This window comes from Bradyrhizobium sp. SRL28, from assembly GCF_018596315.1.
Classification (GTDB): domain Bacteria; phylum Pseudomonadota; class Alphaproteobacteria; order Rhizobiales; family Xanthobacteraceae; genus Bradyrhizobium.
The window spans coordinates 57,672-173,014 of the sequence record NZ_JAHEAG010000009.1; the positions used below are offsets into that span (position 1 = coordinate 57,672).

Annotated in this window: 94 protein-coding genes and 7 pseudogenes (2 of these 101 cut by a window edge); 55 read left to right on the forward strand and 46 right to left on the reverse strand. The window is 60.2% G+C overall.

Annotation, left to right across the window (positions count from 1 at the left end):
- Positions 1 to 479, forward strand: partial view of a helix-turn-helix domain-containing protein gene (locus KIP88_RS20010; RefSeq protein WP_214489669.1) — the 3' portion only. 439 nt of this gene lie to the left of the window's left edge; 479 of the gene's 918 nt are visible here — the last part of the coding sequence; its start codon lies off the left edge, out of view; its stop codon occupies positions 477 to 479.
- 218 nt (positions 480 to 697) lie between these two features.
- On the opposite strand, the gene KIP88_RS20015 is transcribed toward KIP88_RS20010, so the two are convergent.
- Positions 698 to 2,200, reverse strand: coding sequence for a porin (locus KIP88_RS20015; protein WP_214489670.1), 1,503 nt, complete (start codon positions 2,198 to 2,200; stop codon positions 698 to 700).
- A gap of 345 nt (positions 2,201 to 2,545) precedes the next feature.
- Between KIP88_RS20015 and KIP88_RS20020 the strand changes: the two are divergent.
- A pseudogene (locus KIP88_RS20020) lies at positions 2,546 to 2,814 on the forward strand (transposase); the annotation flags it as partial.
- Positions 2,815 to 2,855: 41 nt separating this feature from the next.
- Here KIP88_RS20020 and KIP88_RS20025 read toward each other — a convergent pair.
- Complete coding sequence (locus tag KIP88_RS20025; RefSeq protein WP_214489671.1) at positions 2,856 to 3,116, reverse strand: hypothetical protein; 261 nt, start codon at positions 3,114 to 3,116, stop codon at positions 2,856 to 2,858.
- A 197-nt stretch (positions 3,117 to 3,313) separates the two neighbouring features.
- Between KIP88_RS20025 and KIP88_RS20030 the strand changes: the two genes are divergently transcribed.
- The 3 genes from KIP88_RS20030 to KIP88_RS48210 all read left to right on the forward strand — a co-directional run bounded on the left by KIP88_RS20030 (position 3,314) and on the right by KIP88_RS48210 (position 5,881).
- The gene (locus KIP88_RS20030; RefSeq protein WP_214489672.1) at positions 3,314 to 4,111 is read left to right on the forward strand and encodes a transcriptional initiation protein Tat; all 798 of its coding nucleotides are present in this window, start codon (positions 3,314 to 3,316) and stop codon (positions 4,109 to 4,111) included.
- Between the two features lie 14 nt (positions 4,112 to 4,125).
- Complete coding sequence (locus KIP88_RS20035; RefSeq protein ID WP_214489673.1) at positions 4,126 to 5,271, forward strand: TQO small subunit DoxD; 1,146 nt, start codon at positions 4,126 to 4,128, stop codon at positions 5,269 to 5,271.
- An 88-nt stretch (positions 5,272 to 5,359) separates the two neighbouring features.
- Positions 5,360 to 5,881 (forward strand): carboxymuconolactone decarboxylase family protein, encoded by a 522-nt coding sequence (locus KIP88_RS48210; RefSeq protein WP_308163599.1) that lies wholly within the window; start codon positions 5,360 to 5,362, stop codon positions 5,879 to 5,881.
- Here KIP88_RS48210 and KIP88_RS20045 read toward each other — a convergent pair.
- The 7 genes from KIP88_RS20045 to KIP88_RS20075 all read right to left on the reverse strand — a co-directional run bounded on the left by KIP88_RS20045 (position 5,814) and on the right by KIP88_RS20075 (position 14,941).
- Positions 5,814 to 7,184: a HAMP domain-containing sensor histidine kinase gene (locus KIP88_RS20045; RefSeq protein WP_214489674.1), complete on the reverse strand. Its 1,371-nt coding sequence runs from the start codon at positions 7,182 to 7,184 to the stop codon at positions 5,814 to 5,816. The genes KIP88_RS48210 and KIP88_RS20045 overlap by 68 nt on opposite strands.
- A gap of 317 nt (positions 7,185 to 7,501) precedes the next feature.
- Entirely contained in the window at positions 7,502 to 7,885 is a 384-nt protein-coding gene (locus tag KIP88_RS20050; protein ID WP_214489816.1) for a response regulator transcription factor, read from the reverse strand.
- A gap of 168 nt (positions 7,886 to 8,053) precedes the next feature.
- Entirely contained in the window at positions 8,054 to 8,386 is a 333-nt protein-coding gene (locus KIP88_RS20055; protein ID WP_214489675.1) for a cytochrome c, read from the reverse strand.
- A 13-nt stretch (positions 8,387 to 8,399) separates the two neighbouring features.
- Positions 8,400 to 9,635 carry a molybdopterin-dependent oxidoreductase gene (locus KIP88_RS20060; protein WP_214489676.1) on the reverse strand — a complete coding sequence of 412 codons (1,236 nt, stop codon included), beginning with the start codon at positions 9,633 to 9,635 and terminating at the stop codon, positions 8,400 to 8,402.
- Between the two features lie 221 nt (positions 9,636 to 9,856).
- A complete protein-coding gene (locus tag KIP88_RS20065) occupies positions 9,857 to 10,516 on the reverse strand; it encodes a response regulator transcription factor (protein ID WP_214489677.1) in 660 nt (219 codons plus the stop codon).
- Positions 10,513 to 13,239, reverse strand: coding sequence for a PAS domain-containing protein (locus tag KIP88_RS20070; RefSeq protein WP_249790890.1), 2,727 nt, complete (start codon positions 13,237 to 13,239; stop codon positions 10,513 to 10,515). Before KIP88_RS20070 ends, KIP88_RS20065 begins: the two co-directional genes overlap by 4 nt.
- Before the next feature lie 1,453 nt (positions 13,240 to 14,692).
- The gene (locus KIP88_RS20075; protein WP_214489679.1) at positions 14,693 to 14,941 is read right to left on the reverse strand and encodes a hypothetical protein; all 249 of its coding nucleotides are present in this window, start codon (positions 14,939 to 14,941) and stop codon (positions 14,693 to 14,695) included.
- Positions 14,942 to 15,373: 432 nt separating this feature from the next.
- Here KIP88_RS20075 and KIP88_RS20080 point away from each other — a divergent pair, with 432 nt between their 5' ends.
- The 4 genes from KIP88_RS20080 (at position 15,374) to hemA (ending at position 19,810) form a co-directional block, all read left to right on the forward strand.
- Positions 15,374 to 16,033: an HD domain-containing protein gene (locus tag KIP88_RS20080; RefSeq protein ID WP_214489680.1), complete on the forward strand. Its 660-nt coding sequence runs from the start codon at positions 15,374 to 15,376 to the stop codon at positions 16,031 to 16,033.
- Between the two features lie 117 nt (positions 16,034 to 16,150).
- On the forward strand, positions 16,151 to 17,629 hold the full coding sequence (locus tag KIP88_RS20085) for a catalase (protein ID WP_214489681.1): 1,479 nt from the start codon (positions 16,151 to 16,153) through the stop codon (positions 17,627 to 17,629).
- A 111-nt stretch (positions 17,630 to 17,740) separates the two neighbouring features.
- The gene (locus KIP88_RS20090; RefSeq protein WP_214489682.1) at positions 17,741 to 18,487 is read left to right on the forward strand and encodes an MIP/aquaporin family protein; all 747 of its coding nucleotides are present in this window, start codon (positions 17,741 to 17,743) and stop codon (positions 18,485 to 18,487) included.
- A 60-nt stretch (positions 18,488 to 18,547) separates the two neighbouring features.
- Entirely contained in the window at positions 18,548 to 19,810 is a 1,263-nt protein-coding gene (gene hemA / locus KIP88_RS20095) for a 5-aminolevulinate synthase (RefSeq protein WP_214489683.1), read from the forward strand.
- A gap of 236 nt (positions 19,811 to 20,046) precedes the next feature.
- Here hemA and KIP88_RS20100 read toward each other — a convergent pair whose 3' ends face one another.
- The gene (locus tag KIP88_RS20100; RefSeq protein WP_214489684.1) at positions 20,047 to 20,283 is read right to left on the reverse strand and encodes a hypothetical protein; all 237 of its coding nucleotides are present in this window, start codon (positions 20,281 to 20,283) and stop codon (positions 20,047 to 20,049) included.
- Positions 20,284 to 20,609: 326 nt separating this feature from the next.
- Between KIP88_RS20100 and KIP88_RS20105 the strand changes: the two genes are divergently transcribed.
- From KIP88_RS20105 to KIP88_RS20155, 10 genes are all read left to right on the forward strand, one after another.
- Positions 20,610 to 20,993: a YidH family protein gene (locus KIP88_RS20105; RefSeq protein WP_214489685.1), complete on the forward strand. Its 384-nt coding sequence runs from the start codon at positions 20,610 to 20,612 to the stop codon at positions 20,991 to 20,993.
- A gap of 38 nt (positions 20,994 to 21,031) precedes the next feature.
- On the forward strand, positions 21,032 to 22,129 hold the full coding sequence (locus KIP88_RS20110) for a sulfite oxidase (protein WP_249790903.1): 1,098 nt from the start codon (positions 21,032 to 21,034) through the stop codon (positions 22,127 to 22,129).
- A 254-nt stretch (positions 22,130 to 22,383) separates the two neighbouring features.
- Positions 22,384 to 22,593, forward strand: a complete 210-nt coding sequence (locus KIP88_RS20115) for a formate dehydrogenase (RefSeq protein WP_214489687.1) — start codon at positions 22,384 to 22,386, stop codon at positions 22,591 to 22,593.
- Between the two features lie 12 nt (positions 22,594 to 22,605).
- Entirely contained in the window at positions 22,606 to 25,560 is a 2,955-nt protein-coding gene (locus tag KIP88_RS20120) for a formate dehydrogenase subunit alpha (protein WP_214489688.1), read from the forward strand.
- Positions 25,561 to 25,572: 12 nt separating this feature from the next.
- Entirely contained in the window at positions 25,573 to 26,169 is a 597-nt protein-coding gene (gene fdh3B / locus KIP88_RS20125; RefSeq protein ID WP_214489689.1) for a formate dehydrogenase FDH3 subunit beta, read from the forward strand.
- Between the two features lie 57 nt (positions 26,170 to 26,226).
- The gene (locus KIP88_RS20130; protein WP_214489690.1) at positions 26,227 to 27,246 is read left to right on the forward strand and encodes a formate dehydrogenase subunit gamma; all 1,020 of its coding nucleotides are present in this window, start codon (positions 26,227 to 26,229) and stop codon (positions 27,244 to 27,246) included.
- A 135-nt stretch (positions 27,247 to 27,381) separates the two neighbouring features.
- Positions 27,382 to 27,903 carry a DUF3305 domain-containing protein gene (locus tag KIP88_RS20135; RefSeq protein WP_308163600.1) on the forward strand — a complete coding sequence of 174 codons (522 nt, stop codon included), beginning with the start codon at positions 27,382 to 27,384 and terminating at the stop codon, positions 27,901 to 27,903.
- Entirely contained in the window at positions 27,900 to 28,976 is a 1,077-nt protein-coding gene (locus tag KIP88_RS48215) for a DUF3306 domain-containing protein (RefSeq protein WP_308163602.1), read from the forward strand. The genes KIP88_RS20135 and KIP88_RS48215 overlap by 4 nt, the downstream gene beginning before the upstream one ends.
- A 1,009-nt stretch (positions 28,977 to 29,985) precedes the next feature.
- Positions 29,986 to 31,368 (forward strand): HAMP domain-containing sensor histidine kinase, encoded by a 1,383-nt coding sequence (locus KIP88_RS20150; protein WP_214489692.1) that lies wholly within the window; start codon positions 29,986 to 29,988, stop codon positions 31,366 to 31,368.
- 203 nt (positions 31,369 to 31,571) lie between these two features.
- Entirely contained in the window at positions 31,572 to 31,910 is a 339-nt protein-coding gene (locus KIP88_RS20155) for a hypothetical protein (RefSeq protein WP_214489693.1), read from the forward strand.
- A gap of 469 nt (positions 31,911 to 32,379) precedes the next feature.
- On the opposite strand, the gene KIP88_RS20160 is transcribed toward KIP88_RS20155, so the two are convergent.
- Positions 32,380 to 33,099, reverse strand: coding sequence for a response regulator transcription factor (locus KIP88_RS20160; protein WP_214489694.1), 720 nt, complete (start codon positions 33,097 to 33,099; stop codon positions 32,380 to 32,382).
- Positions 33,100 to 33,734: 635 nt separating this feature from the next.
- On the opposite strand from KIP88_RS20160, the gene KIP88_RS20165 reads away from it, so the two are divergent.
- On the forward strand, positions 33,735 to 34,406 hold the full coding sequence (locus tag KIP88_RS20165; RefSeq protein WP_214489695.1) for a hypothetical protein: 672 nt from the start codon (positions 33,735 to 33,737) through the stop codon (positions 34,404 to 34,406).
- Between the two features lie 155 nt (positions 34,407 to 34,561).
- Here the strand turns inward: KIP88_RS20165 and KIP88_RS20170 are convergent, their stop codons facing one another.
- Positions 34,562 to 35,839 carry an efflux RND transporter periplasmic adaptor subunit gene (locus tag KIP88_RS20170; protein WP_214489696.1) on the reverse strand — a complete coding sequence of 426 codons (1,278 nt, stop codon included), beginning with the start codon at positions 35,837 to 35,839 and terminating at the stop codon, positions 34,562 to 34,564.
- Positions 35,836 to 39,018, reverse strand: a complete 3,183-nt coding sequence (locus KIP88_RS20175) for an efflux RND transporter permease subunit (protein WP_214489697.1) — start codon at positions 39,016 to 39,018, stop codon at positions 35,836 to 35,838. Before KIP88_RS20175 ends, KIP88_RS20170 begins: the two co-directional genes overlap by 4 nt.
- A 567-nt stretch (positions 39,019 to 39,585) precedes the next feature.
- On the opposite strand from KIP88_RS20175, the gene KIP88_RS20180 reads away from it, so the two are divergent.
- The 9 genes and pseudogenes from KIP88_RS20180 to KIP88_RS20220 all read left to right on the forward strand — a co-directional run bounded on the left by KIP88_RS20180 (position 39,586) and on the right by KIP88_RS20220 (position 48,687).
- A complete protein-coding gene (locus KIP88_RS20180; protein ID WP_214489698.1) occupies positions 39,586 to 40,632 on the forward strand; it encodes a heme o synthase in 1,047 nt (348 codons plus the stop codon).
- A complete protein-coding gene (cyoA, locus tag KIP88_RS20185) occupies positions 40,633 to 41,508 on the forward strand; it encodes a ubiquinol oxidase subunit II (protein WP_214489699.1) in 876 nt (291 codons plus the stop codon).
- Positions 41,505 to 43,490 carry a cytochrome o ubiquinol oxidase subunit I gene (gene cyoB, locus KIP88_RS20190; RefSeq protein WP_214489700.1) on the forward strand — a complete coding sequence of 662 codons (1,986 nt, stop codon included), beginning with the start codon at positions 41,505 to 41,507 and terminating at the stop codon, positions 43,488 to 43,490. The genes cyoA and cyoB overlap by 4 nt, the downstream gene beginning before the upstream one ends.
- Positions 43,487 to 44,119 carry a cytochrome o ubiquinol oxidase subunit III gene (cyoC, locus tag KIP88_RS20195; RefSeq protein WP_214489701.1) on the forward strand — a complete coding sequence of 211 codons (633 nt, stop codon included), beginning with the start codon at positions 43,487 to 43,489 and terminating at the stop codon, positions 44,117 to 44,119. Before cyoB ends, cyoC begins: the two co-directional genes overlap by 4 nt.
- Positions 44,116 to 44,511, forward strand: a complete 396-nt coding sequence (cyoD, locus tag KIP88_RS20200; RefSeq protein ID WP_214489702.1) for a cytochrome o ubiquinol oxidase subunit IV — start codon at positions 44,116 to 44,118, stop codon at positions 44,509 to 44,511. The genes cyoC and cyoD overlap by 4 nt, the downstream gene beginning before the upstream one ends.
- 228 nt (positions 44,512 to 44,739) lie before the next feature.
- Positions 44,740 to 45,234 (forward strand): Dps family protein, encoded by a 495-nt coding sequence (locus tag KIP88_RS20205; RefSeq protein WP_214489703.1) that lies wholly within the window; start codon positions 44,740 to 44,742, stop codon positions 45,232 to 45,234.
- A 476-nt stretch (positions 45,235 to 45,710) separates the two neighbouring features.
- Positions 45,711 to 46,646 (forward strand): L-lactate dehydrogenase, encoded by a 936-nt coding sequence (locus KIP88_RS20210; protein WP_214489704.1) that lies wholly within the window; start codon positions 45,711 to 45,713, stop codon positions 46,644 to 46,646.
- A gap of 58 nt (positions 46,647 to 46,704) precedes the next feature.
- Positions 46,705 to 47,079: a hypothetical protein gene (locus KIP88_RS20215; protein ID WP_214489705.1), complete on the forward strand. Its 375-nt coding sequence runs from the start codon at positions 46,705 to 46,707 to the stop codon at positions 47,077 to 47,079.
- Positions 47,080 to 47,295: 216 nt separating this feature from the next.
- A pseudogene (locus tag KIP88_RS20220) lies at positions 47,296 to 48,687 on the forward strand (MFS transporter).
- Positions 48,688 to 48,741: 54 nt separating this feature from the next.
- Here KIP88_RS20220 and KIP88_RS20225 read toward each other — a convergent pair.
- Positions 48,742 to 49,311: an NADPH-dependent FMN reductase gene (locus tag KIP88_RS20225; RefSeq protein ID WP_214489706.1), complete on the reverse strand. Its 570-nt coding sequence runs from the start codon at positions 49,309 to 49,311 to the stop codon at positions 48,742 to 48,744.
- 238 nt (positions 49,312 to 49,549) lie between these two features.
- On the opposite strand from KIP88_RS20225, the pseudogene KIP88_RS46595 reads away from it, so the two are divergent.
- Together KIP88_RS46595 and KIP88_RS20235 are read left to right on the forward strand one after the other, a co-directional pair.
- Positions 49,550 to 49,756 (forward strand): annotated as a pseudogene (locus KIP88_RS46595) (HU family DNA-binding protein); the annotation flags it as partial.
- A gap of 87 nt (positions 49,757 to 49,843) precedes the next feature.
- Complete coding sequence (locus KIP88_RS20235) at positions 49,844 to 51,046, forward strand: hypothetical protein (RefSeq protein WP_214489708.1); 1,203 nt, start codon at positions 49,844 to 49,846, stop codon at positions 51,044 to 51,046.
- Here the strand turns inward: KIP88_RS20235 and KIP88_RS20240 are convergent.
- From KIP88_RS20240 to KIP88_RS20260, 5 genes are all read right to left on the reverse strand, one after another.
- A complete protein-coding gene (locus KIP88_RS20240) occupies positions 51,019 to 51,303 on the reverse strand; it encodes a hypothetical protein (RefSeq protein WP_214489709.1) in 285 nt (94 codons plus the stop codon). The genes KIP88_RS20235 and KIP88_RS20240 overlap by 28 nt on opposite strands.
- Complete coding sequence (locus KIP88_RS20245; protein WP_214489710.1) at positions 51,293 to 51,499, reverse strand: hypothetical protein; 207 nt, start codon at positions 51,497 to 51,499, stop codon at positions 51,293 to 51,295. Before KIP88_RS20245 ends, KIP88_RS20240 begins: the two co-directional genes overlap by 11 nt.
- Positions 51,481 to 52,044, reverse strand: a complete 564-nt coding sequence (locus KIP88_RS20250) for a c-type cytochrome (RefSeq protein ID WP_214489711.1) — start codon at positions 52,042 to 52,044, stop codon at positions 51,481 to 51,483. Before KIP88_RS20250 ends, KIP88_RS20245 begins: the two co-directional genes overlap by 19 nt.
- Positions 52,031 to 53,320 (reverse strand): sulfite dehydrogenase, encoded by a 1,290-nt coding sequence (gene soxC / locus KIP88_RS20255; protein WP_214489712.1) that lies wholly within the window; start codon positions 53,318 to 53,320, stop codon positions 52,031 to 52,033. Before soxC ends, KIP88_RS20250 begins: the two co-directional genes overlap by 14 nt.
- 279 nt (positions 53,321 to 53,599) lie before the next feature.
- Complete coding sequence (locus KIP88_RS20260; protein WP_214489713.1) at positions 53,600 to 53,848, reverse strand: hypothetical protein; 249 nt, start codon at positions 53,846 to 53,848, stop codon at positions 53,600 to 53,602.
- Positions 53,849 to 54,511: 663 nt separating this feature from the next.
- On the opposite strand from KIP88_RS20260, the gene KIP88_RS20265 reads away from it, so the two are divergent.
- The 6 genes from KIP88_RS20265 to KIP88_RS20290 all read left to right on the forward strand — a co-directional run bounded on the left by KIP88_RS20265 (position 54,512) and on the right by KIP88_RS20290 (position 59,154).
- Entirely contained in the window at positions 54,512 to 54,772 is a 261-nt protein-coding gene (locus KIP88_RS20265; protein WP_214489714.1) for a hypothetical protein, read from the forward strand.
- A 356-nt stretch (positions 54,773 to 55,128) separates the two neighbouring features.
- Positions 55,129 to 55,599, forward strand: a complete 471-nt coding sequence (locus KIP88_RS20270; RefSeq protein WP_214489715.1) for a DUF2231 domain-containing protein — start codon at positions 55,129 to 55,131, stop codon at positions 55,597 to 55,599.
- Positions 55,600 to 55,604: 5 nt separating this feature from the next.
- The gene (locus tag KIP88_RS20275; RefSeq protein ID WP_214489820.1) at positions 55,605 to 56,948 is read left to right on the forward strand and encodes a sorbosone dehydrogenase family protein; all 1,344 of its coding nucleotides are present in this window, start codon (positions 55,605 to 55,607) and stop codon (positions 56,946 to 56,948) included.
- Positions 56,949 to 57,007: 59 nt separating this feature from the next.
- Complete coding sequence (locus KIP88_RS20280; protein WP_308163603.1) at positions 57,008 to 58,156, forward strand: catalase family peroxidase; 1,149 nt, start codon at positions 57,008 to 57,010, stop codon at positions 58,154 to 58,156.
- A complete protein-coding gene (locus tag KIP88_RS20285) occupies positions 58,153 to 58,749 on the forward strand; it encodes a cytochrome b (protein ID WP_214489716.1) in 597 nt (198 codons plus the stop codon). The genes KIP88_RS20280 and KIP88_RS20285 overlap by 4 nt, the downstream gene beginning before the upstream one ends.
- A gap of 9 nt (positions 58,750 to 58,758) precedes the next feature.
- The gene (locus KIP88_RS20290) at positions 58,759 to 59,154 is read left to right on the forward strand and encodes a cytochrome c family protein (RefSeq protein ID WP_308163604.1); all 396 of its coding nucleotides are present in this window, start codon (positions 58,759 to 58,761) and stop codon (positions 59,152 to 59,154) included.
- A gap of 573 nt (positions 59,155 to 59,727) precedes the next feature.
- On the opposite strand, the pseudogene KIP88_RS20295 reads toward KIP88_RS20290, so the two are convergent.
- Positions 59,728 to 60,342: pseudogene (locus tag KIP88_RS20295) on the reverse strand (formate dehydrogenase accessory sulfurtransferase FdhD).
- Between the two features lie 159 nt (positions 60,343 to 60,501).
- On the opposite strand from KIP88_RS20295, the gene pqqA reads away from it, so the two are divergent.
- From pqqA to KIP88_RS20315, 4 genes are all read left to right on the forward strand, one after another.
- The gene (gene pqqA / locus KIP88_RS20300) at positions 60,502 to 60,582 is read left to right on the forward strand and encodes a pyrroloquinoline quinone precursor peptide PqqA (RefSeq protein WP_057852732.1); all 81 of its coding nucleotides are present in this window, start codon (positions 60,502 to 60,504) and stop codon (positions 60,580 to 60,582) included.
- Between the two features lie 32 nt (positions 60,583 to 60,614).
- Positions 60,615 to 61,001 (forward strand): hypothetical protein, encoded by a 387-nt coding sequence (locus KIP88_RS20305; RefSeq protein WP_214489717.1) that lies wholly within the window; start codon positions 60,615 to 60,617, stop codon positions 60,999 to 61,001.
- Positions 60,998 to 62,518, forward strand: coding sequence for a multicopper oxidase family protein (locus KIP88_RS20310; protein ID WP_214489718.1), 1,521 nt, complete (start codon positions 60,998 to 61,000; stop codon positions 62,516 to 62,518). The genes KIP88_RS20305 and KIP88_RS20310 overlap by 4 nt, the downstream gene beginning before the upstream one ends.
- A gap of 68 nt (positions 62,519 to 62,586) precedes the next feature.
- On the forward strand, positions 62,587 to 62,970 hold the full coding sequence (locus tag KIP88_RS20315) for a carboxymuconolactone decarboxylase family protein (RefSeq protein WP_214489824.1): 384 nt from the start codon (positions 62,587 to 62,589) through the stop codon (positions 62,968 to 62,970).
- A gap of 1,181 nt (positions 62,971 to 64,151) precedes the next feature.
- Here the strand turns inward: KIP88_RS20315 and KIP88_RS20320 are convergent.
- Positions 64,152 to 64,307 (reverse strand): hypothetical protein, encoded by a 156-nt coding sequence (locus KIP88_RS20320; protein WP_214489719.1) that lies wholly within the window; start codon positions 64,305 to 64,307, stop codon positions 64,152 to 64,154.
- A gap of 470 nt (positions 64,308 to 64,777) precedes the next feature.
- On the opposite strand from KIP88_RS20320, the gene KIP88_RS20325 reads away from it, so the two are divergent.
- On the forward strand, positions 64,778 to 64,960 hold the full coding sequence (locus KIP88_RS20325) for a hypothetical protein (protein ID WP_214489720.1): 183 nt from the start codon (positions 64,778 to 64,780) through the stop codon (positions 64,958 to 64,960).
- A 221-nt stretch (positions 64,961 to 65,181) separates the two neighbouring features.
- On the opposite strand, the gene KIP88_RS20330 is transcribed toward KIP88_RS20325, so the two are convergent.
- The gene (locus tag KIP88_RS20330) at positions 65,182 to 65,604 is read right to left on the reverse strand and encodes a hypothetical protein (protein ID WP_214489721.1); all 423 of its coding nucleotides are present in this window, start codon (positions 65,602 to 65,604) and stop codon (positions 65,182 to 65,184) included.
- Between the two features lie 119 nt (positions 65,605 to 65,723).
- Positions 65,724 to 65,876: pseudogene (locus tag KIP88_RS20335) on the reverse strand (SOS response-associated peptidase); the annotation flags it as partial.
- A 226-nt stretch (positions 65,877 to 66,102) separates the two neighbouring features.
- On the opposite strand from KIP88_RS20335, the gene KIP88_RS20340 reads away from it, so the two are divergent.
- Together KIP88_RS20340 and KIP88_RS20345 are read left to right on the forward strand one after the other, a co-directional pair.
- Positions 66,103 to 66,780 (forward strand): response regulator transcription factor, encoded by a 678-nt coding sequence (locus KIP88_RS20340; protein WP_214489722.1) that lies wholly within the window; start codon positions 66,103 to 66,105, stop codon positions 66,778 to 66,780.
- A gap of 608 nt (positions 66,781 to 67,388) precedes the next feature.
- Complete coding sequence (locus KIP88_RS20345) at positions 67,389 to 68,105, forward strand: DUF1614 domain-containing protein (protein ID WP_214489723.1); 717 nt, start codon at positions 67,389 to 67,391, stop codon at positions 68,103 to 68,105.
- 800 nt (positions 68,106 to 68,905) lie between these two features.
- Here KIP88_RS20345 and KIP88_RS20350 read toward each other — a convergent pair.
- The gene (locus KIP88_RS20350; RefSeq protein WP_249790891.1) at positions 68,906 to 69,241 is read right to left on the reverse strand and encodes a hypothetical protein; all 336 of its coding nucleotides are present in this window, start codon (positions 69,239 to 69,241) and stop codon (positions 68,906 to 68,908) included.
- Positions 69,242 to 69,629: 388 nt separating this feature from the next.
- On the opposite strand from KIP88_RS20350, the gene KIP88_RS20355 reads away from it, so the two are divergent.
- Both KIP88_RS20355 and KIP88_RS20360 read left to right on the forward strand, forming a co-directional pair.
- Positions 69,630 to 69,869 (forward strand): hypothetical protein, encoded by a 240-nt coding sequence (locus KIP88_RS20355; protein ID WP_214489724.1) that lies wholly within the window; start codon positions 69,630 to 69,632, stop codon positions 69,867 to 69,869.
- Between the two features lie 549 nt (positions 69,870 to 70,418).
- Positions 70,419 to 70,826, forward strand: coding sequence for a hypothetical protein (locus KIP88_RS20360; protein WP_214489725.1), 408 nt, complete (start codon positions 70,419 to 70,421; stop codon positions 70,824 to 70,826).
- Between the two features lie 459 nt (positions 70,827 to 71,285).
- Here KIP88_RS20360 and KIP88_RS20370 read toward each other — a convergent pair whose 3' ends face one another.
- Entirely contained in the window at positions 71,286 to 71,456 is a 171-nt protein-coding gene (locus KIP88_RS20370; RefSeq protein WP_214489726.1) for a hypothetical protein, read from the reverse strand.
- Between the two features lie 1,176 nt (positions 71,457 to 72,632).
- On the opposite strand from KIP88_RS20370, the gene KIP88_RS20375 reads away from it, so the two are divergent.
- From KIP88_RS20375 to KIP88_RS20390, 4 genes are all read left to right on the forward strand, one after another.
- On the forward strand, positions 72,633 to 74,258 hold the full coding sequence (locus KIP88_RS20375) for an ABC transporter substrate-binding protein (protein WP_214489727.1): 1,626 nt from the start codon (positions 72,633 to 72,635) through the stop codon (positions 74,256 to 74,258).
- Positions 74,259 to 74,321: 63 nt separating this feature from the next.
- On the forward strand, positions 74,322 to 75,353 hold the full coding sequence (locus tag KIP88_RS20380) for an ABC transporter permease (protein ID WP_214489728.1): 1,032 nt from the start codon (positions 74,322 to 74,324) through the stop codon (positions 75,351 to 75,353).
- The gene (locus KIP88_RS20385) at positions 75,350 to 77,176 is read left to right on the forward strand and encodes an ABC transporter permease subunit (RefSeq protein ID WP_214489729.1); all 1,827 of its coding nucleotides are present in this window, start codon (positions 75,350 to 75,352) and stop codon (positions 77,174 to 77,176) included. Before KIP88_RS20380 ends, KIP88_RS20385 begins: the two co-directional genes overlap by 4 nt.
- Positions 77,173 to 78,159: an ABC transporter ATP-binding protein gene (locus KIP88_RS20390; RefSeq protein ID WP_214489730.1), complete on the forward strand. Its 987-nt coding sequence runs from the start codon at positions 77,173 to 77,175 to the stop codon at positions 78,157 to 78,159. The genes KIP88_RS20385 and KIP88_RS20390 overlap by 4 nt, the downstream gene beginning before the upstream one ends.
- A 685-nt stretch (positions 78,160 to 78,844) precedes the next feature.
- Here the strand turns inward: KIP88_RS20390 and KIP88_RS20395 are convergent.
- The 4 genes from KIP88_RS20395 to KIP88_RS20415 all read right to left on the reverse strand — a co-directional run bounded on the left by KIP88_RS20395 (position 78,845) and on the right by KIP88_RS20415 (position 86,654).
- Positions 78,845 to 80,278 carry a virulence factor family protein gene (locus KIP88_RS20395; protein WP_214489731.1) on the reverse strand — a complete coding sequence of 478 codons (1,434 nt, stop codon included), beginning with the start codon at positions 80,276 to 80,278 and terminating at the stop codon, positions 78,845 to 78,847.
- Positions 80,279 to 80,288: 10 nt separating this feature from the next.
- Positions 80,289 to 83,060: a bifunctional lysylphosphatidylglycerol flippase/synthetase MprF gene (mprF, locus tag KIP88_RS20400; protein ID WP_214489732.1), complete on the reverse strand. Its 2,772-nt coding sequence runs from the start codon at positions 83,058 to 83,060 to the stop codon at positions 80,289 to 80,291.
- A 1,014-nt stretch (positions 83,061 to 84,074) separates the two neighbouring features.
- Positions 84,075 to 85,601 carry a Do family serine endopeptidase gene (locus KIP88_RS20410; RefSeq protein ID WP_214489733.1) on the reverse strand — a complete coding sequence of 509 codons (1,527 nt, stop codon included), beginning with the start codon at positions 85,599 to 85,601 and terminating at the stop codon, positions 84,075 to 84,077.
- A 609-nt stretch (positions 85,602 to 86,210) separates the two neighbouring features.
- Positions 86,211 to 86,654 (reverse strand): hypothetical protein, encoded by a 444-nt coding sequence (locus KIP88_RS20415; protein ID WP_214489734.1) that lies wholly within the window; start codon positions 86,652 to 86,654, stop codon positions 86,211 to 86,213.
- Between the two features lie 767 nt (positions 86,655 to 87,421).
- Here KIP88_RS20415 and KIP88_RS20420 point away from each other — a divergent pair.
- A complete protein-coding gene (locus KIP88_RS20420) occupies positions 87,422 to 92,950 on the forward strand; it encodes a trifunctional serine/threonine-protein kinase/ATP-binding protein/sensor histidine kinase (RefSeq protein ID WP_214489735.1) in 5,529 nt (1,842 codons plus the stop codon).
- Positions 92,951 to 93,065: 115 nt separating this feature from the next.
- On the opposite strand, the gene KIP88_RS20425 is transcribed toward KIP88_RS20420, so the two are convergent.
- The 3 genes and pseudogenes from KIP88_RS20425 to KIP88_RS20435 all read right to left on the reverse strand — a co-directional run bounded on the left by KIP88_RS20425 (position 93,066) and on the right by KIP88_RS20435 (position 95,539).
- The gene (locus KIP88_RS20425; protein WP_214489736.1) at positions 93,066 to 93,512 is read right to left on the reverse strand and encodes a heme-binding protein; all 447 of its coding nucleotides are present in this window, start codon (positions 93,510 to 93,512) and stop codon (positions 93,066 to 93,068) included.
- 110 nt (positions 93,513 to 93,622) lie between these two features.
- Positions 93,623 to 94,831 carry a formaldehyde dehydrogenase, glutathione-independent gene (gene fdhA / locus KIP88_RS20430; protein ID WP_214489737.1) on the reverse strand — a complete coding sequence of 403 codons (1,209 nt, stop codon included), beginning with the start codon at positions 94,829 to 94,831 and terminating at the stop codon, positions 93,623 to 93,625.
- Between the two features lie 24 nt (positions 94,832 to 94,855).
- Positions 94,856 to 95,539: pseudogene (locus KIP88_RS20435) on the reverse strand (HD domain-containing protein).
- A 249-nt stretch (positions 95,540 to 95,788) separates the two neighbouring features.
- On the opposite strand from KIP88_RS20435, the gene KIP88_RS20440 reads away from it, so the two are divergent.
- The 4 genes and pseudogenes from KIP88_RS20440 to KIP88_RS20455 all read left to right on the forward strand — a co-directional run.
- Positions 95,789 to 97,339, forward strand: coding sequence for an MFS transporter (locus KIP88_RS20440; protein WP_214489738.1), 1,551 nt, complete (start codon positions 95,789 to 95,791; stop codon positions 97,337 to 97,339).
- Positions 97,340 to 97,347: 8 nt separating this feature from the next.
- Positions 97,348 to 98,574 carry an HlyD family secretion protein gene (locus KIP88_RS20445; RefSeq protein WP_214489739.1) on the forward strand — a complete coding sequence of 409 codons (1,227 nt, stop codon included), beginning with the start codon at positions 97,348 to 97,350 and terminating at the stop codon, positions 98,572 to 98,574.
- 3 nt (positions 98,575 to 98,577) lie between these two features.
- Positions 98,578 to 100,056: an efflux transporter outer membrane subunit gene (locus KIP88_RS20450; RefSeq protein ID WP_214489740.1), complete on the forward strand. Its 1,479-nt coding sequence runs from the start codon at positions 98,578 to 98,580 to the stop codon at positions 100,054 to 100,056.
- Between the two features lie 1,537 nt (positions 100,057 to 101,593).
- A pseudogene (locus tag KIP88_RS20455) lies at positions 101,594 to 102,025 on the forward strand (LysR substrate-binding domain-containing protein); the annotation flags it as partial.
- Here KIP88_RS20455 and KIP88_RS20460 read toward each other — a convergent pair.
- The 14 genes from KIP88_RS20460 to KIP88_RS48220 form a co-directional block, all read right to left on the reverse strand.
- On the reverse strand, positions 102,017 to 102,325 hold the full coding sequence (locus tag KIP88_RS20460) for a DUF2274 domain-containing protein (protein WP_374226488.1): 309 nt from the start codon (positions 102,323 to 102,325) through the stop codon (positions 102,017 to 102,019). The pseudogene KIP88_RS20455 and the gene KIP88_RS20460 sit on opposite strands and share 9 nt — an antisense overlap.
- A 4-nt stretch (positions 102,326 to 102,329) precedes the next feature.
- On the reverse strand, positions 102,330 to 103,526 hold the full coding sequence (locus tag KIP88_RS20465) for a TrbI/VirB10 family protein (protein WP_214489741.1): 1,197 nt from the start codon (positions 103,524 to 103,526) through the stop codon (positions 102,330 to 102,332).
- The gene (gene trbG / locus KIP88_RS20470) at positions 103,523 to 104,458 is read right to left on the reverse strand and encodes a P-type conjugative transfer protein TrbG (protein ID WP_249790910.1); all 936 of its coding nucleotides are present in this window, start codon (positions 104,456 to 104,458) and stop codon (positions 103,523 to 103,525) included. The genes KIP88_RS20465 and trbG overlap by 4 nt, the downstream gene beginning before the upstream one ends.
- A 44-nt stretch (positions 104,459 to 104,502) precedes the next feature.
- Positions 104,503 to 105,186, reverse strand: a complete 684-nt coding sequence (trbF, locus tag KIP88_RS20475; RefSeq protein WP_214489742.1) for a conjugal transfer protein TrbF — start codon at positions 105,184 to 105,186, stop codon at positions 104,503 to 104,505.
- Positions 105,186 to 106,433 (reverse strand): P-type conjugative transfer protein TrbL, encoded by a 1,248-nt coding sequence (trbL, locus tag KIP88_RS20480; RefSeq protein WP_214489743.1) that lies wholly within the window; start codon positions 106,431 to 106,433, stop codon positions 105,186 to 105,188. Before trbL ends, trbF begins: the two co-directional genes overlap by 1 nt.
- 4 nt (positions 106,434 to 106,437) lie before the next feature.
- On the reverse strand, positions 106,438 to 106,821 hold the full coding sequence (trbK-alt, locus tag KIP88_RS48510; protein ID WP_374226486.1) for a putative entry exclusion protein TrbK-alt: 384 nt from the start codon (positions 106,819 to 106,821) through the stop codon (positions 106,438 to 106,440).
- Positions 106,818 to 107,555: a P-type conjugative transfer protein TrbJ gene (gene trbJ, locus KIP88_RS20490; protein ID WP_214489745.1), complete on the reverse strand. Its 738-nt coding sequence runs from the start codon at positions 107,553 to 107,555 to the stop codon at positions 106,818 to 106,820. The genes trbK-alt and trbJ overlap by 4 nt, the downstream gene beginning before the upstream one ends.
- Positions 107,552 to 109,993 (reverse strand): conjugal transfer protein TrbE, encoded by a 2,442-nt coding sequence (trbE, locus tag KIP88_RS20495; RefSeq protein ID WP_214489746.1) that lies wholly within the window; start codon positions 109,991 to 109,993, stop codon positions 107,552 to 107,554. The genes trbJ and trbE overlap by 4 nt, the downstream gene beginning before the upstream one ends.
- 7 nt (positions 109,994 to 110,000) lie before the next feature.
- A complete protein-coding gene (locus KIP88_RS20500; RefSeq protein WP_214489747.1) occupies positions 110,001 to 110,264 on the reverse strand; it encodes a VirB3 family type IV secretion system protein in 264 nt (87 codons plus the stop codon).
- Entirely contained in the window at positions 110,264 to 110,587 is a 324-nt protein-coding gene (locus KIP88_RS20505) for a TrbC/VirB2 family protein (RefSeq protein ID WP_214489748.1), read from the reverse strand. The genes KIP88_RS20500 and KIP88_RS20505 overlap by 1 nt, the downstream gene beginning before the upstream one ends.
- Positions 110,584 to 111,552 carry a P-type conjugative transfer ATPase TrbB gene (gene trbB / locus KIP88_RS20510; RefSeq protein ID WP_214489749.1) on the reverse strand — a complete coding sequence of 323 codons (969 nt, stop codon included), beginning with the start codon at positions 111,550 to 111,552 and terminating at the stop codon, positions 110,584 to 110,586. Before trbB ends, KIP88_RS20505 begins: the two co-directional genes overlap by 4 nt.
- Before the next feature lie 129 nt (positions 111,553 to 111,681).
- Complete coding sequence (locus KIP88_RS20515) at positions 111,682 to 112,116, reverse strand: CopG family transcriptional regulator (protein WP_214489750.1); 435 nt, start codon at positions 112,114 to 112,116, stop codon at positions 111,682 to 111,684.
- Positions 112,117 to 112,125: 9 nt separating this feature from the next.
- Positions 112,126 to 114,078 carry a conjugal transfer protein TraG gene (locus tag KIP88_RS20520; RefSeq protein WP_308163615.1) on the reverse strand — a complete coding sequence of 651 codons (1,953 nt, stop codon included), beginning with the start codon at positions 114,076 to 114,078 and terminating at the stop codon, positions 112,126 to 112,128.
- Positions 113,996 to 115,343, reverse strand: the 3' portion of a protein-coding gene (locus KIP88_RS48220) for an MFS transporter (protein WP_308163606.1). 62 nt of this gene lie beyond the right edge of the window; only the last 1,348 of its 1,410 coding nucleotides appear in the window; its start codon lies off the right edge, out of view — the gene reads right to left on this strand; its stop codon occupies positions 113,996 to 113,998. Before KIP88_RS48220 ends, KIP88_RS20520 begins: the two co-directional genes overlap by 83 nt.

Sequence of the window (115,343 nt, forward strand, 5' to 3'; positions counted from 1 at the left end):
TCTGGAATACGGCGCTCAAACTGAAGGCCGAGGTCGGGAACTGCGATCCGGGAAGCCGCCAGTATGCAGAGGCCTTGAGTCTGGTATTGATGCACGAACTCATTCGATTGGAACCAACCACGTCCGTTGTGGCGAGGCCGATTCGTGGCGGCTTGCCAGGGTGGCAGCAGAAGCGCGTGGTGGAATTCATCGAGGAGCATCTCGCGGAGGACGTTTCGTTGGTCACTCTCGCGGAACTTGTCGATCTGAGCGTCTTTCACTTTGCGCGCGCCTTCAAACAATCCTTCGGCGTGCCGCCGCATCGCTACCATATGGACCGCCGGATGGATCGCGCCAGGAGCCTGCTGCAGGGGCAGGCGCTCTCTGTGACACAGATCGGCATCCAGCTTGGCTTTCGCGAAACGAGTTCGTTCACGAGAGCATTTCGTAAAATCACCGGGCTTACGCCGACCGAATATCGGGGCCACCGAGAGGATTAGGCTCAACCAAACCACATCTATGCCGGCAAGGAAGGCTGCTGCTTTACCTCCCTCCCCGCTATCGTTCTGGATCGACCGCTGCGGCTCATGGATCAAGATGGGCAACTGCGGCCCGGACCGGCACAAAGCTTCCCTGGTCCCGTCATGCTTGGCTCGCAGGGTAATCTGGGTCAGCGCCGCGGTCCGAAGCACACCCACAGATCGGTCGTAGCCAGCTTTCAGAAGCGGAAGCGCAATCCGACCGTGGGAGCGATGTTGTTGCGCTGGAGAAAGCCGAAGGCCAATCCGCCATTCACTTGCGTGAACATGATCCCGGAATAGAGATCCCACTTTGGTGCAAACCGCCAATCGACAGCGGCAGAGATCCCGTCGAATGTCCCGGCGCATTGCGGGTGCTCGGTGCCGAAGCAGGGGGCGGGCCCCCCGGCGGCGGTGCCGAAGAAGGAATTCTGGATATAATGGTAATAGGCGCCGATCACATCCAGGTTTTCAGTAACAGCGTACTTGGCCCCTGCCCACATGACTTGGAAAGTCTTGTTGCCAAGACCGTTCACGCCGAAGGCGGTATTGTTGATATTCGTGTTGTTGAGCGCATCGCAGCCCAGACAAAGAAAGGTTCCCGCGATATTGGTGAAAGCGGTCTGCGGATTGCTGGGCGCCATGTATCGAATATGCTCGTAACCGGCGTACAACTTCAGCGGTCCGTTCGTGTATTTGGCCACGAGCATCACGGCTTCATTGTCGGAGATCGTCGCTGTGAGCGTCTGTGGCAAGAACGGCGGTATCGGCACCCCATTGGCGTTATTGCTTCCCGGCGCAAGTGCGAGCGACACGGAATCTCTGACATGGCTGTAAATTGCGTCGACCGAGAGCACACCTTTGCCCCACGTTGAGATATCGCCGCCGGCTTGGAACTGGTATGCACCATTGGAGGCATTGTTCTGGGCGTAGCCGCCGAACTGCCACAGCGCCGCCGCCCGGAACTGGCCGACGTTGATCCGATATTTCAGTGACGTCGAGTTTCTACAGTTTTCGGTATTGCCGCCGCCACAAGTTATTCCCTGAAAGCCGATGGGTGAGAAGCCGTAAGAGGCGCCGAACGGATCGTAGTCGAAGACAGCGTCCAGGGTCAGCGAGTTCTGTCGGAAAACGGTCAGGGTGCCATAGGTCGGAGAACTGACGCCGACATAACCTTGGCCGTTGAACCACTGGCCCGCTCGGCTTGAATCCGAGTAGGCGGTTGCAAAGTTTTGGGGGATGCCGGCGTTCGCGGCAATCGATCCCGGTCCATTGGAGAATCGCAAGGAATATGGGTCGAAGCCGGCATCCAGAGCAAAGACAACAGAGACGTTCCCGCCGATCGGCTCAGTTCCTTTGATTCCAATGAATGAATTGGTCAACGCGTTGGGTGCAGGGCCCCAAAGCGCCGAGTTGTTCTGTTTCTGGATTAAGTATGAGGCTCCGACAGCGGATCGTGGGTCCCACGGCGCGCCGTGGCTCTGCCAGCCGAACCCCGCGTCAATCGTGCCGTAGACCGTGATGCCCCGCCAAGTCAGCTGGCAGTCCGTGGCAATAAAGTCCCAACCGTCGGTGCACAGCTTGGGCGCGGCCGTTGCCGCGGAAGCCCCGGTCGGAACGACGTCGGCGGCCCACGCCTCAACTCCGTAGGAGGCGCCAGCGGCTGCGATGATCACTGCAGCAAAAATGCCGAGCTTTGACATGCGAGCCTCCCTGGCTCAACAAGTACGATTGTAGGATGGTAAAGTTGGTCGGCAAGACAAAGTCGGCGCCATATGCAGCGACGCCAGAAAATTCCGATCCGAGTGGCAGCCGCGCCACAGTCATCTTAAAAGGCAACAGGTTCGGCGCCGACGATTGCTGTGGGGCGACCGCCGATGAGAGTCCGCTTGGGTCCATTCGCGACCGATCGAGCCTGTAGCAAGTCCGGCCAGGTCCGCTATGCCGCCGAAAGCGGAAGTAAATTCAGAGCATTAGCGGCAACGCCATAGGCCATTGCGGGTTGACGGCGCTGTCCGAGACGTGAGGCTCCGAAACCGGAGCCTCAAATCATGCGCTACGAACTCAGCGATTATGAATGGAACCGCCATCAAGCCGATGCTGCCGAACAAGTCGCGCGGCGTTCGGCGTGCAAGTGTCCGTCGCGTGCTCAATGGCATCTTTTGGGTCCTGCGTTCAGATGCGCCATGGCGCGATCTGCCAGAGACATATGGTCCCGCACCACTTGTCACAATCGCTTCGTTCGTTGGGCGGGCTGGCGTCTGGGACCAGATCGTGGAAGCACCTGGCCGCCGGCCATAACGCGACGGTGCAGATGAGTAAGCCATTCTCGCCCACATGGCGCACTGAGCCATGTCGTCAATCGTTGTACTTCGGTCCGCCATGATAACGGTACGCCTCGGGCTCGGTCGGCTGCGTCGCGTGGCGTAACACCATAGTCTTCCCGTTCCGCCTGGAACCACCATCGGTGTACGGATTACCCGGTCCCAGATTTTGACAATTGGCGTTGGGGTAGAACTGCGCGCAATAGCCGGGGTCTTCGATAACAGCCTGCGCCAGTACCGGAGTTGCGAAAGCTGCCGCGGCAACAGCGGCGGCGCCGATCAATGCTAATTTCATCTTGGTCTCCCTTGGAGAGTGCGTTGGGGTGTAAGGCTACATCGGAGCGCGATTGCCGTTACGCCAGTAAATTTCATTTGAGAAAGACGCACGTCGGTGCGGACGTTCCCGCGTTGATCTCATTCAAATTATTTAATGGCCCCGAGGTAGCCCGACGTCTATCTGCCTGCAGAGAAACAAGCAGGAGTTAGACGTCCGTGAAGGTCACCACCGGAAGAAGAGGCATACTGAAAACATTCGCTTTGAGCCTGGCTACAGGCGCGGTCGGCATTGCATCGGCTGCGGCCAAGCCTGCAACGGCGGCCATCGAATCCGCATTGACGCCGCCCGGTGCAACACATCTTGACGCGTTAAAGAAGCGTCTCGCGCAGGCACCTCGCCGCCGCGACTTCAAGACGGTGCCGATGATCCTGAACAGCTCAGAACAATGGGATCACGAAGCATTGATGGAAGTGCTGTCCTACGGTCCTGCGCCAAGGCAGGCATGGGATAACACCGACATCGCGGGCCCCTGGCTGAACCTGATGCGCAACGCGCTCAATTCGCAGATATGGTCGTTCAAGCATCCTGACTTCCTCACCGTCTCGGTTACGCATGGTACGGCGAATCTTGCGCTCTATGATCAGGCCACGTGGGACAAGTATCAGCTCGCACAACTGGCTGGCGAGGAATTCCAGACCAATACATCCATCGTCGAACGGAAAGCGGCGGCTGCCAATCCGGCGATCTATGAGGATCCGGCGGGCCCGTTCTCCGGCGACGATAATTCGATCCCGGCCCTGATGCGGCGCGGCGTTGTCTTCTTGTCCTGCCACAATGCAATTTGGGAACAGGCTGCGGCCCTTATCAAAGTCGATATCAATCCCGACAAGCTCTCTCATGCCGCGCTCGCGGCGGAATTGACCAACCATCTGGTGGATGACGTGGTTTTGATCCCCGGTGCCGCCGGCACCCTGCCCGAGTTGCAGCAGGTCGGCTTTCACTACGCAAAATAGCACCGGGTTAGGTCATGACATCTTTTCTTCGCCGTATTGGTTTCGCATCGGCTGCCCTCGCCCAGGTCAAAGACGGTACGGCTGCCGCCTCCCATCCAGCCGCTGCCCTACGCGGCAGGACAGACGCGCTGCGCAGCGCTGCGCTCGCTCTGCTTTCGATCCGCTTCGTTCAAGGATTCATCTATTGGGGCGGCGGCTCGCGCCGCTTCATCTACGCGCCCGCCAAACTCGATCCGAACACCGCGAGCTGGATGGCCAACAAACTCCAATCGGCGATGCCGGGCGCCTTGCTCGGAACGGATCAGCTCATCGCCTATCTGCTACATCATTTCTATTTTCTCTATAGTTCGCTCATTCTGTTCAGCGCAGCCGAGCTCATCACTGGACTGCTCCTGATCACCGGCCTGCTCACCCGGGCAGCGGCTTTGGTCTCAATCGGCCTCTCCGTGATGCTGATGCTGATGTTCGGATGGCAGGGTGCAACCTGCATAGACGAATGGACAATGGCGGCCTGCAATTCGGCGATCGGCGCCACGTTGATGCTTGGCGGCAGCGGCGCCTTCTCGCTCGACAACGCGCTGCTGGCACGCAGGCCTGCGCTCGCCGGCCGGCCGTGGTTTCGGTGGATGTCTGGAGCCTTGCCGCTTCCGATGCGGAGTGAGTCGTTCCAGAGAATCGCGGTCGCGGCGCTTGCTGCGACTGTCATTTTCAGTGTTGCCACCTACGATTACCTTCGCGGCTCGGTGGTCACTCCGTTTCATGGTGGACCGGTTAGTCCGAGCAAGCATCACCTTAGTCTAACGGACGGTGTCCTGCTCCCGAACGGTGCCGTGCGCTTCCACGCCTATCTCGATGGCGGCACGCCGGCAGCGCCTTCCAATGTGATGACTGCAGTCCTGACGTCCATTGATGGCTCTGCGCTCGAGCAATGGGATGGAACCACGTTGAGCCACCTGCCGGCTTCGGCAATCGCCAACGAGTTCGCCTACAATCGCTTTGCATCGGGTCCGTTCGGGCTTCGCGCGCAGATGGGTGCCATGGCGACGATCACGCTACCCGCCGCGAACGTTTCGGACACTGGCAACCTCTCTCGCGCCGCGACGTTGCAGTTGCGCACCGTCAACGGCAACGTATTCAACGTCAGGATCAGAACGGAATAGAGCGAAAGAAAGTGAGGCATGTTGCGTTCACTTTTGGAACAGCCACTCGTCCAAATCGAATCAGGAACAGTCACATGGCCATGCTTGAATGGAACACTCATCGTCAGCAGCTCAATGTCTGGATTGGCGAATTACCAAGCTTAACCCCGACACGGTCAAGGGCTATCAAGCCCTGACCGCCGCTGGTCACAACACAAATCTGCTCGGGCCGAAGACCCGTGAACTGATCTCGCTCGCGGTCGCCGTCACCGTCCGGTGCGACGGCTGTATCGCCGTGCACGCCGAAGCGGCGGCGCGTCACGGCGCTTCGCGGGTAGCGATCGCTGAGGTGCTCGGTGTTGCGACCACCGTCAATGCCGGTGCAGCCCTTGTCTATTCCAGCTGGACGCCCATGAGCAGGTCGCCGCTGCGCCATGATCCTCCGCGGCCATTGGCTCGTCCCCATTCTGGGAGGGTCGTGAAGCTTCGCGCGCATGCTGAAGTTTGCATCGACCGCACAGGCGCCGGAACTTGGGCACGTCTGTCGAACCAGCTCCCGTTGTTCAGGAAAGGGTCGACGCATACGGACATGCAATTTCGACCACGCACCCAGACCCTGGAAGGATCGTGAATCGGAAGCCGTGCAACTTTACAATGGCGGCCACCAGGTTAAGGCCGAGACCCAGGCCTGGCGTGTGTTTTACTCTATCCGACCGGTAGAAACGCCTTAGGACCGCGTCACGCTCCCGTTCGCTGATGCCGAGACCGGTATCCCTCACGCGCATGATATTCTCGCCTTTGCTGCGAAATAATTCGATCTCAACCTGCCCACCGGCGGGCGTAAACTTTATGGCGTTGTCGACGAGATTGGCCACCGCCTCGATAAGCAAGTCCCGGTCACCATGAGCGCTTAATTCATCAGCTGACTGGATCAGAAGGGCGACACCTTTGTCTTCCGCTATCGGCTCGTACATGTCGACCACTTCGCGTGTGATTTCCGCCAACGCGACCGTGCCGAAGCCGGCCGACCGCTGACTTCTCTCGATTTCCGCAAGCCGCAGAATGGCGGTAATGATTGAATGCGACTGATCTAATGACCCTAGCGTTTTGTCTGCGGCCGTCTGCAGTTGCTCCAATGTGGTGGCGTTGGCGCGACCGCGCTCGAGCGTCAATTGTGCACGCGTAAGTGGCGTGCGAAGGTCATGCGCGATGTCATTGCCGAGGCCCGCAAGGGCGTGGATGAGAGTTTCCATCTCGTCGAGCATACCATTTACTATCATGGCAAATTTGGAGAACGGATCGTCGGTGTTCCGATGCGGGAGTCGTTCACGCAAATTGCCGGCGACAATGCGCTGTACCCGCTCGTTGACTTCAACGATTCGCCTGCGGGCGCGAGCGTTCATCGCTACGCCGACCGCAAAGCAGAGAAGTACCGTCGAAAGCAGACCAAGCGCGAGCGCCCCTCCGACGACGTGCGCGATCTCCGCGACATCGTCGACGTTTCGTCCGATCACAAGCGTGTCGCCGTTTGGCAACCTTCGTGCGATCAGGCGGACAGCTTGTCCCTTCTGCCCGCTTTCGTCGGCTCGGTCGATCACAGCTTCCTGTACCGCGTTGTCGGCCATAAGATTTGGCGGCAGGTGTTCCAGATTGCCCGCGATCCTCCGGTCATCTGGCCCAAACAACCCCCCGAGCCTAAGGCGGCCCGGATCCTGCTTGAGATAGTCATCGATCGCGTCGAGCCTGCGCTCCGGCGACAAGCGCGCGAAGAAGTCGATTTGCGAGGCGATCACACGATCGGATCGCATCGTCAGGTCATCCCGTGTTTTCCAGTAGACGAAGCCGAGCAGCGCAACGAGAAAGGCCGCAAACGTCATGGCCACCACTGCCGTCCACCACAGCGTTGTCGAGCGCATGAACTCGGGAAGTTGCATAGAAAGTTTACCCCGTGAGCTCCAGTTTTCTGCCGACCCTGGGACGTGCTTGGAAGGCCTGGAATAAGGGAGCAATGACTTCGTCAACACCGCTTCGCCCTGCCGCTTTCGCCTACCCTGCGGCAGCCTGGTCCAGCTGCAAATGCAAGCCTAGTCCGTTCAAGTGGGGCGGTTCGATCCTACGGTGGTTGTTTGTAAAGTCGTGTAGGTTTGGGTCGCCCTATACCTTTGTTTGCTATCAAGACGACACCCTCCTGATGCCCTGCTGACGTCGACAAGGCCAGCGGAAGCGTCGTACTCAGGCAGGGCTCAGGATCTCATTTTCCCGCGTCGTCTCGACGTTCGCTCAGGGCAATTTCGATGCAGTTGATCAAGACGGATCCTGCGAAGGGCTTGGCCAGGAAGGAAACAGCTCCGGCCTTCAGCGCTTGCGTGCGGACGCTCTCTTCGGGAAAAGCCGTTATAAAGATAAATGGTGCATTGTAACCGTGGGCGCGCATGTGCGCCAGAAGGTCCAAGCCGCTCATGGCCGGCATCTGGACGTCCGCAATGACACAAGCCGAGTCGTTCAGGCAGCTCGACTGCAAGAACTCCTCAGCCGAGGCAAATGTCTGGACCCGATATCCATGCGAACTTAGAAGATTGTCGGTTGCGACGCGGACGGAAGCGTCGTCATCAACGACCGAAATTAACGAAAGCATGGACAAGGCAAGACTTCCTGAGGCGGGAGCAAGGGCGCTCGCATTAGCACCGCCTCTGCCAAAAGTGGGCCGTCAATCAGGTTTGTGAAGTCATACTTAGGTTTACACACCAAGGACTTGATGCGCAAACACGAACCCGTGTGCCTGTTAAACGAGGTGGGGCCTGGTTTATTTCGCGCCCTTGAGCGTAGTCAAATACTCAACGATCGTCCCAACATCCTCCGGAGCTATCGGAGCCTTATAGTTATTGATCATCTTGTTCACTTCCGCGGTCCAGGCCTGCTTGGACAATGACGGTTGATTCAGCACCATGTCAGCCGAGTGGCAGGCGAGACAATTGTTATTTATCGCATCCGAACCGGAACCGTCAGGGAACATCTTGTCGCTGTCCGGCAGGTCGATCTTCACCGATTTCAGCTCGACTGGTGTAACGGCGCGCGCGACGAGAGGTGTTGACGCGATGCTCAAGAGAACGGCCAGCGACAGCAAGTTGCGAAACATCGTGAACACTCCGTCAAACTGCCATGATATCGGTGGATTCGATGACATTGCGCATGAATCCGGCCGGATTCCAACTTGGCGTGTCTGGTTGCGCGACACCGTTGCTATTCGTGCAGCGGATCAGCACGCTGTATTCACCGGGGGTTGGCAGTGTTATGTGCGTCTGCCACTGCCGAAATCCATATTTGCCTTCGTCCTTCCCCAGTTGAGCCTGATGCCAGCTTTGGCCGCGGTCGATCGAGAAATCGACGCTTGCCACGCCGCAATCGCCCCCGAAAGCAATGCCGCGCAAGAAAGAGGGTGCACCAGCGTTTACCTTACTGCCGGACGCAACATTCGTGACGAAGGATCTCGGCACCATTCGGTTGATCGGAATCATCTTCACGCCTGTTTCACCCGGCTTAATACTCGCATGCTGCGTGTCGGGAATCGTGTAGGCAACTTTTGTCCAGTAATTGGTGTCTGGTTGGTCCAGCACCTCGATATCGTTCAGCATCTTGACCCAATAGGTCGCATACCAGCCCGGCACGACCAGCCGCAGGGGAAATCCGTTCACCAGGGGGAGTTGCTCGCCGTTCATGGCGTAGGCGATCATTACCTCGCCGTCGCGCGCGTGGTCGATGTCCAGCGACTTCATGAAATGCGGCGCATCTGCCACAACGGGCTCATCCAGTCCTTTGAATCGCACCTGCACGGCGCCGGGCTTCACGCCGGCCTTATCCAGCACGTCCTTGAGGCGGACCCCGGTCCAGAGCGCATTACCCATGGCGCCATTCGCCCATTCCCCGCCGGACACGCGGGGCTGGAAAAAGCCTCGCGAGTTGCCGGAACATTGGTTCACCGCGGACAACTGAACGCTCGGCAATCCGTGAAGGATATCATTCAACGACAGCGACAACGTCTTGTTCACATGGCCGCGCACGGACAGGCTGAACTTGTCAATGTCAATCTCGGTCGGAATGAGCGCCCAGTGCCAGCGTACGTAAAACTGATCGTTGGGGGTGAAGACGCCTTTGTCGAAAACCTCAAACGGGGTTTCCAGAAGCGGCGGACGGGTCCGCTGCAGGATCATCGGTCCCTTCTGCGGAAAGGTGGTCGTGATCTCGCGCGCTCCGGGACCACCCGGCAGCGGAAGATCAACCATTCTTTGCGCCCATGCCGGCTTTGTGAGAGCCGCCCCTGTTGCCCCTACCACGGCAAGAAGTCGCCGCCGCGTCACCATGCTACGAAAAGCGCCGTTCTCCGCCATTCAAGCCTCCCTGACTGTCCGCTTTGGCCGCTGGCACGGCCCATCGCCGGCTCAGCACCCCATGCGAGGCTAGTTTGGTCAGGGGCGAACGGCTTGACCTACAAAGATTGATTCGAACGTCGTAATGGTTTGGACTACCCTATACTTCTGTTTGACCATAGGGCTCGTTGCAGACGCGCTCGCTTCTCCAAGTTGTCTCGCCCGATGGCTCCAAAAACGGCCTAGGGCTTGATGCGACCAACCCCGAGCGTTTCGGCCTTTCTTAGCAAATCGGCCAGTGACCTCGCTCCCATCTTCTTCATAATGCGTCCCCGATGGATCTTCACGGTAATCTCGGCCAGCCCGAGTTCGGCGGCTATCTGTTTATTCAAGCGTCCGGACGAAACCCAAGCCAGAACCTCCCGCTCGCGGGGAGTCAGAGTCTCAAGATGCGCTTGCAAATCCGCGACGATCTTGTCGGCTTCGCGCCGCTTCCGATCCCGTTCGATCGCCGTCACCACCGCGTCCAGCATGTCCTGGTCCCGAAACGGCTTGGTCAGGAAATCGACCGCTCCACCCTTCATAGCCCGGACGGACATCGGAATGTCGCCATGACCGGTCATAAAGATGATTGGAATGTGGATGTTCGCCTTGGCTAGTTCGGTTTGAAAGTCCAATCCGCTCAATCCGGGCAACCTAATGTCAAGGACCAGGCAGCTGGCGACGTCCGGAAGCTTGCTATCCAGCATTTCGGCCGCCGAAGCGAACACCTCAACCTTCAAGCCTATCGATTCAAAGAGATTGGTCAGCGCCCTGCGCACCGATGCGTCGTCGTCGATAACAAGGACGATCGACTCCTTGGCGCTAGCGGATCCACGCGATGATTTTGGACGCTCGGTCACAGCGCATCCTCCTGATGCAAGGGCAGAACGAATTGAAAGGTTGCACCCGGCCCCTCATTGCAACAGGCTGACAGCCGTCCCCCGTGAGCTTCCACGATCGAACGACAGATCGAGAGCCCCATACCCAGGCCGCTGGACTTGGTCGTGAAGAAGGCGTTGAAGAGCCGGCTTGCATTTTCGGCGGAGATCCCGACGCCGCAATCCGTTACACTTACGAACACTCGGCGTGTCTCGTCCTGGCCCGATCGGATCACAAGCTCGCGCGGCCGATCCCTGACCGGCTCCATTGCCTCAATGCCGTTCATCATCAGGTTGATAATTACCTGCTGCAGCTGGACCCTATCGCCAAGGATCACGGGTAGAGTCGGCGCCAACTCCTTGCGCAATGATACGCTGTGGTTGCTCAGCTCACGCTGCACCAGCGTGATGACCTCCTTGACGACACTGTTGAGGTCGAGCGACACCTTCTCAATGTCAGTCTTTTTCGCGAGCGCCCGAACACGCCGAATCACCTCGCTTGCGCGGTTGCCGTCGTCAATCACCCATTCCGCCGAGCGGCGCGCGCCGGCCAGATTGGGCGTTTCGTGATCCAGCCAGCGCAGGCAGGCCTCGGCGTTAGCGATGACGGCGGCGAGCGGCTGGTTCACTTCGTGGGCAATGGACGTCGTCAGTTCGCCCAGCGTCGTCACGCGGGTTACATGTGCGAGTTCCGCCTGCGCGCTACGGAGCGCCTCCTCGGCGTGATCTGCTCGGATCGTCGCCGTAATATCCGTACCGGTGCCCCGATAGCCCAGGAAATTGCCGCTTGCGTCAAAAAATGGCTTGCCGCTTGACCGGACATAGACGGGCGATCCACTTGCGCTTACGGCGCGATATACGAAATCACGGAATGGTTGATGTGCGTCGTGCATCGCTCGATGCTGGCGCCATTTTTCGGGCTCCGAGTCGACATCGGCCGCAATATCCCAGCGAGCCAAGCCCGTTATGTGTGAAGGCACGATACCAATAGCACTGACGTGCTCCGATATGCGCGTGACCCGGTGGTCAGGCCCGGTTTCCCAGAGCCAGTCGGAGGCCGTTTCGGCATAATCGCGAAAACGCTGTTGGCTCTCGCGGAGCGCAACCTCAGTCTGCTTGAGGTCCTCGATATCGGTAGCTGAGCCATACCATTTGACAATGTTGCCCGCCTCGTCGCGCAGTGGCTCAGCTTCGAACAAAAACCAGCGATACTCGCCATCGAAGCGCCGGAGCCGAGCTTCTAGCCCGCCTCGGGTCCCGGTCTCTCGTATTGCGGTCCACTTTTGCAACATGCCCTTCTTGTCGTCAGGATGAAAAGCGCGAGGCCAGCCAGTTTCGGCCTGGTCCAGTGACAGGCCGGTATAGTAGAGGGCCGGTTCATTAAGAAAGTCCGGGATTCCTTCCGGTCCGGCGCGCCAGACCAGCGTCGGGATTGTATCGATGACCAGTCGAAGACGATCTTCGGATTTCTTTATTTCGTCAAAAGCCCTTTGCAGTTTCTCCTTTGCCTCGCATTGCTCGGTGACATCTACGTGCGTACCGATGAATTCGACCACGTCACCGTCGCTGTTCACGACAGGGTGTCCGACGGAATGTATGCGCTTTGTCGAGCCATCCGAAAGCGCTACACGAAAGTCAACTTCGAAGTCCGTCTTGTCTCGAATGGCCCGCGGCACCAGTTCAATAATCCGCCGCCTGTCCTCGGGAAAAACACGCTCCTCAAAGGGCTGGGTTGATACGGTGTCACCATCCGAATCGAGATCGAACAGGGGGTAAGCCTCGAGCGACCGATACACGAACTCTCGACGGCGCACATCCCACGCCCAACTGCTTGTGTGACTCAAGCGCTGGGTTTCGGCCAGATAGGTCTCGCTTCGTCGCAGCTTCCGCTCCGCTTCCTTTGCATTCGTCACATCCGTTACCGCCCCAACAAACTTGATGCTCCCCGACGCATCTCTCTCAGCACGAGCTACGGCATGGACGTATTTCACCGAGCCATCAGGCATCGCCAACCGATACTCATGGTCGAAATCGATTCCCTTGCTCGACGCCTGCTGGACGATGTCTTGCACCGCAGCGCGATCGTCCGGATGGGTGCGCTGGAAAACAAACTGCAGGGTCGGTTTTGTCGCCCGATCGCATTGAAATATCCGGAATGTCTGCTCTGACCAGACAATTTCCCCGCTGGCGACATTCCATCCAAAGCTTCCGGTACGGCTCAATCTCTGCGCTTCGGTCAGATACATCTCGCTACGTAGCAGCGCGGCCTCAGTGCGCTTTTGACCTTCGACCGCAGCCTGCAGCTCATCGCTGGCACGTCGGAGATTTTCGGTTGCCTTTCTCTGCGCCGAAATTACGAGCGCAACAAAGAGCAATGCAACGCCAAACAGAATTAGACGGGGCAATTGCGGAGCCGCCACAGCAAACACATTTTGCTTCCAGGCAAACGTATTGATCGGCGGCACCAAATAATAGTGAAAAGCCAAAAGCGCGAGTGTGACCGCCAACAGCGCCGGTCCAAGACCGCCAAGCCATGCGACGACAATAATGGCGCAAAGCAGAATCAACAATGCAGTGGGCTCGGCATGCAGGCGGCTCATGAGTTCCGCAATGATGATCGCTGCGAGGACCGACAAGACCGCCATAGCGTAGGAAGCGATCCCATACGCCTTTTTCCACCCTTGACGGAGATCAGGTTTATTCATCTCCTTGCTCATCCCGATTAAGGCGAGGAGACTTCGAACAGGCGCCGGCTAGCGAAAGCCGAAAGTCGTCTTCTGTGAAATTTCGATCGACCGCGCGAAAGCCATCCAAGCAGCTTGATACTAAGCCGCGAGAAGGCAAAATCCAGCTGTGCCAGCGCAATACTGCCAAGGAAGAACGGCGCGGCTGAATTCTGAAAATTCGTCGTCTGGTCACGGGTCATCGCAGAGCGTCCCGGCCCCCGGTGAAGGCGATTAAAGCACTTTGGAGCAAACTCAGCAATTCTAACTTCGACGGCGCCACAAACCGGGCCCCCGAGGACCGGTCCCACGCCATTCACCGCAGCGCCATTTGCTCGCGGGGTTCATTCCGGCTACGTGATCGCGGCTGGATCCGGATCTTAGGCTTCATCAGCATCCCCCTTCGCAGCCAACGTCCGGGAACATTGGGCAGGGCGACCATTGTAAACCTCAGTATAACCGCTCGATCCCTTTTTGATATCGGATGCTACCCACGTACGATTGGGCGATCGGTCTCAACCCTCCTAGTCTCGCTGCTAATCGCAAGAGCCGATTGCAGGTGACAAGATTGTCCACGATCCCGGCCAAAACGATTGAGCGCAGCCGCAATAAACCATGCGGGCGGAATCATGTACGTGCTCCGCCGGCAAACCACACGTGTGACGGCGAAGCGGTCCGCTGCTTCAGCCCGGGAGGCGGCAGATGAGAGTCAGGCTCTGCGAACGTTGTCCCTATACGCCGCGAGATTTGGCAGGCCACTACGATCCCAAGGGCGACCTTTACGCGTGCGCGAAGTGCGACGGCGGACAAACGGTGAGCACCAACCACTACCCACGCAAGACCGAGAGGAGGCAAGAATGCGCAACAGCCCCCAATATCCTTGGAACGTCCCCGCCAAGCGTTGCGCTGTCTGCGACGGAAAGTTTGGTCTCATCCGCCACTACTCCTGGCGAACCGCTCTCTGCTCAAAAAAGTGCGTTGGCCGCTTCAAGGCTCGTCAAGAGGGCGACCACAGATGGTTGCGTAGACTTCAATCCGCAGCCTGGCAAAGGGTACAATGAACGCCATGCGCCATTGTTTCGACGTTCAGAATTTCGGAGCGAGGAGGTCGCACAATGATTCCCTTATGCAAACTCCTCCTCTGGAGCTGCATCTGTTGCCTGCTAGCGGCGGAGGTCCAAGCCCAGGATGGACAAAGCCAGGCCGGAATTCACCGCCATCCGCCGCAGGATCAGCCCCTGCATGAGAAGTTCTATTCGAAATGGCACATGCCCGATAATCCGTCCGTTAGCTGTTGCAATGAGGCGGACTGCTATCCGACTGAAATCAAGTACGTTGACGGCAAGATCTATGCAAGGCGCAGAGAAGACGGAAAGTACATCTCCGTGCCACCTGAAAAGGTCGAGCGGAACAGGGACAATCCCGATGGCAGAAATCACCTCTGCGCCCCGCCCCCCAATATCTCCCATTCATCCGACACCGTGTTCTGCTTCGCATTGGGGGGCGCGACGTGAGATTCGTATTGATGAATGGCAGGACGCCCTGCCAGAAATCCATCTGTGTGCTGTGCGGCGAGCCAATCGAGGCAAGCTACCTCCGAGAAGTCGGAACGCAGCTGATCTACTGCGATCATGATTGCTACGCCGATCACTGCGCAAGCGCTGCCCAGCTGCTCGAAAATCATGCGAGAGCATCGGCCTTGGGCCAGAATCTGCCGCCAAGGCACTGGGCCGCGGCCGCTGAATGACTTCCGCCATCTGCGGATTACCGCAATTCCGGTCTCATCACAGCAATAGAGGCAAAGTCATTGCGAAGCGGGCGCATACGTTCTCATTCCAACCGCAAACGCAACTCCGTCAACAGATGATGTTGCGAATGCAAAACATCACGCCGCTGCGGCGCCGTGGCGGTGCCGGAATTTCGATGACGCGTAGCACAGGAGCGATCCGTGACCCAACTGCTTAACACTCATTAGCGGGCACCCAATGAACGACAAATGCAAACGACCACCGCTTGCCCATGCATCAGGCACTCCTGTCGCGGACAATTTCAACATCCCGACTGCCGGGCCGCGTCTGGCAATCTTCTCTCAAGATAGGTCGGCAGGAGACTTGCAATGAATGCCGATCTTACCATCAATACCGATCTCGCCGGGGCCACAATTCCCGACAGCAAGCTTGCGCGGGAAATAACGGAGTTGGTGCGGGATACCGAGTCGCCGCTGCTCTTTCACCATTCGAGCCGCGTCTACTACTGGGGCGCGCTGGCGGGCACGCGTCGCCGGCTCAAATTTGATCCCGAACTGCTTTATGCAGGCGCGATGTTCCACGACATGGGGTTGACCCATCAGCACAGCAGCCAAATCGAGCGATTCGAAGTCGACAGCGCGAATGCCGCGCGTGATTTCCTCCGAAGCCACCGCATCGCGCAACAGGATATCGATACCGTCTGGACCGCAATCGCCTTGCACACGACGCCCGGCATCCCGCAGCACATGCACCCGGTCATCGCGCTGGTGACGGCGGGCGTCGAAATGGACGTCCTTGGGCTGGCTTATTTAGAATACAGCGATGCGGAGCGCGCGGCGGTGGTGCATGCACATCCGCGTCCGCCGCATTTCAAGGAGGACATCATCCAGGCCTTCTATGACGGCAACAAGCACAAGCCGGAGACGACCTTCGGCAACGTCAACGCCGACGTGCTCGCGGACAAGGATCCGCACTTCACCCGCGTCAATTTCTGCAGCGTGATCCGAGGATCCGGCTGGCGGGGGTAAGCCCGCTAACCTCAAGTCGAGAAGCACGGCACTGAAGCTGCCATCGGCCGAACAGCAGGGCCGATGTCGGTACCCGCGACCTAATCCAATAGAATCCGACACAATGGAGGACTGATCATGTCTGGCGAGCAAGGCAACACGAACAAGTTTACCAACGCGACTGGAGCCCCGGTTGCTGACAACACCAACATCATGACCGCAGGTCGGCGCGGCCCGGCGCTGCTGCAGGATATCTGGTTGATCGAGAAGCTGGCGCATTTCGACCGCGAGGTGATCCCGGAGCGGCGCATGCACGCCAAGGGTTGGGGCGCCCACGGGACCTTCACTGTCACGCACGACATCACTCGCTACACCAAGGCCAAGGTTTTCTCGAAGATCGGCAAGCAGACGCCGATGTTCGCGCGCATATCGACCGTCGCGGGTGAGCGCGGCGCTGCCGACGCAGAACGCGACATCCGCGGCACCGCCCTCAAGTTCTATACCGAGGACGGTAACTGGGACATCGTCGGCAACAACACGCCGGTGTTCTTTTTCCGCGATCCGCTGCGGTTTCCGGACCTCAACCATGCCATCAAGCGCGACCCGCGTACCGGGCTGCGCAGCGCGGATAACAACTGGGATTTCTGGTCGCTGCTGCCGGAGGCGTTGCACCAGGTCACGATCGTCATGTCCGATCGCGGCATCCCGAAGAGTTTACGCCACATGCACCTGTTCGGCAGCCATACCTTCGCGATGATCAATGCCGCCAATGAGCGCGTCTGGGTCAAGTTTCATTTCCGCTCCCAGCAGGGCATCCAGAACCTCACCGACGCTGAGGCCGCAGCTCTTGTCGCCGCGGATCGCGAAAGCCATGGCCGCGACTTGCTCAATGCGATCGAGGCGCGCGACTTCCCGCGCTGGACGCTTTTCATTCAGGTGATGACCGAGGCTCAGGCGAAAAACCACAGGCACAATCCCTTCGACGTGACCAAGGTGTGGCCGAAAGCGGAGTATCCGCTGATCGAGGTCGGCGTGATGGAACTCAATCGTTACCCGGATAACTTTTTCGCTGAAGTGGAGCAGGCCGCGTTCTCGCCCGCCAACATCGTGCCCGGCATCGGTTTTTCGCCCGACAAAATGCTCCAGGGGCGGCTGTTCTCTTACGGGGACACACAACGCTACCGGCTCGGTATCAACTTCAACCACATTCCGGTCAACGCACCCCAATGCCCGTTCCAAAGCTACCATCGCGACGGCAAGATGCGGACCGACGGCAATCTGGGCAAAACGCTCACCTACAACCCCAACAGCGCGGGACTCTGGGACAACCAGCCGGATTTTGCCGAGCCGCCTCTCGCGCTCGAAGGCGACGCGGCGCACTGGGACCACCGCGTCGACGACGATCATTGGGAACAGCCGGGAAACCTGTTCCGGAACATGACGCCGGCGCAGCAGCAGGCGCTCTTCGAGAACACGGCGCGGGCGATGGGCGACGCAAGCTTACACATCAAGGAACGGCATGTTGCCAATTGCGCCAAGGCTGATCCGGCCTACGGCGCGGGCGTCGCCAAGGCGCTGGGCATCAATTTCAGGCCGCAGACGATCGCCGCGGAGTAGACCCGCCGGCCGGCGGCGCTGACCCGCGCCGTCGGCCTTCCTCACCCAACGTAATGTTCCCCGGCGAAACGTGATCGCGTCGAGCCGTCAATCTCATCTCTGGAGAGAACGATGTCCAACCGGATCGCACCAAAACTCCTTGCAGAGTTCATCGGCACCTTCGCATTCGTATTCATTGGCGCCGGCGCCGCGGCCGTGGTCGGCGACGGTGTCGGCCTGCCCGGTATCGCCGCGATTGCCGTCGCCCATGGCCTGACCATCATGGTCTTCGCTTTCGCTTACGGTTCCATTTCGGGCGGGCACATGAATCCCGCAGTTACCGTCGGCGTGTTCGCCGCCGGCGCGATGGGTTTCGGCGAGGCGATCGGCTACATCGCCAGCCAACTCATTGGCGGCATCGCAGGCGCACTCTTCCTGTCGGCCATACTGGGAGGCGCCGCGACCGGCCTTGGCACGCCTGCACTCGCGCACAATCTCGCTCTCGGCGCCACGTCGCTCACGATCACGCCCGCGGCCGGCTTCATGATCGAGGCGGTGCTCGCGTTTTTCCTGGTGACAGTCGTACTCAGCACGGCAGTTGCGGGTCGCGCCGGCAATCTCGCGCCGCTTGCGATCGGGATGACGCTGACCCTCAACATCATCATGGGTGGGGCCCTCACCGGTGCCGCGTTCAATCCGGCGCGAGCGGTTGGCCCGATGGTCGCGACAGGCAATTTCAGCGACGCCTGGTTGTACCTGACAGCCCCGATCGTTGGCGCCATCATCGCTGCCATTCTGCACACGGCCCTCGCCCGGCTCGCCCAGGAGCGAATGGCAGCGCCCGCGCCGGGCAGCGCCGCCGCGACGCCCGCCGAATGAGTCCCATTCGCTCGCCGCACGCAACCTAGCAAACGACCTACCAACAAGGAAATCTCAGGAATGTTCGACTACAACGGGAGTTTTCAATTTGCCATTGCTGCTCTGAAACGTGAGCGCCGTTATCGCGTCTTCGCCGACCTGGAGCGCAAAGTGGGACAGTTCCCCCACGCCCTTTGGAACAGCCCGAGCGGGAAACGGGACGTCGTTGTCTGGTGCTCGAACGATTATCTCGGGATGGGCCAACACCCCGAGGTGATCGAAGCGATGTGTTCCGCCGCGCGCACGATGGGTGCAGGCGCAGGCGGCACGCGCAACATCTCGGGCACCAATCGGGCGCTGGTGGAGCTGGAGGCCGAGCTCGCGGACCTGCATGGCAAGCAGGCGGCGCTCGTCTTCACATCGGGCTACGTGTCCAACCATACGGGTATCGCGACAATTGCCAGGCTCCTTCCCGATTGCCTGATCCTGTCCGATGCACTCAACCATAATTCGATCGTCGAAGGCGTGCGTGCCGCCGGCAGTGCCAAGCAGATCTGGCGCCATAACGATACTCAGCACCTGGAGGAGTTACTGTCGCGCGCAGCGCCCGGCCGCCCGAAGCTGATCGTGTTCGAGAGCGTCTATTCGATGGATGGCGACGTCGCTCCACTCGAAGCGATCTGCGAACTAGCGGAACGCTATAACGCGATGACCTATCTCGACGAGGTGCACGCTGTTGGCATGTACGGGCCACGCGGCGCCGGCATCGCCGAACGGGACGGAGTGATGGAGCGCATCGACGTCATAGAGGGAACGCTTGCCAAGGCCTTCGGCGCGCTGGGCGGCTATATCGCCGGCACGAGCGATGTAGTGGACGCCGTCCGATCCCATGCTCCTGGATTTATCTTCACGACGGCCTTGCCTCCCGCAGTAGCTGCGGCCGCGACAGCTTCGATCGCCCATCTCAAGGCATCGGGTGCAGAGCGTGCGGGCCAGCGCGCCGCGGTGGCAGCAACCAAGGCGGCACTACGGAAAGCCGGCCTGCCGGTGCTAGCGGCGGAGACGCACATCATTCCGGTCATGGTCGGGGATCCCGACCTGTGCAAGCAGGCGAGCGACCTCCTCCTTGACCGGCACGGCATCTACATCCAGCCGATCAATTATCCGACGGTTCCCCGCGGCACCGAGCGATTGCGGATTACCCCCACCCCGGCACATGACGCCCGGCTGATCGCACGGTTGGCTGACGCCCTGATTGCGGTATGGCAGGAGCTCGATCTTCCGCTCGGAAGAGATCAGCAGCCGATCGAGCAGCGTATGCAGACGATCGCGGCTGGCGGCTAGCCAGCCTCGCTGTTTACTTGACCCATTGCATTTTTGGTGAGCAGTGCGCCGCGCTGTGTGATGCCTTGGTCGTCTATTTCCGGATCTAGCCAACTATCCGTGCGATAGCGTGTGTCCTGCTCGGCCGCGAATTACCGGAATGACCGCGGCGAAACTGCCGAAGCAGTTTCGCCTTTGTAAGATGGTCACCTTCCCAGGAAGGCTGCTTGGGTAGTCATGCAATGCGGTGACTTTTCTTAATAGTGCCCGCTGGTGCCGGGCGACGAGCCGCCGAACTGCGAGTCGCCGGTGCCGCTCAACGTCGTCGGACCGTCGGGATTGCCGTTCGGATTGCCGTAGTTCGGATGCAGATGGACCGCGCCGACAGCAACGCGGTCGGTCCTCGGGACCGACTTGTGATGAACTGTGTTCGCAAGGGCGGCCGTACCTGAAAGCGCGAGCGCAGAGGCTAGTGCGATTGCGGGAAGTTTCATGGTTGTGTCCTTCGTGTAGAAGCCCCTCTTCACGTAGATAAGAGACGATCTCATTCGTCCCATTAAATTCTTCTTCAAGCACGCGATAGAAGCCGCCAGGCCGCTCGCATGAGCTCACGCGGAGCCCAGCTAGTGCTGAGGTGACAAATATTCGACGATCGCACCGACGTCTTCGGAGGCTTGGTAGGCCCTGATAATCTTGCTGACTTCCGCGTGCCGGTTTGCTTTGACATAAAACGGGATTTGAAGCGCCGAGAAGAATAAATCCCTTTTTAATGGATTTGGCTGGCGCCGCGCCTCATGATTGTAAAGAGACGAGAGATGCAATGATCGCGAACTACACCGACCACGCGGCGAACGAGCGAACCTTTCTTGCCTGGATACGGACCGGCTTGGCCGTGACCGCATTTGGATTCTTTCTCGTCAAGCTGAACCTCCTCGTTGCGGTGGCGGGCGGCGGGAGCTCACCCCATCTTTCGGTCGAAGGCGGCGAGCCGTTAGTCGCGGCCGCGGCGCGCTATGCCGGACTGGCGTTGGTGGTGACAGGAATCGCCATTATCGCACGAAGCGGCGCCGGGTTTGAGCGCACGCGCCGCGCAATCGATCGCGATGAGGTCATACACATCCCGCGGACCCGGGCGGAATCGCTACTTTCCGCGGCCGTGACCGTCGCCGTGGTTATTTTCTGCATCTATCTCGCGAAGCTTTGACGTTTACGACGCGCAATCCAAAGGAGAACGCCGTGGATATGAGAAACGACAATTGGTCCGGTACAGCCGTGCACCCCGTTGGCCTGATCATTCGGCAAAAAGGCCCGAACAATCTCGAAATGCCGTTCGATCAGCTTGGCGATTTCATCACGCCGACCGAGTTGTTCTACATACGCAGCCATTTCCCCACGCCGGAGCTGGATCCTGTCACCTATCGACTGTCGGTAGGCGGTGCGGTGCGCAGAGAGCTAAGACTGAGCTACGCGGATATCCGCGCCATGCCATCGCGGACATGTATCGCCACGCTGGAATGCGCAGGCAATAGCCGGGTTTTCCTGGTGCCGCCGGTGCCGGGCGCACAATGGGAACTCGGTGCGGTCGGCAATGCAGAATGGACTGGTGTTCCGCTCTCCGTGCTTTTAGAACGCGCCGGATTAGCGGACGATGTTTGCGAACTAGTGCTTGAAGGCGCCGATCGCGGCATACCCAAGGAAGAGCCAAAGCCGCCGGGCCCGATCTCATATGCCCGCAGCATCCCAAGGGCGCGGGCGATGGAGTCCGATGTGCTGATCGCCTACCAGATGAACGGGCGGGATCTGACGCCTGATCATGGCTATCCATTACGCGCCATAGTGCCGGGACATTACGGCATGGCGTCGGTAAAATGGCTGACCAACATTGTGGCGACTACACAGCCGTTCCAGGGCTACTGGCAGACGTCCGATTATGGCTATTGGGACGATTCCGCTGGAGTACCGGTTCGCCGGCCACTCGCGGAGATGAAACTGAAGTCTCAGATCGCACGCCCCCGTGTGTACGAGACGCTCGAACCCAATCGTCCCTACACCGTTTTCGGTGCCGCCTGGGCGGGAGACACCGATGTCACCGAGATTTGGATCAGCGATGATGGCGGCGCGTCATGGGTTCAAGGCGAGTTCCTCGACCCGATAAACCGGCACGCATGGCGCCGCTGGAAGTACGATTGGATCACTCCGGCACAACCGGGCCGCTATACGCTGTTGGCGTGCGCGACGGGAGCAGACCAACGTGCCCAGCCGGACGATCATAATCCGAATTTCGGCAGCTATGTGATTGATCACCCGCTTCCGATCGAGGTCTTTGTAGGTGCGCTTTGAACTGCAGCGTTCGTGCCGGCCTACCGCCGTCCCGTTGGGCTTTCGTGGATCTCTCACGCGTCGCGCGCCTAGAATCGCCATGGCGCGCCTATCCGGCGATGGTCACCATAAATCCTTTTTTAATCGAATTCCCGTGCGGGGGAGAGCATCTTGCTCGGGTAGAGGCGTGTTGCCTTGCTTGACGCATCCCCTCACTAAATGCGTGCCGCTACCAAACGTGTGCCGACATAGCGGCTGATGACCGGAGAGTTTGGATGGCAGAGCGGCTCAAAGCAACAATCGGGCGACGTCAGCTACTGCGCACCGGGATGCTCGGCTTTATCGCCACGGCCACCGGTGCTCTGGAGAGCGGCACCGCAGCCGCTGACACCGAAACCAGGGACGGGAAACGCAGGGCTCGCTTCCAGGCGAACGCGGCCGAAGTTCAAACCTTCTATCGGGTCAACCGCTATCCGAAGCGTTGAGGGGATTTTCCCATGCTGATCAAGCGCTCAGAGCGTCAATCGCGCCGAGGCAAAGTTGCCTCAGAGTTGGCCGACCAATCGGGTGACAACCTTAGTCGTCGCTCGTTCCTGCGCCGCTCAGGTCTCGCCGCTGGAAGCCTGGCTGCGCTGGGCAGCCTACCACTTGCCAGCATACGGCAAGCGGAGGCCGGTCCCCCGCCGCCCCCCGGCGCAACCGTCACAACCCGAAAGAATTTCTGTACCCATTGCTCGGTGGGTTGCTCGGTCATCGCCGAAGTCGCGAACGGCGTCTGGATCGGCCAGGAGCCGGACTATGACAGCCCGATCAATCGCGGCTCACATTGCTGCAAAGGCGCGGCAGTCCGCGACGACGTGCTCAGCGACCGCCGCTTGCGCTACCCGCAAAAGCTGGTGGACGGCCAATGGAAACGGCTCTCCTGGGATCAGGCCATCGATGAGATCGGCGACAAGCTTCTGGAAATCCGGCAGAAATCGGGGCCGGATTCGGTCTATTGGCTTGGTTCGGCCAAGTTCACCAACGAAGCGGCCTACCTCAACCGCAAGCTCGCCGCGTTCTGGGGAACGAACAATTCCGATCACCAGGCGCGCATCTGTCACTCCACAACCGTAACCGGAGTCGCCAATACCTGGGGCTACGGTGCGATGACCAACAGCTACAACGACATTCGCAACTCCAAGACCATTCTGCTGATGGGCGGTAACCCGGCCGAGGCGCATCCGGTTTCGTTGCAGCACATTCTTGAGGGCAAGGAACTCAACCGCGCGAATTTCATCGTCGTCGACCCCCGGATGACTCGAACTGCGGCGCATGCGACCGAATATGTCCGAGTGCGGCCCGGAGTTCACATCCCCACCATCTATGGAATGCTCTGGCACATCTTCGAGAACGGCTGGGAGGACAAGCAATTCATCCAGCAGCGAGTGTACGGGATCGAGGACATACGCAAGGAAGTCGCGAAATGGACGCCTGACGAGGTTGAGCGTGTCACTGGGTTGCCTGAAGCCCAAGTCAAGCATATCGCCAAAGTTTTCTCCCACGAGAAGCCTGCAACACTCATCTGGGCGATGGGACAGACGCAATTCTCCACGGGTACTGCAAATGTCCGGGCGAGTTGCATCCTGCTGCTCGCCACCGGCAATGTGGGCCATGCCGGCGGAGGAGCCAATATTTTCCGCGGCCACACCAATGTGCAAGGTGCCACCGATCTCGGCCTCGATGTGACGACGCTGCCTCTCTATTACGGTCTTTCCGAAGAGGCGTGGCAGCATTGGTGCCGGGTGTGGGAGGTCGACATCGACTGGATGCGCTCGCGCTTCGCTGACAAGACTCTGATGGAAAGCCCCGGCATCCCCAGCACACGCTGGTTTGATGCCACGTTGCTGCCGAGGGATCAGGTCAGCCAGCCGTATACGGTGCAGGCTATGTTCATCATGGGGCATGGCGTCAATACCATCACCCGCATGCCTGAAGCCAAGCGAGGGATCGAGAAACTCGAGTTGCTGGTCGTCTGCGATCCCTATCCCACTGCATGGTCGGTGCTCTCGGATCGCAAGGATGGCATCTATCTTCTGCCGGCCTGCACGAGTTTCGAGATGGATGGCTCGCGCACCGCATCGAACCGCTCTCTGCAGTGGGGCGAGAAAATCGTGGACCCCGTCTTCGAATCCAAGAACGACTACGACACGATGTACATGCTGGCCCGCAAATTCGGTTTCGCCGACAAGATGTTCAAGAACATCAAGGTGGAGAACGGTGCGGTATCGGCCGAGGACATTCTGCGCGAGATCAATCGTGGCGGGTGGTCGACCGGATACTGCGGCCAGTCGCCCGAGCGCCTCAAGGCGCACATGAAGAATCAGGCAAAATTCGATCTGGTCACCTTGCGGGCACCTAAAGACGATCCCGACGTCGGCGGCGACTATTACGGGCTGCCGTGGCCATGCTGGGGAACGCCAGAATTCAGGCACCCCGGATCATCGATACTCTACAACACCAATCTGCCAGTCAAGGAAGGTGGCGGGACCTTCCGCGCCCGTTTCGGCGTTGAGCGCGTCGTCAAGCGCAAGGTCATGGAGAATGGGCAGGAGGTTGAAAAGGAAGAGCACGATAATCTGCTCTCCGAAGGGTCCTACTCGGTCGGCTCGGAAATCAAGGATGGCTATCCTGAATTCACGCTCGGTGTCCTCAAGCGGCTCGGCTGGGACAAGGACCTCACCGCCTCGGAGATGGAAATCATCCGGAAGGTGAACGAGGGCAATCCCGATACTGTTTCATGGTCGCTGGATCTTTCCGGGGGTATCCAGCGCGTGGCCATCGAGCATGGTTGCATCCCCTATGGCAATGGCAAGGCGCGGATGGTTGCCTGGAACCTGCCGGATCCGATCCCGGTGCATCGCGAAGTCATTTACACCTCGCGGCCCGATCTCGTCGGCAAATATCCGACCCTTCCGGATGCCCGACAGTTTCGCGTACCCAATATCGGTTTCACCGTCCAAAAGTCCGCTGTCGACAGGGTCATCGTCAAGCAATTCCCGCTCATTCTCAGTTCCGGCCGGCTGGTCGAATATGAAGGCGGCGGCGAGGAGACGCGCTCTAACAAGTGGCTCGCCGAATTGAAGCAGGACATGTACGTCGAGATCAATCCGGCGGACGCCGCCGAACGCGGCATCAAGGACGGCGGCTGGGTCTGGGTCACCGGGGCCGAGAGCAATTCCAGGACGCGCGTAAAGGCGTTCGTGACCGAGCGTGTCGGCAAGGGTGTCGCCTGGATGCCCTACCACTTCGCCGGCTGGTACGAAGGCGCCGATCTGCGAAGCAAGTATCCGAAAGGGCGTGACCCGATCGTGCTTGGCGAGAGTGTCAACACGCTAACGACCTATGGCTACGATCCCGCGACCGGCATGCAGGAACCCAAGGCAGCGCTTTGTCAGATTCGAGCGGCATGAGGGAGATCGGTCATGGCTCGCGTCAAATTTCTTTGTGATGCCGACCGTTGCATCGAGTGCAACGCCTGCGTGACGGCCTGCAAGAACGAACACGAAGTGCCGTGGGGCATCAACCGCCGCCGCGTCGTCACCATCAATGACGGCAAGCCCGGCGAACGCTCGGTCTCCATGGCCTGCATGCATTGCACCGACGCGCCGTGTGCTGCGGTGTGCCCGGTGTCGTGCTTCTACACCACCGCCGATGGCGTGGTGCTGCACTCCAAGGATCTGTGCATCGGCTGCGGTTACTGCTTCTACGCCTGTCCGTTCGGCGCGCCGCAATATCCGAAGGTCGGCAACTTCGGATCGCGCGGCAAGATGGACAAGTGCACCTATTGTGCAGGCGGCCCGGAAGCCGACTCGACGCCGGCCGAATACGCCAAATACGGCGCCAACCGCCTCGCCCAGGGCAAGCTGCCGATTTGCGCCGAGATGTGCTCGACCAAATCGCTGCTGGCCGGTGACGGCGCGATCATTGCCGAGATCTACAAGGAGCGCGTGATGAAGCGCGGATACGGTTCGGGCGCATGGGGTTGGACCACCGCCTATCACGAAGGCATCGCTGTCTGATTGACTATTGGTAGCGCTGCCGCAGGACCGGCATTGGCGAACCACGGGAGAATGATTATGACGACGTCCCCTTCGCACATTCGCTCTATCATCTTTGCGTTGGCAATTCTGATTGCGATGCCGGCGATGCCGGTACTCGCACAGCAACTTGGCCCGGACGGCGCGCCTAATCCAACTGCGAGCGTCGTGCCCGAGCAGAAACTGCTTCAGCAATCGCCCCGCATTGAGGGGCGGATCGATATTCCAAGCGAAAGGGCTCGAGTCCTCATGCAACCCGCTGGGCGGCAATGGGATCATTTCCATGAAATCACATTGCACTGGGTCGGCGCGATCGTGATCCTTGGCATGATCGCGCTATTGGGCGCCGCCTATCTGATCATAGGGCGTCTACGGATTTCGAAGGGACGTTGTGGGCATAAGGTACTGCGGTTTAGCTCCTTCGAGCGCTTCTCACATTGGCTGACCGCAGCGTCGTTCGTGGTCCTCGGCTTGACCGGGTTGAACATTACGTTCGGCAAGATCGTGCTGCTCCCAATATTCGGGCCTGAAGCGTTTAGCAGCATGTCAGAAGCTGCCAAGTACGTGCACAATTACGTCAGCGCCGCCTTCGTCATCGGTCTCGTGCTTATTGTCGCGCTCTGGATAAAGGACAACCTCCCGCGGAAGGCCGACATTGACTGGATCAAGCAGGGGGGCGGCTTCATCAAATCGAAGCATGCGCCGTCGGGGCGTTTCAATGCCGGCGAAAAGCTGGTGTTTTGGTTTGCGCTTGGCGCTGGCGCTGCGGTCATTATTTCCGGTTGTCTACTGATTTTCCCGTTCTATGTGACTGATATCGCGGGGATGCAGATCGCACAGGTCGTGCATGCCGTGATCGCCGTGCTGTTCATTGCGGTTATCATCGCCCACATCTACATCGGCACGCTCGGTATGGAGGGCGCCTTCGAGGCGATGGCCACCGGCGAGGTCGATCTCAACTGGGCGAAGGAGCATCACGACCTCTGGCTCGAAGAACAACTGGCCAAGGAGCGTCTCGCTGCTCGATCCGGACAATCATCAGCAGTTCCGGCGGAATGAACCCGCCGCTGACGATACTCCTTTGCCGCCAATGACGGATTGTTCCATGGCTTTGACCCGTAAACGAAGATCTCCGCCCAGCCCGCAGAGCGCATGTCGTCCCGAGGTCGACCAGATCAGCGATGGAAATCAAGCGTGAGGTCAACTGCGCTCACGAGAATTGCGATTGGTGTGGTGGTCGAACGCCGCAAAGCGAAGAGCCCGTGGCTCGATTTCCTCTGGCGGCCGATTTATGTGTTGGTTGGAACGCCCTCGGCCACACCCTGGACCCAGATCGGTGAAGAAGGCGGCGCGACGACATTCTATGCGGGTGAGGCTGCGATCGAACTGCATCGGACCGAAACGGCGAACTATCGGGACAATCTCTCGTCCGGGACACCCGCGCTTTGGGTCGTGCTGCGACCGAGGCCTACCAATTCTTCGCGTCCCGCGTTCAACATCCTTATGGTTACGGCTGATCCCTCGGAGGGTGAAGCTTTGACCGATGCAGGGAATGATCTGGTCGCAACCGTTCCGATGCCCGCTTCGATTATCGAGACGATCGAGCGCTTCATCGCCGAGCACCATGTCGAGCGCCCCTTCAATAAGCGGCAGCGGGACCGAGGTGAGCCGCGGGTGCCTGGCCACCGCAGCGAAAACACGGAGAACGGCAAATGACCCGGTCAGAAAGCATCTTGTCGCGCTGGTCGCGAATGAAGCAAGAATCCGTCGAGGTCGGGGCGCCGGACCGTTCATCGGAGCTCAAATCCATTGACGCAGAGCGTGGCGATTTGAACGAAGCAACTGCGACACCGGCAGCAAGCTCTCCAACCTCCCCTCCCTTCGACCCGGCAAGCTTGCCACCGCTGCAATCGATTGCTGCGGATACCGACATCCGATTGTTTCTGGGATCAAATGTCCCGGTCGAACTAACGAAAGCTGCGCTACGCCGGACCTGGGTAACCGATCCGGCCATTCGCGACTTCGTTGGGATTGCGGAGAACCAATGGGATTTCAACGATCCAACCGCGATGCCCGGCTTTGGACCGCTAACAGCCAACGATGTCTCTGCTGTTTCCGGTGCACAACAAGCTCTTGCTGGGCTCAGAGAAGCCGAGCAGGCCCGCGGACCTACGAAAGACGCTGTCGATGCCGAGCCCATCCCAGACGCGCGCCAGATTGATGAGATCGATCGTGCACGGGCGCAGGAATATGCGCTGCTCGCGGCATTGCTTTCACACAGTCCCGACACGCAAATGATCGAACGTTTGTCCCGCCTAACCGGCGAAACGACCCAGTTGGGCGCTGCGCATGCGGGGCTCAGTGCGGCGGCCGCGGGCGCGCCACCAGAACAGATCGAGCGCGAATATTTCGATCTTTTCGTCGGACTTGGGCGTGGTCAACTTTTCCCCTACGCGTCATATTACCTGACGGGTTATCTCCATGGGCGGCCCCTCGCCCGTCTCCGTCAAGCCCTGAAGCAAATTGGTATTGAGAGGACGGAGGAAAACTCTGAACCTGAGGACCACGCCGCGGTACTTTTCGAAGTCATGGCGGGGCTCGCCAGCGGCCAGATCATTGCTCCCCATGAGACCGAACGCGATATCTTCGAGAGCCATATCAAGCCGTGGATCGGACGGTTCTTTTCGGACCTCGAGCACGCCGAATCCAGGCCATTTTATGCGAGCGTCGGAAAACTCGGCCGCATCTTCATGGAAATCGAAGCAGAAGCATTCTCGCGTTCATCATAGGAATGCAAGCTGGATGGCAGACGGGTTACTGCCATAGCCGTCGCGTATGCGGGGGCACCGCTCGATCGATGGCGGCTTCTTCAGGGGTCGGTTTGCGCTTGGCGTCTGGAAGCGAAGAAACATCCGCCGCTGTCGGCTGACGATGGGGTGGACCAGCCACGGTCCCTGTGAGGCGCGAATCTGGCGTCAGCGAGGGTAGGACGGTTGGTTCGCGGGAGTCATCAAGCCATGCGTCCCGGGCCCATGCATCCCGCCTCGCGCACAACTGGCAGAACGTCCGGCCAGAACGAACACAACGGTCACTAGAATAGGTTTTCGCAGCTCCTTGCCAAGGTGGCATTGAACGCTTTCAACACATGTGCGTTCGTGCGATCTGACCGGTAGACGATCACATTCGCTAGCCCTGCAGGTAACTGTCACGGCATTACCGTCCCGGCTCCATACGAGATGCGGCGCGGATGCGTGGACAGCTCGAACCCGTCAGTACGCCGGGCGCGCCACCTGCTAAGTGTTGGCGTATTCTTCAGAATAAACCCCTCTATTCATGCTCGAACACCTTTCGACTGACGTTACGATCTTGAGTGGACCGCCAAGGCAATGGTTCGGCGGCAAGTAGACGTTGCTCGCTGCGGTGCAACTAAATACGAATTTAGCTTCCCGGCATCCAGGCAAGACATTGAGCCCATCCTTGCCGTCGGATACGGGACCGAGAATATGGATTGGCCCTGGCACGATGACTCTGCGGCAGACGCTAAAACCCTATTTAATGGTGAAATTAGTCCCGCAATCCTAGATTACGCTCAGAGCAGCCACCCCGTTATTCTTGATGGGTCATGCGGTTGTCGAGTGGACGGCGCACTCCGCTCACTACGCCCCCGAATGAAGCGGGCGTGCCCGCAGTTCCATTTTGAATGGGATGAAGTCATGGCTTATCTGCAGCAACAGTCGATCACCGCGCCCGATTGGCGTTTCGAGGTGGACGTGCCGAGTAAAGCCTGGATGATACACGATGTTCGCAGGGATTGATTCATTCACCGTTCAGCTTCTCGACGTTATCCGCACCACGACATTCCGCTGGGCCGCCGGTGCATTCGCGGTGTGCATCGTGTTGTTCTCGGCTTTCGTTTATTGGCAGGCTGTCGACTGTGTGTTGGCGAGTACGGATGCCGCCCTTACGGAGGAACTCCTCGCTATTGCGGCGGACTCTCCGGCCCGGCAGTTGAACGCAATCGACGATCGATTGAGCCACGATCCGCGTCGCATCAGACTTGCGGGCCTGTTCCGCCAGGATGGGCATCGAATCGCGGGCAATCTCGCGAGCCTGCCGCCAGGCCTCAAGATCGACGCTTCAGTTCAGAGCGTCGCGGCGATTCGGATCGATCCAATTGGCCCGGAGGAGATGACCGTTCGCGCAATTTCCCGCAGCTTGCCGGACGGCAACGTGCTAGTGGTTGCCCGCAACATCGACGAATTGAAGCAGCTTGCGGAGGTCGTGGCGCGAGCACTGCTATTGGGGTTACCCCTCGCCCTGGGCTTTGGCCTGGCGATCGGCATGGTCCTGAGCGTCAGAGCCCAGAAACGCGTGGCCGAATTCAATACACTTGTCCGCCGCATCGTCGCCGGCGATTTGCGACAGCGCCTGCGCACGCAGGGCCTAGACCATCCGTTCGACAAGCTTGCAGAAACCGCAAACGGCATGCTGGATGAAATTGAAGCTCTCGTGCGGGAGATGGCAGGGGTTGGCAACGAAATTGCTCACGATCTCCGTACACCGCTCACCCGGGTGCGCCTCGGCCTCGAACGCGGACGCGCCAATGCCAAGAGCCTCGAGGAGTTACAGGCGGCCACCGACCGGGCGATTGGTGGCGTTGACCAGTCGTTGACGATCATAACCAAGCTCTTGCGGATCGCTGAGATCGAATATGGCGGACGCTTGAACGAATTCGACAATGTCGCGCTGCCCGACCTTGTCAGGGAAGTTGGCGATCTATACGCGCCCATCGCAGAGGACAAGCATATTACCCTGTGCGTGGTGGCGAGCGGGGATGCAACAGTGCGCGGCGACCGGGACCTGCTTCTTGAGGCAGTGGCCAACCTGGTCGACAATGCCGTGAAATTCACACCCGCAGGTGGCGCTGTGGAGCTCGCCCTGGTCCCCGGCAAGAACGAATCCATCGTTCGTGTTTCGGACTCGGGACCGGGCATCCGGGAGGATGAGCGGGAAGCCGTCATTCGGCGCTTCTACCGTTCGGACAAGAGCCGAACCACCTTCGGGTTTGGCCTGGGTCTGAGCCTGGTGTCAGCGATCATCAAGCTGCACGGCTTTCGGCTCACGATAGCAACCGGTCCAGGTTGCGTGGCTCAGATCGCGTGTGCACTTCCTACCCTTTGAGTCTTACCCTTCTGATTCACGCTTCTGTTTGGCTCGAGCGGGCTGGATATTCAATTCGGATGGTTGAACGAGAATTTAGTGGAGAGCACGCGTGAGCATTCCCATCTCCAGTGTATCGTAGCGCTGGCGGTTGCCTTGCTCGGACATGCCAGCGTCTGACCAGAACCTGTGGCGGAAAGCCCGCCCATTCCAAGGAGAATGTCATGAGAGGACGAGTGATGATGATTTTGGCAAGCGCGGTATTGGCCGGCAGCCTTCTTGCCACCGGTGCCCAGGCACGCGGCGGAGGCGGCGGAGGACACGGTGGTGGCGGCGGCCATATGGGCGGCGGCTTTGGTGGTGGCCACATGGGTGGCTTTGGCGGCGGTCGTATTGGAGGTTTTGGTGGAGGCCATGTTGGTGGCCTTGGCGCGGGCATGGCGCATGTCGGTCACGAGCGCCTGGGCGCGGGACGGCGTCGCTTCGTTGGCGGCGGCTTCTACGGCGACGATTGCCCGTATTATGGGTCTCCCTACACCTGGCCGTACACCTGCACTTACTGAACGGTTGCTGATCCGGAAGCCGCAGACGCGCGGCTTTCTCTGGTGGGTTCACCTGGAAGAATTGGCGAACAACAGAACGCCAGCTCTACAGGTGAGCCCACTCACCTCCGCAGTCGCAGCTCCGCACTTGGACTCGACTTTAATGTCCTACACCTCAATTTAGTAGCTACGCTGCGCTCGGCGCTTATCATTTGGTGATCCGCCCGGGTTCCGAGCGGCGGAAGATATCCAAACTTCCATGATGGAGCGCCTGCTATGGGTATTGAAGGACGATTTGCAGGCCTCGCAGCTCGGGCTCTCCGGCGAAAAATAGATCAACGCGCCGATCATAACGGCGCCGAAGTCGGCGAATGGCAGGACACAAAGACAAAAATCACGGGTACCCCAGTCATCGCGAGTGTCCAGCGAAAAGTACTCGAACGCATGTATTGTGGTTGAACGCATCGGATCTCGCTGTACGGACATCCGGCTAGCCGTCAACGACGACGCATTGCTCCCGGCCATTGGAATCTTCTGGTCCGGTGCGAAGAATAAAGCCGGCGCCGCGGACATTGTGGATCATAGGGACTTCGTCAGGCCCGTCCACCTTATGGCGCAAGCGACCCATATGCACGTCTACGAGATTGGTCGCCGGAACGAACTTGTAATTCCAGACTTCCTCCAGAAGCATGGCTCGCGTCAGAAGCTGATCGCTACGTTGCATCATATATTCGAGCAGGCGAAACTCGCGCGGCAGCAGATCGATGACGCGCTCGCCGCGTTTGGCGGTGCGCTCGATCAGATCGAGCTCGAGCGGCCCTGCCCGCAGTATAGTTTCGCGCGATTCGGCCGGACGGCGAAGCAACGCCTCCACCCGGGCGACAAGTTCGACGATCGCAAAGGGTTTGGTGAGATAGTCGTCGCCACCCATCCGCAATCCGCGCACACGGTCGTCCACTGCACCGAGCGCGCTCAACACCAGCACCGGGGTACGCACCTGGTCCTTTCGCAGCGCCTCGATCACCGTAAGTCCATCCATTCCGGGCAACAGCCGATCGACAACCATGGCGTCCGGCCGCAACGATCGCGCCTTGTCGAGGCCATCGATGCCGTTAGCCGACCATTCGACGTCAAAACCACGATCGGTGAGTTCGGCGGTAATTTCCTCGGCCGTTTCGCTGTCGTCCTCGATCAGAAGCACTTTTGTCATCGGTTCATTCCCAGCCGCTACTATGCCATTCGCACCGAGCCCTGTGCTCGAGCCTGGATTTCCTGGGATCATATGCTTGCTCGAGACCAAAGGCATAATCTCACCGGCCCCAAACGCCATGGAAAAGAGCAGGACGGCACCTCCCGCCTCGGTTCGGGGGGCAAGAGGCGTGGCGGACGCCGTCCTCATGGCGGCCAATCTGAACACCGCCTCGGGGGGCAAGCGCGGTGGGCCGCTCAACAAGACACATAGGCTTCCGGAGGGACCCCCACCACTAAATAGCATTTTAGAAACGGCCCGGCCCGAAGCGCTTATCGCTCTACGGGCGGGCGTCGGAAAGCGGGTTTTCGGCTTGGAGCATGATCCGGAACAGTCGGTACCGGTTTTCCGAAAGGTCATGCGCTAATAAGATACAGCGAGACGACTATTCGAGGAAATTCATCACGCTCTAGCAGCCTGCTGGCGATACGCCCGGTGTTGCCGCTGCGCCTGTGGCGTTAGCCGGCGCCATCGTCCCAGGCGTCGCTAGATTGATCGTCATGCTCTCGGCGCATGCCGACGTATTCGGTGTCGGCATCACACCCGTGGTCGGATCGATGCTGGTGTCGGCAAGCACCGCGACTGGGGGTTGAATCGTGCCAGGCGGGGGACTGCTCGTAACTTCGGGGGTCGAGAGCGGCAAAGCGGCGCCATTGGTCGGCGGACCTCCCGGCGTAGTGCTGCATGCGGTAGTCGACGGGCTGCCGAGCGGAGACACCGGCAATATGGTCCCGGTCGTGCTGCCGACGAATGGCGTGGGAATAGTCCCCAACGCGATCCCTGGCATCATCGTTGTCGATGGCATCATCGTCGCTGTGCTGCCCACCATGGATGTGGAGGCGGTGGTTGGTACCATCGATGGCGTCGGTGTGGACGTTGCGGTAGCGGCAGGCTCCGCCGCCGCTGCTGTCAGCGACGACGCCACCGGTATCGTCGTGCCGAAAATATCGGTCGCGAACGATGTAGCTGGTGTTGCGGACAGCAACAGCGGCGCGGTCGAACTGGCGGTCGCCGCGGCGAGAGACGCAGCCGTCAGTGGCGGTGTCGTCGCTGCCGCGGGCGTGGAGGGTGTCGTTCCGATTGCGCCACCTGTTGCCGACATAGAAATAACTGGCACCGACGGCGTTCCAGGCGCAATTTGTCCTGTTGGTGCAGCACAGGTCACGACCGTCCCCGGAGTCGTCGGGTCAGAAGCCAGCGGCACCGGCGCCAGCGTCGTGCCGGGAGAATTTGGCTGGGTTGTCGCCGAAAACGGGCTCGGACCATAGAGTGGAGATGTGACGATCGTCGCTGGCGTCGTTGGAAGCCCCATAGCCGTGCTACCCATGGTGGAGACCTGCGCCAGGCCAGCGCTGCCTCCCCCCAGCAAGATGACCGTTGTGAAAAGTAAGCGTCGCATCGCCATTCCTCTCTCCGTCCCGATCTAGCTTGTCTGTGGCTTATCTGTGCGAACCGTGACCTTGCTGCCATTCGCCAGGCCGAGCATCGGATTGAGGATGACCTGATCGCTGGGCTTGACGCCATCGTGCACTTCGACCTCCGTGCCGAAGTCACGCGCAATCGTTATTTTCTGCAGATGGACGGTCCCGTTCTCGACGACCGCGACATGGACACCGTTCTGATCGAATACCACCGCGTCGGCGGGGATGATCATCGACGGCGTCTTTCTCGGGATATGCAGTTCGACGGTGCAATAGATCCCGGGGCTGAGCGCCCAGTCCGGATTGGGGACGTCGATTTCGGTCAGCAGCGTGCGGCTGCCGGGCTGCAACGCGTTTGCGATTCGCGTCACCTTGCCGGGAAAGGTTCGATTTGGAATCTCGGGGACACGGACCACTGCGTCGACTCCGGGCCCAACCCCGAAAGCCTGGTCCTGGGGGACGAACACCTGGGTGCGGATCACGTCAGGGTGCATCAGCGTGAACATGAAGGTCGACCCCGATGTCACCAGGCTGCCATTGTCGATGTTGCGCTGTGTGATCACCCCGTCGAACGGCGCCACCACACGCTGGTACGCCTTCTCCTGCCCAAGAATTCGAATCTGGGCCTCCTGGGCTTCAATGTTGGACTGAGCCACACCCACCGCTGCTTCCTGCGCCTGCAGGGTCAGGCGATCGTTGTCGCCCTGCTGAAGTGTGAGCCATCCCTGTTTGACCAGTTTGCTGTCGCGCGCATTGGTGACCTGGGCGAGTTCCTGGCTTGCCTGGGTCTGCCGCAACGTCGCCTGATTCTGGGCCAGCGTCGCCTTGGCTTGCGCAATCTGGTGGTCGAGCTCGGGGGCGGTAATGTCCACCAACAGGGCTCCGGCCTTGACCCGATCGCCGATGTCGACGTAGCGCTTTTCGATGTAGCCGCTGGTGCGCGCAAAGATATTCGCCGCCTCAAAGGCCGTCGTAGTCGCCGGCAAGCTGACCGTAATCTTGCTGTCGCTGGCGCGGACCGCCGCGACGCGAACATTGGGGACAGAAGTCCTGCTCTGTTGCGCAGTGGCCGCGACCTCGACGCCGGCCTGGTAGTGGCGCCAGCCTCCTATTCCAAGGCCGGCCAGCAGCAGCAGCAGCGCGCTTCCGCCGAACAACACTCCTCCGTAGCGACGTCGACCCTTGCGACCGCCATCGGGTAGCGCCACAACGCGATCGGTTTCAGGGTCAACGCGTCCCTCAACATTTTCACTTTTCGGCTGCAAACGAATCTCGGTCATCCCGGAACCTCCTCGAAAACGCCATGGTGCGGCTTTCCGTCGTTGCGTTTGCGCAGCATTGCGAACAGGTAAGGCACGATCAGCAATGTCGTCGGGGTCGCGAACAGCAGGCCGCCGATGACGGCGCGCGCGAGCGCAGCATTTTGTTCCTCGCCGGCACCGCCGATAGCCATCGGGATCATGCCGACGATCATCGCGGCAGCCGTCATCAGCACGGGGCGGATTCGGGTGTGGCCGGCGCTCAACGCGGCCTCAAATGCGGAGCGCCCCTTTAATTGTTGCTCGCGTGCGAAGGTCACCAGCAGAATCGAGTTCGCTGAAGCGACGCCAACCGCCATGATCGCGCCCATCAGCGACGGCACGTTCAACGTGGTGCCGGTGATGAACAGCATCGTGACGATGCCGCAAAGCGTCGCCGGCAGGGCCAGGATCACAACGAAAGGATCGCCGAACGTCTGGTAGTTCACGACCATCAGCAGATAGACGAAGACGGCGGCGAATAGCAGCCCGATGCCGAGATTCCGAAACGAGTCGTTCATACTCTGTATCTGGCCAACGACCTGAATTGAGTTGCCCGGTTTCAGCTTCTGCTGCAGCTCCTTCGTAACCTTGTTGATATCGGCTGCGACGGCGCCGAGATCGCGGCCCTGCACGCTGGCATACACATCAAAGACCGGCTGGATATTGGTCTGGTTCGAGTTTGTGGCGACCGTGTCGCGGTTGAACGTCGCGACATTACTAAGCACGCCGGGGACAGTTTGGCCGCTCGCCGCCAGTGAGGTGGAAACCGGCGTGTTTCCGAGCGCATTGAGCGAGTTGACGAGGCGTTCCGGCGTTTGCACGGCCAGATAATACGGAATCCCCGAACTCAGATCGGTCCAGAAATTGGGCGACACCTGCACCGACGAACTCAGGCTGACATTGATGTTTGTGGCTATGGTGCTGGCATTGAGGCCGAGTTGAGCAGCCCGGGTCCGATCGATTTCGGCGTAGAACGCCGGACCGTCGACTTCCTGCTGCAGATGCGCGTCGACGATCCCCGGGATCGCGGCGAGACGTTGCTGAAGCTCCTTTGCAATCGAAAGGTTGTTGTGGTCGGTGCCCACCGTCCGGACGTCGATCTGCGCCGGCAATCCGAAGTTCAGGATCTGCGTCACGATGTCGGCCGCCTGGAAATAGAACGTGCTTTCGGGAAATGCGGCGGGCAGCACCTGACGCAACTTCTTGACATATTCGGCGGTCGGCCTGTGGCCTTCCTTCAGCTGGACCTGGATGACACCGTCGTTGATTCCGATCGTGGAACCGTCCGCGAATGCCAGATTGTAGGCTCGCGCCGGCAGGCCGATATTGTCGATAATGAGGCCGCGGTCCTGTTCTGGAATGACTTCGCGGATCTTGTCCTCGACCTTCTGGAATATCGCCTCGGTGCTTTCGATACGGGTCCCGGCGGGAGCACGAACGTGAAGCTGGATCTGGCCGCCGTCGATCAGCGGGAAAAAGTCCCGCCCAACGAACAAGAGCATCGTGGCGCCGAGGCCGAGTATCAACACGGCGACAACAGGTACGATGGCCCGCCTGCGCAACAGCAGCGTGAGGACTTTCAGGTATCCCCCACGCAGCCGTTCGAAGCCGCGGTTGAATGCGGCGGTCATCCGCGAGAAGAAGCCTGGCGGGGTCCCAGCGTCCGTACCATGACGCTCATTCTTGAGCAGCAAGCCGATCGTGATCGGAGTCAGGGTCCGCGACAACAAGTAGGAAGCCAGCATCGCAAATACGACAGCAAGACCAAGTGGCGTGAACAGGTACTTGGCCGGTCCGTCGAGAAACACCACCGACGTGAACACGCAACTGATGGCGAGGGTGGAAACTAGCGTCGGAACCGCGATCTCGGCGGCGCCGTGCAATGTCGCCTCGGAAAGCGGCATGTGTTCTTCGGTCCACAAGCGGTGCGTGTTCTCGATGGTCACGGTCGAGTCGTCGACCAGTATGCCAACCGCCAGCGCAAGGCCGCCGAGCGTCATGGTGTTCAGTGTCTCGCCGAGAAAGTACAGCACGATGAGCGACGACAGGATCGAGAGCGGAATCGAAATCATCACCACCAGCGTCGACCGCCAGGAGCCCAGGAAGATCAGGATCATCAGCGCGGTGAGGCCCGCCGCGATGGCGCCCTCGCGCAGCACGCCATTAACGGAATTTGTCACGAATACCGACTGGTCGAACAGTTCGTTGATCTTGAGTCCGGCCGGCGCGGCGGCGCGGATCGACTGCAGGGCCTGCTTCACGCCGTTGACGACCGCCAGCGTGGAGGCATTGCCATTCTTGATGATGCTGAGCAATACCGAGCGGTGGCCGTCGTCGCGCACGATGTTCTGCTGCACCAGCGAGCCGTCGCGTACTTGCGCCACGTCCTTCAACAGGATGGTGGCGCCGTTGGCGAACTTGACGGGCATCTTGTTGAGATCGTCGATCGTCGCCGGCGTCGCGTTGGTTCGCACCGTGTATTGCTTGTCTCCGATCTTCGCTGTTCCCGACGGCAGCGTCAGGTTTTGCGTATTGACCGCGTTCACGATGTCGAGCGGCGTCAATCCTCGGGACAGAAGCTTGTCCGGGTCGATATCCACCATGATCTGACGATACTTGCCGCCGGCCGGCGTCGGCAGAGTGACGCCAGGCACCGGCGCCAGTTGCTGCCGGACCCGATAGATACCGAAGTCATAGAGCTGCTGCTCGTTCAGGCTGTCCGAGTTGAGGCTGAGCTGCAGCACGGGAACGCTCGACGCATTGAACTGCACGACGATCGGCGGCTGGATGCCGGGCGGCATCAACGAGCGAATGGAATTGGTAGCGGAGACGATTTGCGCGATGGCGAGGTCGAGGTTGACGTCAGGCTGGAAGTAAATCTTCTGGATCGACAGACCATTGAGGGTCTGCGCTTCCATGTTCTTGATGCCGTTGACGTTCGCGCTGATGGAATATTGGCTGTAGGTGGTGACGCGCTGTTCCATCTCCGGCGTGGTCAAACCGGTGTATTGCCAGATCACCGTGACCACCGGTATTCGTATTTCCGGAAAAATATCCGTCGGCATCGACCGGATGGCGGCGACGCCCAGAAACAGGATCAGGGCTGCGACCACATAAAACGTGTGCGGAAATCGCAGCGCAAATCGAACGATGCCCATCCTCTGTCCTCACTGCGTTCCGCGCCGACGGCATTGCGAGCCGGCCAACAAATCTACGGGAGCGGCCTCCATACATGGCGGCCGTTCGCAGCACCCTCAATTAAAAACCGATTTAGACTTTCGCATTCGCTCGCGGTCTCCGCCAACCGCGACGATGCAAACGTTCGTATGATCCTTCGAACCATTATCCACATGGACATCCGTACTCACGTACAATTGAGCGAGCCATCGCGGCGCCCCTAATCTCGGTGCTATTCGACCAGCTGCAGTGACTGAACGTCTCGTACTACTGAACGTCTCGTACTCCGGCCAAACGGATTCTCAATGTATCAGCTGCACTAGCTCCCGACGAATGCCAACACATCGCGGCACATACGAACAGCCGGATAATCTGCACCGGTTCTGATCGACGCGGTTGTGACAGGACGAACTCGCGATTCCGCCCTCCGGCACGCTGGAAATGGCCAAAGGCTTCACCCCGGACATGATCAGGCCGCGATCAACGGAGCCGGCGACGAAGTCGTCGACCCGCAAAAAGCAAATCTCTGGCGCTGAAAGACTTTGACCATGAAGATCACAGCCACTTCCCTTCCTCGCCCGCGAGTGCTGCCCCGCTCCGGTTTGACGACACGGGTGCCTGATTTTATCGCACTCATGAAGCCACGCGTGATGTTGCTTGCGGTGTTCACCGCATTCGCTGGGTTGATGATTGCACCGGTTTCTCTCGATCCGCGACTCGGCTCGCTTGCGATGGTCGCTATTACCGTCGGGGCCGGTGCCGCCGGGGTGTTGAATATGTGGTACGATGCCGATATCGACGCCGTCATGACCCGCACAGCCCGGCGTCCGATCCCTCGCGGCAGGATTTCGCGCCGAGAAGCGCTTGCGTTCGGACTATTCCTTTCCTTCGGCGCGGTCCTCGTCCTTGGCATGGCGACCAATGTCGCCGCCGCTGGCCTGCTCGCCTTCACGATCTTCTTCTACGTCGTCGTCTACACCCTCTGGCTGAAACGGATTACGCCGCAGAACATCGTCATCGGCGGCGCTGCCGGCGCGTTTCCTCCCGTGGTCGGCTGGGCATCTGCCACCGGAGACATCGGCGTCGAGCCGATCGTTCTGTTCCTGATCATCTTCCTGTGGACGCCCCCGCACTTCTGGGCGCTGTCGCTCAATCGTGCGGACGAATACCGGCATGCCGGCGTGCCCATGCTCCCGGTCGTTGCCGGAAGGGCCGCAACGACGCTGCAAATCCTCATCTACAGCGTTTTGTTGGTACCGACCTCGTTGCTGCCATGGGCACTCGGGTATGCCGGAGCACTGTACGGCGTGGTTGCTCTCGCCAGCGGAGCGGTCTTCCTTGCGCTGGCGTTGCAGCTGCGCCGGAGCCAGGAGAGCGATCGGCAAGCGGCACAGCGTCTGTTCCTGTTTTCGATTTCTTATCTGTTCCTGCTGTTTGCCGCCCTGTTGACCAACAATATCGGCGATCGATCGTCGTGGACGGTCTCAGCGCGTGAGGACGTCCGGCGGAACACCCGATTCGCCTCGCTCGCAGCCCTGCAGCTTCCGCTTGATATGGCAATCGCCTTCACCGTTGCAAAGTCAGACGAGGTCTAGATGCGCTATGGTTTACTGGCTGTCACCCTACTCAGCGTCGCGCTCGGCGGCTGCTCAGAAGGCGTCCTCGATCCCAAGGGACCCATTGCCGCAGCCGAACGGCTGATTATGTTCAACTCGCTCGGCATCATGCTGGCGATCGTTATCCCTACGATCCTCGCCACGCTCGCGGTCGGCTTCTGGTTTCGCGCGTCGAATTCACGCGCTGCATACTTGCCGGATTTCGCGTATTCCGGGCGTCTCGAGCTGCTCGTTTGGTCGATCCCCGCCATGACGGTGCTTCTCGTTGGCGGCGTCGCGTGGGTTGGCGCCCATGACCTCGACCCGCGTAAGCCGATCAGCTCCAGCGTAACGCCCGTTACCGTCCAGGTCGTCTCGCTCGATTGGAAATGGCTGTTCATCTATCCGGAGCAGGGAATCGCGAGTGTCAACAACCTGGTCGTACCGGTTGGCACGCCGATCAGCTTCGAACTGACCTCATCGAGCGTCATGAACAGCTTCCACGCGCCTCAGCTCGGCAGCCAGATCTACACGATGTCCGGAATGGTGACGCGCCTTCACCTGCAGGCCGACCATCTCGGGACATACCCGGGGCAATCGGCCATGTTTAGCGGTGACGGATTCTCCGACATGCGCTTCACGGTCGATGCAGTGACGGACAACCAATTTGCGCAATGGGTTCGCCAGGCTCGCGAAACGGGTCCGGCACTCGATATGCAGACTTATGCCGCTCTGGCAATGCCCAGCAAAGCGGTCGCGCCATTCACCTACCGCACTGTCGCCGCCGATCTGTTCAGCCGTATCGTGAACGCAGGTATGGGCACGCAAGAATCATTTCTACCAATTTGTTCGACGTCGCAGAGGGCTGAACGATGAATCTCCTGGGCAAGCTTGATTGGAGCGCGATTCCCCTTCATCAGCCGATCATCATGGGCGCAACGGCGTTCATGGGCCTTATCGTGGCGGCGGTCCTCGGATTCATCACGATGAAGGGCGCCTGGCCCTATCTGTGGCGCGAATGGCTGACCTCGGTCGACCACAAGCGCATCGGCGTCATGTATTGCATACTGGCGCTCGTCATGCTTCTGCGCGGCTTCAGCGACGCGATCATGATGCGCTCGCAGCAGGCGGTAGCGGCCGGCGGCGCACAGGGATATCTGCCGCCCGAACATTTTGATCAGATCTTCTCGGCGCATGGCACGATTATGATCTTCTTCATGGCTATGCCGTTCGTGGTAGGTCTCATGAATTTCGCGGTGCCGCTGCAGCTCGGCATTCGCGATGTCGCCTTCCCTACGCTCAACTCAGTCAGTTTCTGGCTGACCGCCGCGGGTGCGCTGTTGATCAACGTTTCGCTCGCGGTCGGCGAGTTTTCGAAAGCCGGCTGGTGGGGTTATCCGCCACTCAGCGAATTGCAGTATTCGCCCGGCGTCGGCGTCGACTACTATCTGTGGTCATTGCAAATCTCCGGTCTCGGCACCTTGCTGGCGGGCATCAACTTCGTCACGACCATACTGAAGATGCGCGCCCCGGGCATGAGCTATATGCGCATGCCGGTTTTCTGCTGGACTTCGCTCGCCACCAACCTGCTGATCGTGGCGGCCTTTCCGGTCCTGACCGCGGCTCTCGCGATGCTGCTGCTCGATCGTTATCTCGGCTTCCATTTCTTCACGAACGAGGCCGGTGGCAATCAGATGTTGTACGCCAACCTGTTCTGGGTCTGGGGACACCCGGAAGTCTACATCCTGGTCCTGCCGGCGTTCGGCGTGTTTTCCGAGGTCATCGCGACCTTCTCCGGCAAGCCGCTGTTCGGATACCGCTCGATGGTGGTCGCAACCATGGCGATCTGCGTCCTCTCCTTTTTTGTTTGGCTGCACCACTTTTTCACCATGGGCGCCAGCGCAAACGTCAACGGCTTCTTCGGTATCATGAGCATGGTCATCGCCTTGCCCACCGGCGTGAAAATCTACAACTGGCTCTTCACGATGTACGGCGGCCGCGTACGGCTCTCGGTGCCGGTGCTGTGGACGGTCGGCTTCATGGTGACCTTCGTCATCGGTGGCATGACCGGCGTGCTCCACGCCGTGCCGCCGGTCAGCTTCCAGCTCCACAACAGCGTATTCCTCATCGCGCATTTCCATAACGTCATCATCGGCGGCGTCGTATTCGGCGCGATGGCGGGATACACCTACTGGTTCCCCAAGGCTTTCGGCTTCGCGCTTGACGAACGCTGGGGCAAAGCCTCGTTCTGGTGCTGGCTGGTCGGATTCTATCTCGCATTCATGCCGCTCTACCTGTTGGGCCTGATGGGCATGACCCGGCGCATGCAGCATTACGACAATCCTGCGTGGCAGCCCTGGCTGATCGTCGCGATGATCGGCGCCATCGTGATCCTGGGGGGGATCATCTGCCAGATCGTGCAGCTTGTCGTGTCGATTCGTGATCGCGACAGGCTGCGCGTGACCGCCGATCCATGGAATGGCCGCACGCTCGAATGGTCGACAGCGTCGCCGCCGCCAGCCTGGAATTTTGCCTTCGCGCCGAACGTTACCGGAAGAGACGCCTTCTGGACCAGCAAGCGACAGGAGCAGGCCAGACAGGATAAGCCGGCGCCAGCCCGTGCATATGAACCCATTGAAATGCCTAAAAATAGCGCCACCGGCTTTGTCTCGGCCTTCTTCGCCGTCATCATCGGCTTCTCGATGATCTGGCACATCTGGTGGCTGGCCAGCGTCGGCGTGTTCGGCGCATTCGTGACACTGCTTGCCTTCGCCTTCCGCAGACACCCTGAATTCGAGGTGCCAGCCGAGCAGATTGCCCGATTCGAACGGGCTCAACAGTCGGGAGCTGCAGCATGAACATCGCCACCACAATCGATGGCGTCCCGCTCGAGGCGTTGCACAGCGCAAGTGAAGCCGGGCCCGCCGCAAAAAGGATCGTGGTCGCCTACGGTTTCTGGATCTTCCTATTGAGCGACATCGTGATGTTTGCCGCGCTGTTTGCGAGCTACGCGGTTCTGGTGCGCTCCACGGCGGGCGGTCCGACCGGCGCCCAGTTGTTCAATCAAACCACGGTGGCGATCGAAACCGTCTGCCTGCTCGTCTCGAGCTACACTTGCGGACTGATGTCGCTCGCCATCAATTCGCGAAATCGCCTTGGCACATATCTGGGTGCCCTGATCACGTTTGCGCTCGGCGTGGCATTTCTCACCCTCGAGCTCCGCGAATTCGCCGACATGATCGCTCACGGCGCGACGCCGGAGCGCAGCGCCTTTCTCTCCGCCTTCTTCACGCTTGTCGGCTGCCACGGGCTACACGTCACCCTCGGACTGGTCTGGCTCGCGGTGATGATGGTCCAGGTGGCGGTGATGGGATTCGCCACCAGCGTGCAACACCGACTGCTTTGCCTCTCCTTGTTCTGGCACGCGCTCGACATCGTTTGGGTCGGCGTTTTCACGGTGGTTTATCTGATGGGAATTAGCCTATGACGGACGTTCGATACGATCGCGCTCCCGGAGACGTCCCGAGCGAGGAAGTGCAGGCATGGGCCCCCTCGGAGGCTCTGGTCTACTCCATCGGCCTCTTGGTGGCGCTCGTTCTCACGGCGACGTCCTTCTGGGTTGCCAACACATCCATGCTCTGGCCGGGCGGCGTGGGCCTGGGGCTTGCGGTCCTCGCGATTGCCCAGATGGGCGTTCACCTTGTTTTTTTCCTCCACCTCACCAGCGGGCCGGACAGCACCAACAACATCCTAGCCCTCGCCTTCGGCCTGCTCATCGTATTCGTGGTGGTCGTCGGTACAATATGGATCGTGACCGACCTGAACGACAACATGCTGATGCCGTCGTCCGATGCGATGAACGTGCGGATGCAGCCTTGAAGCCGTGAGCGGTCAATGCGGATATGGAGATCTCGACCATGGCGCATATCGATCGGCTGCCGTTTCGGATCCATGCCGTTCTCTTGTGACAACCTGGAAGGCTAAACAGCTTTTTAATTGAAACGTCCGGGAACGAAGGCGATCTATAGGCTGTCCAACCGGCACGCAGCAGGTCGCCATCTGTCTGCGGTCGAAGTCACCCGACTAAAAATCGACGAGGTCGCTTACATGTTGCAGAAAATGTCGCTCAAGACTCCCACCACTCTTTCGGAACACGCCGTTCGTGATATCTCGGTCGAACTGACGGTGCTTCTCTCGGACGTATTTGCGCTATATCTCAAGACCAAGAATTTCCATTGGCACATGTCTGGCCCACATTTCCGCGACTATCATTTGATGCTCGATGACCAAGGCGACCAGCTTTTTGCCATGACGGATGCCATTGCCGAGCGCGTGCGGAAGATCGGCGGGACAACCATTCGTTCGATCGGGCAAATCTCGCGCCTTCAGCGCATCGTGGATAACAATGCAGAATACGTTGAGCCGTTCGACATGATAGCTGAGCTCCGCGAAGACAACGCAATACTGACGCGGAACATGCGCGAGGTTCATTCGCTCTGCGACAAGGCAGGAGATGTGGCTACCGCAAGCCTGCTGGAGAACTGGATCGACGAGACAGAGAAGCGAACCTGGTTCCTCTTCGAGTGCGGTCAGCGCGCCTGAGATCCAAGACGAACGACTCGCTGCGGATTCAGTATCTCGGACATCTCTCTATTTACTCGTCGATGAATGGACACGTTCGACCAGAGTCTAAGGACGCCTTTCTGTCCTGACTTACGCCAGCATCGAAGGAAGCACCAATGAAGGACAGGACCCGCCGGACAATTCCCAAGCGTCGTGTCAAGGTTCAAAACAAGACTCGATCAACAAGATCAAAAGCGCAGGATGCGGAATGGGAGCGTGTCAATGACCAACTCGACGACGCCCTCAGGCAAACCTTCCCTGCCAGTGACGCGCTATCGATTATTCAAATCGTTCGCTGCAGTTAATGACTCGAGGCCGGGCCCTTCCCGGGATAACCGGGGCGTGTGACCGGGATATGCCGGCATTCTCAAGAAGCCGACGCGTGGCGACACCTTTGCTCATTGAGCATTTCGGCCGCCACCATAGGAAGTCCCAGGCACGGACGAGGACATGTCATGAAGGTTGGAATTGTCGGAGCGGGAGCCGTCGGGGCCGCATGTGCAATGGCAACCCTCATGAGAGGTTGCGCCAGCGAGCTGATTTTCGTTAACCGAGGCCGCAATCGCGCGAAAGCCATGGCGACCGACATGGGCTACGGGGCCCCCCTGTCATCCACCACCAGGGCGACAGATGGGGACTATTCGGATCTGGCGGGCGCCGCGCTCGTCATGATCACCGTCGGCGTCAACGAGAAATCCGGCGGGGCAACGGATCGTAGCGATCCACTGGGCCGCTTGCGCCTGCTGGACAGGAATGCCGAGGTCTACCGTGAGGTAATTCCCGCGATTACCGTAGCCGCGCCGGACGCCGTTCTGCTCGTCGTCACCGACCCTCCGGATCCGCTTGCCTACCTGACACGCGAACTGGCCGGTCATGAACGCGTTCTCAGCACCGGCACGCTGCTCGACAGCCTGCGCTTTCGCGTGCATCTGGGCCGACGGCTCAGGGTAGCTCCGACAGACATCGAGGCGCAGGTTCTCGGGGAACATGGAACATCCCAGATCTTTCATTGGTCTGCCGCCCGCGTAGGCGGCGTCCCGATTACGGATGCGCTTGAGCGGCTCGGCCTTATGCAGGGCGACGACGTCCGCGCGATGATCGAGAACGAAGTGCGCTATGCAAACATAGCGATCATCGAAGGTATTGGAGCCAGCCAGTATGGAATTGGAATGGTTTGCGCCCGGATCGCCGAAATCGTGCTGCGCGACGAACGCGCCGTAGTTCCTATCGGGGTTTATAACTCAAGACTTGGAGTAACACTCTCGCTGCCCGGTGTCGTCGGTCGGGACGGCTGCCTCCAAATCCTTGACCCTCCTCTGTCGAATGTCGAACAAGTTGCCCTGAAAAGATGTGTCGAAACATTACACAAGGCCCAAGGGCGAATCCGCTGATTAGCTATCAGAGCAAGTGCGACCAGAGTTCGGCGCGTGGATATCGAGGCGTGACCAAATGGCTCCTTCGATGACTGCTATTGTCCGCCTTTTTACCTTGGCGATTCTGTTCGGCCTTCCCGGCGTGCTGACGCCGGCGTTTGCGCGCGCCAGCTCGTTCGAGGAAAAGGTCTGGGATCCCGGAAATATCGACGCATTGCCGCCAGAGGTCCGAAGCGCCCTCACGCGAATGTGTGGACCGGACTTGGCGGCGCAGCAGTATTTCGCCGGCTACTTCGAGAATTCGAAGCTTCTCGTCTTGCATTTCGGACGTCTTCGTTGCGGCAATCGGACGGCCATCTGTACCCAAGGACGATGCCTTCATCAGGTTTACCGAAAAGTCGGCGATCACTATCGGTTGCTGAGAAGCTACTACGGTCCGGACGACGATTAATGGCTCACGCAGGGGTCTGACCGTCGTACTGTGCTTCACCGGCAGACCGGGAAAGAGCCTGACCGACTGGCACGAAATGTCACCTTTCCTGCCAAGCAAATCGATTTTCGGGATCGCTCTCCCATGCCGGACAGCTCGCATATGCGGCATCCCGAAAATCGCCTGCCGGCAAACCCATACGCCCATCAAATCGCGCATATTAGGAGAGCCTTTCGAATGTCGACGGAAACAATTTCGGCGGACGGGCCGGTTGCGATCGATGGTCTGCCGGCAGAACGCCGGAGATGGGCCGCCGCTGCCATTTTTACCGCTCTCGCGATGGCCTCGCTCGATACGGCGATCGCGAATAATCGCCCTCCCCGCAATAGCTGCTGATCTGCACGCTGGCCCGGCCGAAGTGATCTGGGTGGTGAATGTCTACCAGATTGCGATGGTCGCAACCCTTTTGCCGCTCGCCGCGCTTGGCGAAGTCGTCGGTCACCACCGCATCTACCTCGGAGGCCTTGTGCTGTTCACGTTGGCGTCGCTTTTTTGCGCATGCGCATGGTCGTTGCCCAGCCTGCTGACCGCACGCGTGCTGCAGGGCTTCGGCGCCGGCGGTATTATGAGCGTGAACACGGCGTGGTTCGCTTCGTTTATCCAGGGCGCTTGCAGGGGGACTGGGTTTCGGACGCAACGCGATGGTCGTCGCCACCGCCTTCACGCTCGGTCCGACGATCGCCTCGGGCATCCTCGCGATTGGACCTTGGAGCTGGCTGTTTGCCATCAACATCCCCTTCGGTGTTGTTGCGACCCTGATCGGTTTGAAGACATTGCCGCGTACCCCGAGAGCGACGCTTGGCTTCGATTTCCGGGAGCAATGATGGCCGCAGGCTGTCTGGGCCTTTTCATCCTGGGGATTGGAAGCGCCGCCCATCACGCGCGGCCTGGGCTTGTATCGATCGAACTTGCCTCCGCCGTGCTGCTTGGCTGGGCTCTGATCCGCCGGCAAGCGGATCCTCCGGCACCCGTGCTGCCGGTCGACCTGTTTCGGAGACCGATTTTTGCGCTTTCCACCGCGACCGCGGTCTGCTCGTTTGCGGCCCAAGGCCTGGCTTTGTCTCACTGCCATTCTACTTCGAGGACATTCTTCATCGTTCGCAGGTCGAGACGGGCATCTTCATGACCCCATGGCCTCTCGTCGTGGGCATCATGGCACCGATCGCCGGCCGTCTATCCGACCGCCATTCCGCAGGAATTCCCGGCGGCCTCGGTCTCGCGTTGCTGAGCCTGGGAATGGCCCTGCTGGCGATGCTCCCGGCCAACCCGCATGTCGTCGACATCGTTTGGCGCATGGCTATCTGCGGATGTCGGTTTGGCTTTTTTCAGGCCCCGAACATGAAGGCCTTGATGTCCGGCGCGCCTGTCGATCGTAGCGGCAGCGCAAGCGGCACGGTTGCGACGGCACGCCTGACCGGGCAGACAATCGGTGCGCTTGCCGCTCTCTGTTTTGGCCTCGCCGGTCGCGAGGGAGCCACGCTTGCATTGGGGCTTGGTGCAGTATTCGCCGCGACCGGAAGCGGGATGAGCTTCCTGCGTTTGGTCGCGACACCGCAAAGCGTTGCTTGAACCTGTGATTGCTCTTCTCTGCCGGAAGGAAAAACTGCGCGGCGGCTGTATCGTTCATGCCGCCTTTCGGACAGAGCGAACTGCCCTGATCTCCTCGAGGAGATCATCGACGCCCGCAAGTGCGAAGCCGATCGCAGCCTCATCGATGAGGCGCCCGTCGCGCACCTTCTCGTGCACGCCGGCGATCACGATCTGGGGCCGGAAAACAGGACGTGTTGGTATCGATGCGAGCGTCTCGTTCATCTGCTGCTGTGCGCGCACGCCACCGGTGAAGGCGGGCGAGGCCGTCATCGTCAGCACCGGCTTGCCTTTCAGCGCCGACACACCGTAGGGCCGAGAGGCCCAGTCGAGCGCATTCTTCAGCACGTCCGACATGCCATGATTGTATTCGGGTGAGATCATGATCACGCCATCGCTCGCCTCAATCGCCGAACGCAAGGCACGCACCGATTCAGGTGCGTGCTCGGCGTCATCATCCTCGTTGTAGAGCGGAATCCCATGCAGCGGGAAAATGTCGAGTGCAGCCCGGAACCCAAGCGCGTCCTGAAGGCCGCGAAGCACCGCGGTGCTGTAGGAGGCGCGGCGCAGGCTGCCGGAGAGGCCGAGAAGCGAGAGTTGTATCATCGGGGACGGAGCTCCAAACAACTGGAATTTCCAAATTGGCGATCAGAGAAACATCGCGACGACGTCGGTCAAGCTCAAGTAAATTCGATTTTAGATTCCACGCCCTGTGACTGTTCGCGAATGTCGACGTTTCAGTAAACGGATGCGTGATCAGGCTCGTATTCCTGTGTCGCGGTGCGCATTTATCCTGTTGGGGATACTGAGATCGCAAGGAAGCAGAGCTGTAACAAAAGACCTTAAGAACGCCCCGCGCATCGGCCGCAAGCCGAGGAGCGTCACCGAGGTGCGGATAGCTCCGTCTCGTATCATCGTGTTCAAGCCGTCGGCCGTTCTGAAGGAACGAATCAATCGCCCCAACCAGACGAGGTCGCGTGAGCAGCCGGGATATTCGGGCTCTATTGGGACACGTTCTGCGCGACGTTACTTAGCGCCGTCTGGTTCATGACCATCAGTTCGCATCCGGACACTGAGATCACCGACAGGTGGCGCCATGCCATCGGTTCTGAAATCCCATCGCCGCAAGAGAATAACCATGCATCGTAACAATGGCCATCTCCGACTGGCGGATCGCGCCTCCGATTACAAACGACTTGGAATCAAGCCGGTTGAAATAGCGGAGTTTGAGGACGGCCAACGTATCGGCACGGAAAGTGGCCGCTATGAATGGTGGTACTTCGATGCCCATCTCGACAATGGGGCGACCGTCGTCGTGGTTTTCTACACCAAACCGAACGTCAGCCCGAACGGTCCCCTTGCGCCGAGGATCACCATCAACCTCACCCTGCCCGACGGCCGCAGCTTCGTGAAACTTCTCGACACCAGGCCGGAGCTGTTCAAGGCATCGAAATCCGGTTGCGATGTCAGCATCGGTCCCAACCGCTTCGTGGGCGATCTCGAGCGCTATCACATCACCGCAACCATCGAGGAGATATCGGTCGATATCGAATTGACGGCAGACGTCCCCGCCTGGCGCCCCAAATCCGGTCATCTCTATCTTGGTGTCGAAGAGCGAGAAAAGCTCTTTGGCTGGCTCCCCGCGGTGCCCCACGGGCGGGCAAACGTCCGCTACACAATCGGCTCTGAGGAACACCGCGCCTCCGGCAGCGGATATCACGATCACAATTGGGGCGACGTCCCCATGCAGACGCTGATGCACAACTGGTACTGGGCCCGCGCCAGCGTCGGTCCCCACACCGTCATCGCGTCCTACATCACCGCCACCGCCTCTTACGGCCATGAAACGCAAACCATGTTCATGCTGGCCAAGAGCGGCAGGATCATCGCTGACAACGATGCGAAGGTATCCTTCGAGACGGATCGGGTCGCGATCGACGGCAAGACCGGCAAGCCGGTGGCCGATGTCACCCGCTACACTTGTCACGATGCCGATACGCGCTATGTCGTGTCATTCGAGCGCGAGAAGACCATTTTGCAAGCCATCCTCACCGACCGCGCGCCGCTGCTCAAGCAGATCATCGCCCGCCTGATCGGATTCGACGGCGCCTATCACCGCTTTACCGGCAAGGTCACGATGGAGGTTCGAGAGGGGCGTGCGTGTGGATCATTTCGAAGACCGCGCGATCTGGGAACTGATGTATTTCGGCAGGGCGCGCTATCTCAAGACCTAAATTTCCAGGACTCTTGCCATTGGGGGCCAGCGATCAGCGACTGCTTCTCAGCATGGCGCTTGACGCGGCCATGCGGCTCTCAAAGCGCGGGAATCATGGGTCCATAGTAGGTGCCCCAGTGGCCCCACACATCGCGGCTCTCATGGCCGCGGAATCCGTTGCGCAAACCGCCGGTGCGGCTACCGTAACCGCCAAAGCCGTCACCGGAAATACCACCAAAGGTGCCGCGAAAATGATTGCCGCGAAAGCCGTCACCTGTTCCGCCGCCACCATGGCCGCCACTTCGGGCAAATGCGCTGGTGAAAAGCCCGGAACTTCCGAGAGCAAGGACAATTGCAAAAACGACCGGGGCTTTACGCAACATGGACGACCTCATTGAGATGCTTGCAGCCGCTTCCATTTAAAGACGATGTCATCAGTTGCTCGCTCGGGAACTCGCAGCCGATATCTACAATATGTGAACGCACTCTTGTAATCGCTTGTCCCGTATTGCTGCTGTTGACGCGCGTCATCGCGGCATTCGGCAGAACGACGTGCGACGTCAGCAGTTCGACATGCATTCCGGGTTCTTGACATCAGGCCTTGGATCGCCAACGAACATGTTGCGATTTGGCATCTTGATTGCCGCAAGCGACTTGGCATCAAGCGTCGCATCGGCCGGCAACAGACCGTTGAGGCTAAGGATATAGGCGGAGACCGCGTAGACGTCGTCGTTGCTGAGCGATTGCGGCGCATTCTGCGGCATGGCGCGGCGGATGTAATCGAACAAGGTCGCCGCGTATGGCCAATAGCTGCCGACGGTGCGCACCGGCTTTGGCGTTCCGAGCGTGCCCTGCCCGCCGACGAGCCGGTCGCCGATGCCCCCCTCGCCCTTTGCGCCGTGACAGGCCGCGCATTGCTGACCGAATACTTCACTTCCATGGCCGACGCTGCCGCTTCCCGGCGGCAGTTTGCTGCCTTCGCCGCCGACATCGATGTCCCAGCCCGCGATCTCGGCAGGCGTCGCGACCCGGCCGATGCCATACGGGCTTTGCGCCTTTGCGCTCGTCACGCACAGCAGTGCAGCAACAGCCAACGCTGCGGATTTAAGCCTACGCGTGGGCATTGGTTATCTCGCCGTCTTCAGCGATGCGCCAGGGCCAGATCGCGTTGTTGTGGTAGACGTAGTTGTCGCCACGCACCGCGAGCAGTTCGGCCAGCGTCGGCTGCACGTAGCCGGTCTCGTCGACGGCGCGGCTCTGGATCACTGCAGGCTTGCCATCCCAATGCCACGGCAGCCGGAAGCGGGTCAGCGCCCGGGTCAGCACCGGCTCCTGCAGTTGGGCCTGCTGCCAGCTCTTGCCGTCATCGACGGATACATCGACACGCCTGACTTTGCCGCGACCGGTCCAGGCGATGCCGCTGATTTCGTGGAAACCCGGCGCCGACAGCCGCTGGCCGCCCGACGGCCGGGTGATGATGGATTTGGCTTCCATGTAAAAGGTGAATTCGCGTGCCGTACCGTTGGGCATTGGGTCGGTGTATTTCGAGGTCTCATCGCGCGAGTAAGCCGGCTCCGCAGTGACATGCAGGCGGCGCAACCACTTCACATTCATATTGCCTTCAAAGCCCGGCACCAGCAGGCGAAGCGGATAGCCCTGCTGCGGGCGCAGCCGCTCGCCGTTCTGGCTGTACGCCAGCATCGCGTCCTCGAGGCATTTTTCGATCGGAATGCTTCGGGTCATTGCCGCGGAATCGGCACCTTCGGCGACAACCCACTTTGCGCCCGGCTGCAGGCCCGCTTCCTGCAACACCAGCTTCAGGCTGACCCCAGTCCATTCGGCGCAGCTCAGCAGGCCGACAAGATCGGAAGCGGTCTTGCCATAGGGCTTTTTGTATTCCGGGTTGCCCGAGCATTCGAGGAAATAGATGTGAGACTCCGAGGGAAAGCGCCGGATGTCGTCCATAGTGAAGATCAGCGGCCTGTCGACGAGGCCATGGAGCATCAGCCGGTGCTGCGCCGGATCAATGGTGGGAACGCCGCCATGATGGCGCTCGTAGAACAGACCGTTCGGCGTGATGATGCCGTCGAGGTCCTGCAACGGCGTGCGTCCAGATGCCGACAAATATTGCGGCAGCGTCTTCGAGATGTTCTTGATGACGTCTTTTTCGAACGGGGACGGCGCGCCGTAGGGCTGGGTTCCCATGGGATCGCCGGGCGTCTTCATCCATTCCGGCACGTTGGGAGGGAGGTTGCCGGTATTTTCGGCCGCGGCGCGCGCTTCACTTCCGGCGAGGCCACCAGCAATGACGGCCCCGCCCAATAAGGCGCTACCTTCCCTCATAAATCGCCGCCGGGACGCGGAGCCAAAATTCCTGTCGATGTCGGGCGGCTTGGTCATCCTTGTCCTCCGCGCAAAATCGGTGTGCCTGGAATAACCTCGGCGAAGCTCGGCCCGGTCCCGAAGGAAGGCATCTTGATGGTAATCACAAAGCGCGGCGATGCTTGCCGAAGATTGCTGCCCTTGTCCGCTCTTGCCGGTCCCACAGGTCGATTTGGAATTCCTTAGGTTTGCCCTTCCCCTTCCCGCTCAGACATGGAAAGGGCCGCGTCATCCGACGCGGCCTTTTCTGGATTTGCCGCCCCCGATTTCGAGCCGGCATAGATGCTTCGCGTCAGCTTACTTCCAGGCGCGCCGGCGATCGTGTATCCGCGGACTCGGGATGACCGGGCCGCCGCTGCCGAACAGCTCCGGTGTCGTGGCGTGCGGGCCCGCCGCCGGCGTGGGCCGGCCGCCATTCAGGACGTCGTTATTGGGATAGTAGAATGCGAACGCGCCCGGCTCCTGGATAGCTGCCTGCGCGAAAACCGGCGTTGCGAACATCAGCGACAGAATCGCTGCCGCACCGAAGATCTTGGCTCGGTTCATCGTCTTTCTCCGTGTATCGATTGATAATCTCGGCCCTGAATCTCAGGACGTCACAACGGAGGTAAGCCGAAACGCTACCTGTCCCACTAAATTAGGCTTCAGGAAGCTAAATTGAATTTTACATCGATCGCTTGAATTGCGCTCTGCCTTCCATGGGAACGAAAGCACATTGAGGCCGCCATGACGCATGCCAAGCCGCCTCGAGATATTTTCATTTTCGGTTTGATCAAAGCGTCACGTTCGGGGGCTGAAAGCAGCCACCTTAGTGGCGGTACGTCTGATGGTGACGTTGCCGATGGTGCTCAATTGACGCGGTTGTGCCAGTTGTTTCGATAGGAGCCGCCATCGGTGTACGGATTGCCAGGTCCCAGGTTTTGGCAATTTGCGTTCGGGTAGAACTACGCGCAATAGCCAGGATCTTCGATAACGCCTTGCGCCAGTGCGGGAGTTACGGAAGCCGCCGTGACAAGAGCGGCGGCGCCAATCAATGCGAATTTCATCTCGGGTCTCCTGGTTGGTTCTTCTTGATGGGATGAAGAGAAAATGGGAACGCGGCCCCCATCCTGCCAATACTCTAAACTTCAATTTAATGGTGCTTCGGCTGGACAGACCTAGATCAGCTGCAGCTACGAAGACGCTCTCGTCAAACAATGGAGCTTCGTCATGTCCAATACCGCGGCAAAAGTCGCTTTCGTATTGTTACTGTCCCTGGCCACCCCCGCCATTTCATTTGCGCAGGTCGCGCGGACCGCAGGCGCCGCCGGATCCGGCAATGTACCGATCAGTGGTATTCCGCCGGGCCCGGCAAATGTCGGTGGTCTGAATAATGTGATGGTCGATCCCAGCGGGATCGGCAACGCATCCAAGATAGCTCCGCTGCCGCCACCGCATATCACCATCCCGGTGGTTCCGCGATTCAAGTAAGCCGAAGAGACCGCGCGACTTCGCACGGTTGTGCCAGCGGTCTGCCTCAATGATATCCGCGTGATTGCGGCAACGGATTGTCAGCGGTCCTCTGGTTCGGCGATGAATATCCTCATGGCGAACCTCAACCACAACATGACGCCGATAGATCACCTCATGCAGATGCAGCGGCAGGACTCCCGAGCGCGCACGTTCGAACCCATCTCGAAAACTAAAACCGAATTTAGAGGACCCGCGCGCGAACAATGTCAATATTTGGATTGTCGGACCAAATCTTCACGCCGGCGATCAGGACACAGGGATCAAGCGGCCTGGAAGCAGAGATGCGCGCAACGTCAGTCAGGAGAATTTGAAACATGGAGCAGCACGCTACGATCGCGGAAGCGAGTTTCACACACGATGCCGATTTGAGACCAGCGCGGAGGCGTGGACGACCGATCCACCGGATGCTGGTATCGTTTTCCGCCGCCTACTTCGCGGGCGCTCTGGTCACGGATCTCGTCTATTGGCAGATGCCCGATGTGATGTGGGAGAGGTTCTCCATCTGGCTGATCACCGCCGGTCTGATCATGGCAGGTCTGGCTAGTGTCGCGTACGTGATTGACCTTGCAGCCCGCAAGCGGATCGACAGGCCGGCCTGGCCCCGCGCGATTGGCTACGCGATCACGGTCTTGCTCGCGCTCACCAACGCCTTCGTTCACAGCCGCGACGGTTATACCGCAGTGGTACCGACCGGCCTCACCCTTTCAACACTTGTCGTCATCGTTCTCGTGTTGACGGCCCTCGTTGCCAGGGTCCTGACAAATCGCCATCGGTTTGGAGTATAATCATGATGCACATCCTCTGGAATGCACGTTCGGGCAAACTGCCGCATCTCGCAGCTTTTCTTGTTGCCGGTCTAGGACTCGCTGGCTGTGACGATCATGCTGGCGACCCGAAAATCCAGATCGGCGCCAATCCCCAGCTGCCCGCGTTGCAGCAGTATTTGATGCCGCCGATGCGCATCGCAGAGGTCGTAGGATGGGGCAAGGAAACTCCCACCGTGCCGGAGGGACTGCAGGTTCATGCACTGGCGACCGGCTTCCAGCATCCACGATCTCTCTACGTCCTTCCCAATGGAGACGTATTGGTGGTCGAGAGCAATGGACCAAAAGCGCCGATCCACCGGCCCAAGGACATCATTACCGGCTGGGTGCAGTCATTTGCCGGCGCCGAGGCAACGGACGCAAACCGCATTACGCTACTGCGCGACACCAATGGCGATGGCACTTCCGAAATGCGAACCGTGTTTCTGGATCATCTCAACTCGCCATTCGGCGTGGCGCTGATCGGTCAAAATCTCTACGTTGCGAACACCGATGCTATCGTCCGTTATCCATATCAGGATGGACAAACCAGTATCACCGCAGCAGGCACCAAGCTCACGGATCTTCCCGGCGGCCCGATCGATCATCACTGGACCAAGTCGCTGCTGGCCAGTCCGGATGGCTCCAAGCTCTATGTCGGGGTCGGATCCAACAGCAACGTAGGCGAAAACGGAATCGGCGCCGAATATGAGCGAGCCGCGATCTGGGAGGTCGACGTTGCGTCGGGCGCGCATCGCATCTTCGCCAGCGGCGTACGCAATCCTACCGGCCTGCAATGGGAGCCTGAGACCGGCAAGCTCTGGGCCATCGCCAACGAACGCGATGAGATCGGCCCCGACCTGGTTCCGGATTATCTGACCTCGGTAAAGGACGGCGGCTTCTATGGCTGGCCCTACAGCTATTACGGCCAACATCTGGACCCGCGCATCATGCCGCAGCGGCCCGATCTGGTCGCGACAGCAATTGCGCCGGACTATTCGTTGAGCTCTCACGTCGCGCCGCTGGGATTGGCGATGTACACGGGCACCGGGCTTCCCGCGAACTATCGCGGCGGCGCGTTCGTCGGCGAGCACGGAAGCTGGAATCGAACGCCGCTTAACGGTTACAAAGTGGTTTTTGTGCCGTTCAGTGGCGGAAAGCCAAGCGGCCCGGCGCAGGATGTCGTCACAGGCTTCCTCGATAAGAATAATCACGCGCGGGGACGGCCGGTCGGCTTGGCAGTCGACAAGAATGGCGCATTGTTGATTGCTGACGACGTCGGAAACACGGTTTGGCGGGTGTCAGGCTCCGCGCCGAAGCCTGCCAGTTAGTGGATCTCACCCCCAGCCAGTGATCGAGTAAACGACCCGCACAACGCAGAAAAAACGCCATGCGGGCGACGCTCGCCGAACGTCGGATACACACGGACATGAAACCACTCTGGTTCAAAGCGGCTACAGCGACCAATCCCGGACTGCTGGTCCGACTGGGCGCGATTGGCGCGGTAATGCTGAGCGTGACCGGGGCATTCGCTTACACTGGTGGCTGGCTCTCGCCAGAGCGGCTGACGCAAGACCGGATGATGGCAGCCTTCCGCGATGCCAACGGCACCCACGTCGGCTTCCGCCGCAACCACGCCAAGGGAGTTTGCGTCACCGGCTGGTTCGAAAGCAGCGGGCAGGCAGCAGCAATATCGAAAGCCGCTGTATTCAAGACCGGCCGCGTCCCGGTGGTTGGCCGCTTCGCGCTCGCCGGCGGCATGCCCTTTCAGCCGGATGCACCCAACACGGTGCGCAGCATGGCACTGCGCTTCCTGCCGCCTGGCGGCGAGGAATGGCGCACGGGCATGAACAACATTCCGGTTTTTCCGGTGAACTCGGCGCGCGGCTTTTACGAGCAGTTGCTCGCCTTCAGCCCCGATCCGGCGACCGGAAAGCCTGATCCAGCTAAAATAAAAGCGTTCCTGGCTGCTCATCCGGAAACCGCGCGGGCACTCGCCCTGATCAAGAAACGCCAGATCACTTCCGGTTTCGCAGACTCCACCTTCAACGGCCTCGACGCCTTCCGCTTCGTCGACGCAGCCGGTGCCTCTATGCCGGTTCGTTGGTCCGTAGTGCCGGTGCAACCAGTCGCGGCCGACGAGGCGGAGCAACCGGAGGCAGGAGACGAGAACTATCTCTTTGATGACCTGATCGCCCAAATCGCGCAGCATCCACGGCAGTGGCGGCTGATCGTGACAATGGGGCAAGCTGGCGACTCGACCCACGATGCGACGCAGCCCTGGCCAGAGGGCCGCCAGCAGATCGGCGCCGGCACGGTGACCATCGATCAAGCCTCGAGCGAAGACGGTGGGCGCTGCACCGCCATCAACTACGATCCTCTGGTGTTGCCAGCCGGCATCGAGCCGTCCGACGACCCGTTGCTAAGCGCCCGCTCGGCGGCCTATGCGCGCTCGTTCACGCTGCGGGCCGAAGAGAAGCATGAAAAGCCACCCAGCGCAGTCACGCCGGAGAAAGTGCAAGCTGGAGGCAAGTCATGACCGCCCAGCCACGCTTCCCGGCCGCGTCCCGGCTTCTGCATTGGCTGATGGCGCCCATGATCATCGCGATGCTGTTCATCGGCGTCGGCATGGCCGCTTCAGTCTCCCGACGTTACGACCTTCTGGTCTCGATCCACCGGCCGCTCGGAATTGCGATCCTGGTCTTGTGCGTCGCGCGGATCGTCAACCGCTTCATCAATCCGCCGCCAGATTTGCCCCACACGGTTCCATCCCTGCAGCGTTTCGCCGCCAAGGCATCGCACATCGCGCTCTACGCACTCATGCTCGTCATGCCGTTGGTCGGCTGGGGCATGCTGTCGGCAGCGCGCTATCCGATCGTGCTCTACGGCCCAGTGCAGCTACCGCCGATTTTGCCGCATGATTTGACCCTCTATGCCTGGCTCCGCGACCTCCATTCCGTCCTCGCCTACCTGTTGTTCGCGACATTCCTCGCGCATTTCGGGGCCGCGCTTTACCACGGCCTCATCCGGCGCGACGGCGTGTTCGGGAGCATGGCATCCTGGAAATCAATGCAATTTGCGAGGACTAACCGCGCGTTGATACAGAACTCAACGCAAACGCCTGAACCCTAGGAGTCGCACATGCGCATCGTCACTAGGATCTGCGTTGCTATCTGCTCGATGATGCTGGCGTGCAATGGGACGCTTTCGGGCCCGCTTGCGGCGCACGCGGAGGGCGTTACCGCGGCCGGCGAAAAGATCTTCGCCCATTGCGCCCCCTGCCATTCGACCAAGCCGGGTGAAAACAAAGTCGGACCGTCGTTGGCCGGTGTCTTCGGCCGCAAGAGCGGAACCGAACCCGGCTATAGCTATTCCTCGGCAGTCAAAGGACTGAACGTTACCTGGGATGAAACAAATCTTGACGAATGGTTGCAGGGCCCCAGCAAGTTCGCCAAGGGCACGAAGATGATTTACTCAGTCCCGGACGATAAAGATCGGCAGGACGTGATCGCCTATCTGAAGACGCTGCCGAAATGACGGATTGCGGCGTCGGAGTCGCCCTTATGCGGTGGGCCCGGCGTGCACTCAACAGCCCCGGCAGATGTTTCCAATCGCTCGATCGACGGCGGCCTCTTCAGGGGTCGGCTTGAGCATGGCGTCCGGGAGCGAGGGAACGTCAGCCGATGTTGGCTGATGATGCGGCGGTAGCGGTGCGGTCCCGGTGATGCGGGAATCCGGCGTCAGTGAGGGCGGGACCGCTGGATTCGCGGGAGCCATCAGGCCATGCATCTCTCCTCCAGGCATAGCTTCCCCGTGCATCCCTCCCCCGTGCATGCCGCCGCGGCCATAACTGGCGGAGAGCCCGGCGAGCAAGAACACGAGGGTAGCTATGATGAGTTTTCGCATATTCCGCTCCTTGCACGGTTGGCATTGAAAGGCTTCGAACCACCCGTCGATGCGGCCGGCGGTCAATGAGTGAGAGCTGAGATGGCATGGCCCCCTTCCCGCATTGGACCGGCTCTGCTCGTCAACGGATCGTCTTGTCACTGGATGAGATAGTGTTGCAGCAATGCCATTGCTGATAACAATCGCGTCACTACGCAATGGCTCCTATGCGATTCTACACGGATGAGTGAACACTTCGAATCCGTCCGCGCGCGCGATGGCGGCAAGTGTGATACCCGCTGCATCCGCCATCCGAACAGCCAGCGCGGTCGGAGCCGAAATCGACACCATCGCGGGCGCCCCAATCGCGACGGCTTTCGGCACATCTCCACCGATACCCTGCTGGTGAGAAGTATGATACCCTCGCTCGCCACATGGACGCACGGGCTAGAGCAAAGCTTGTCGAGCGCATTGTCGCGGCCAACGTCCTCCCAACGCAACGATACCGCTCGTGGCAGTCCAGAAGGCCGCCGCGTGAACGGCGCGCGTCTCGATATTAAGTACTTGGCGCGCTGGCAGGCCTTCCATGGCAGTCATGATCTGTCCCGGCGAGAATTGCCCGCCATGACCGATAGTGGCGGTCGGACGCATCGCTTCCGCAATTGATTCGATGTTGCACAATCCGCACCCCGTCAGTCCCGCCATGCGCCGCCTTCGTTCCTTCAGGCGATCGGCTCTCGGCCGACTGAGCCACATCCGCGATTCAACCCCGTCGTCGAGGTGCACCATGTCTAACGAGCCGGTATCAGCAGCAGAGCCGATGAAGAATCCGGCATGCATGACGCGCTGTTGAGTAAGCGGCTAAAGGTTAGCGAAATGCCTCGTTCATCTCCGCCTCACAACACTAAACGCCAATTTAGTTGGGGGCCCGCAGCACGTCGCTACATAGAGGAGGTGATGACGGCGGCAATCGCGCCGCGGATTTGAGGAGTTCTCAAAATGGCCTGGAAAACACCGAAGATCGTTGAAGTGCCGGTTGGCATGGAAATCAACATGTACGCCTGCGCGGCGCATAAGTAGCTTCGATAACACCCGTTAGGTCGAGCACCGGTATGGTTCCCGAGGGTCGTGAAGATTGTCCCTCAAAGAAGGTGCGCCTGCATCCAACGCAGTTGTCGCTTACGGCCATGAAACGTAATCCTAACTTCGTTCACCATCGCAAAATTGCAAAGGATCGGGACAGCGGCAAGCTCTTCGCGAGACGCCATGGGTCGTCACGCACCCATGATGTGATTGTTGCTGTTACGCTGCTCGCATTACTGGTCGTGGCTATCGTGACCCGGGCCATCTCCAATGAAATCACGGATAGCAGTTTGGATCGCCAGAGTTATGTCGCGTACGCGATCGAGGTCGTCGCGACTCTGGGCTTGAGCATTGGACTGGCGGTGCTGCTGTTCTCCAGTCGTCCCGGCGCAGACGACGAAGGAGCAAGGTCGTGAGCAAGCCCTTCTCTCGCCGCCGATTTCTGCACGCTGCGCTTGCTGCGAGCGTAGTGCCCAACTTACCCGATGCCGCGCGCGGGGCTGCGCCTGCTTCCAAGCGTCTTGTCGCGGGAACGCGCGTGTTGGAAGTGTACGGCCGACCAGCCAAAGTCTTCGGGCTGACAGGCCCCGACGGGCGTCCCGGTATTCGCCTTGCTGCAGGCGAACGATTCCGCGTGGATCTTGCCAACGAATCCGGCGCACGAACCCTTGTCCACTGGCATGGGCAGCTTCCACCTTGGACGCAGGACGGTTTCCCCTGGCCGCAGACCCCGCCGATCGTGAACGGCGCTGTTCAAGCTTATGACTATGCTCCGATTCCCGGCACGTACTGGATGCACTCGCATCACGACATGCATGAGCAGAGCCTGATGACCGCGCCCCTTATCGTCGATAGTACCGCTGAGCTTCGCGAGGACCGCCAGGAAGTCCTCCTCATGCTGCACGACTTCACCTTCCGAACGCCGGAGGAGGTGCTTGCCGGGCTCACCGGCACGAGTGTTGCCGCTGCACAGGCCATGGCGCAAAAGACCGAGGAGGCCCCGGCTGACAAGGGCGACGCCAGTGTACCTAAACCACGCATCGTGGGAATGGCCGCCCGTCCGCCAGGTATGGCCATGCCAGGAATGACCATGTCAGGATTGGGCGGCACGCAAATGCACATGGATCTGAATGATGTTCACTACGACGCCTTTCTTGCGAATGATCGAACCCTGGCCGATCCGCAGAGCGTGCGCGTTGAACGCGGCGGTCACATCCGCCTCCGGGTCATCAACGGTGCATCATCGAGTCAGTTTTGGGTCGACCTTGGTGAACTCGTCGGCCGCGTGGTCGCGACCGACGGCCATCCCGTACATGCAGTGGCGGGCAACCGTTTCCCGCTCGCGATGGCCCAACGCCTCGACATCCTGATCGATTTACCGCGGGCCGGCGCGTTTCCGATCCTTGCGCGGCTGGAAGGCGACGGCCGGCAGACTGGGATCGTCCTCGCCACGCAAGGTGGGCACATTCCGCGGATAGCCGACGGCGCGCCAGCCGCGCCGCCGGTCGACCAGTCGCTGGAGGCCCGCCTTATCGCAGAGGAGCCGCTGTCGCAACGCTCTGCGGATATCGTCCAGACCATCGTTCTCGGTGGCGGAATGAAGCCTTATACTTGGTCCATGAACGGCGAGTATTGGCCGCAGGTCTCGCCGCTTATGCTGACAAAGGGACAACGCGTCGAGATCGATCTGGTCAACCGCACCATGATGGCGCATCCGATCCATCTCCACGGCCACGTGTTCCAGGTGATCGCAATTGATGGACGACCAATCCAGGGGGCCGTGCGCGACACCGTTCTGGTGATGCCGATGGGCCGCGTCCGGATTGCTTTCGACGCCGACAATCCGGGACGATGGCCGTTGCACTGTCACAATCTCTACCACATGGTCACCGGCATGATGACGGAGCTTAGATATCAGGGGATCATCTTTTGACGACCGCTCCGTCTCTCCATCCCGTTAATGGTCTTCGCGAACTGCTCGATGTGAAGGATACCGACATGATGCTCAATTGGAACGATTATCGCAAACAACTGGCGGCCGGCGTGAAAGAAATCGGTCAGCTCAGCCCCGACACGATCAAGGGATATTTGGCTCTCAGCGCGGCTGGCCAAAAGACGGATCTGCTTGGCGCGAAAGTGCGCGAGCTCATCGCTCTCGCGGTGGCCGTCACCTTGCGTTGCGACGGTTGCATTACGGTGCATACCGAGGCTGCAATCAAGCGCGGCGCGACCAAGGAGGAGATTGCGGAAGCTCTAGGTGTCGCCACGACCGTCAACGCCGGGGCTGCGCTTGTCTACTCCGCGCGTGTGATGGATGCGTTCAACGAATACCCGAGCGCTGCCACGCCGCGCGAGCCGGATTCCCTCGCCAATCTGCGTAGCTGAACTCGGATGCTCGGCCGCATGCTCTTGCACGTGCTCAGAGCTCGTGGCGTCTTCAGAAAAGGCCCCTCCAATAGTCAATGAGCGTACGGTCGATGGTGACGCAAGCCGAGCGAAAGTAACCGAGAACCGTTGTGCGAAGGGTAGCCATTGCAACGCTCACTGAACGCGAAGAGGCCGCAACGGAAGACGATTGCTGGTAAAATGTGAACAGCTTGGCGGCCTCTGTCGCACTAAAGAAGAATTTAGTGGTACCGATGCGGTTGTCTCCTACCTAGTCAACAAAGGAGACAATTATGAAAATCACGACAATAGCACTGGCAATTGCGTTGACGCTCCCCAGTACGTTCGCCCTCGCGCGAGGTGGGATGAGCATGGGAAGTCACGTCACTCGCTCCTTCAGCACGGTCGGCGCGGCAGACCGTATTGCAACCAGACCCAGGAATGCTTCTGGAAGTACGCTTCTTCCCATCGCGCATGATCCAAGCGGATCAACACTAACTGGGCCAGCTATGAACCGCGGCGGTTAACGCAAAAAGAGCCTGCGCAACTTCGCAGGGCTTTCTCATACGTAGCGGCTGGAAGCTTATTCGTGCTGGCACGGCCGGAGCACGACCGGACCATTCCATTAGCGGATACCGGCCGAACGCTCGGCAGCGTCCCAGCCTGCCGCGTGCAGGTCGGGACCGCTCGCCACCCGAAAAGTTGATTGGAGCAAATGCGATGCGTTCTTTCTTGGCTTTGAGCCTGTTGATGATCTTGTGTGCTTCTGCAAGCGCCGCGACTGTGCATCACACTATCGCGCGACATCATGTCATCGTTCGTCCCAACCAAGGGTTCCAGGGCTACGCCGTTCCAGGCTGGGCCTCCGCAGCGCCCCCGCCTGCGGTTCACTACGACGACACACCTAGCTACAACGATCCGTCCAAGTTTGGCGGCCCAACGGCCTTACCTATTCAGAATTAGACATAGGAGCGGCGGATTCGGCCACCCTAAATGCGCGCGCGAGACTTGGTAGCGTGCGTGACGCCGATTGCAGCGGGCTTTGTGACGCCGTGCAACGCCACTAGATTGGCGCCGCCAATGACTCGATTGCGGTATCTTTTTATCATTAGGTCCGAGCGCTGAACTCACGGCGCGCACACTTAGCCCGCGTGAGTGCTGCCTGATTGCCCTCTTAACGTTCAGTCGCGTTCGATGATCTCGGCGCCCGGGTAGACCCGGCGGGCGTACGCAACGACCAGCGCCCGGTCCTGTGTCTCCAAGAACGGCGTCCGGATCTGACACGACCCGACGATGAGGTGCCACAAGCCGTTAAGCTTTTGGATGATGACGTTCATGTGAGTGCTTCCTCCCCCGCTTGAGAGGTGTTGTTGAATTAACCCGCCGATGATCCCGTTATTCCACCCTGCGCTCACATTCGCGAGCAGTCGACCGAGCCGACTTAGCCGCATCAGCGTGCTCGGCTTTCTCAGCTCGCCGCTCATAGTCCTCAGCAAGCGCCTTAAGCTGACCCGCAACGTGCTGGTCCGTCATTGTTTGGGCCGCCCGGAGTATGGTCCGTGCCGTGTCCAGATATTCTTTGCTCAGCATTTCGCCTCCACGATCCCAGTTCGACTGGCATGACGCCGTCGAACTACAACCAATCACAGAGTGACGGACCGGACCATTGCACAGGCGTTTATCAGTGCCTTACATTTGTTCAAAACGGAGGATACTTAAGTTTACCATCGGCAGCCTGCGCGCCTTGCGAGTGGTGGTGCGTGGCTCCTCGCCCGACGGCTACCCAGCGACATCGGTCGATCAGCTGGTGACGCTGCTGTTCGCCATGTACGCGCGCGAGGTCGCTAAGGCGCTGCCAAGCAACAAGGCGTATCCTCCGCGCGGCACGGAAAACGCGCTGCGCGCGCGTCTAACGGTGTTGGGGCTGGTTTCGGGTTTTGGCAGATTTTTGTTGCAGCAGTCGAACGCGCGAACCGCTGCAAATAACTGAAAATGGCTGATCCGAAAAGCCTTCTCCCACAACGATTTACCCTATAAAAACAGGTGCAGGCGTTCGCGTGCACCCCGTGGAGTTTCGTGGCGGCCTTTTGAATTGCGAGCCTGCATTGTGCTGAACCTAAAGCTTAGGCCGTTGTTAACGGCCTAACCGGAGGAAATCTCATGCGCATTGTTGTTTTCGCCACTGTGCTGCTCGCCACATCGAGCTGCCCCTCATTCGCCCAAGAGCAGGGAAAAGCTCCACCGGTTGCGCAGCCGCAAACAGTCCCTGCCCAGCCTGACCAGAATTCCCAGCAACAGCGGGATCAACGAACCGATCGCGACCAACCGAGGGCCGATGACCGTGAGATGGGTCGCGACTTGCGGATGCGTCGGGGCGACGGCGACCGTATGGGCCGCGAAGACCGCGAAATGGGTCCCGAATGGAGAATGCGTCGCGACCGCGATGATGATCGCGATCGCGACAAGGATCGCGGACGATACGGAGACCGGGGCGATCGAGAAGATCGAGGCTGGGATCGCCCGGACCGAGATCGAGACTACAGGGGTTACGATGAAGATCGGCCCCGCCGTCGCGTGAAGGTCTGCGTGGAATACGAAAACGGCGACGAATATTGTCGCTATAGACGGGGCCATTGATCGTTCTGCGCTGTCCAGCCGTCGCTCACCCTTCCTCAGCGTGGTAGTATTCGACGGCCCGCGCGCTGAGTTTGTCGTCAGGGAGAAAAATCACCAGCGAAAAGTAGTAAACTCAATTACGCCGCCGCCTTGTCTTCCTTGTCGGTACCGCGCGCCACGATTTTCAGCGCATCATCCGGCAGCGGTCGCTGCATCGCCTTTGTCTCGTCCCATGGCGCGCGCAGCCAGACGTCGCTCTCCTTATCGGTCGTCAGGATCACCGGCATGGCCTAGGGATGGCCCCGGTCCGGCATTAGATGCGCACTTGCGAAGCATTTGCAGCAGAATGGCGACACCTCAAACTAGAGTGATCCTCCGCTGCGAATTTAATTGCGCTTAGCAAGGTGACATCGTTAGTTTCCCTCAAGAGCGACTGACCGGCAATGATGCTGGGTGAGAAAGCGCTGAAAAGAACAACAACAACACGAGCAAGCACTTTCTTCCCAGGAGAGCCAATTGCCCGGCATCGTTTATGTCGTGGATGACGACGCGTCGCTTCGAACAACCATCCAGCAACTATTAGAAGCGGCCGGGTACCGGGTCATCACTTATGCATCAGCCCAGCAGTTGCTGGATCAGCGCCCGGACGAAAACAGCCCGGGCTGCATTCTTCTCGACGTCCGGATGCCCGGCTTGAGCGGCCCGGAAGTACAGGGCCGTTTGACCGAGTTCGGTTCGACGCTGCCTATCGTCTTTCTGACGGGCTACATGGATATCATCGTCACCGTGAAGGCCCTCAAGGCGGGGGCAGACAACTTCTTCATTAAGCCTGTAAGGTCGGATGAGCTACTGAAAGCGCTTGAAAAGGCGATAGCGCGACACGAGACGGCACTTGCGTTGAAAGGCGAATTGGAAGCGCTTCGGACCCGTCTATCAACGCTGACCCCGCGCCAGCGGCAGGTCTTCGAGATCATCGTGCGGGGTAATACAAACAAGCATGTCGCGCGCGAACTGGGCAGCACCGAGCGCACGATCAAGGCGCACCGGAAAGAGATCATGGAAAAAATGAAGGTTCAATCGTTGGCTCAACTCGTCGTCATTGCCGAACGGCTCGGCGTTCTAGCCCAAGCTTCCGGCCCCTCGAAAGATGAGACCGGCGCGGGGGAGTCGGGAAAGACGCCCGGCAGCCGATAGAGCCGGTCCCCTAAGAGGACGAAGCCTACCGGCTGTGGCAGATCAAGTAGCAGAGCAAGTAAGCCCGACAGCGCCGTAAACCTTCGTATAGTTCCGTGACCCCTTTAGAAGCGCCGACGTTTACCTACGTCCAATTGAGCACTGATAGCGATCGTCTTAGATGTGCGCATGCGGTAGCGAGACCCCCTGTCCCCTCAGACCGCTATCGCTGCCCTCCTCAGGGCGTTACCTCCCTAGACTTGGGCCGCTTGTGGCAACGCAGGCGGCCTTTCTTTTTGTGGATGCCGATCATTGGGAGCCGCAACTTGCTCCACGCCGCCGCGCGTCGTCAACGATCAGGCCAGCAACATCAGCTACACCGCGACCATCACGGCAACCAGTCCCTAATGGTGCGCGTTAGTGCACGCGAGGTGCCAAAATAGGGCCTAGGCGTTGCCCCAATCAATTCCAGCGCAGAACATTGTGAAGTGAAAGAACGCGCGCCGATCCTACCTAAGCAATGGCCCTACAGCGTCTTTGCCCGGTCACCCACCTTGCCCGTGCTGGCTTGGCGTGACGTTGTAGCGGCCACATAGCGCCGTCCCTGCCCGAACCAAACCACCGATCTTATGGATGATCCCCAGGTTCACTATTTGCCCCTGACGCCGGGATTTTTTTCGATCCTGGTTTTTTTGGCATTGGCGCTGTTCATCCTGATCCAACTCCGCATCCTTAGATATGCCTATATGCGGCTCGGGGTAGGTCCGGGGGTCGCACTCCTCCTCCTATTCGGCTCATTGATCGGAAGCTACTTCAATCTTCCGATCACAGTGCTGCCCGGTCCGCCGGTCAGATCGGGGCAAATCGTCGACTTCTTCGGCATGCGCTATGTGGTGCCATTCGTGGTTTCGCCCAGCACCATTTTGGCTGTTAATGTCGGCGGTGCGGTGATTCCGACATTGATGTCCGCCTATCTAGTGCTTCGCTATCAGCTCTGGCTCAGGGCAGCGATCGCTGTCGCCGTAATTGCCTTCATTGTTCATTCCACGGCAACGCCAGTGGCTGGTATTGGCATTGCCGTGCCGGTTTTTGTGCCGGTCGTGGCCGCAGCGATCCTTGCCCTCGTCCTCTCCCGCGAATATGCAGCGCCGCTGGCTTATATCGGCGGATCCATGGGAACGCTAATCGGCGCCGATATTCTCAATCTCGACAAGATCGGCAGCCTTGGCGCGCCGATCGCTTCCATCGGTGGCGCAGGGACATTTGACGGAATATTCCTGACCGGCATTTTGGCGGTGCTGCTCGCAGGCCTTGCCTCGCCATCGCGGCTGCGGCCGGCGTCCTAGGCGCGAACGGGCGCGTGAAAATGGCAGCTCAACGCCGACACAGGCGCGCGTCCCAATTTTTTTGCAGGTCGGGCCAGCCGGCGCAAAATCATGCAGCCGGACTGAAATCGGATTTCGGGCTGCGGCGAGCAGCTTAGGTACGACCGAGACGATCCAGCGCGTCGGTCCCACCGCCGCTCACTTGGTTAGCCGGACTAGCGCCGACAGCATCCTTTGCATCGCAAATCACTTCTGGGACCTCATGCCTCTCAGGCGAGATCAGAAGTTGTTTCCGCATTTCGGCGAGGCGGGCACGGCAGTATTCGCGATAGAGGAGGTCGAATATGGCGGGCATGATCCAACCTCGTTGTTTGAGATGATCTGCACCATCTGCTCCAAGCTATCATTTACCTTGGGGCCCAAGATGTGAACTAGATCACAGCCTGTCTCTCCTGAGTTTCATCTGCCCCAATGCGGTTCTTTTCGCGCCGATTGAACTCCGAACATGGTGACGGTTCAACGCCCGCATGAGGCCAATCCGGGCGAATATGTGGCCGCCGAGATCGGCGACCAGCATCAGCCTCGATCGCGGCAATTCCGGCAGCCCGGACTCTATCGTCGGTAAGGGCGGTGATGTAGTCGGCAGCGTCGCGTAAGCTAGTCAGCTTGCGGCAGCACGCCGCTGCGCTTCATGGCATCGAGGTACAACCGCGAGCCTTTCCCAAACTCGCACCGTCCTTTCGACTCCCCGCTCTCGCCGACGAGGTGATGTATCACCCCTAAATCCATAGCGCCCGGCTTTGATACGGGGGTTTTTCGTTTCAGGATCTGCGAAACGGTTCACCCGCCTTTCTGCGAATGGCGACAAACCAAACCCAGATTCGGGCGAACCAAGGGAGGGTCAGCAACTTGGGCTTGACCATTTTGAACAATCTCTCGCCGACCAATAGGCTGGCAGCATAGGCAGCGATAATCATGACCGTGCCAGTGATCCAATGACCGTCACCGGCAAAAACCACCGCGATCACCTTTGGAGGCTCTCCAAGACTGATAGAGACCAAGAGCAGCGCCAAGGACTGATACGGTCCTAGCCCTTCGATGGAGCGGCGTAGCCTCGCCAGCGCACCCTGCGGACGAATGGGTGGTCGGTCTGCCATCAGTTTCCAAGACAGAGAGTGAGTGTATAGACTAAGATCGGAAGTCGGCGTCCGCTCTGCCATTAAATGGCATTTTAGAAAGGACTTCGGTGCGGACGTCGAGCGATCATCATCGGGCGCGTGAGAGGCACGCAAAAGGTCGCGCGGTGGGGGCAATGGCCGCTGCCATTGAACAGGCGGTTCGCAAGCTCATGAACATCGAGCACATCAGGCGACGTATCACGTGAAGAATTCACGCCGGTAACAGCGTCCCGAAGGTTGGCGAGGCCAGTCCGGTCAGGTCTACCGACTGAGGCGCTTGGCTTCTAAAATTCATTTTAATGGTGTCCGCAGATTGCGAACCTACATCAGCTTCATGCATTCGGCGTGCTAGTGAAAAAAGCCCACCATGGATTGTGACCACTCCAAGCTCAACGGTGCCGTGTTCGGCACGCATGATTGGCTTAACTATCTACGGGATCAAGCAGCCACGTATCGGAAACTTGTCGAGCGGGCCGTCGATCCTCTCGTTAAAACCGAACTGCGCGCGTTGGCGTCGGTCTGCGAGGAGATCGCCGATAATATCGAAGATCATCTCACGGGCGGGGAAGATCATGCGCTGCGTGGCCCGTCGTCAAAGCTGTCATGAAAGAGGCCGCCAACTGAGGTGGCCCCGAGAGGTACAACACCGCCGGAAGCGGAATATGATCGCTCGGCGCTGTTTGGTATTTCCTAGGCCGGGCCCTGAAATCCCCAGCGCGCTAAGGCTTGCACCCCTGCGATGGTGTCGTTTCGCTCCATCGGACCAGCGGCGCTGCCCGCGCAATTGCACAGCATCGACGGCAGTCAGATAACCAGTGCGGGAGGGATCGACGACCCGTCAGGAGTCGAGTCACCCCCGTGTTCACGCGGCATGATTTCGTCACGACGTCGCGTCGCGCCGCAATCAGCTTTGTTGTGCGCGAATGCCGTTCCGCAGGCGATTGACCCTGTAACGCGCGTTTCAAGCCGAGTTGAGTTTATTGAATCGGAATTTAATGGGACGGGCGCGCGGTCTTCCTACATCCAATACAAGGTATCCGCATCGGATGCTGCAAGCAGATAGCTCGCGGTCCAGACAGCACGCTCGCCTCACGAAGCGCGATCAATTCGTCTTGTCCCACGCGGCCTGCAATCGATCCATACAGGAGAAACGAAAATGATTTCATTGAAAGCTCTTGCAGCGTCCGTGCTGCTGGCCGCGACCGCAGCGACGCCGGCATTCGCGCAAGCTCCTCTGGGTGTGGGCAGCAGCGACCACGCCCTGTACATGAAAAATCTGCGCGACTCCGGGTATAATCCGGAGAACGACTACAATCCGAACGGGACCATGAGGGCCGCCATCCAGGAGCCGGGCGCTTTCGCGTTCTATTATCCCAATCTGGACGTTCTGAATGGAGGCGCGCCCACGCCTGCTGCCAAGGCTTCTCCCGACTGGCCAGCGTTGAAGGGCGCGTGTGCGTCGGCCGGCGGCGGCGTCTCTTACTGCGGCGACCGCTACGACTCATATGCTTCTGCGCCCGACGCATTCCCGCATCATCGTGCCCGCCGCCATCACCGGTCGTGACTCGACCGCGCGGTACAGCGCCGTGCGCGGCCCCACGGCCGCGTGGCGCTGTTGCGCAAGGCGGACCTCATCAGGAAGCGATGGCGATCTCTCTCTCTCCGATCTCGACTGCTCCCTCCAGATGACCAGGACGGCAATGAAGAGCCCTCCGTGACGGCGGTGCTCACGGACAGGCGAGCATGTTGCGTCCGGAGATGATCCCCAACCGCCGTTTCTGCGGCGCTTGAGAAAGGTCATCAAGTCCCAAGCGAAGCCGGTCTACCTTTACTTGAGGCTGGACGACTCCACACCCCTACGGCACTGTGACGATGTTCGGTGCCTGTCCTCCCCCCAACCCTCGGCGCGGAACGAGCCCTCTGATCGTCCCAATTGGCGGGCAATCAAGCGCAATGAACGTTGCCTGCCGAGCTCTCTGGAAATCTCCTCCCGTTCAGTAAGGCTGAGCGCCTTCCTGGCTCGTCACCGAACTGGCGGACGAATGCCGCCGCTTGGCGAGATGACCGAAAAGACCGAAGAGAATTCCCGGTCAAATCGGCGTCCGATTGAACTCATCGGCTCGCCAGCCTGCCAGCGATCCCAGATTTCGGATCGCTGAGCCGCCGAGTAATAAATGCGACGTCGCTGCTTCATGGCCCACACTCCATCTTCGCTGGAGGATTAGTGTGTTGCGCTGACCAGTCGAGCCCGCCGCCGATAGCGGACATTCCTGGTCGGGGCCGCTAAAAGTTAGAGGGGCTGTTACTCTTGCTTGATCAAGTTCGGTGGGGGGCTTCCCCCCTTGGGGTGGGGTCAGCGTGCGACACCAGCGCACACTGACACGCTGCGACGAGCAAACACCGCTAAGCAAATTGCAGCGCAAGTTATTGCGCTCGCCCTTTGGTTTTTAGAACTGTACTAAAATGACGGAGTACGAAGCTTTGGAGAAATGTCGTCTCCAACCGCAAATTGCCGTCTCTTCGACAATCTCTAGTACGGTCGGTCACTCAGAAGGTCTCAGTTTGTTGGAGATTTTGGGTGCTGGTCGACCGAGCCCGACAGCAAACTGCCCAGGTCAATGGCGGTCAGAAGGATTCGAACCCTGAGCAAACTGCAGCGCAAGTTATTGCGCTCGCCCCCTTGGTTTTCAGGACTGTACTAAAATGACGAAGTACGAAGCTTTGGAGAAAAATGTCGTCTCCAGCCACAAATTGCCGTCTCTTGGGCAATCTCTAGGACGGTCCGTCACCCAGAAGGTCTCAGTTTGTTTGGGATTTTGGGGCTGGTCGACCGAGCTCGCAGCAGACTGCCCTGGTCGATGGCGGAGCGAGAGGATTCGAACTCGCGGTATGGTTCAACCAACTGCTTCCTCGCGGCAAGTTTGGTAATCAATGTAGACTTGCAGCGCAGACTCGATTAGAACGAACTAAGAACATTGCATTCCTAGGCCAAGATGAAAATGTAGACTTTGCCTGGACCCGAACGGGTCGCTCATTGTCGACCTCCTCCCCGAATTGAAAACTCATAATCGGCCCGCAGCCGGTTCCGGACCTTCCACCGCAAGACGCTCAGAATTAGTTCCCGCTGGTCTTCCGGCGCTCCATCTACCTATTCGCGCGTCCGAACACTCCGATGATCTGCAATGGTTCGACGCGGCGACGCTCGACAAGGCCGTTGAGATGAAAGTAAGCTTCTACGCAGCGCACGTCAAAGGATGGGCTTAGGCAGACGGATTGGGGAAGGTCGATAAGGGATAAATTTGCGGACAGGCTGCCTACGATCGGCCCCCTAAGTCTCAGAAGATTATTTTGAGGCAACAGGGAAGAAATGATGCGGAAACATCCCGTGATCTGGGCAGTGGGTGGCGGGTGCGGAATGTTGGCCTTGGTCAGCGGCGGGTGTCTGGCCCAAACCAAAGACACCATCATCATCGCAGTACCGGGAACACCACAAGGCGTGGATGTTGACCGCCAATCGGGTCCCCAAACGTGGACGATGGCGGCACAGGTTATTGAACCGGGCGCAGAATGGAAACCAACCACCTATCCGTATGCGCCGACCACAGGGGCAGATCCGACCAAGATTCCAGGGTTCACCTATCCAGACTTCCGGGCGCAGCAAATGGTTCCGGGCATTGTTGAGAACTGCGATTTGAGTGCGGACAGCAAGACCGCCGTTTATCATCTGCGCAAAGGGGTGAAATCGGCGGTGGGGAATGAATTCACGGCCAAGGACGTGCTGTGGAGGGTTGAGCGCGCGCATGAACTCAAGGCGATTGGGACGTTTATGCAGAATGCTGCGAACGCGCCCGACCCAAAACAGTGGCAGGAAATCGACGACCACACTGTGCGGATCAGTTCCGACAAGCCGATGCCGCTAATTTGCAAGATTCTCACCAACCTCTACTGGTATTGGTACGACAGCACGGAAGCGAAGAAGCATTCGACGCCTGACGACCCGTGGGCTACCAAATGGGCTTCGACGAGCCTTGTTGCCTTTGGACCCTATGTGATCCGCAGCTGGGAAGCGGGCAATCGCGTGGTCATGGATGCCAACCCGAACTATTGGCAGGGTCCACCGAAGATCAAGCGCATCATCTATCAGGTCGTTCCGGAATCGGCGAGCCGGCTGGCACTTCTCAAGGAGGGCAAGGTTGATCTGATCGAAGGCGTTTCGCCCGACGAGGCGGTCAGCCTTGCAGCGGCATCCAACGTGCGCGTGGCCGCGGTTCGCGGCAACCAGTCGATCTATCTGGTGATGAACAACAATAAGGCGCCGTTTGACAAGGTGCAGGTTCGCCAAGCCATCAATCATCTGCTCGCGCGCGACCAGATCGTCAAAGATATCTATCGCGGGCTGGCCGTCACCTGGGAAGGCGTAATGCCCAGCGTCTATCCCGGCTATGTGGAATTCAACAATTACACATATGATGTGGCTAAAGCCAAGCGCCTGCTTGCCGAGGCAGGCTATGCCAAGGGCTTCCGGACCACACTGACCTACAGCGCCGGCGATCCGGTGCAAGAGAACATAGCCGTGCTTTTGAAGTCGACGCTATCTCAGGTCGGTATAAACATCGATCTGCGCAAGCAGCCCGTATCGGCTCATTCTGACTTGGTTCAGTCAAAGAAAGCCGATTTTGCACTCTGGATCGATTACCCGATCCAGCCGGACCCCAACTACTCGCTCAGACTGCTTTATCTGACAGGCAATGCTGTCAATTACCAAAATTACAGCGACAAGGAGGTCGACCGCCTGCTCGAAGAAGGCGCCTCGATCGTCGATTCTGCCCAGCGCAACTCCTTCCACCGCCCCGCCGAAGAACGCATCCACGAAGCAGCAACACTGGGTTGGATCGCAGAACCGTCGTATGTCAACGCTATGAGCGCCAATCTCTCGGGCTGGAAGTGGTTCACCACCCAGCACTATAAAGTCAACGAAATGTCCTTCGCCAAGTAAGACGCTGCATCGTATCCGGGCAAGCGCCTGAGGCAGGACGGGTCAAAGTGCAGGTTTAGAATCATGCGGACCCTCAAGTACATCGGCCGACGCCTGTTGGTTCTGGTCCCGCAACTGTTCCTGATCTCGATCGTTACGTTCACTCTCGTGCGCATGCTGCCGGGCGATCCTGCCCGCCTAGAATTGGGCCCTCTTGCCCCAGAGGAGGGAGTAGAGCTGCTTCGCCACCAGCTCCGCCTCGACGAGCCACTGCCGCAGCAATACATCGCCTACCTCCAGCGTCTTCTTCAGGGTGACTTGGGCAGGTCCTGGGTCAATTCAAGTTCGGTTGCTCAAGATCTTCTCGTCCGCGCGCCAGCGACGCTTGAGCTCATCACTGCCGGAATGCTCATCGTGCTGGTGATTATGGTGCCGATCGCCGTTCTCTCGGCGAGTCCATCCCGCGGTTGGCTGGCGCGCGCGACGCGGCGCATCAGTTTCGGCTACGGCGTGCTCGCTGGAGCTTTGCCAGATTTCTGGCTCGGCCTAGTCCTCATCTTCGTCTTCTTCAGCGTGCTGGGGTGGGCGCCTGGTCCGGAGGGCAGGCTCGCCATCCTCGATCTTCCGCCCGCGCGGGTTACGGGCTTTTACGTCGTAGATGCACTGCTCGCGGGGAATTTCGACACCTTTGAGTCCGCTTTGTCCCATCTCGCACTGCCGGCCGTCACGCTTGCTTTCGTCTATGGCGGCCCGATCTTTAAGATGGTGAGAGCGAGCATGGAAGCGGCGCTTCGCAGCGACTACACGATCTATGCCGAGGCCCTGGGCCTGCCGCGACGCACGGTCCTGCTATGGGCGATGCGCAATGCGGCGCCGCCGGCAGTTGTTGTCACGGGCGTTGTTGCCGGATACCTGCTCGGCGGCGCAGTTCTGATCGAAACAGTTTTCAATCTAAACGGGATCGGCCGGTATGCTGTGCAGTCGATCACGACTGCAGACTATGCACCGATACAGGGCTTCGTGCTGGTCGCTGCGGTCTTCACGATGATGGTGAATCTGATTGTCGACCTCCTCCAGTTCATGATCGATCCGCGTGTCTCGGCGAGGGCCTCTTGAGCGCGCGTAAGGTTGATGAGGACAGGCGCCGGCAGCATTCGTCTGCAAGCGTAACAAGGCATTCGGCGCACCGCAGCGTTATCGGATTGTGGTCGCGCCTCAGCCGCTTCGACCGGGCGGTTTTGGTCGTCTTTGTTCTTATTTTGATTATAGCAGCCATCGGCCCGTTTGTTGCGCCCTACCCGCCGACGGTTGCTGATCCACTGCAGCGGCTGGTGTCTCCGAATGGCGCGCATCTTTTCGGGACAGACGAAAACGGCATCGATGTCCTGTCCCGGCTCATCGCAGCTCCTCGCACTGACGTACTCATTGCCGTCATTGCCACCACCCTCTCGGTTGCGATCGGCGCGCCGCTTGGCGTTGTCGCTGGCTATTTCGAGGGAGCAGATCGGCGAGCGATGCGATGGATATCGGAGGGGACACTGCGTCTTCTCGACGTCATTCAGGCGTTCCCGGTCTTCATTTTGGCTATGGTGCTTGTGGCGATTCACGGCACCGGACCGGTTAACGTGGTTTTCGCAGTCGCTTTCGTTAATTTTCCGGTGTTCCTGCGTCTGGTGCGATCTGAAATACTTTCCCTGCGCGAGCATCTTTATGCCGAGGCTGCGGTGGCTCTCGGCAATTCCGAACTCGGCGTCGGTTTCAAGCATCTGCTTCCGAACGCTTGGCCAACAGTCCTGGTTCAGGTGTCGGTAACGATAGGCTTTGCCGTGCTATTGACCGCCGGACTGAGTTTCGTAGGTGCCGGCGTTAGCCCGCCTACGCCTGAACTCGGAGCGATGATCGCGAGCGGCGCCAAGTTCATGATCACCGGACAGTGGTGGGTGGCGATGTTTCCGGGGCTCTTGTTGGGCCTAATCGTCTTCACATTTGCCGCCATGGGCGACATTGTAGGCAAGCTGATGGAGCCGGGGCAAAGAGCCATGCCCTTGCGTCGTCTCTTATCGAACGCCCGCATCGCGCCCGCGGCGCAGGCCGAACACGCCGCCCCTTTCGCACAGGCCGCGATACTCTCGGTCCGTGGGCTCGCTATCGAGGCCTCTGGTCGCCCTCCCATCCTCGACGGTGTGAGCTTTGATCTCATGCCCGGCGAGATTCTCGGCGTAGTCGGCCTCCCCGGTTCCGGTAAGTCCATCCTCGTTCGCGCCATCCTTAGGCTGCTCGGCCACGGTCTGCAGCGGCGTGCGGGCCATGTCTTTTTCCGCGGCAAGGATCTGGCCGAACTCGATGAAAAGGCACTGCGCGCCATTCGCGGCTGCGAGATCCTGCCTCTGCTCCCCAACGCCAAGAGCCAGCTCAATCCGCTGGTGCGAGTTGGCGATCTCATGGTGGCGCATATTCGAGCCCACAATCGGTGTTCCCGCCGTCAAGCACATGCGCGCGCCGCGAGGATGTTGGGCGCGATCGGGATCGGCGACGTGGAGCACTGGCTCGCGGCGTATCCGCACGAGTTGAGCGGCGGCATGGCGCAGCGCGTCTGCCTTGCTATCGCACTGGTGCATCGGCCGCCGCTAATCATCGCCGACGAGCCGACGGCTGGCCTCGATGTGACCGTGCAACGACAGGTGCTCGACCTGATGATGGAGCTTTGTCACCAAAGTGGCGCCGCCCAGGTCCTGGCGACTCGCGAACTCGGAATCGTCGCCCATTATTGCCACCGCGTTGCGGTTCTGGATGAAGGTCTGATAGTCGAAATGGGGTCCGTTCGAGATGTGCTGTTGGCCCCTCGCCACGCCGTTACTCGTAGACTGATTGCGGCTGCCGACTTGCGCGCCGTCAGCGCTGCCGCGACAACCAACACATCCTCGAAGATCGTCCCATGACAGATCCCCTGGTAGCAGTCGAAGGGCTGGTCAAGCGCTTCTATCTCAAGGGCCAAAACTATGTCGGTGCTATCAATGGGATCAGCTTTGAGATCGGACGAGGAGAGACTCTCGGGCTCGTCGGGGAAAGCGGATCGGGCAAGACGACGGTCGGCCGGTGTCTGCTCCGCCTGGTTGAGCCAACGAGCGGGCGTATTCGCTTCGAGGGCTCCGACATCACGCGACTCACGAAACGGGAACTCAAGCCGTTGCGGTCGCGCTTGCAGATGGTGTTCCAAGATCCTTTCGCCTCCTTGAACCCGCGCCGGACGGTGCGGCAGACCGTCGAGGAGCCGCTCGCCCTGCAGCGCGATGCACCGGCCCACGCCTGGCTCGGCATGATAACCGAGATGCTGAAGCGAGTGGGTCTCGGGCCGCAATACCTGGATCGTTTTCCGATCGAATTGACGGCAAGCGAACAGCAACGAGTTGGTATTGCGCGGGCGCTGATCACCAGCCCGAAGCTTGTCGTACTTGACGAACCGACCTCGACCCTCGACCCCACCGTCCGTGAGGAAATCTTGGGTCTGCTGCGCTCGCTTCAAATCAGCATGTCGGTGGCGTACCTGTTCATTTCGCACGACATCATGGCGGTGGAACGTATGAGCCACCGCGTTGCAGTCATGTATCTCGGCCACATCGTGGAGCAAGCTCCGACGGCGGCCATAATGGCAGACCCGCGCCACCCGTACACGCGCGCCCTGATGTCAGCCGTCTTGTCGCCTGACCCGACCCGTCGGTTGCAGCGCAGTCTGGTCGTCGGTGAGATTCCGAGCGCGATAAATCCCCGCCGGGAATGCCCGTTCTACAGCCGCTGTCCGATCAGGTTGGATCGCTGCCTCGACGATATACCGCCAATGGCTGCGGTTGGTCCTGAACACGGCGCAGCCTGTTTACGTTGGCGCGACACGTCCGAAGTGATCGCCGAGGTCGCTCCAGAATAGTCGGATTGAACCCTTCTAATGGAGTGCGGCGCCTCTATCCGGCCCGTCGATTTTTCATACCCCGATTTGGACCGGCCCGGACTCGTCCGGTGGAACAAGTTGGCCTTCCAACCAGCGGAGGCCGGATGCCGCCCCGTTCAACGTTGGCATGATTGAAATCCAATCCTCGGGCATTCGAATCGGCAAAATCTCGATGCCGCTAGCTTCGGGATCGAGCGAAGCCCGAATCCAGAGGTGGGCGCCACCGCATACCCATGTCGACATGCAGATCGGTACCGCTTCCGCCTTGGACATGTTTGTAGGCCCAGAGTGTTCGAGCCCTAGTACGGTCAGTCCCCCAGAAGGTCTCAGTTTGTTGGGAATTTTGGGGCTGGTCGACCGAGCTCGAGAGCAGACTGCCCAGGTCGATGGCGGAGAGAGAGAGAGAGAGAGAGAGAGAGAGAGAGAGAGAGAGAGAGAGAAACGGTATTCCAACATTCTCTCGCAGAACTTGTAATGCGTTCGCGCCAGTTCCTCTCTGATCGCTTCACGAAGTACCTGGGCTCGAATGAATTCGCGTCAGTTTTCTGAGCAGTCCAAACATGAACCGCCCGCGAACCTCAAGTGTCGCAAAATGCATTGTCAAGCGGCGCGGATTGCCAAGCCAGGGATGGCGCACTTTACCTACGAGCCGTTGCAGAGCGTCTTAGCCACAGCAATGCCGATGAGCGTCATGTCCCGACCCAGTCAGGCGCTCGAGGATTCTGGCCGCGAGCGCGTCGTACTTGCCGTCGAAGTGATGACCGCCCGGCCTTTCGATCAGCTCGGCACCTTTCATCTCGGGAGCAGTGCAAGAGGTTTCCCGGTCGGCAACCTCATCGCTACCGTAGAAGCATTGTGTCTTCGCAAGGGGGAGGCCGTCCAGCGCAGGCGCGATCGGCCGATCTTTCGCAGAGGCGCCTCCGAGGAATCCTCCGATGGTGATCTCGAAATCGGCCGTGGTGCTGAGCCCGAGGAGGGACATCAATACCACTCGGTCCCTGACTAAATTGTTGAGGTTGGGCCAGACAAACGGCAGGACGTCGGCACCGAACGAGTAACCGACCAAAGCATAGCGGGTGGTCCCAAACTCCCGACCATAGTGCGCAAGGATTGCCTCAACGTCGGCGGCGATCTGCTTGGGATCCCGCTCAGACCAGAAATATCGCAGCGAGTCGATGCCGACCACGGCAACGCCACGACCGGCAAGCCATTCGCCGATCGATTTATCGATGTCGCGCCAGCCTCCGTCGCCCGAGAGGATCACCGCCAGTGCGCGCGCCTCCCCCTTCGGGCGGATCACGGAAACCGGAAGATCGTCGACGCCATGCGAGCCGCGTGAGCCGATCTCGAGCGCCGCCGCTACGAAGGCTGCCTCCCGCTCGTCGGATGAAGCGACGACGACTTGGGCATCGTCGAACGGATGCTGAAAAGCATCGATACGTTCCTGCTCTATTGGTGAGGCAATGACGCGCCACGCGCCTGGAAGCGGTGTTACATTGTCGAATTGATAGATTCCGTCGCCGATGGCTGTCATGTTCGGACCGGGGCAATAGGGCCGATCGGCACGCAGTCGCGTGTCGAAGCCCAGGCTTACGGCCCCCGCCAATGTATTGTCGGGCGCCTGCGCGAGCGCAATGAATGCAAACGGCGCCCCCTCCCCGATCCCCGCGACGACCGGGAATATATACGCTTTGAGACCGAGCTTGCGCTGGACTGCTTGAGCGGCGTCCTTAAGATTGTCGGAGACATAGTGGCACGAGTCCTCGTGCGGCGCGGCCGCAAGCCGGGCACGAACTTCTTTCAAGTCGATCGTGACGGCGACGGCACCGGCATTGACGAGCGCCTCGGTATACGCGTTGCGCTCAACCGCGTCATCAGGACCCGCGGCGACGAATACGAGCGCCTTAGGTGGGCCGCCCGGGCTTTCGACCTGGAGAGACCCGAATGCTTCGCTCTCCACTGTCGCATGAACGGGCTTAGGAGAGAAGGCGAACGGCAGAACGGCTGGGCGCCAGCTTGGATTCCCGACCAATATCGCTGCGCAGAGCGCACCAAGAAGTACGAGCGGTGTGACGGCCGCCATAACGATTCTGGACATGGCGATGTTCCTACTTCCAAACTGTTTTTGCTGTGCCGCGGGAGATCAGCGAGGTCACGTCAAGAAGAACCTGCGGCATAGCCCAGCTGCCCGGGTACGCCAGGTAACGCGGTTCCCAGACCGGTCTGAACTTCTCCTTGTATGCCTTTAGGCCAGCGAAGCCATAAGCGCGCTCGCCATGGCGCAGCACGAAACCAGCGATCTTTCCCCAATTCGGCGCCAAACGGTGTTCAGACAGGCCCGAGAGTGGGGCCATACCGAGATTGAACCAACGATACCCGCGTTTCTTTCCCTCAAGCATGAGATTAATGAACAGGACGTCCATCACGCCATGTGCGGAGGGACGATGCCGCATCAAATCCACGGTGATCTCGCCACCCGGCTGGCCGTACCAGATCGTGGCGAATCCGACGATCTCGCCCGCTTGCCGGACTACAGCGTGGTCGAACCGCGAAACATATGCATCGGACCAGAACCCGATGGAGAAGCCTTTCTCGCCAACGCTCTTATTTGTAAGCCACGCGTCCGAAACCGCCTTGAGATCTGGCAGATAGGGTCCGAGCTCGGCGGCCGGGATGATTGAAAAGTCGAGATCTTCGCGTTTGGCCCGACTAAGTGTTTGCCTCCACGCGCGGCCCGCACCCCCCTCGACCGTGAAGCTCGAGAGGTCGACCTTGGCCTCCTCGCCAAGCTTCACCAGCGAAAGTCCAGCGTCGAGACAGAGTGGCAGAAGTCGGGGGCTCGTCTGATAGAACACGGGCCTGCCGGCATGGGCGTCGACCACCTCGATGAACCGCCACAGGAGATCGCGGGTTCTATCGGGGTTGCCGACCGGATCCCCCAAGGCAATCCAGCTCTTGCCTCGGACGCCGTACATGAGGAAGGCGTCGCCGGCATCGTGCGTGAGAAACTCCTTGTCTCCCAGGTATGCCAAACTGGACTCGGCGCGGTCGGAGCTGGCGATGACGGGTGCAAGTGCCTCAGAATTCACGAGATTGGCCTTGCGGCGCTGCGGCCGGTGGCTAACCAGCTTGTGTAGAGCGATCGCTGTCATCACGACGACGGCGGCCACGCTGGCGCGCAGAAAGCGCGAGGCATCGCCCTTCCAAGCGAAGCTCCACCAGAGCTCGTTGCTGTAATCCACGTTTGTGTAAGCCAGGAAGCCGAGCCAGATCGAACCCACCACCACGATCGCAATGGCCGCCAGCCAACCCGGCGAAAGCGGCTCCGCGAGAATGCCCCCCTTTCGGTAAAAGCTCGTACGATGCATCAGGAGCAGACTGAGCGCGGCCCCGAGCACGAGGGCCTCTTCCCAATCAAAGCCCTTGGCGAGCGACAGGACAATGCCCGCGGCAAGGACAGTTACAGCCGCAATCCAAGCGCTATCCAACCTGCGCTTGAGCCCCCAGGCGATGATCAGCAGTAACACGCCGGCGGCGCTCCCGGTCAGATGCGACAGTTCTACAAAAGGGAGTGGTACGAGATGCTTCAGGGCGTGGATTCGCGTCCCTTCGCTCGGCGTGGCTCCCGAAACCAGTAGAACGATCCCACCGGCGAAGGTGAGCGCTGCGAGAATGGAAGGCGCGAGAGACCGGGCGAAAAGCCGTGCACGCCACATCCAGCTTGCGAGACGCGAGCCAGGACGCTGAAGTTCGCGCCCGCAGAGCAACGCAATGGCAAGGACAAAGGGGGTCAGAAAATAGGTAACGCGCCAGAGGACCAGGGCTGACAGGACCTGGACCTGCGGCGTGTTCGGAAGCGTGACGAGCATCGCGGCCTCGAAGGCCCCGAGGCCCGCGGGGGCATGGGTCAGGACGGCTCCGATGATTGCGCACGCGAAAAGCGCGGAGAATGAGAGGAAGCGAACCCCGGAATCTGCCGGAAGGAGTATCCACAGCGCGGCTGCGGCAGCCGACACATCAAGAAACCCGAGCCCGATCTGAATGAGCGTGGAGCGTCCGCCGGGAAGGCGGACCTGCGCGATTCCCCGGCCAATGGAACGGTTGCCTTGCCCGGACCACAGCACAAATCCGGCAAGCAGCGCGAGCAGAGCCGCACCCGTGACGACGTGGACCGCGACGGGAAGGCGATCCAACGTGGCTACCGGGTCAGCTTCAAGCAAGAGACCCGCGCCAATAGCAAGCACCAAGCCCAACCAAAGGGTCAGGCCGGTGATGGCCGCGAGTTTGCCGATGTCGGCAAGCGTCAAGCCCGCCGGGCTATACACGCGCCAACGCACAGCATTTGCGGTCACGATAGGAAGGCCTAGCGTGTGTCCGATCGCATAGCTCGTGAAAGCACCAAGCGCGAGCGTTCGAAATGGGACAGGCTTGGCTGGAGCGGACGCTCGCGCTGCGTGGACCTCATATCCTATCAGGGTGAGATAGCTCACTGCCGAGAAGAAGTATGAAAGAGCAATGTGCGTCCATGGCGTTTGCGCCATCGCCTGTCTAACCGCAGCCGGATCGACCCCCTGCAGCAAGCCCAACAGTAACGCTGCGAGCCCAACGATTCCCGCGATGACGAGAACGGCAGGCGTCCATGGGTGATGGAACAGACCCCCCACTTTGTGTGCAAGGATCGCGATCCAGCTGCGCATTTGAGTCCCGCTACTTGACCGAGAGACATGCTGGAGCGGGTGGTCCGCGCCAGTACGACTGGCATCGCGCAAAGGCACATCGACAACAAACTGGTTCATTTTCCGTTCGGGATTGCGAGCAATTCGCTCAGTATCGCCTTGGCGTAAAATCGCTTCATCCATCTGCCGCCAAATAACGCCCATGAGATTCTCAACGGTCCTGAAATTGCCGAGCGAAACCAGGTGAGCCGAAGTCCCGGTATGTGTGCGGCAGCCAGCGGCTTACCACGCAGTTGGCTCTCGATCTGTTGCACCAAATGCGCGCCCTCCTGGTGCGCGGAGAACATAAAGCAGAAACATCGGCATTAGGCGTGAGGCCGATGTAGGTTACCGACCCGCCGATACCATTAAATTGAATTTTAAGGAGTCAGAGGCCCAGCAAACGCCGGTGCACTCGCATTGAACAACGTGTTGCTTCCAAGTAAGCGCGCCGCCGGTCGACTTTCCCGCTCGTGAAGTTGCGGTCACGCATGCTCGAGATCGCGCCGCTCTCCTTTGATCACGTAAGCATGGACCGGCTGCGGATCACGATTGCGCGAGAGCACACCCGACTTGCGCACGCGCAACAGGTTCATCCAGTAACCTCGCGAAGCGGCCAGCAGACGGCCGAAACCACACGTTCTCCTCAACCGGGACCAGATACGCTCGTCGGTGGGAATCGCGTGAGGAACCATCAATTCCGGCGGCGACTCGATCGGCTGCGGGTGCCGGCGAAGGAAACGTCCGCAGCACCGAGACGCAGCTCAAGGTTGCGCCGATAATGGCGTCGGCGGATTGACAAAACTTCATGAGCTTCGCGCACGCAATATCCTGGTGAATTACAATAGAGTTACGCCAGAGTTACGCCGTGTCGAACGTTTCGGCGAAAGTCGCCTTCGCACTCTTTGCATTCCACCAGCGCTTTCTGCGCCGACCGGAATACTACTGATCGGGACGTCATTTCCTTCGCCAGCCGGTGCCTCCGAATTTACCTCGACGCCGATTGCCGGATACCAATCAGCGTAGCCGGATGTCGTGGAGCGGAACGGAACCGTCATCAGCAGCCCCTCGGCTGCCAGATGATCTGGTAAATTCGCCCTTTTAACCCGACCGCAATACGTCATCAGCATTCGTTGCCGCCTCCGACGCGCCGGCAACAGCAACGCTCACCAATCCCATTTATCCAATGGGCAGCGCAACGAACTTCATTGTATCGGCTGTCTTCACCCGCATCAGCACGGCATGCTTGCCCTGCGACCTTGCCTCGGACAGCGCCTTACGCACGTCGCTCGCGTCACCGACCGCTTTGCCGCCCACATCAACGATGACATCGCCGGATTGGAAGCCGTGTTCCGCGGCGGAGCCTTCCGGATCGACGCCCGTGACGACAACACCCTTGCCGCCAGAACCAGCCACCTCATTTGCAGGCGCCAGCCTTAGCCCGATATGAGGCGAACGGCTATCCGGCCGGGTTTCCCGATTGCCGGCATCGGCTTGTTTCCGGTTGGGCAGTTCACCGAGCGTGACGGTCAGCGTCTTCGATTCTCCGTTTCGGAGAATATCGAGTTCGACCGAACTGCCGGGAGCCAATGCCGCCACCTTGCGGGAAAGGTCGCGGGAGTCCTTGATCGGCGTGCCGTTGAGCGCGGTGACGACATCGCCGGAGTGGACGCCAGCCTTTGCAGCTGGACTTCCATTCTGCGGCTCGTCGACCATTGCGCCTTCGACTTTCTTCATACCGAGGCTGTCGGCGATGCCCGTGGTTACAGGCTGAACCTGGACGCCGAGCCATCCGCGCGTCACGACACCTTTGTCCTTGAGCTCGGCAATAACCGCCTTCGCTGTCTGCGCAGGGACATCAAAGCCAATGCCGATCGAGCCGCCAGAGGGCGAGTAGATCGCGGTATTGACGCCTATGACGTTGCCATTGATGTCGAATGCGGGACCGCCGGAATTGCCCTTGTTGATCGGCGCATCGATCTGAATGTAGTTGTCGTACGGGCCGGAGCCGATGTCGCGCCCCTGTGCGGATACGATGCCGGCGGTGACCGTGCCGCCGAGACCGAATGGATTGCCCACGGCTACGACCCAATCGCCGACGCGCGGCGCGTGATCTTCAAAGTTCACGTAAGCGAAGCTGGATTTTCCGTCGACTTTGATCAGTGCGAGATCAGTCTTGGGGTCTGTGCCGATGACTTTGGCCTTATAAGTCGTGCCGTCATCGGTGGTGACCTGAACAGACCGGGCGTGATCGACCACGTGATTGTTGGTCACGGCGTAGCCGTCGGGTGAAATGAAGAAGCCCGACCCGGCACCGATAATCATCTCATGGCGCTGGGGCATGCCTTCTGGCGCTTCGTCGGAACCGTGTTGCTGAAAGAATTTCTCAAATGGGGAACCTGACGGTGAATTTTCTTCCTCGTCCGAACTCAGATCCGACGCGTCTGACATTTCATCCATCTCGACTCGCACTGAGATGACCGCGGGCTTCACCTTGGCGACCAGATCGGCAAAGCCCGCTGAATGTTGGCTCTGGGCATCCGCAGCTCGCGCGCTCGATATCCACGGCAGCGAGAGATGGGTATAGCCCGTCGGACCTCCCAGTGCGACGATCGCGGCAATGCCGGCGACGGAAGTGAGCAGGACCAATCGTCGTCGCGAGAAGATCCTTGCGTAAAGGTGATGGCCAGGTTTGTCGTTTGTCATGATCGAAGCTCCTAGGAATGAGGCCACATGGCCTTTTCAGAGTACGTACTAGGGACCCGACATTACGATCGCCTGTCGGACAGGTTAATTCGTGGAAAGGGTAAAGGTGGTTCGCGCAATCGTGCACGTACCCTTGAAGCCCGACTCACGCCGGTCGGGAAACAGCAAAGGGGCCGGGTTGCTGCACCAACCCGCGATCCGGAGACACGACAAGCGTCGGCCGCAGTGCGGCGTCTCCGTTCATTCGATCATATCACAACCACGCGATTGCAACCTCATTGCAGCTCCTGACCCGAAACGGCCCCCTATGTCATTGTTGAATATTTGGACAGCGACCTTTGCGGCCGATCAGGAGGTTGGCGGCTACCGGACCGGCGCAGTTAGGGAGCTGTGTTCAGATGCTCAAGCATCGTGTCGCAGGCCTCCTCGGCTTTCGCGAAGCTGTCGAACGGCGAACCGCCGATCTTGATCGCCCCTTTGCGCCCCCTGCCACGAATCTCAACGATATGCCTCAGAGCGGTGCCCTCGTTGCCACTGTTTCACGTGACTCTCTGTTGTTTGGGCAACAGGCGCGCTAGTTCCTGCGAGCTAATTGGCCTCGCCGGCGCACTAGAAAGCATTCCGCGCGTCTACGGCTGACGCGATCCTGGAGTAGCATTGCGGCTTTCTGCGGCCTGAGGCAAGCGATGCATTCATGACGCTGTTTGACGAAGTACGAAGCTTTGGAGAATCTTCGGCAAGATCTAGACCCTCGAGATTGCGTGGCAAGGCTCGTCGAAGCGCATCGGCTGTTGCGATCAGCTGTTCGCAGGCGAGCCGCAGCCTTTTCTGAAGCGCCTCGAGAAGAAGCATGATGAGCGAACGTAGCGAGACGTCCAAAGCCGAGGTCAGTTCGTCGAGGACAACGAGACTCGGATGCGCGGCAATGGGACGCAATGTTGACGCGTTGCCGTTGCCCAAGGAAAGCCCGTGCGGATAGCGGTCTACAAGGCCGGTTCGCAGCCTCACTTCGGCGGTGATCGCGTTGAATCGCCCGCGCGGCTCGGGCGTCATCTTTGGATGCAGCAGGGAGCGGCTCCAGGTTGACCATCTGCATGGCGCGCCGCGTGTTGCGAAGCTGCCTGTCGAGCGCGGTGATCTCCTCGCCGGCGAAACGGATACTGTTGGTCGTCGGCTCGATCCATCGCAGCCGTTAGCGGGCGAGCAACCAGATCAGCATGATCGCAACGAGTGCAATGATCCCGATCACGGTGATTCACCCTCCCCGGAACCTCCGCCTTCCTGGTCGCTCTTAGCGGAACCCCACGTCACCTCGGCGCGCCGTGAAAAGCGCGCCTACCTCGCCCGGCGCATCAGGACGCTGGAGGTGGCCTAGCGCAAGCGGCGGCGTCCAGCTGGACGCGACGCTACGGCTATTCGATTTGCAAGCGAACCGAGATCAGATCCAAGCGCCGGACCTCGGGCCGCTGCTTCGCCGTTGGCGAACTGCCCATCGTTGGCGAACTGCCCAAGGCTTGCCTGACTATCCTGAGGGGGCGGCGACCCGTCTCCAGGGCTGACGGAGCTGGGCACACCCAAGTCGCCATAGCCGCGCAGCACCTCGGTGCCTCATCTCGCGCGGGTTCCTTCCTTGGGGCTGCCGACACCCGGTCTATGCCCGCCGCGATGCCTGTCATCGGTCGGCATCCGCAACCTCCACAGTAACTGACATGGTCATGCCGCCTCGTGAGTGGTAAACTCCTATTCAGACCTTCTCTGGCCACCCTCTGAGAGACCTTCTCAGTCCAATGGCAGCACCGACCTGACGGCGGATCCCGCAGATGAACCCATCCCCTTGGTTCGGCGCTGGTGAAGGTAGTAGCCTCAAGGTCTTGTGGGAGGACGGTGAACGCGTCTTCTGCAGAAGACACGCCGACGGTCGGGCTGCCGTGCTGGCCGTGCTGCCCGCCGCGGAGCATCCGATACCTGCCACCCTCGATCGCCTCGCGCGCGAATACGAACTGAAGGACGAACTGGATGGGACGTGGGCGGTGCGACCGCTCGAGCTCGTCCGCGAACGCGGTCGGATCATGCTGCTGCTCGAGGACACCTGCAGCGAGCCGCTGGACCGGTTGCTCGGGATGCCCGCAGAGGTGCGGAGCTTTCTGCGCATCGCCATCGCGGTCGCCGCGGACCTCACACAAGTCCACCGGTGCGGTCTCGTCCACAAGGACATCAAGCCGGCCAATATCCTGGTGAACCCCATGACCGGAGAGGTCAAGCTCACCGGTTTCGGTATCGCTTCGCGTCTGCCGCGCGAGCGGCAGGCGCCCGCGCCGCCCGAGTCAATCGCGGGCACGCTCGCCTATATGGCGCCCGAACAGACCGGACGCATGAACCGCTCGATCGACGCCCGCAGCGACCTCTACGCCCTTGGCGTTACGTTCTACCAGTTGCTCACCGGCTCACTGCCGTTTACCGCGGCCGAACCCATGGAGTGGGTCCACTGCCACATAGCCAGAAAGCCGGTGCCACCAAGGGAGCGGCTGGCGACTGTCCCGGCCGCGCTCTCCGATCTCGTCCTGAAGCTGCTCGCCAAGAGCGCCGAGGAGCGCTACCAGACCGCGGCCGGCCTGGAGCGCGACCTAGGGCGCTGCCTTGCCGCATGGGAGGCTCAGCATCGGATCGATGCCTTCCCGCTCGGCCAACAGGACACGCCCGACCGGCTCTTGATTCCCGAGAAACTGTACGGGCGCGAGCGCGAGATCGAAACCCTGCTCGCCGCCTTCGACCGCGTCGTCACCAGCGGCCGGCCGGAGCTGGCTCTGGTCTCAGGATATTCCGGCATCGGCAAGTCAGCCGTCGTCCATGAGCTGCACAAAGCACTGGTGCCGGCGCGCGGCCTTTTCGCCTCCGGCAAGTTCGATCAATACAAGCGCGACATCCCTTATGCGACGCTGGCGCAAGCGTTGCAGGGCCTGATCCGCGCACTTCTGGGCAAGAGCGACGCCGAGCTGGCCGGCTGGCGCTGCGCGCTCGGCGAGGCGCTTGGCCCGAACGGGCAGCTCATGATCGACATTGTTCCCGAATTAAAGCTCCTCATCGGAGAGCAGCCGCCGGTCCCGGATCTTCCGCCGCAGCAGGCACAAGGGCGTCTCCAGTTGGTGTTCCGGCGGTTTCTCGGCGTCTTTGCGCGGCCCGAACATCCGCTAGCGCTCTTTCTCGACGATCTGCAATGGCTCGACGCGGCGACGCTCGACATGCTCGCCGACTTGTTGACCCAGGCGGACGTGCAGCGGTTGCTGGTAATCGGAGCCTATCGGGACAACGAAGTCGATTCCGCCCATCCACTGATGCGTAAGCTCGACGCCATCCGCAAGGCGGGAGCATTGGTGCAGGAGATCAGTCTTGCGCCGCTGGCCCGAGAAGACCTGGGGCGGCTCATTGCGGATACGCTGAGCTGCGCGCCGGGCGATGCCGCCCCGCTGGCGCGACTGGTGCACGAGAAGACGAGCGGCAATCCGTTTTTCGCCATTCAGTTCATTTCTGCGCTTGCCGAAGAGGGGTTGCTCCGCTTCGATCATGACGCCGCGGGCTGGCGCTGGGAACTCGATCGCCTTCACGCCAAAGGGTACACCGACAATGTGGTCGATCTCATGGTCGGGAGATTGACCCGCCTGCCCGTCGCGACCCAGGCTGCGTTGCAGCAGCTTGCCTGCCTCGGAAACGTCGCCAAGATCACGATGCTTTCGGTCGTCCTCGGAAAATCGGAGGACGACACCCGTTCAGACCTCTGGGACGCCGTTCGTCTGGAGCTGGTCGAACTCATGGAGGGCTCGTACAAGTTCATCCACGACCGTGTCCAGGAGGCCGCGTATTCACTCATATCGCAACGATTGCGTGCCGATGCGCACCTCCGCATCGGAAGGCTGCTCGTCGCGCATACCCCTGCGGAAAAACGCGAGGAAATCATCTTCGAAATCGTCAATCAGCTCAACCGTGGCGCCGTCTTGATCACGTCACGCGACGAGCGTGAGCAGTTGGCCGAGCTCAATCTGCTCGCGGGCCGGCGCGCCAAGGCCACTACCGCCTACGCCTCGGCGCTCACCTATTTGACTTTAGGTGAGGCCCTCTTGCTGGAGGACTCGTGGGAGCGTCGGCACGAGCTCACCTTTGCGCTGGCGCTGCACCGGGGCGAATGCGAGTTCCTCACTGGCGCGCTGGCGGAGGCGGAGCAGCGCCTGGCGGTGCTGTCAAGCCGCGCCGCAAATACGGTGGAACGAGGTACGGTGGCGTGCTTGCGCGCAGACCTGTACACCGCTCTAGATCAGAGCGGCCGCGCCATCGCCGTAGGGCTCGACTACCTCCAGCATCTGGGTATCGACTGGTCGCCGCATCCGACGGAAGAGGAAGCACGTCGCGAATACGAGCGGATCTGGTCGCAACTCGGGAGCCGCACGATCGAGTCTCTGATCGAGCTGCCTTTGATGAGCGACCCGGCATCCCTCGCGACGCTGGACGTCCTGGCCAAGATCGTGCCACCTGCATTCTATACGGATGCGAACCTGCTTTCTTTGATCACCTGCCGAGCAGTCAATCTCAGCCTCGAGCGCGGCAACTGCGACGCTTCGTGCAGCGCCTATGAATGGCTGTCCATGCTCGCCGGACCGCACTTCGGCGACTATCGGACTGCCGTATATCGCTTTGGTCAGCTCGGCTATGACCTAGTCGAAGAACGCGGACTGACGCGTTTCCAGGCCAGGACCTACATGGACTTTGGTGGTAGCGTTCTGCCCTGGACGAGACATGTCCGGGTTGGCCGCGATCTGGTGCGGCGCGCGTTTGAGGCGGCAAACAAGGTTGGGGATCTCAATTACGCCGCCTACTGCGGCAACCAGTTGAACACGAATCTTCTCGCGGCGGGTGATCCGCTTGCCGAGGCTGAACGCGAAGCCGAGCATGGCCTCATGTTCGCGCAGAGGATGCGGTTCGGACTTGTTATTGACATGATCACCTCGCAGATCGGGCTGATCCGGACGTTGCGCGGCTTGACGCCGGCATTCGGCTGCTTCGACGAAGAGCAGTTCGATGAGGCTCGGATCGAGGGCCGCTTTTCAGCAAATCCGGCTTTGGTATTTGGCGAGTGTTTCTACTGGATCCGCAAGCTGCAGGCGCGTTTCTTTGCCGGCGACTACGCGTCGGCCCTCGAGGCCTCGTCCAGGGCCAAACGGCTGTTGTGGAGCTTGGGCTCGCAGCTTGAAACGGCGGAATATCAATTTTACAGCGCGCTGACTCACGCCGTGTCCTGTGATTCTGCGGCAGCCGGCGAGCGGCAGCAGCACCTAGACGCTGTCGCTGCTCATCACAAGCAACTCCAGCTCTGGGCGGCGAATTGCCCGGACAATTTCGAGAACCGCGCCGCGCTGGTCGGCGGCGAGATTGCGCGGATCGAAGGCCGGGAGCTCGATGCCGAACGCCTCTACGAACAGGCCATCCGCTCGGCCCGCGCAAACGGCTTTATTCACAACGAGGCGCTCGCCAATGAACTCGCTTCCCGCTTCTACGCAGGGCGCGGCTTTGAGAAGATTGCCCGCCTGTATTTGCAGGACGCCCGCTACGGCTATCTCCACTGGGGAGCCGATGGCAAGGTGGGGCAACTTGATCGGCTTCATCCGAGCTTGGCCGCTCCGGAGGCGCACGGTCCCACAGCGAACATTGGCTCGTCGGTCCAGCAACTCGATGTAGCGACCGTCGTCAAAGCCTCTCAGGCCGTGTCCAGCGAGATCGTCTTATCCAAGCTGATCGAGCGGCTGATGACGATCGCGCTCGAGAATGCAGGCGCGGATCGCGGACTTCTGATACTGCCGGCAGAGGATGACCCTTTGATTCAGGCAGAGGCAAAGGCCGCCGACGATAAGATTGAAGTCGTGCTGTGCCAAAAGTTAATCACCGGGGTCACTTGTCCCGAATCTCTCGTCCGCTATGTCATCCGCACGCGCGAAAGCGTGATTCTCGATGATGCCTCCAAGCCCAACCTTTTCTCCGAGGACGATTATCTGCGCGGCCGACTAGCCAAGTCGATCCTCTGCCTGCCGCTGATGAAACAAGGACGCTTGACGGCGCTGCTCTACCTCGAAAACACGCTGAGCTCGTACGCGTTTCCCCCAGAGCGAATCGCGATCCTAGAACTGTTGGCGGCGCAAGCGGCGATCTCGCTGGAGAACACCCGCCTGTACAGCGATCTTCAAGAGCGTGAGGCGAAAGTCCGGCGCCTGGTCGAATCCAACATCATCGGGATCTCAATTTGGGACTTTGACGGTCGCATTATTGAGGCCAACGAGGCCTTTCTCCACATAGTGGGACGAAGCCGCGACGATATCGTTTCGGGTCGTCTGCGCTGGACCGAGCTAACGCCCACCGAATGGCATGACGCTGACGAAAGATCCGTGGCAGAGCTTCGGGCGACGGGAAGCTGCAAAGCTTTCGAGAAGGAGTACCTACGGAACGACGGCAGCCGCGTGCCCGTCCTAGTCGGCGCGGCGACCTTCGGCGGACCTCGCGACCAAGGCGTCGCCTTCGTGCTCGATTTGACTGAGCGCAAAGAGGCCGAGCAGAACCTGCGAGAGAGCGAGCGGCGATACCGCGAAGCGCAAGCGGAACTTTCTCACGTTACGCGGGTGACGACGCTGGGAGAGCTAGCCGCCTCGATCTCCCATGAAGTAAACCAGCCGCTCGCCGGCGTCCTAGCCAACGCGGAGGCCTGCCTGCGCTGGCTCGACCGTGGAACTCCCGACCTGAACAAAGCGCGCCGCTCAGTGGAATGGGTAATTGACGACGGCAATCGGGCGAGTGAGGTGGTCCGACGCGTGCGCGCGCTCGCGAAAAAGACGGACACTGAGAAGGCGCCTCTCGATATCAATGATGTCGTCAGGGACACCATCGCTCTGGTGCGGCGTGAACTGGTCAGCCACCAGGTATCGTTGCGCATGGATTTCGCATCCGCTCTGCCCATGATCCTGGCCGATCGGGTTCAGCTGCAGCAGGTGATTATCAACCTGGTGATGAATGGCATTGAAGCCATGCAAGCGGTCACAGATCGGCCCCGCGAACTGGTGATACGATCCCGCCAGGATGAAAGACAACAAGTGCTAACAAGCGTAACGGATTGCGGCGTCGGAATCTCCGTTGAGAATGCCGATCGACTGTTCAACGCCTTCTTCACCACCAAAGCCAGCGGCATAGGTATGGGGCTCTCGATCTGTCGTTCGATCATCGAAGCCCACGGTGGCCGGCTGTGGGCCATTGCAAACGTGCCGCACGGTACCACGTTTCAGTTCACCCTGCCGGCGAAAGCAGACACTGAGTCCTAGGTTGCGCGCGTAATAGCCCATCCTGAAGACGAGAGTTATCAGGTTCACACGAGACGATCTATCGCAGCCTATGTGCTCAAGCCCGCGGGGCGCTTCCACGCGCGCACTAACTCTATCACATATGCTGGGGTATCAGGACCGCCGCCGCAGCGTTCGCGATGTCGGTGTCGGTCTCCTTGCTCAAGCCAGCAACACCTATTGCGCCCACGACTTCGCCGTTTACGCGTATCGGAATGCCGCCGCGCAGTGCCATGATATCGGCGGTGACAAATGCCGTTCGACCCTGGTTGATGTTGTCCTCGATCTCCGCCGTCGGCCGTTGTAGCCGCGCAGCCGTTCGTGCCTTCGCTATGGCGAGGTCCGCGCTTGCCGGGCGGACGCCGTCCATCCGCTGGAAAGCAAGCAGATCGCCGGAGGCATCAACCACCGCAATCGCTGAGGGCGCATTCCGCTGTTGCGCGCTCTCTTTCGCTGCTTGCAAGACGGTCTGGGCTCCGGCTTGATTGAGGACCATCACGTTGATGGTTTGTGCCCCGGCTGACAAGCAGAAGACGGTCGCCAATATTCCAACGCCAATTCCAAGTTTTGTCATAGCGACCTGATTTCTATTCGTTGGTTTTGCGGCGCGAGCTTGCCCTAGGTAATCGCACGGATATTAGGTAGCCTTGCGTATCAGGCAGCCTTGGAGAGTTGTCCGTGCGGATCGATGACGAACTTGTTCGCGACGCCGGCGTCGAAGTTCTTGTAGCCGTCCGGGGCCTGCTCAAGACCGATCACCTTGACATTGACGATCTCGGCGATGGGCAGCCTGTCCCAAAGAATCGCCTGCATGAGCTGCCGATTGTATTTCAGAACCGGCGTCTGGCCGGTATGAAGGGCATGGGACTTTGCCCAGCCAAGCCCGAGACGCAGGCTGAGATTGCCGTGCTTGGCGGCTTGTTCTTGCGCGCCCGGATCGTCCGTCACGTAAAGGCCGGGAATGCCGATCGCGCCGGCTGCCCGGGTGACCTCCATCAGGCTGTTGAGCACGACGGCAGGCGCTTCGACGGTCTTTCCGTCTGCTCCTTGCGCCTTTGCTTCGAAGCCGACGCAGTCGATCGCGCAGTCGACCTCCGGAACGCCGAGCACGTCGGCGACGAGTTCGCCCAGGCGATCATGCTTGGTGAGGTCGATCGGCTCGAAGCCGACTTTCCTGGCGTGGGCGAGCCGCTCGTGGTTCATGTCTCCGATCAGCACGGCTGCTGCGCCCAGGATGCGCGCGGACGCTGCGGCCGCGAGGCCGACCGGCCCAGCGCCGGCGACATAGACCGTCGATCCGACCCCTACCTTGGCGGTGACCGCTCCGTGGAATCCGGTCGGCAAAATATCGGACAGGCAGGTCAGATCGCGGATTTTTTCCATTGCCCGCGCCTTGTCCGGAAACTTGAGCAGGTTGAAATCAGCGTAGGGCACCATCACATAGTCGGCCTGCCCGCCGATCCATCCGCCCATATCGACATATCCATAAGCGCCTCCGGCGCGATCGGAGTTGACGTGAAGGCAGACGCCTGTGTCACCCTCTCGACAAGTCCGGCAGCGGCCGCATGCGACATTGAAAGGGACCGACACGAGATCGCCGATCTCAAGATACTCGACATCCCGACCCTTCTCGATCACTTCGCCGGTAATCTCATGTCCGAGCACCATGCCGGCCGGCGCAGTCGTGCGACCCCGGACCATGTGCTGGTCGGAACCGCAAATATTCGTGGTGACGACCTTGAGTATGACGCCGTGATCGATGGTCTTTCCCGCCGGATTGCGGAAGGTTGGAAAGTCGATCTTTTGAACTTCGACGTGGCCGGGTTTGAGGTAAACCACGCCACGGTTGGAATTGGAGGCCATCTCAATCTCCTTTGGGTTTCATTCTTAACAGTCGAGCCGAATTTGCGGACCTGAGGCTTTCCAGGCCGATCCGCGAATCACGCTGAAGAAATTGCCGCGCCTGAAAGCGGGATCCTTGTCCGCCAGCACGTCGGTCTTGACATTACCGAATGTCGTTTCGGGTTGTGTTCGATGCCGTCGTAGAACGCTTGAATGATGTCTTCGTTGAAGTGTTCGGTGCGCGGATGCGCGTGGACGACCGCTTCACGTTCAGCGTCGCTGTAGTCGGCATAGGCGAGCCCCAGCACATCCATCTCGACTCCGGCCGTCACCAGGGCGACGACGGGTTGCATGTGCTGCGGGATGCCCGGCGTCGTGCAGAGCGATCGCGGTCCAAACTGTATCGATGTCGCGCTGCGCAACCCCGTGGCTGCGGAGGAAATCGCGGGCGGCGTTTGCGCCGTCGACTTCGAAGCGTTCATGGGCCCTGCAGTGCGCAGGCGTCAGACCCATATCGTGAAACATCGCACCCGCATAGAGAAGTTCGTGATCGAACTTCAGCGAGCGACGCTTTCCGGCAAGTGCACCCCAGTAGTAGACGCGACTCGAATGGTGAAAAAGCAGTGCGGACTCGGTATCACGGACGAGTTCTGTAATCTTGCGGGCGAGGCTACTGTCGGGAACGCGGATTCCTTCGACTGCGAATGTCTTCTCGGCCGCCAGCGTCATTTCGCTTCTCCTGTTATGCAAGCCCGCGATGCCCTTCCACAAGGAACATGATACGCCGCGCCGGAAGGATCGATTAAAAAGGGATTTAATGTTCTTACGTCTTCGTCATCGCTATTGTTGATCCGCATGATCGGCGACGTACGGTTCAACCGTCGCTATCGCGCTACCGATCATCAATACCTTCGACCGGCCGAATGGACGGCAAGATGCTTGCAATCACGACTGATTGAAAAAGAGTTGTCTTAGCCCATGGATATCAAGCCGTTATTTGGCCTTTGTGGCGTTCTCATCGCTGCGATAACGTCCGAATTTAACGACCAGGTTACATCTATCGCGCTGAGCGACGTCCGCGGCGCACTCGGGATCAGCCACGATGCCGGAACCTGGATCGAAAGCCTGTATGTGTCGGCCGAGATCATCGGCATGGCGACCTCGCCGTGGCTGCTGGTGACTTTCACGTTAAGGCGCTGGACGCTTTTGGCGATCGCGCTCTGCGGAGCCTCAAGCGTGCTTATCCCGTTCAGCCCGAACATCGAGGCGATCTACACTCTGCGGCTGCTGCAGGGGCTCGCGGGAGGCATGATCGTTCCTCTGCTGATGACCACGGCGTTTCGCGTTCTCACGCCGGACATCCGGCTCTACGGCCTGGCCGTCTACGCCTTGACCGCGACCTTCACGCCCGCGCTGGCCTCCACGGTGGCCGCGCTCTGGACCGATATCGTGGACTGGCGTTTCGTATTCCTCCAGACGATCCCACTCTGTTCGTTGGCCGGCGTCCTCGTCTGGTACTGCCTGCACCAGGATCAGCCGAAATACGAACGGTTTCGGATGCTGGACTGGCGCGGCGCGCTGCTTCTGGTGATCGGGTCCGGCGCCCTAAGCACCATGCTGTATCAGGGTGACCGGCTCGACTGGTTCAACTCGAGCCTGATCTGTGTGCTGGCACTGGTGAGCGCCGTCGCCATCCCGCTATTCCTGGTCAACGAGTGGTTCCACCCTTTGCCGTTTCTGAAGCTGCAGATGCTCGGTCGTCGCAACATCGCCTATGGTGCCCTTGGCTTGTTCACTTTTCTGCTGATCAGTCAATCCGGGTCGACCGTGCCCTTGCGATACCTGCAGGAAATCCAGGGTTACAGACCGCTGCAATCCAACCTGATCACACTGGAGATCGCGGCGTCACAACTGTTGATGTTGCCCGCGATGGCGCTGCTGCTGGATTACAAGCGGGTCGATTCGCGCGTCGTCAGCATGGTCGGGCTGGGATTGATCCTCGCATCCTGCATCGGTTCGTCCTTTCTCACGGTTTATTGGAACCGGGATCAATTCTATCTATGGCAGCTGCTCCAGGCGGTCGGACAGCCGATGGTGATCATGCCGTTGCTCATGATGACCACCAATAGCGTTGCCGGCCCGGCAGAAGGTCCTTTCGCGGCTGCGCTGGTCAACACATCGCGCGCCGTCGCAGAGGCAGCAAGTGCCTGGTTCGTGGCGTTGATCGATCGCTGGCGCAACGCGCTGCATTCGGACCGCATCATCGATCAGGCGGGCCAGGATCGCTGGCGGGTGCTCCAGAGCAACGGCGTGCTGCCCCAGTATCCGCCACCGTTGACGCCAGCCGGTCAGCCCCGCATGCCGAACAGCCTGGAAGCCTTCCGCCACGCCGTGGAGCAGCAGGCAGCGATTTTATCGACGAGCGACACCTTTCTGATCCTCGGAGGCATGACCGTGTTCTTGATGGTCGTGGTGATGACGTTGCCGGTCCGCACCGTCCCGCCACGTATCCTCTTTGCAAAGCCATAGGAACCCGCATGGCAGAGGATGTAGCCGAACTCGAGACCCGACCCGCAGAACTGGAGCGGAGCGAAAAGCCAGACCTGGCCCTGCAGCGCAAGAACGACGATTCATCTCAGAAGGACGGCGAGTCGGCGAACCGCACGGACGAAGAACCAGATAAGCTTCCCGTACCTCTGCCGCGCTGGCCCTTCGTTCTGGTCGGACTCGTCGTGGCGATCTTCGCCGCGGTGGTGCTGTACATCATCTTCCGGCCACGCCCGGACGTACGGACCGCCGATGCTTACGTGATGGTCCATTACGCCACGATCGCGCCGCGCATCTCCGGACAGATCGCCTCGGTGGCGGTTGACGACAACGACGTCGTCAAGATCGGACAAGTGCTCGCGACTCTCGACCGGCGCGACAATGAGACTGCCCTGGCTTCCGCAGAAGCGGCGGTGGCACGCGCCAGATCGAAATTGGATGAGATATCCGCGACCGTATCGCGCCAGCCGTCGATCATAGAAGAGCAACAAGCCGCCGTTGCATCGGCACGCGCGAGGTTTGCTTTCGCGCAGGCAGACGCGCGCCGCTACGGCAACCTCGCCACAACAGGAGCCGGCACCGTGCGGGAGCACCAGGAGGCCGACAGCACACTTCAGCAGGGTCAAGCCTCGTTGGATAGCGCCGAGGCTTCGCTCGATGCGGCTCGCCGGCAAGTGGACGTGCTCAAGGCGCAGAGGTCTGCGGCTGAGTCAGTGGTCAAGGCTGATGAGGCTCAACTTGAGCAGGCCAAACTTAATCTGTCCTATACGCAGATCAGGGCACCGATCAATGGCATGGTGGGCGAACGGTCCGTGCAGGTCGGCAACTACGTCGGCCCAGGCACGACGCTGATGACCATTGTGCCGCTCGAGCAGGTCTATATCGAAGCGAACTATCTTGAAGTGGATCTGCTGCACGTCCGCAGCGGCCAGCCGGTAACCATCCATCTGGACGCCTACGACATCGACCTCGATGGGACGGTGGATAGCGTGCCGCCCGCTTCCGGCGCCACCTTTGCTCCGATTGCGCCCAACAACGCCACCGGTAATTTTACCAAGATCGTGCAACGGCTGCCGATCAAGATCGTCGTGACGCCCGGGCAACCTTTGGCTAAGCTCCTGCGCGTGGGCCTATCGGTCGAGACCACCATTCATACAGGACTGGAGGACGTCGTGTACGAACAGCGCAGATCAACCGATCGCGTGACCGGGCGTTAACTGGTGCGTGCCTTACGTCTTGCGGCGTACCTCTCCGGCCCGATGTTAGGCATCGGTCTGACCGGCTGTACCGTTGGGCCGGACTTCCAGAGCCCCGAGATAAGAGAAGCACCCAGGAGATCGGCGTTAGATAACAAAAACGTGCCGAGCCGGACAGTCGAGAGCGCGGTCGACATAGCTTGGTGGCAAAGCTTCCGGGATATTCAGCTGTCCTCGCTGGTTGACAGGCTGGTGGCGCAGAACCTGGATCTCGAGACGGCGGCGGAACGCGTGATCCAGAGCATGGCGCAGCGCCGGGTCGCAGCCTCTCAGGGACTGCCGCAGATCGACGGACAATCATCAAGTACCTATAATCGCCAGAGCCCGAACGGCACGCTCTCCTTGCTCGTCCCTAGGCCCGGCGCGCCGTTGGAGTATCCGCTGTTCCGGGATGGCTTGACGTCATCATGGCAGCTGGACCTGTTCGGTCGCGTTCGGCGGGCGGTGGAAGCCGCCGATGCCGCCACCCTGGCGGCTGTGGAGAACCGGCACGGCGTCGCGCTGGCGGCGGTCGCCGAACTGGCGCAAGGCTACATGCAATTGCGCGGCACCCAGAACCGTCTTGGGATCGCGAAACGCAATCTTCGCCTTGCCGAAGAGAATGTGGAACTGGTGAACAAGCGTTTCGGCGACGGGGTCGCGACAACGCTCGACCTTGCGCAAGCCCGGGCTCAACAGGCCACCATCGCCGCAACCCTGCCGCCACTGCGCGCCCAGGAGGCGGAGTTCATTAACGTTATAGGACTGCTGCTGGGCTATGCTCCACGCGCGCTCGAGGCCGAGTTGCGCCGCTCTCAAATACTGCCGCGCGTGCCGCGCAAGGTTCCGGTGGGCCTGCCTGGAACGCTGGTGCGCCGCCGGCCGGACGTGCGCGAGGCTGAGGCGCGGCTGCATGAAGCCACGGCGCAGACCGGCGTCGCGGTGGCGAGCTTTTATCCTGACGTGACATTGAACGGTGCCGTCGGCGTGGAAAGCTTGCACCTGACCAATCTGTTCTCCCCGACGTCGACCGCATTTGCTCTAGGGCCGTCCGTTTCCATTCCGATCTTCGAAGGGGGGCGGTTGCGCGGCACCCTGGCGCTGCGCGAATCGCGAGAGCGGGAGGCAGCCATCGTCTTTCAGAAAACCATCTTGCGGGCCTGGAAGGAGGTCGACGACGCCATCACCGCCTATCGCGAAGCGCAACTCCGGCGGGGTCACGTCGCCCGGTCCGTCACTGAAAATCAGGCCGCTCTGCAAGCCGCCAGGCAACGTTACTCGGAGGGTGCAATCGATTTCCTGAATGTCATCACGGCACAAGCCCAGTTGCTGCAGAGCGAGAATGATCTTGCCGACAGCGATTATCTCGTCAATCTTTATCGCGCCCTCGGGGGAGGATGGCAGGTCGCAGATGTCGCCTATGGTACAGATGGTACGCAGCGACAGACGACTGGAACACCATAGACAAGTGTCAGGGAACGAGTGCCCGGATATTTAACCGTTCGAGGGCTGCGTCGGTAATGGCATCGCGTCAAGCGGCGTCTGCGCCGCTCACTTGCGCCTTCATCGGTATTCCGCTTCGCGCCAATACTGTTCTCTAATGGTCAAGAACGACAACCCGATTCAGAGCTTTGCACGACGTCGTCCGGTGCCGGTCCAAGAGGCATGCGGGTACGCCGGCCGGCAGGATATGTGGCCACTCAGTTGCCTAACACCGGCTGGCCTGATGCACCGTCCAGTGGCGGGCGCGGCTTGGCGAGGCCTGTCGCATCGGGCGGGGTCTCGTTGCTAGCCGTCCTTGTGTCGATCCGCTCAAGCGTGGTGACGAATGCTGCGAGTATTGCGATTATCACCACAACGGAGCGACGGCGGTACGGTGGCTATCCCGCTCGTTACTCATGAGGGAGCCTCCACTCTAAGGTATCCGGCTCGGATGGTTCCGCCGCGCTACCGGTTAGCCAAGCGCCTCGACTTCGAGTGGCCGAGGCCTCGGGGACGTATTTGATGTGCAGTGCCGTCACGAGTACAGCATCCAGTAGAGATAACCTCAGCACTCTCTCGCGCCGAGGTTATCTCGCGGTCACCGATCCTCAACCTGTCAGCTGACCGTTCCGGATCGCGATCAACACCGATCTACGATAGTCCATCAACTGCACATCTGACGGGGTTGCAGGGGCCAGCCTTGCTTAGTGTGCACGCGCGGCTGGACCACATAGCAACTGCCGTTGTCAGCGTATGAATCGCTGGAGACATACGGATAATAGCCGTACGGATAGTCGCAAGCGTAGTCGTCATAGTCGTCGTACGGGTAGAAGCCGAAACGTCGCCCGAAGCCGCGATCACGAAAACCACGGCCGCGCAATTCACCACCACGAAATCCACCTCCTTGGAAACCACCGCTACCATGAAATCCGCTAGCGATGCCTCCGCCACGGAAACCGCCTCCTCCGGCTTTCCAGTACCTTTGTGCCGAAGGGCGCCGGTATTCTGAGATGTTTTCGCGCACCCTTGCTTGCCGACCGGGCAGTTGCGAACCTCAACGAAGAAAGGGCAGCAAACAGCAAGCTCAATAGGGTGGCGCTGCGCAAGGGCGTCAACGCGAAGGCGTCCACCGCGGCCTGGAGCCTGTCCCAGACGACGTTAGCCGCTCCGCAACTCGGCGGGACCGCCCTCCTTTGTTGCGGTTCAAGCACACGATTCGATCCGCCGCTTGCGCAGCACGAACCAAGCCTTGCGCGGCAGGATGGGACATACCGTGATTATAGGCGCCGGCCGAAAGCGCACGACGTCGTCGTTCATTCGCCTTCCTCCAGAGCTTAGATAGCGGCCCACCGGCTCCATAGACCGTGTCTTTGCGGGGCTGCGGCACTTTCGGAATCGCCTTCAGTGCGCGCGGGCGATCCTCGACGGTCGTACATTCGCCGTACGTCCCTGCCCCGGGGTACGCGCCGACGCCCACAAAGTCCTCATCGGACGACAAGGCATGGTCGAAAGGTCGCGGATGCGCCTCGTCACCGCATTACGCAATGGTGCAATCGACGTTGTCATCGCCACCGACGGGGGACACGTCTTTGACAGCAACGCCTTGCCGCTGTGGAGCGAGCGCGTCCTGGTGGCCTTGCCTGAGGAACATCAACTGGCTGGGAAGAAGGCGATCTACTGGACCGACCTGCGGAATGAGACGGTCCTTTTCAGCCATTATGACTCGGGGCGAGAACTTGAGGATCTCTTGTTGGCGAAGCTGATCTCGACAGCAGACCGTCCCAAGATCGAACGCCATGACGTTAGCAGAGGTATCATCAAGACCCTCATATCCATAGGACTCGGTGTCAGTTTGGTGGCCGAGTCCGACATCGGCGTCAATTTTGCGGGCCTCACTTATCGAGAGGTACGAGACGGCACGGGGCCGAGTCAGGTCAATTATTCAGCACATTGGCGCAAGGACAATGACAATCCGGCGCTGGCAAACTTCCTCAAATTGTTGAGCGAGCGCTATCCTTGCCTTGCGCAGGCTGACCCTTGCGGCGGGTCTTTGCAAAGGCTCGGTCGGTTGCGCCATGAATCGCGCCAGCATTGGTGCGACCAGCTTTGCCGGATCCGAGATCGACTGCCCGGTTTCACGGGTAAGCATGTCGGTGTAGGCCGCGAGGTCGCGATGGACATCGGCCGGCAGTTCCACGGTGAGCTTTACCGGCTTGTCATCGGCGATGGCGCCGAGCTTCAGCTTTGCCATTTTTTCAGCCTCTGTATGGTTCGAGCACGAGGTCGCGATTGACGATTATCCGCACCGGAAAACCCGGCCGGATTGTCAGGGTCGGCTGGATGTTGAGATTGCGCCGAACGATCTGCTGACCGGTCTGGTTCAGGGAATCCCCTGCCCCACGGCGAAGGGCCTGCAGAATGGCGCTGTTTCCATTGCCAGCATCCGAGCCGGACCCAAGTTCGGCTCCTACACCAAGCAAAGTCGACAGCAACGCCGCCTTGAACAGCTCGCCCCAGTGATGATCGACCTCGTCGTAAAGCCCAGCATAGCCTGCGGTATCGGCACCCGGCTGGCGCTCAAGGACGATCGATCGGCCGTTCGGCATGATCAGGCGTGTCCAGACCAGGAGCACGCGTGACTGTCCATGTGTAACATGGCTATCGTAGATTCCTATCAGCCGCGCACCCTGGGGCACCAACAAAGTTTGGCCGGACAGCGTATCAAATAGCGGTTCGGTCACATGCGCCATGATCTGCCCGGGCAGATCGGAGCGGATTCCCGTAATGAGGGCCGCCGAAATCACAGACCCTGCCTGGACCACATAACGCGAGGCTGGCTTAGCCACACGGTCAGGGCTCGTCGTCCGCCGATCAACGGCAGCGCTAACAAAAGCGAGCTTGCGGTCCTGTCCATTTTGGGCAAACGCCTCATCGGACGGAGATGCGGCATTTGAGGTCGTCTCGGCAGGAGTCGCTGCAGCCGGTGGCCGAACATTCGTTGACGCAAATACTTTGCTGATGCGCGCGGACTCGCTTTCCTGGCTCATCCGCTGTTGCTCGGGGTCGACCGCAAGCGGCCCGGACTGGGCCTGGGCCGCAACAATGGGGCGACCGAGATCACCCGGCAATGGCGGCCCGAGGCGCGGCACATCGCGCGGAATGCCCGCATAGTCGCGCGGCAGCCCGGCAAGGCCGTCGGCCACATTGTGGTGATCGGTGCTGTACAGCTCTTCGGAAGCTGGACCACGCGTGCGATTCTGCTGCAGCGCCCACAGCACGGCTCCGAAAACGAGAACGAGCGCGAGTGCCGTGCCGCCGGCCAATACCTTACGCGACAGGCGGGTAACGGGCGGACGTTCTGGACGCAGGCGCAGTGAGCTGGCTATCTCCGCAGCACTCTTCGGCGAGGTAGAACCAGGACCACCGGCGCCAGTCGTTTGGTTATCAGTCACGACGGCCTCCCGTCGCTTCTGATGATTCGGACCTTTTGCTGAGAATCGCCACCAAGTCGCAGCTCCGCCGCGGCAAACAGCCGATCGACGATCAGCACGTTACGATAGGTTCGGTAGTTGACGATCTCGGAATTGCCGTCCGGACCGATGACAAACAGCGGAGGCATTTCTCCCTGAACGATGCCGGATGAGAACTCGATATAGACCTTGTGGCCATCGTCATAGACGCCGACCGGCCGCCAAGGCGGATTGTCGCCCTCGAGGGTGTAGCGATAGCGCCGCTGAGAAGAGTCAGGAAGAACTGGCGTCGGGGAAACAGCCCGGGCACGGCCGGGCCTGTCCTCGGGATAGAACCAGGCGACTGATGGCATGTAGGGTTTTTCACGCGAGCGCAGCTCGATGAGATAGGTGCGCCGGTCGGTGTTGACCACGAGGTTGGTCTCAATCGAAGGCCGCGTCGGCTTGACCATGATGTGGACACGTCTGGTATCGCCGCTTCCGCTTTCGGTGTCGCCAACCACCCAGCGCACGGTGTCGCCAGCCGATACCGGCCCCGAACCCGTGAGCTGCTCGCCGGGCTCGAGTGCGATATCGGTGATCTGTCCGGGGCTCGCGTAGATCTGATAGAGGGCGCCGGGACTAAAAGGGAAGACCTGCACAGCATTGAAGTAGCCGGCGCTACGCGGCTCGACGCGCGCAGCGTCATTGGCGGTCTCGATCCGCGCAATAGGCTCCTTTGCCTCAACGTTTCCCTTCTTGCCTCCCTTCGCCGGCGTCCAGGACGGCGGAACGTGAAGGGATCGCGGACGATCCTCCGCCAGCGACGGCGGACTGGGAAGTGGCGGGATATCGTCGTCGTAGCTGATCTGCGGCGGTTTGGAGGTGGCACAGCCGCTGAGTGCAAATATGCAAGCAAACAGAAACGGGCGCATGACCTTGCGCACACTCGGGCTAGCGACTCCAGGAATCTGCATACTCACTGCCCAAGCTCCTTCGACCAGTTGATGGCGTTGACATAGACCCCGAGCGGGTTCTTGCGCAGGCGTTCGGCATCGCGCGGGGTTTCGATCACGATGGTGAGGATGGCGGTCCAGCGCTCGGTGGCGGTAAGCTGGCCATTGTCGTAGCGGCGCTCGATCCAGGCGACCCGAAAGCTTTCCGGCGAGGCACGGATGACGCTGGATATTTCCACTGCGATCTGCAGCTTGCCGAGTTTGGCAAAGGGATCGTTGACGCGGGCGTAGTCATTGAGGGCCGCGGCGCCGCGATCGGTGGTAAAGTCGTAGGCGCGCAGCCAGTCCTGCCGCAGCACGATGGCATCAGCCGAAAGCCCGCGCACATTCTCGATGAAGCGTGCCAAATGAAAGGCAATCTGCGGATCGGTTGGCTGGTAGAAGGGATTGGCTGGGCCGACCGCCTGTGCCTGGCCGAGACGATCGACCTCAATGACCCAGGGCGTAATGCTTCCCTGTGTGGATTGCCAGACGAGACCTGATGCAAGTCCTGCCGACAGGATCAGAGAACCGAAGGCCATCAGTCGCCAGTTTTTGGCCTGCACCCGCGCCGAGCCGATGCGCTCGTCCCACGCTTGCGCCGCTTTCTGATAGGGCGTTACGGGCGCGGGCGTGCGGCCATAATGAACGGACGGTCGTTTGAACATCACTTCCCTCCTTCGGAGAGATCGACGGAGGCGCCTCCTCCACCATGGTCGGCAGTGCGAACGACGTTGGTAGCGGCCGACGCCCCCTGACTCATGGTCTGCATCCGCTTCAAGCGTCTGGCCGAGCTGGACTGACGGTCCGGAGGTGAGGAACTTGCCGGCGGCTGGGCTGCGCCGGCTTCACCGGCTGCAGTGCCACCAGTTGAAGCCGAGCCGCTTGCAGCCGCGGCGCGACGAAGCGGGCTCGTCATCGCGGACGCGGCGGCATCCGCGACGCCGGACAAACCACCAGCCCGGAACGCCCCGCTCACGCTACCCGCTAGCGCCGCAGTCCCGCGCGCCGCGCCGGCGAGTGCGCCGACGCTTCCCGCAGCGAGGCCCGCTCCGGCCACCACGACCCCGCCGGCAGCTAACCCCGTGCCCGCGGCGGCTCCAGCGCCAAGTTGCGGACCGCCGGACACGATGCCATTGGCGATGCCGGGCCCAAAAATTCCCAGGCCCAGCAGCGCTAACGCGGCGAGCACCAGGGCCATGGCATCTTCAATGCCGACCTGTGCGCCGGCCGAGCTAACGGTAAACTGTGAGAACAACGACGAGCCAATGCCGACGATCACGGCGAGCACCATGACTTTGACGCCTGACGAGATGACGTTGCCGAGCACGCGTTCGGCGGCGAAGGCCGTCTTGCCGAACAGCCCAAAGGGGATCAGGACGAAGCCCGCAAGCGTCGTCAGCTTGAATTCAATCAGGGTGACAAAGAGCTGGATCGCCAAAATGAAGAAGGCGAGCAGCACGATCGCCCAGGCGAAGAGCAACACCGCGATCTGGATGAAATTCTCGAAGAAGCTGACGTAGCCCATCAAGCCCGAGATCGAGTCCAGGATCGGCCTCCCCGCATCGATGCCGACCTGCGCTATCCGCCCCGGGCGCAGAAAATCCGCCGAGGACAAACCAGTTCCTGAGGCTCTCAAACCGAGACCGGCAAAGCTCTCGAAAACGATGCGGGCGAGGCTGTTCCAGTTGCCGATCAGGTAAGCGAACACGCCGACAAAGAGCGTCTTCCTCACGAGGCGAGCGATGATGTCCTCGTCGGTACCCCAGGCCCAGAACAGAGCGGCCAGCGTGACATCGATCGCGGCAAGCGTGGTCGCGAGGAAGGCGACTTCGTTGCCAAGTAACCCAAAGCCAGAGTCGATATAGCGGGTAAACGTTTCCAGAAATCGATCAATGACGCCGGTGCCACCCATGGAATCACTCGCGTTCGGGTGTTGCAACGGGCGGCCAGCCCTGGGGGAGACGATCGGGATGCTTGGGCTGCGCCAACGACGGTCTCGGGCTGCCTGATTGAGCATCGGCGGAAGTAACGCCCGGTGTTTTCTTTGATCCAAGGAAGCGACGGCGGTTCTCCGCCCAAATCAGACGGCACTCCTGGAGCTCTGCAACCTGCTCGGAGGTGACCTTTCGGCAGCGTTCGAGTTCGCCGCCAAGCGGACTGGTTGCCCGGGATGCCGACGATCTAGCCGGTGGAGCGTCGCTGGCGTCACGGAGCTGGATTGTGCACGCTGCGACAAGGATGGGGACGGCAGCCGCTGTCGTCACAAGCATCACCCGCTTAAGTCCACCACGTCCGCTCATTGGTGAAACATCCGCACGCTGGAAGGCTGATAGCCCCGACCGGGTGCGAGAAAGCGACGAAGCTGCTCCCTGCCCTGGTCCTGGGCGGCGGTGCGCTGGGCGGTCTCGAGGTTTTGCGCCCGTCCCTGCGCGACAACTGCAGCCGTCAGGTCGGCGAGCTGCTGCGCCTGCAGACCAAGGAGCTGATTCCCGGCCTGACTGGCCTGCAGCGCGCCGGTCGCGCCCTGGCTTGCGCTGACGAGGGCCGACATCTCTTTGCGGTGGGTGTCGAGATTGCCGACCACGGTCGCCTGAACGCGCAAAGCATCCTGCAAGCCCGCCACAGAATTCTGCCAGCGTGTTTGCGCATTCGCGATCAGCGCTTGATCTGACGCGTTCGTCGATGCAGGCGCATAGGTCGTCGAGAAGGTTCGATCGATCTGCTTGATATCGTAGGCAATGCGCTGGGCCTGGGCGAGAAGCTGTTGGGTTCGCTGGATCGACTGCTCGAGCTGCTGCAGCGAGGAATACGGCAGGCTGGCGAGATTTTTGGCCTGGTTGATCAACATCTGCGCCTGATTCTGCAGCGAGGTAATCTGGTTGTTGATCTGCTGCAGCTCACGCGCGGCCGTGAGCACATTCTGCGCATAGTTGTTGGGATCGAACACGATCAGTTGGGCGGACGTCGGCAAAGCAGTACATGCAATCGCAATGGCGAGCCCACCCGCCGCTAAGAGGTGACGGCGACGCATCATGACAAACCTTCCTGCTTGATGAGACCGGGAATGAGATCGGCGGCCCAACCCAGCCCACGCGCGGCGAGCCAACCCCTGACAAAGTCCTCACGGCGATTTTCGGCGAGCACGCGCTCGATCATTGCCTGATCGGACTTTGATGAAGCCGCAGTGAAGGCGAGCGAAAATTCCTCAAGGCCCAGCTCGAACAGGCGATTGCCGCGCCGTGACTGGCAGTAGTAGTCGCGTTTGGGCGTGGCGCGTGCCAGGATCTCGATCTGCCGGTCGTTCAGACCAAAGCGCCGATAGATCGCCGAGATTTGGGGCTCAATTGCCCGTTCGTTCGGAAGGAACAGCCGCGTCGGGCAACTCTCGATGATGGCGGGCGCAATTGCGGAGCCATCAATATCCGATAGCGATTGGGTCGCGAAGACAACGGAGGCATTCTTCTTCCGCAGCGTCTTCAACCATTCGCGGATCTGGCCGGCAAATCCTTCATCATTGAGCGCGAGCCAGCCCTCGTCGATAATGAGTAGCGTCGGCCTGCCGTCAAGCTGCCCCTCAATCCGGTGATAGAGATAGGATAGGACCGCCGGTGCGGCGCCGGTGCCGATCAGTCCCTCGGTTTCGAACACCTGGACCGGACTTGTTCCAAGCTGTTCGGTCTCCGCATCGAGCAAGCGCCCAAAGGCGCCACCGAGACAGTAGGGTTGAAGAGCCCTTTTCAGGCCCTGGGACTGCAGCAGCACGGACAAACCGGTCAGCGTTCGTTCCCCCACGGGCGCAGAAGCCAGCGAAGACAGCGCCGACCAAAGATGCTCCTTGGCTTCAGGCGTCATGTCGATCTTTTCGCGGGCGAGAATGGCTGCGATCCATTCCGCCGCCCAGCCACGCTCGGCCGCATCGTCAATCATGGCTAGCGGCTGCAGGGCGACTGGTTCGGAGGCGCTGTCGGACAGCGCACCGCCGAGGTCATGCCAATCGCCCTTCATCGCGAGGGCCGCGGCCCTGATCGACCCGCCGAAATCGAAGGCAAAGATCTGCGAGCCTGGATAGCGGCGGAACTGCAGCGCCATCAGCGCAAGCAGCACGGACTTGCCCGCACCGGTCGGACCGACCACCAGCGTGTGCCCGACGTCCCCGACGTGGAGGGAAAAACGAAACGGCGTGGATCCTTCCGTCCGGGCGAAGAACAGCGGCGGCGCGCCGAGATGAGTGTCCCTCGCCGGCCCTGCCCAAACCGCGGACAACGGGATCATATGGGCGATGTTCAGGGTCGAGACCGGGGGCTGGCGGACGTTGGCATAGACGTGGCCGGGCAACGAGCCCAGCCAGGCATCGACTGCGTTGACGGTCTCCACCATGGAGGTGAAGTCGCGTCCCTGAATGACCTTCTCGACCAGGCGCAACCGTTCGTCCGCGATGCGCGGATTCTCGTCCCAGACCGTGATCGTGGCGGTGACGAAGGCCTCTCCAATCAGATCGGAGCCGAGTTCTTGTAACGCTGCGTCGGCGTCGATAGCCTTGTTGCTAGCGTCGGTATCGATGAGAGACGAAGTCTCGTTGGTCATCACCTCCTTCAGGATTGCGGCAACGGATTTCCGTTTGGCGAACCATTGCCGCCGGATCCTGGTCAGGAGTTTCGTTGCGTCCGCCTTGTCGAGCATGATCGCCCGGGTCGACCACCGATAGGGGAAGGCCAACCGATTGAGATCGTCCAGGATCCCCGGCGTGGTTGCCGTCGGGAACCCAACAATCGTGAGCACCCGCAGGTGTTGGTCGCCCAGCATCGGCTCGAGCCCGCCCGTCAGGGGCTCGTCCGCCAACAGCGCATCGAGATACATGGGAATCTCGGGAACGCGGACGCGATGTATCTTGGTCGAGACGCAAGCATGCAGGTAGGTCAGCGTCTCGCCGTCATCGAGCCATCGGCACTCCGGCATGAACCCTTCGACCAGTTGCAGCACGCGGCCAGTCCGATCGACAAAGCCGCGCAATACCTGGTGGGCGCCGGCAGCCTGCCCGCGCTCAGGTCCCTCATAAAGGAGGCGCTCGGCGCGCGCCGCATCCTCCGCCGGCGGCAGATACAGGAAGGTGAGGAAATAGGCTGACTCGTAGTGAGCTCCCTCCTCCTCGAATTGCGCCCGGCGCTCGGCATCGACCAGGGCCGATGCCACGTCCGGACAACTGCTCGGTGGATAGGCGTTCGATGAGTACCTCTGCGCTTCCACAAACACGGCCCAGCCGGATCCGAGGCGGCGCAAGGCGTTGTTGAGGCGGCCGGCAACCGCAACGAGCTCCGCCGGAACGGAGGAATCAAGATCGGGCCCGCGAAAGCGCGCGGTCCTCTGAAACGATCCGTCCTTGTTGAGGACGATGCCTTTGTCGACGAGTGCGGCCCATGGCAGGAAATCCGCAAGGCGTGTAGTGGAGCGGCGGTATTCGGCAAGGTTCATCATTGGTTGCTCACACATTCAGATGGGTTGGGGTGCGCAGATGGCGTCTTGCAGTCTCGACAAAGAGCGGATCGCGCTTCGCGGCCCAGACGGCAGCGGCATGACCGATTGCCCAGATCAGGAGGCCCGCGATCCACAGCCGCAAACCGAGGCCGAGCGCCGCGGCAACGGTGCCGTTGACGATGGCGACCGCACGCGGCGCGCCGCCGAGCAGGATCGGTTCGGTCAGCGCGCGATGCACCGGAATTGCAAAACCTTCAACCGGCCCGTCCATCAGATCAGCACTCCGCCGCCGAATGAGAAAAATGCCAGGAAGAAGCTCGAGGCTGCGAACGCGATCGACAGACCGAAAACGATCTGGATCAGGCGCCGAAAACCGCCCGAAGTGTCGCCGAAGGCGAGCGTAAGGCCCGTGACGATGATGATGATCACGGCCAGAATCTTGGCGACGGGCCCCTCGACCGACTGCAGGATCTGGTTAAGCGGCTGCTCCCACGGCATGTTGGAGCCAGCGGCATCTGCAGTGGGCGAGATCGCCACGGAGCTGAGAGCTACCGCAACAGCTATTATCCCGCTTCTCAATGTGACGCCGTTCATGATGGGTCTCCTGCGGGTGAAATGAGGTAGTCGCCCTCGGTCGTCAGGCCATCGACACGCGCGAGTTCTGTCAGCCGACGGTCTGCGCCACGGCCGGAGAGAACCGTAATCACGTCGATGGTCTCCGCGATCAGCGCGCGCGGCACGGTTATGACGGCTTCCTGGATAAGCTGTTCGAGGCGGCGAAGGGCGCCAAGCGCCGTGCCGGCGTGAATGGTGCCGACGCCACCGGGATGGCCGGTGCCCCAGGCCTTGAGAAGGTCGAGCGCCTCGGCCCCTCGCACCTCACCGATCGAGATTCGGTCGGGGCGTAGCCGGAGCGAGGAGCGCACGAGGTCGGACAGCGAGACGACACCATCCTTGGTGCGCAGCGCCACGAGGTTAGCCGACTTGCATTGGAGTTCGCGCGTATCCTCGATCAGCACGACGCGATCTGCAGTTTTTGCAATCTCGGCCAGCAGCGCATTAGTCAGCGTGGTCTTGCCGGTCGAAGTACCGCCGGCCACGAGGATGTTTTGACGGTCCCGGACAGCGTTGCGCAGCCCTTCAGCCTGAGCGGCTGTCAGGATGCCGGCGGCGACATAGTCGTCGAGGGTAAATACGGCCACCGCCGGCTTGCGAATGGCAAAGGCTGGAGCGGTCACCACGGGCGGCAGCAACCCCTCAAAACGCTCTCCCGTCTCGGGCAACTCGGCCGAGACGCGGGGACTTGCCGGATGAACCTCAGCGCCGACGTGATGGGCAACGAGCCGCACGATACGCTCGCCGTCGGCTGCGGCGAGACGCTCGCCGGTATCTGTCATGCCCCCCGACAACCGATCGACCCAGAGCCGGCCATCGGGATTGAGCATGACCTCGACGATCCCAGCGTCTTCGAGCCAGGCCGCTATCGCCGGTCCGAGCGCGGTGCGCAACATGCGTGCACTACGCGAGACCGCCTCGGACTGAAGGGAATGAACTGCCACGCTTGCCCCCAAGGTCGCCGAGATATGAGCTCGGCGGTGGGGATCAGTAGAAAAGGCAGGTTACGCGCTCGTGCAACAAGCTCAAATCAGGAGGCGTGCCGTGGCGTAGCAAAAGAAAAGATGGCGGGATCACTCACGAGGAACGGTTGGCGACGTTTGCGCCGGATCGATGTCGAGCGAGATCTCCTGGGCCAGGGTCTGGCCCCTGGCCAGCCGGCGCCCGAGGGCTTCGACAAACCCCTCATACCGCTCCCGGCCCTTGGCCTGCGCAGCGGGCTGCGCCGTATCAGGCAGCGGCGGCGTTGCCGTCAGCCAGAACCGCACGAACAAGGCCAGCGCTTCATTTGAAATGGTGATATGACGCTCCAGCCGCTCGACGTGCCGGGTCAGCCGGTCAAGGCGACGGCCGAGCGCCGCCTCCATCCGTTCCGAATTATCCGGCGACAGGAATGAGGCCAGCGCAGTTTCGACGATGAGCGCCTGAGGTACTCGCTTGCGGTTGGCATGATCGGCAAGCTGGCCCGCAAGGTCCGGAGGCAAACGAAACGTGTGCTTGGTTCGCATTATCTCATCCTAGAGGTCGAGGCCGTCGCCTGGATCCATCGCGGCCTGACGCGCCAGACCGGGAACGTTCATGCGCAGCACACGCGCCCGTATGGCCTCACCGTCGCCCTCGTCTTCCGTGAAGTCGAACTCCGGTGGAGGCTTTGAGGCTTCCGGCGCGATATTTTCATGCTCGGGAAGCTCCGGCTCGCGCCGAATGCCGGAATTTGCGGGATCGTCCACAGATTGCCGAGCGCCCGACGACGTTACCGGCTCGGCAACACTTGAATTCGGCGGAGCTGGCAACTGGCTCCAATCGTCCGACGGAATGCCGCCCTCGCGACCGAATGAGCTTGGGTCCGCCGGTGGCAGCACACGTTCGACCAGACGTGGATCCTCAAAATACCTCGCCTTCTTGGCTCGGATCGGTGGCACGCCGGAAACCAGCACGAGCTCGTCCTCTGGTGGAAGCTGCATCACCTCGCCTGGCGTCAATAACGGGCGCGCGGTCTCCTGCCGCGAGACCATGAGATGGCCAAGCCAAGGGCTAAGCCTGTGGCCAGCATAGTTCTTCATCGCGCGCAACTCGGTGGCAGTGCCAAGCGCGTCCGACACCCTCTTGGCGGTGCGCTCGTCATTGGTCGCAAAGGAAACGCGCACATGACAATTGTCGAGGATGGCGTTGTTCGGCCCATAGGCTTTTTCGATCTGATTGAGCGACTGCGCGATAAGGAAGCTCTTGAGGCCATAGCCCGCCATAAACGCAAGCGCCGACTCGAAGAAATCAAGCCGTCCAAGTGCCGGAAACTCGTCGAGCATGAACAGCAACCGATGCCGACGTCCTTCGGCCTGGAGGTCCTCGGTCAGGCGGCGGCCGATCTGGTTGAGGATCAATCGCACCAGTGGCTTGGTGCGGCTGATGTCCGATGGAGGTACGACGAGATAGAGCGTCGTGGGCCGATCATCCTCAACGAGATCCCGGATGCGCCAGTCGCAGCGGCGTGTCACCTTGGCGACGACGGGATCGCGGTAGAGGCCGAGGAATGACATTGCGGTGGAGAGCACCCCGGATCGCTCGTTTTCGCTTTTGTTCAGCAGCTCCCTCGCCGCGGAAGCGATCACCGGATGTGTCCCGGATTCGCCAAGGTGCGGCGTGGTCATCATCGCGCGAAGCGTGGCTTCGATTGGCCGTTTCGGATCGGACAGGAAACTCGCAACACCGGCGAGCGTCTTGTCCTGCTCCGCATAGAGGACGTGAAGGATGGCTCCGACCAGTAGCGCGTGGCTCGTCTTCTCCCAGTGATTGCGCCGTTCCAGCGAGCCCTCGGGATCGACCAGCACGTCGGCCACATTTTGCACGTCTCGAACCTCCCACTCCCCTCGTCTCACTTCCAGGAGAGGGTTGTAGGCTGCACTCCTTGAGTTGGTGGGATCAAACAACAGCACCCGGCCGTGTTGGGCCCGAAAGCTGGACGTCAGGGTCCAGTTTTCACCCTTGATGTCATGGACGATGCAACTTCCCGGCCAGGTTAGAAGGGTCGGGACAACAAGTCCGACGCCCTTTCCGGATCTGGTGGGGGCGAAGCACAGCACATGCTCAGGTCCATCGTGCCGCAGATAAAGTCCCTCGAATCGTCCGAGGATCACGCCATCTGCCCCGGCAAGTCCGGCACTTTGAATCTCAAGCTGGCTGGCCCAACGTGCAGAACCATATGTGGCCGCCGTCTCCGCCTCCCGAGCCCGCCACACCGACATCGCGAAAGCGACTATAATCGAGATGATCCCGCCGGACGCGGCGACGCATGCCCCTTCAACGAACACTTGAGGTGCGTAGGCATCGTAGGCATACCACCACCAGAAGAAGGCCGGAGGCAGATAGATGGGAACGCCCGGTGCGAGCTCAAACCAGGGGTGTCCGAGTTGCGGCTGATAGCCGAGACGCCAGGCCGTCCATTGCGTCGCGGCCCACATCGTGATGAGCACGACGGTTAAGACGCAGGCGATCTGGCCCCAAAGTATTCTGGTTGCGGACATGGCATGGAATATCGAGCGACTCCGTCAGCCGCAGACAAGCCATCTTGCAGGCTGCGAGTATTTTCGGATACCCCGGCGAACAGATTGGTGCGGCAAACCAGATGCCAGCCACGATCTGAAGCCCTACGTTGAAAGCAAACGCTGCTTGGTAAGCGACTTCAGGGTAGTGCCCATCTATGGGAGCCCAGAGCTGAACTACTAGCCCCGTCATATATTGCACGACAAACGCGCTACCGATGTGGAAGAGGTTCAGAGCCGCATTGGCCCTGCCCGCCAGTTCCTTCGGAAAATACTCGGCCAGGATCGCGTAACTGAGGACAGTTCCAGCACCGACTGCCGCCACGAATATCCACGGGACATACGACGGGAGCGGCCATCGCAGGATCAATGCCAGCTGAGCCACGATGAACATCGTGGCGACAAGGCCTATCAGCGCCCGCAGCCCGACACCAAGTCGGCGAGCGCGATCGACCACAACGCCCCACAGAAGCCCGCCCAAACTCAGTGCGATTGCCATAATGAGCAAATGCCAGAGTAGTCCCGAGCGGTCGAGACGCTCGACATCGCTGAGCCATGGCGCCGCCCACAGTCCCTGCAACGCCCATGCCGTCCCGATGCAAGCGGCTGAAAGCGGAGCCAGGCGCCAGAAGCGTGGGTCGGCATAAACCATCCTTAGACTATTTGGTCCGCCTGCCACCGATATAGGTGCTGGCACCTCTGGGACAGCAAGATAGATGACAAGAGCGCATCCGGCCGAGACAATCGCGAGCAGCGCAAACAATGCTCGCCAACCCGCCGAAACCAGCAGGAACTCCGCAGGCAAAGTTGCCGTCAGTGCGCCCAAGGCCCCCAACATGATCATCAAGCCGTTGAGCAACGGGATACGTTCGCTTGGAAACCAGAGCACGAGGGCTTTCAAGCCGGCGGTCAATGACGCGGCGACACCAAGGCCGATAAGCGCTCGACCGATGAAGAGCATCCAAAAATTGTCCGAGACGGCAAATAGCGCCGCGCCCAGAGCTGCGGCAATCATCACGCCACTTTGGATCCGCCCCGGACCATATCGGTCCAACAAGATGCCGATCGGAATCTGGGCAGCCGCAAAAGTCAGGTAGTAAACAGACGTCAGTAGACCAAGATCGCCAGCGTTGAGGCCAAATTCCGATGTCAAAGAGCCGGCGACCGTTGCATTGATAGTCCGGAATAGAAATGAG

Excerpts from the sequence above, each read along its gene's own strand:
- KIP88_RS20350 (WP_249790891.1), bottom strand. The coding sequence starts at position 69,241 with ATGGCAGACCGACCACCCATTCGTCCGCAGGGTGCGCTGGCGAGGCTA.
- KIP88_RS20395 (WP_214489731.1), bottom strand. The coding sequence starts at position 80,278 with ATGTCCAGAATCGTTATGGCGGCCGTCACACCGCTCGTACTTCTTGGT.
- soxC (WP_214489712.1), bottom strand. The coding sequence starts at position 53,320 with ATGACCAAGCCGCCCGACATCGACAGGAATTTTGGCTCCGCGTCCCGG.
- hemA (WP_214489683.1), top strand. The coding sequence starts at position 18,548 with ATGTTCGACTACAACGGGAGTTTTCAATTTGCCATTGCTGCTCTGAAA.
- KIP88_RS20050 (WP_214489816.1), bottom strand. The coding sequence starts at position 7,885 with ATGCTTTCGTTAATTTCGGTCGTTGATGACGACGCTTCCGTCCGCGTC.
- KIP88_RS20305 (WP_214489717.1), top strand. The coding sequence starts at position 60,615 with ATGGTTCCCGAGGGTCGTGAAGATTGTCCCTCAAAGAAGGTGCGCCTG.
- KIP88_RS20035 (WP_214489673.1), top strand. The coding sequence starts at position 4,126 with ATGACATCTTTTCTTCGCCGTATTGGTTTCGCATCGGCTGCCCTCGCC.
- KIP88_RS20245 (WP_214489710.1), bottom strand. The coding sequence starts at position 51,499 with ATGCATGTCGAACTGCTGACGTCGCACGTCGTTCTGCCGAATGCCGCG.
- KIP88_RS20460 (WP_374226488.1), bottom strand. The coding sequence starts at position 102,325 with ATGGCAAAGCTGAAGCTCGGCGCCATCGCCGATGACAAGCCGGTAAAG.
- KIP88_RS20070 (WP_249790890.1), bottom strand. The coding sequence starts at position 13,239 with ATGAATAAACCTGATCTCCGTCAAGGGTGGAAAAAGGCGTATGGGATC.
- trbF (WP_214489742.1), bottom strand. The coding sequence starts at position 105,186 with ATGTTCAAACGACCGTCCGTTCATTATGGCCGCACGCCCGCGCCCGTA.
- KIP88_RS20085 (WP_214489681.1), top strand. The coding sequence starts at position 16,151 with ATGTCTGGCGAGCAAGGCAACACGAACAAGTTTACCAACGCGACTGGA.
- mprF (WP_214489732.1), bottom strand. The coding sequence starts at position 83,060 with ATGGGCGTTATTTGGCGGCAGATGGATGAAGCGATTTTACGCCAAGGC.
- KIP88_RS20100 (WP_214489684.1), bottom strand. The coding sequence starts at position 20,283 with ATGAAACTTCCCGCAATCGCACTAGCCTCTGCGCTCGCGCTTTCAGGT.
- KIP88_RS20250 (WP_214489711.1), bottom strand. The coding sequence starts at position 52,044 with ATGCCCACGCGTAGGCTTAAATCCGCAGCGTTGGCTGTTGCTGCACTG.
- KIP88_RS20360 (WP_214489725.1), top strand. The coding sequence starts at position 70,419 with ATGATTTCATTGAAAGCTCTTGCAGCGTCCGTGCTGCTGGCCGCGACC.
- KIP88_RS20290 (WP_308163604.1), top strand. The coding sequence starts at position 58,759 with ATGCGCATCGTCACTAGGATCTGCGTTGCTATCTGCTCGATGATGCTG.
- KIP88_RS20445 (WP_214489739.1), top strand. The coding sequence starts at position 97,348 with ATGGCAGAGGATGTAGCCGAACTCGAGACCCGACCCGCAGAACTGGAG.
- fdhA (WP_214489737.1), bottom strand. The coding sequence starts at position 94,831 with ATGGCCTCCAATTCCAACCGTGGCGTGGTTTACCTCAAACCCGGCCAC.
- trbL (WP_214489743.1), bottom strand. The coding sequence starts at position 106,433 with ATGGGTGGCACCGGCGTCATTGATCGATTTCTGGAAACGTTTACCCGC.
- KIP88_RS20060 (WP_214489676.1), bottom strand. The coding sequence starts at position 9,635 with ATGGCGGAGAACGGCGCTTTTCGTAGCATGGTGACGCGGCGGCGACTT.
- pqqA (WP_057852732.1), top strand. The coding sequence starts at position 60,502 with ATGGCCTGGAAAACACCGAAGATCGTTGAAGTGCCGGTTGGCATGGAA.
- KIP88_RS20080 (WP_214489680.1), top strand. The coding sequence starts at position 15,374 with ATGAATGCCGATCTTACCATCAATACCGATCTCGCCGGGGCCACAATT.
- KIP88_RS20500 (WP_214489747.1), bottom strand. The coding sequence starts at position 110,264 with ATGGACGGGCCGGTTGAAGGTTTTGCAATTCCGGTGCATCGCGCGCTG.
- KIP88_RS20025 (WP_214489671.1), bottom strand. The coding sequence starts at position 3,116 with ATGAAATTAGCATTGATCGGCGCCGCCGCTGTTGCCGCGGCAGCTTTC.
- trbE (WP_214489746.1), bottom strand. The coding sequence starts at position 109,993 with ATGATGAACCTTGCCGAATACCGCCGCTCCACTACACGCCTTGCGGAT.
- KIP88_RS20150 (WP_214489692.1), top strand. The coding sequence starts at position 29,986 with ATGTTCGCAGGGATTGATTCATTCACCGTTCAGCTTCTCGACGTTATC.
- KIP88_RS20345 (WP_214489723.1), top strand. The coding sequence starts at position 67,389 with ATGGATGATCCCCAGGTTCACTATTTGCCCCTGACGCCGGGATTTTTT.
- KIP88_RS20015 (WP_214489670.1), bottom strand. The coding sequence starts at position 2,200 with ATGTCAAAGCTCGGCATTTTTGCTGCAGTGATCATCGCAGCCGCTGGC.
- KIP88_RS20280 (WP_308163603.1), top strand. The coding sequence starts at position 57,008 with ATGCGGGCGACGCTCGCCGAACGTCGGATACACACGGACATGAAACCA.
- KIP88_RS20235 (WP_214489708.1), top strand. The coding sequence starts at position 49,844 with ATGCATCGTAACAATGGCCATCTCCGACTGGCGGATCGCGCCTCCGAT.
- KIP88_RS20090 (WP_214489682.1), top strand. The coding sequence starts at position 17,741 with ATGTCCAACCGGATCGCACCAAAACTCCTTGCAGAGTTCATCGGCACC.
- KIP88_RS20075 (WP_214489679.1), bottom strand. The coding sequence starts at position 14,941 with ATGATTTTCGAGCAGCTGGGCAGCGCTTGCGCAGTGATCGGCGTAGCA.
- trbK-alt (WP_374226486.1), bottom strand. The coding sequence starts at position 106,821 with ATGAGCGGACGTGGTGGACTTAAGCGGGTGATGCTTGTGACGACAGCG.
- KIP88_RS20055 (WP_214489675.1), bottom strand. The coding sequence starts at position 8,386 with ATGTTTCGCAACTTGCTGTCGCTGGCCGTTCTCTTGAGCATCGCGTCA.
- KIP88_RS20275 (WP_214489820.1), top strand. The coding sequence starts at position 55,605 with ATGCACATCCTCTGGAATGCACGTTCGGGCAAACTGCCGCATCTCGCA.
- trbG (WP_249790910.1), bottom strand. The coding sequence starts at position 104,458 with ATGCGCCCGTTTCTGTTTGCTTGCATATTTGCACTCAGCGGCTGTGCC.
- KIP88_RS20410 (WP_214489733.1), bottom strand. The coding sequence starts at position 85,601 with ATGACAAACGACAAACCTGGCCATCACCTTTACGCAAGGATCTTCTCG.
- KIP88_RS20155 (WP_214489693.1), top strand. The coding sequence starts at position 31,572 with ATGAGAGGACGAGTGATGATGATTTTGGCAAGCGCGGTATTGGCCGGC.
- KIP88_RS20260 (WP_214489713.1), bottom strand. The coding sequence starts at position 53,848 with ATGAACCGAGCCAAGATCTTCGGTGCGGCAGCGATTCTGTCGCTGATG.
- fdh3B (WP_214489689.1), top strand. The coding sequence starts at position 25,573 with ATGGCTCGCGTCAAATTTCTTTGTGATGCCGACCGTTGCATCGAGTGC.
- KIP88_RS20375 (WP_214489727.1), top strand. The coding sequence starts at position 72,633 with ATGCGGAAACATCCCGTGATCTGGGCAGTGGGTGGCGGGTGCGGAATG.
- KIP88_RS20215 (WP_214489705.1), top strand. The coding sequence starts at position 46,705 with ATGGCTCCTTCGATGACTGCTATTGTCCGCCTTTTTACCTTGGCGATT.
- KIP88_RS20380 (WP_214489728.1), top strand. The coding sequence starts at position 74,322 with ATGCGGACCCTCAAGTACATCGGCCGACGCCTGTTGGTTCTGGTCCCG.
- KIP88_RS20415 (WP_214489734.1), bottom strand. The coding sequence starts at position 86,654 with ATGACGCCCGAGCCGCGCGGGCGATTCAACGCGATCACCGCCGAAGTG.
- KIP88_RS20240 (WP_214489709.1), bottom strand. The coding sequence starts at position 51,303 with ATGTTGCGTAAAGCCCCGGTCGTTTTTGCAATTGTCCTTGCTCTCGGA.
- KIP88_RS20285 (WP_214489716.1), top strand. The coding sequence starts at position 58,153 with ATGACCGCCCAGCCACGCTTCCCGGCCGCGTCCCGGCTTCTGCATTGG.
- KIP88_RS20515 (WP_214489750.1), bottom strand. The coding sequence starts at position 112,116 with ATGCGAACCAAGCACACGTTTCGTTTGCCTCCGGACCTTGCGGGCCAG.
- trbJ (WP_214489745.1), bottom strand. The coding sequence starts at position 107,555 with ATGATGCGTCGCCGTCACCTCTTAGCGGCGGGTGGGCTCGCCATTGCG.
- KIP88_RS48210 (WP_308163599.1), top strand. The coding sequence starts at position 5,360 with ATGGAACACTCATCGTCAGCAGCTCAATGTCTGGATTGGCGAATTACC.
- KIP88_RS20170 (WP_214489696.1), bottom strand. The coding sequence starts at position 35,839 with ATGACCGAGATTCGTTTGCAGCCGAAAAGTGAAAATGTTGAGGGACGC.
- KIP88_RS20270 (WP_214489715.1), top strand. The coding sequence starts at position 55,129 with ATGGAGCAGCACGCTACGATCGCGGAAGCGAGTTTCACACACGATGCC.
- KIP88_RS20440 (WP_214489738.1), top strand. The coding sequence starts at position 95,789 with ATGGATATCAAGCCGTTATTTGGCCTTTGTGGCGTTCTCATCGCTGCG.
- KIP88_RS20320 (WP_214489719.1), bottom strand. The coding sequence starts at position 64,307 with ATGAACGTCATCATCCAAAAGCTTAACGGCTTGTGGCACCTCATCGTC.
- KIP88_RS20110 (WP_249790903.1), top strand. The coding sequence starts at position 21,032 with ATGAGAAACGACAATTGGTCCGGTACAGCCGTGCACCCCGTTGGCCTG.
- KIP88_RS20505 (WP_214489748.1), bottom strand. The coding sequence starts at position 110,587 with ATGAACGGCGTCACATTGAGAAGCGGGATAATAGCTGTTGCGGTAGCT.
- cyoB (WP_214489700.1), top strand. The coding sequence starts at position 41,505 with ATGAATCTCCTGGGCAAGCTTGATTGGAGCGCGATTCCCCTTCATCAG.
- KIP88_RS20180 (WP_214489698.1), top strand. The coding sequence starts at position 39,586 with ATGAAGATCACAGCCACTTCCCTTCCTCGCCCGCGAGTGCTGCCCCGC.
- KIP88_RS20205 (WP_214489703.1), top strand. The coding sequence starts at position 44,740 with ATGTTGCAGAAAATGTCGCTCAAGACTCCCACCACTCTTTCGGAACAC.
- KIP88_RS20120 (WP_214489688.1), top strand. The coding sequence starts at position 22,606 with ATGCTGATCAAGCGCTCAGAGCGTCAATCGCGCCGAGGCAAAGTTGCC.
- KIP88_RS48215 (WP_308163602.1), top strand. The coding sequence starts at position 27,900 with ATGACCCGGTCAGAAAGCATCTTGTCGCGCTGGTCGCGAATGAAGCAA.
- cyoA (WP_214489699.1), top strand. The coding sequence starts at position 40,633 with ATGCGCTATGGTTTACTGGCTGTCACCCTACTCAGCGTCGCGCTCGGC.
- KIP88_RS20175 (WP_214489697.1), bottom strand. The coding sequence starts at position 39,018 with ATGGGCATCGTTCGATTTGCGCTGCGATTTCCGCACACGTTTTATGTG.
- KIP88_RS20045 (WP_214489674.1), bottom strand. The coding sequence starts at position 7,184 with ATGCAACTTCCCGAGTTCATGCGCTCGACAACGCTGTGGTGGACGGCA.
- KIP88_RS20130 (WP_214489690.1), top strand. The coding sequence starts at position 26,227 with ATGACGACGTCCCCTTCGCACATTCGCTCTATCATCTTTGCGTTGGCA.
- KIP88_RS20160 (WP_214489694.1), bottom strand. The coding sequence starts at position 33,099 with ATGACAAAAGTGCTTCTGATCGAGGACGACAGCGAAACGGCCGAGGAA.
- KIP88_RS20420 (WP_214489735.1), top strand. The coding sequence starts at position 87,422 with ATGAACCCATCCCCTTGGTTCGGCGCTGGTGAAGGTAGTAGCCTCAAG.
- KIP88_RS20265 (WP_214489714.1), top strand. The coding sequence starts at position 54,512 with ATGTCCAATACCGCGGCAAAAGTCGCTTTCGTATTGTTACTGTCCCTG.
- KIP88_RS20330 (WP_214489721.1), bottom strand. The coding sequence starts at position 65,604 with ATGGCCCCGTCTATAGCGACAATATTCGTCGCCGTTTTCGTATTCCAC.
- KIP88_RS20210 (WP_214489704.1), top strand. The coding sequence starts at position 45,711 with ATGAAGGTTGGAATTGTCGGAGCGGGAGCCGTCGGGGCCGCATGTGCA.
- KIP88_RS20315 (WP_214489824.1), top strand. The coding sequence starts at position 62,587 with ATGCTCAATTGGAACGATTATCGCAAACAACTGGCGGCCGGCGTGAAA.
- KIP88_RS20225 (WP_214489706.1), bottom strand. The coding sequence starts at position 49,311 with ATGATACAACTCTCGCTTCTCGGCCTCTCCGGCAGCCTGCGCCGCGCC.
- KIP88_RS20105 (WP_214489685.1), top strand. The coding sequence starts at position 20,610 with ATGATCGCGAACTACACCGACCACGCGGCGAACGAGCGAACCTTTCTT.
- cyoC (WP_214489701.1), top strand. The coding sequence starts at position 43,487 with ATGAACATCGCCACCACAATCGATGGCGTCCCGCTCGAGGCGTTGCAC.
- KIP88_RS20115 (WP_214489687.1), top strand. The coding sequence starts at position 22,384 with ATGGCAGAGCGGCTCAAAGCAACAATCGGGCGACGTCAGCTACTGCGC.
- KIP88_RS20370 (WP_214489726.1), bottom strand. The coding sequence starts at position 71,456 with ATGAAGCAGCGACGTCGCATTTATTACTCGGCGGCTCAGCGATCCGAA.
- cyoD (WP_214489702.1), top strand. The coding sequence starts at position 44,116 with ATGACGGACGTTCGATACGATCGCGCTCCCGGAGACGTCCCGAGCGAG.
- KIP88_RS20355 (WP_214489724.1), top strand. The coding sequence starts at position 69,630 with ATGGATTGTGACCACTCCAAGCTCAACGGTGCCGTGTTCGGCACGCAT.
- KIP88_RS20390 (WP_214489730.1), top strand. The coding sequence starts at position 77,173 with ATGACAGATCCCCTGGTAGCAGTCGAAGGGCTGGTCAAGCGCTTCTAT.